This window comes from Aeromonas sp. ASNIH7, from assembly GCF_002903485.1.
Taxonomy (GTDB): Bacteria; Pseudomonadota; Gammaproteobacteria; order Enterobacterales; family Aeromonadaceae; genus Aeromonas; species Aeromonas caviae.
Genome location: NZ_CP026226.1, coordinates 3,037,501 through 3,152,843, shown reverse-complemented (window position 1 = coordinate 3,152,843; position 115,343 = coordinate 3,037,501). Strand labels below are relative to the sequence as shown.

The 115,343-nt window shown below is 62.5% G+C and carries 87 protein-coding genes, 14 tRNA genes, 2 rRNA genes, 3 pseudogenes and 1 riboswitch (2 of these 107 only partly in view); of the genes and pseudogenes, 49 read left to right on the top strand and 57 right to left on the bottom strand.

The genetic code is table 11. From position 1 onward, the window contains the following. The 6 genes from C2U47_RS14830 to C2U47_RS14805 form a co-directional block, all read left to right on the top strand. Positions 1-427, top strand: partial view of a DUF3450 domain-containing protein gene (locus tag C2U47_RS14830; protein WP_010675473.1) — the 3' portion only. It extends 338 nt beyond the left edge of the window; only the last 427 of its 765 coding nucleotides appear in the window; the start codon falls outside the window, past its left edge; the stop codon is at positions 425-427. Then, positions 424-1,797, top strand: a complete 1,374-nt coding sequence (locus tag C2U47_RS14825; RefSeq protein ID WP_010675474.1) for a MotA/TolQ/ExbB proton channel family protein — start codon at positions 424-426, stop codon at positions 1,795-1,797. The genes C2U47_RS14830 and C2U47_RS14825 overlap by 4 nt, the downstream gene beginning before the upstream one ends. Before the next feature lie 10 nt (positions 1,798-1,807). Then, complete coding sequence (locus C2U47_RS14820) at positions 1,808-2,335, top strand: MotA/TolQ/ExbB proton channel family protein (RefSeq protein ID WP_010675475.1); 528 nt, start codon at positions 1,808-1,810, stop codon at positions 2,333-2,335. Positions 2,336-2,401: 66 nt separating this feature from the next. Next, complete coding sequence (locus tag C2U47_RS14815; protein WP_010675476.1) at positions 2,402-2,809, top strand: ExbD/TolR family protein; 408 nt, start codon at positions 2,402-2,404, stop codon at positions 2,807-2,809. 16 nt (positions 2,810-2,825) lie between these two features. Beyond that, complete coding sequence (locus C2U47_RS14810; protein WP_010675477.1) at positions 2,826-3,461, top strand: energy transducer TonB; 636 nt, start codon at positions 2,826-2,828, stop codon at positions 3,459-3,461. Between the two features lie 11 nt (positions 3,462-3,472). Further along, entirely contained in the window at positions 3,473-4,708 is a 1,236-nt protein-coding gene (locus C2U47_RS14805) for a tetratricopeptide repeat protein (RefSeq protein WP_010675478.1), read from the top strand. A gap of 340 nt (positions 4,709-5,048) precedes the next feature. On the opposite strand, the gene C2U47_RS14800 is transcribed toward C2U47_RS14805, so the two are convergent. Continuing rightward, positions 5,049-8,087 carry a glycosyl hydrolase family 18 protein gene (locus C2U47_RS14800; protein ID WP_010675479.1) on the bottom strand — a complete coding sequence of 1,013 codons (3,039 nt, stop codon included), beginning with the start codon at positions 8,085-8,087 and terminating at the stop codon, positions 5,049-5,051. 112 nt (positions 8,088-8,199) lie between these two features. After that, a riboswitch (cyclic di-GMP riboswitch) is annotated at positions 8,200-8,283 on the bottom strand. A 292-nt stretch (positions 8,284-8,575) separates the two neighbouring features. Here C2U47_RS14800 and C2U47_RS14795 point away from each other — a divergent pair. After that, positions 8,576-8,956, top strand: a pseudogene (locus C2U47_RS14795) (ExeM/NucH family extracellular endonuclease); the annotation flags it as partial. A 13-nt stretch (positions 8,957-8,969) separates the two neighbouring features. On the opposite strand, the gene C2U47_RS14790 reads toward C2U47_RS14795, so the two are convergent. After that, complete coding sequence (locus tag C2U47_RS14790; RefSeq protein ID WP_041207141.1) at positions 8,970-10,400, bottom strand: IS4-like element ISAeme22 family transposase; 1,431 nt, start codon at positions 10,398-10,400, stop codon at positions 8,970-8,972. A 93-nt stretch (positions 10,401-10,493) separates the two neighbouring features. On the opposite strand from C2U47_RS14790, the pseudogene C2U47_RS14785 reads away from it, so the two are divergent. Continuing rightward, positions 10,494-12,260: pseudogene (locus C2U47_RS14785) on the top strand (ExeM/NucH family extracellular endonuclease); the annotation flags it as partial. Between the two features lie 615 nt (positions 12,261-12,875). Here C2U47_RS14785 and C2U47_RS14775 read toward each other — a convergent pair. From C2U47_RS14775 to gltX, 7 genes and pseudogenes are all read right to left on the bottom strand, one after another. Continuing rightward, positions 12,876-12,951 (bottom strand) — tRNA-Ala (locus tag C2U47_RS14775). A gap of 34 nt (positions 12,952-12,985) precedes the next feature. After that, positions 12,986-13,061: transfer RNA gene (locus C2U47_RS14770), tRNA-Ala, on the bottom strand. Between the two features lie 48 nt (positions 13,062-13,109). Next, positions 13,110-13,185, bottom strand: a tRNA-Ala gene (locus C2U47_RS14765). Positions 13,186-13,248: 63 nt separating this feature from the next. Beyond that, positions 13,249-13,324: transfer RNA gene (locus C2U47_RS14760), tRNA-Ala, on the bottom strand. Between the two features lie 28 nt (positions 13,325-13,352). Then, positions 13,353-13,428: transfer RNA gene (locus C2U47_RS14755), tRNA-Ala, on the bottom strand. 236 nt (positions 13,429-13,664) lie between these two features. After that, a pseudogene (locus tag C2U47_RS23770) lies at positions 13,665-13,784 on the bottom strand (glutamyl-tRNA synthetase); the annotation flags it as partial. An 11-nt stretch (positions 13,785-13,795) separates the two neighbouring features. Next, positions 13,796-15,211 carry a glutamate--tRNA ligase gene (gene gltX, locus C2U47_RS14745; protein WP_102948423.1) on the bottom strand — a complete coding sequence of 472 codons (1,416 nt, stop codon included), beginning with the start codon at positions 15,209-15,211 and terminating at the stop codon, positions 13,796-13,798. Positions 15,212-15,474: 263 nt separating this feature from the next. Between gltX and C2U47_RS14740 the strand changes: the two genes are divergently transcribed. The 3 genes from C2U47_RS14740 to C2U47_RS14730 all read left to right on the top strand — a co-directional run bounded on the left by C2U47_RS14740 (position 15,475) and on the right by C2U47_RS14730 (position 18,841). Further along, positions 15,475-17,577, top strand: a complete 2,103-nt coding sequence (locus C2U47_RS14740; protein ID WP_199766812.1) for a methyl-accepting chemotaxis protein — start codon at positions 15,475-15,477, stop codon at positions 17,575-17,577. A gap of 99 nt (positions 17,578-17,676) precedes the next feature. After that, on the top strand, positions 17,677-18,336 hold the full coding sequence (locus C2U47_RS14735; protein WP_069784389.1) for a LysM-like peptidoglycan-binding domain-containing protein: 660 nt from the start codon (positions 17,677-17,679) through the stop codon (positions 18,334-18,336). A gap of 295 nt (positions 18,337-18,631) precedes the next feature. Beyond that, positions 18,632-18,841: a cold-shock protein gene (locus C2U47_RS14730; protein ID WP_005297820.1), complete on the top strand. Its 210-nt coding sequence runs from the start codon at positions 18,632-18,634 to the stop codon at positions 18,839-18,841. 702 nt (positions 18,842-19,543) lie between these two features. Here C2U47_RS14730 and C2U47_RS14725 read toward each other — a convergent pair. From C2U47_RS14725 to orn, 8 genes are all read right to left on the bottom strand, one after another. Beyond that, positions 19,544-19,619: transfer RNA gene (locus C2U47_RS14725), tRNA-Gly, on the bottom strand. Positions 19,620-19,643: 24 nt separating this feature from the next. Further along, a tRNA-Gly gene (locus C2U47_RS14720) sits at positions 19,644-19,719 on the bottom strand. A 24-nt stretch (positions 19,720-19,743) separates the two neighbouring features. Then, positions 19,744-19,819 (bottom strand) — tRNA-Gly (locus tag C2U47_RS14715). 24 nt (positions 19,820-19,843) lie between these two features. Beyond that, a tRNA-Gly gene (locus C2U47_RS14710) sits at positions 19,844-19,919 on the bottom strand. Between the two features lie 114 nt (positions 19,920-20,033). Continuing rightward, a tRNA-Gly gene (locus C2U47_RS14705) sits at positions 20,034-20,109 on the bottom strand. 32 nt (positions 20,110-20,141) lie between these two features. Next, positions 20,142-20,217 (bottom strand) — tRNA-Gly (locus C2U47_RS14700). Positions 20,218-20,242: 25 nt separating this feature from the next. Further along, a tRNA-Gly gene (locus C2U47_RS14695) sits at positions 20,243-20,318 on the bottom strand. Between the two features lie 177 nt (positions 20,319-20,495). Continuing rightward, entirely contained in the window at positions 20,496-21,041 is a 546-nt protein-coding gene (gene orn, locus C2U47_RS14690) for an oligoribonuclease (protein WP_042014296.1), read from the bottom strand. Between the two features lie 91 nt (positions 21,042-21,132). Between orn and rsgA the strand changes: the two genes are divergently transcribed. The 5 genes from rsgA to C2U47_RS14665 are packed head-to-tail and all read left to right on the top strand — an operon-like array spanning position 21,133 to position 23,974. Next, entirely contained in the window at positions 21,133-22,167 is a 1,035-nt protein-coding gene (gene rsgA, locus C2U47_RS14685) for a small ribosomal subunit biogenesis GTPase RsgA (protein ID WP_039040203.1), read from the top strand. 29 nt (positions 22,168-22,196) lie between these two features. Next, positions 22,197-23,069, top strand: coding sequence for an archaetidylserine decarboxylase (gene asd / locus C2U47_RS14680; protein ID WP_029314786.1), 873 nt, complete (start codon positions 22,197-22,199; stop codon positions 23,067-23,069). Then, positions 23,066-23,314, top strand: a complete 249-nt coding sequence (locus tag C2U47_RS14675) for a VF530 family DNA-binding protein (protein ID WP_010675488.1) — start codon at positions 23,066-23,068, stop codon at positions 23,312-23,314. Before asd ends, C2U47_RS14675 begins: the two co-directional genes overlap by 4 nt. Before the next feature lie 4 nt (positions 23,315-23,318). Then, a complete protein-coding gene (locus C2U47_RS14670) occupies positions 23,319-23,570 on the top strand; it encodes a DUF2960 domain-containing protein (RefSeq protein ID WP_010675489.1) in 252 nt (83 codons plus the stop codon). Positions 23,571-23,572: 2 nt separating this feature from the next. Continuing rightward, entirely contained in the window at positions 23,573-23,974 is a 402-nt protein-coding gene (locus tag C2U47_RS14665; protein ID WP_010675490.1) for a hypothetical protein, read from the top strand. A 96-nt stretch (positions 23,975-24,070) separates the two neighbouring features. Here the strand turns inward: C2U47_RS14665 and C2U47_RS14660 are convergent, their stop codons facing one another. Then, a complete protein-coding gene (locus C2U47_RS14660) occupies positions 24,071-24,565 on the bottom strand; it encodes a hypothetical protein (protein ID WP_029314787.1) in 495 nt (164 codons plus the stop codon). A 166-nt stretch (positions 24,566-24,731) separates the two neighbouring features. On the opposite strand from C2U47_RS14660, the gene C2U47_RS14655 reads away from it, so the two are divergent. Continuing rightward, on the top strand, positions 24,732-26,705 hold the full coding sequence (locus C2U47_RS14655; protein ID WP_010675492.1) for a sensor domain-containing protein: 1,974 nt from the start codon (positions 24,732-24,734) through the stop codon (positions 26,703-26,705). 68 nt (positions 26,706-26,773) lie between these two features. Here C2U47_RS14655 and rraB read toward each other — a convergent pair whose 3' ends face one another. Further along, entirely contained in the window at positions 26,774-27,109 is a 336-nt protein-coding gene (gene rraB / locus C2U47_RS14650; protein WP_010675493.1) for a ribonuclease E inhibitor RraB, read from the bottom strand. Positions 27,110-27,490: 381 nt separating this feature from the next. On the opposite strand from rraB, the gene C2U47_RS14645 reads away from it, so the two are divergent. Both C2U47_RS14645 and C2U47_RS14640 read left to right on the top strand, forming a co-directional pair. Then, positions 27,491-27,566 (top strand) — tRNA-Phe (locus tag C2U47_RS14645). A 5-nt stretch (positions 27,567-27,571) separates the two neighbouring features. Continuing rightward, positions 27,572-27,647: transfer RNA gene (locus tag C2U47_RS14640), tRNA-Asn, on the top strand. Between the two features lie 64 nt (positions 27,648-27,711). On the opposite strand, the gene C2U47_RS14635 is transcribed toward C2U47_RS14640, so the two are convergent. Then, the gene (locus C2U47_RS14635) at positions 27,712-27,933 is read right to left on the bottom strand and encodes a hypothetical protein (RefSeq protein WP_010675494.1); all 222 of its coding nucleotides are present in this window, start codon (positions 27,931-27,933) and stop codon (positions 27,712-27,714) included. A 155-nt stretch (positions 27,934-28,088) separates the two neighbouring features. Next, entirely contained in the window at positions 28,089-28,223 is a 135-nt protein-coding gene (locus tag C2U47_RS23555) for a hypothetical protein (RefSeq protein ID WP_080560565.1), read from the bottom strand. 236 nt (positions 28,224-28,459) lie between these two features. Here C2U47_RS23555 and C2U47_RS14630 point away from each other — a divergent pair, with 236 nt between their 5' ends. From C2U47_RS14630 to C2U47_RS14620, 3 genes are all read left to right on the top strand, one after another. Beyond that, the gene (locus tag C2U47_RS14630; protein ID WP_010675495.1) at positions 28,460-29,737 is read left to right on the top strand and encodes an alpha/beta fold hydrolase; all 1,278 of its coding nucleotides are present in this window, start codon (positions 28,460-28,462) and stop codon (positions 29,735-29,737) included. A 97-nt stretch (positions 29,738-29,834) separates the two neighbouring features. Continuing rightward, a complete protein-coding gene (locus tag C2U47_RS14625; RefSeq protein WP_010675496.1) occupies positions 29,835-33,395 on the top strand; it encodes an ATP-binding cassette domain-containing protein in 3,561 nt (1,186 codons plus the stop codon). Between the two features lie 114 nt (positions 33,396-33,509). After that, positions 33,510-34,847 carry an IS4-like element ISAeme15 family transposase gene (locus C2U47_RS14620; RefSeq protein WP_103261422.1) on the top strand — a complete coding sequence of 446 codons (1,338 nt, stop codon included), beginning with the start codon at positions 33,510-33,512 and terminating at the stop codon, positions 34,845-34,847. Between the two features lie 43 nt (positions 34,848-34,890). On the opposite strand, the gene C2U47_RS14615 is transcribed toward C2U47_RS14620, so the two are convergent. The 5 genes from C2U47_RS14615 to trmB all read right to left on the bottom strand — a co-directional run bounded on the left by C2U47_RS14615 (position 34,891) and on the right by trmB (position 38,692). After that, a complete protein-coding gene (locus C2U47_RS14615) occupies positions 34,891-35,097 on the bottom strand; it encodes a YgdI/YgdR family lipoprotein (protein ID WP_010675497.1) in 207 nt (68 codons plus the stop codon). Positions 35,098-35,280: 183 nt separating this feature from the next. Beyond that, positions 35,281-36,564: a sulfurtransferase gene (locus tag C2U47_RS14610; protein ID WP_010675498.1), complete on the bottom strand. Its 1,284-nt coding sequence runs from the start codon at positions 36,562-36,564 to the stop codon at positions 35,281-35,283. 38 nt (positions 36,565-36,602) lie between these two features. Beyond that, entirely contained in the window at positions 36,603-37,523 is a 921-nt protein-coding gene (gene glsB, locus C2U47_RS14605; RefSeq protein WP_010675499.1) for a glutaminase B, read from the bottom strand. A gap of 96 nt (positions 37,524-37,619) precedes the next feature. Next, positions 37,620-37,952: a YggL family protein gene (locus C2U47_RS14600; protein ID WP_010675500.1), complete on the bottom strand. Its 333-nt coding sequence runs from the start codon at positions 37,950-37,952 to the stop codon at positions 37,620-37,622. Between the two features lie 26 nt (positions 37,953-37,978). Beyond that, positions 37,979-38,692: a tRNA (guanosine(46)-N7)-methyltransferase TrmB gene (trmB, locus tag C2U47_RS14595; RefSeq protein WP_010675501.1), complete on the bottom strand. Its 714-nt coding sequence runs from the start codon at positions 38,690-38,692 to the stop codon at positions 37,979-37,981. A 260-nt stretch (positions 38,693-38,952) separates the two neighbouring features. Here trmB and C2U47_RS14590 point away from each other — a divergent pair, with 260 nt between their 5' ends. Both C2U47_RS14590 and C2U47_RS14585 read left to right on the top strand, forming a co-directional pair. Further along, positions 38,953-40,020 carry a M28 family metallopeptidase gene (locus tag C2U47_RS14590; protein ID WP_010675502.1) on the top strand — a complete coding sequence of 356 codons (1,068 nt, stop codon included), beginning with the start codon at positions 38,953-38,955 and terminating at the stop codon, positions 40,018-40,020. A gap of 199 nt (positions 40,021-40,219) precedes the next feature. After that, on the top strand, positions 40,220-41,401 hold the full coding sequence (locus C2U47_RS14585) for an aminotransferase-like domain-containing protein (RefSeq protein WP_010675503.1): 1,182 nt from the start codon (positions 40,220-40,222) through the stop codon (positions 41,399-41,401). 63 nt (positions 41,402-41,464) lie between these two features. Here the strand turns inward: C2U47_RS14585 and C2U47_RS14580 are convergent, their stop codons facing one another. Continuing rightward, positions 41,465-43,006: an EAL domain-containing protein gene (locus C2U47_RS14580; protein ID WP_010675504.1), complete on the bottom strand. Its 1,542-nt coding sequence runs from the start codon at positions 43,004-43,006 to the stop codon at positions 41,465-41,467. A gap of 245 nt (positions 43,007-43,251) precedes the next feature. On the opposite strand from C2U47_RS14580, the gene C2U47_RS14575 reads away from it, so the two are divergent. Continuing rightward, a complete protein-coding gene (locus tag C2U47_RS14575) occupies positions 43,252-44,157 on the top strand; it encodes a TIGR01777 family oxidoreductase (RefSeq protein WP_010675505.1) in 906 nt (301 codons plus the stop codon). Positions 44,158-44,199: 42 nt separating this feature from the next. Here the strand turns inward: C2U47_RS14575 and C2U47_RS14570 are convergent, their stop codons facing one another. Together C2U47_RS14570 and C2U47_RS14565 are read right to left on the bottom strand one after the other, a co-directional pair. Then, positions 44,200-46,641, bottom strand: coding sequence for an ABC transporter permease (locus tag C2U47_RS14570; protein ID WP_029314790.1), 2,442 nt, complete (start codon positions 46,639-46,641; stop codon positions 44,200-44,202). Positions 46,642-46,705: 64 nt separating this feature from the next. Continuing rightward, positions 46,706-47,416, bottom strand: coding sequence for an ABC transporter ATP-binding protein (locus C2U47_RS14565; RefSeq protein ID WP_010675507.1), 711 nt, complete (start codon positions 47,414-47,416; stop codon positions 46,706-46,708). A gap of 57 nt (positions 47,417-47,473) precedes the next feature. On the opposite strand from C2U47_RS14565, the gene C2U47_RS14560 reads away from it, so the two are divergent. Next, positions 47,474-48,082, top strand: a complete 609-nt coding sequence (locus tag C2U47_RS14560; protein ID WP_010675508.1) for an arylesterase — start codon at positions 47,474-47,476, stop codon at positions 48,080-48,082. Positions 48,083-48,169: 87 nt separating this feature from the next. On the opposite strand, the gene C2U47_RS14555 is transcribed toward C2U47_RS14560, so the two are convergent. The 3 genes from C2U47_RS14555 to C2U47_RS14545 all read right to left on the bottom strand — a co-directional run bounded on the left by C2U47_RS14555 (position 48,170) and on the right by C2U47_RS14545 (position 51,275). Then, positions 48,170-49,114 (bottom strand): chemotaxis protein CheV, encoded by a 945-nt coding sequence (locus C2U47_RS14555; protein WP_010675509.1) that lies wholly within the window; start codon positions 49,112-49,114, stop codon positions 48,170-48,172. A gap of 322 nt (positions 49,115-49,436) precedes the next feature. After that, the gene (locus C2U47_RS14550; RefSeq protein ID WP_029314791.1) at positions 49,437-50,537 is read right to left on the bottom strand and encodes a porin; all 1,101 of its coding nucleotides are present in this window, start codon (positions 50,535-50,537) and stop codon (positions 49,437-49,439) included. 327 nt (positions 50,538-50,864) lie between these two features. Beyond that, entirely contained in the window at positions 50,865-51,275 is a 411-nt protein-coding gene (locus tag C2U47_RS14545; RefSeq protein ID WP_010675511.1) for a CBS domain-containing protein, read from the bottom strand. Between the two features lie 147 nt (positions 51,276-51,422). Here C2U47_RS14545 and C2U47_RS14540 point away from each other — a divergent pair, with 147 nt between their 5' ends. Genes C2U47_RS14540 through C2U47_RS14530 form a run of 3 tightly spaced genes read left to right on the top strand, consistent with a single transcriptional unit; the run spans position 51,423 to position 54,635 of the window. Beyond that, positions 51,423-53,333 (top strand): ABC transporter ATP-binding protein, encoded by a 1,911-nt coding sequence (locus C2U47_RS14540; protein ID WP_010675512.1) that lies wholly within the window; start codon positions 51,423-51,425, stop codon positions 53,331-53,333. After that, entirely contained in the window at positions 53,326-53,787 is a 462-nt protein-coding gene (locus tag C2U47_RS14535) for a DUF2390 domain-containing protein (protein WP_010675513.1), read from the top strand. The genes C2U47_RS14540 and C2U47_RS14535 overlap by 8 nt, the downstream gene beginning before the upstream one ends. After that, positions 53,781-54,635 carry a 23S rRNA (adenine(2030)-N(6))-methyltransferase RlmJ gene (locus C2U47_RS14530; RefSeq protein WP_010675514.1) on the top strand — a complete coding sequence of 285 codons (855 nt, stop codon included), beginning with the start codon at positions 53,781-53,783 and terminating at the stop codon, positions 54,633-54,635. Before C2U47_RS14535 ends, C2U47_RS14530 begins: the two co-directional genes overlap by 7 nt. 50 nt (positions 54,636-54,685) lie before the next feature. Here the strand turns inward: C2U47_RS14530 and C2U47_RS14525 are convergent, their stop codons facing one another. Continuing rightward, positions 54,686-55,615 (bottom strand): LysR family transcriptional regulator, encoded by a 930-nt coding sequence (locus tag C2U47_RS14525; RefSeq protein ID WP_010675515.1) that lies wholly within the window; start codon positions 55,613-55,615, stop codon positions 54,686-54,688. 109 nt (positions 55,616-55,724) lie between these two features. On the opposite strand from C2U47_RS14525, the gene C2U47_RS14520 reads away from it, so the two are divergent. After that, positions 55,725-56,324 carry an FMN-dependent NADH-azoreductase gene (locus C2U47_RS14520; RefSeq protein WP_010675516.1) on the top strand — a complete coding sequence of 200 codons (600 nt, stop codon included), beginning with the start codon at positions 55,725-55,727 and terminating at the stop codon, positions 56,322-56,324. Between the two features lie 114 nt (positions 56,325-56,438). On the opposite strand, the gene C2U47_RS14515 is transcribed toward C2U47_RS14520, so the two are convergent. Further along, a complete protein-coding gene (locus tag C2U47_RS14515; protein WP_010675517.1) occupies positions 56,439-56,660 on the bottom strand; it encodes a hypothetical protein in 222 nt (73 codons plus the stop codon). Between the two features lie 179 nt (positions 56,661-56,839). On the opposite strand from C2U47_RS14515, the gene C2U47_RS14510 reads away from it, so the two are divergent. From C2U47_RS14510 to C2U47_RS22935, 3 genes are all read left to right on the top strand, one after another. Next, entirely contained in the window at positions 56,840-57,208 is a 369-nt protein-coding gene (locus tag C2U47_RS14510; RefSeq protein WP_010675518.1) for a DUF2061 domain-containing protein, read from the top strand. A gap of 110 nt (positions 57,209-57,318) precedes the next feature. Continuing rightward, entirely contained in the window at positions 57,319-57,912 is a 594-nt protein-coding gene (locus tag C2U47_RS14505; protein ID WP_010675519.1) for an MliC family protein, read from the top strand. A gap of 244 nt (positions 57,913-58,156) precedes the next feature. Further along, positions 58,157-58,309, top strand: coding sequence for a hypothetical protein (locus C2U47_RS22935; RefSeq protein ID WP_157416885.1), 153 nt, complete (start codon positions 58,157-58,159; stop codon positions 58,307-58,309). A gap of 252 nt (positions 58,310-58,561) precedes the next feature. On the opposite strand, the gene C2U47_RS14500 is transcribed toward C2U47_RS22935, so the two are convergent. Further along, entirely contained in the window at positions 58,562-59,542 is a 981-nt protein-coding gene (locus C2U47_RS14500) for an IS5-like element IS5 family transposase (RefSeq protein ID WP_026141915.1), read from the bottom strand. 810 nt (positions 59,543-60,352) lie between these two features. Here C2U47_RS14500 and C2U47_RS14490 point away from each other — a divergent pair. From C2U47_RS14490 to C2U47_RS14480, 3 genes are all read left to right on the top strand, one after another. Beyond that, a complete protein-coding gene (locus tag C2U47_RS14490; RefSeq protein WP_010675520.1) occupies positions 60,353-60,784 on the top strand; it encodes a MerR family transcriptional regulator in 432 nt (143 codons plus the stop codon). A gap of 54 nt (positions 60,785-60,838) precedes the next feature. Then, positions 60,839-61,444, top strand: coding sequence for an NAD(P)H-dependent oxidoreductase (locus C2U47_RS14485; RefSeq protein WP_010675521.1), 606 nt, complete (start codon positions 60,839-60,841; stop codon positions 61,442-61,444). Between the two features lie 129 nt (positions 61,445-61,573). Beyond that, the gene (locus C2U47_RS14480) at positions 61,574-62,911 is read left to right on the top strand and encodes an IS4-like element ISAeme15 family transposase (protein WP_103261422.1); all 1,338 of its coding nucleotides are present in this window, start codon (positions 61,574-61,576) and stop codon (positions 62,909-62,911) included. 44 nt (positions 62,912-62,955) lie between these two features. On the opposite strand, the gene putP is transcribed toward C2U47_RS14480, so the two are convergent. The 8 genes from putP to C2U47_RS14440 all read right to left on the bottom strand — a co-directional run bounded on the left by putP (position 62,956) and on the right by C2U47_RS14440 (position 71,850). Next, positions 62,956-64,464 carry a sodium/proline symporter PutP gene (putP, locus tag C2U47_RS14475; RefSeq protein WP_010675522.1) on the bottom strand — a complete coding sequence of 503 codons (1,509 nt, stop codon included), beginning with the start codon at positions 64,462-64,464 and terminating at the stop codon, positions 62,956-62,958. A 274-nt stretch (positions 64,465-64,738) separates the two neighbouring features. Continuing rightward, positions 64,739-65,665, bottom strand: a complete 927-nt coding sequence (locus C2U47_RS14470; RefSeq protein WP_010675523.1) for a L,D-transpeptidase family protein — start codon at positions 65,663-65,665, stop codon at positions 64,739-64,741. A 185-nt stretch (positions 65,666-65,850) separates the two neighbouring features. Further along, on the bottom strand, positions 65,851-67,092 hold the full coding sequence (locus C2U47_RS14465; protein WP_010675524.1) for a mechanosensitive ion channel family protein: 1,242 nt from the start codon (positions 67,090-67,092) through the stop codon (positions 65,851-65,853). 131 nt (positions 67,093-67,223) lie between these two features. Next, on the bottom strand, positions 67,224-68,423 hold the full coding sequence (locus C2U47_RS14460; protein WP_010675525.1) for an acetate kinase: 1,200 nt from the start codon (positions 68,421-68,423) through the stop codon (positions 67,224-67,226). A gap of 218 nt (positions 68,424-68,641) precedes the next feature. Then, positions 68,642-69,112, bottom strand: a complete 471-nt coding sequence (locus C2U47_RS14455; protein WP_010675526.1) for a YhcH/YjgK/YiaL family protein — start codon at positions 69,110-69,112, stop codon at positions 68,642-68,644. 310 nt (positions 69,113-69,422) lie between these two features. Then, positions 69,423-70,529 carry a 1-acyl-sn-glycerol-3-phosphate acyltransferase gene (locus C2U47_RS14450; protein ID WP_010675527.1) on the bottom strand — a complete coding sequence of 369 codons (1,107 nt, stop codon included), beginning with the start codon at positions 70,527-70,529 and terminating at the stop codon, positions 69,423-69,425. 174 nt (positions 70,530-70,703) lie between these two features. After that, complete coding sequence (locus C2U47_RS14445) at positions 70,704-71,258, bottom strand: GNAT family N-acetyltransferase (RefSeq protein ID WP_010675528.1); 555 nt, start codon at positions 71,256-71,258, stop codon at positions 70,704-70,706. A gap of 37 nt (positions 71,259-71,295) precedes the next feature. Then, positions 71,296-71,850: a GNAT family N-acetyltransferase gene (locus C2U47_RS14440; RefSeq protein ID WP_010675529.1), complete on the bottom strand. Its 555-nt coding sequence runs from the start codon at positions 71,848-71,850 to the stop codon at positions 71,296-71,298. Positions 71,851-72,201: 351 nt separating this feature from the next. Between C2U47_RS14440 and C2U47_RS14435 the strand changes: the two genes are divergently transcribed. Further along, entirely contained in the window at positions 72,202-73,974 is a 1,773-nt protein-coding gene (locus C2U47_RS14435; protein ID WP_010675530.1) for a M4 family metallopeptidase, read from the top strand. 57 nt (positions 73,975-74,031) lie between these two features. Here C2U47_RS14435 and C2U47_RS14430 read toward each other — a convergent pair whose 3' ends face one another. Beyond that, positions 74,032-74,931: a LysR family transcriptional regulator gene (locus C2U47_RS14430; protein WP_029314793.1), complete on the bottom strand. Its 900-nt coding sequence runs from the start codon at positions 74,929-74,931 to the stop codon at positions 74,032-74,034. Positions 74,932-75,133: 202 nt separating this feature from the next. On the opposite strand from C2U47_RS14430, the gene mdtH reads away from it, so the two are divergent. Continuing rightward, the gene (gene mdtH, locus C2U47_RS14425; RefSeq protein WP_029314794.1) at positions 75,134-76,327 is read left to right on the top strand and encodes a multidrug efflux MFS transporter MdtH; all 1,194 of its coding nucleotides are present in this window, start codon (positions 75,134-75,136) and stop codon (positions 76,325-76,327) included. A gap of 168 nt (positions 76,328-76,495) precedes the next feature. Here the strand turns inward: mdtH and C2U47_RS23090 are convergent, their stop codons facing one another. The 4 genes from C2U47_RS23090 to trhA all read right to left on the bottom strand — a co-directional run bounded on the left by C2U47_RS23090 (position 76,496) and on the right by trhA (position 96,286). Then, positions 76,496-76,852, bottom strand: a complete 357-nt coding sequence (locus C2U47_RS23090; RefSeq protein WP_041212411.1) for a type I secretion C-terminal target domain-containing protein — start codon at positions 76,850-76,852, stop codon at positions 76,496-76,498. Beyond that, positions 76,816-93,648, bottom strand: coding sequence for an Ig-like domain-containing protein (locus C2U47_RS23085; RefSeq protein ID WP_199766861.1), 16,833 nt, complete (start codon positions 93,646-93,648; stop codon positions 76,816-76,818). The genes C2U47_RS23090 and C2U47_RS23085 overlap by 37 nt, the downstream gene beginning before the upstream one ends. Positions 93,649-93,870: 222 nt before the next feature. Then, positions 93,871-95,532: a putative transporter gene (locus tag C2U47_RS14405; RefSeq protein WP_010675535.1), complete on the bottom strand. Its 1,662-nt coding sequence runs from the start codon at positions 95,530-95,532 to the stop codon at positions 93,871-93,873. 121 nt (positions 95,533-95,653) lie between these two features. Next, positions 95,654-96,286, bottom strand: coding sequence for a PAQR family membrane homeostasis protein TrhA (trhA, locus tag C2U47_RS14400; RefSeq protein WP_029314795.1), 633 nt, complete (start codon positions 96,284-96,286; stop codon positions 95,654-95,656). 191 nt (positions 96,287-96,477) lie between these two features. Here trhA and C2U47_RS14395 point away from each other — a divergent pair, with 191 nt between their 5' ends. The 3 genes from C2U47_RS14395 to C2U47_RS14385 all read left to right on the top strand — a co-directional run bounded on the left by C2U47_RS14395 (position 96,478) and on the right by C2U47_RS14385 (position 98,960). Beyond that, entirely contained in the window at positions 96,478-97,983 is a 1,506-nt protein-coding gene (locus C2U47_RS14395; RefSeq protein WP_010675537.1) for an aminotransferase class V-fold PLP-dependent enzyme, read from the top strand. Between the two features lie 104 nt (positions 97,984-98,087). Further along, the gene (locus C2U47_RS14390) at positions 98,088-98,639 is read left to right on the top strand and encodes a septation protein A (RefSeq protein WP_010675538.1); all 552 of its coding nucleotides are present in this window, start codon (positions 98,088-98,090) and stop codon (positions 98,637-98,639) included. 24 nt (positions 98,640-98,663) lie between these two features. Next, positions 98,664-98,960 (top strand): YciI family protein, encoded by a 297-nt coding sequence (locus C2U47_RS14385; RefSeq protein WP_010675539.1) that lies wholly within the window; start codon positions 98,664-98,666, stop codon positions 98,958-98,960. Between the two features lie 63 nt (positions 98,961-99,023). Here the strand turns inward: C2U47_RS14385 and cysQ are convergent, their stop codons facing one another. Next, positions 99,024-99,794, bottom strand: a complete 771-nt coding sequence (gene cysQ, locus C2U47_RS14380; protein ID WP_010675540.1) for a 3'(2'),5'-bisphosphate nucleotidase CysQ — start codon at positions 99,792-99,794, stop codon at positions 99,024-99,026. Between the two features lie 166 nt (positions 99,795-99,960). On the opposite strand from cysQ, the gene C2U47_RS14375 reads away from it, so the two are divergent. From C2U47_RS14375 to C2U47_RS14365, 3 genes are all read left to right on the top strand, one after another. Further along, positions 99,961-100,278 (top strand): ComEA family DNA-binding protein, encoded by a 318-nt coding sequence (locus C2U47_RS14375; protein ID WP_010675541.1) that lies wholly within the window; start codon positions 99,961-99,963, stop codon positions 100,276-100,278. 94 nt (positions 100,279-100,372) lie between these two features. Beyond that, entirely contained in the window at positions 100,373-101,284 is a 912-nt protein-coding gene (gene galU / locus C2U47_RS14370) for a UTP--glucose-1-phosphate uridylyltransferase GalU (protein ID WP_010675542.1), read from the top strand. A gap of 213 nt (positions 101,285-101,497) precedes the next feature. Then, positions 101,498-102,895, top strand: coding sequence for a peptide MFS transporter (locus tag C2U47_RS14365; RefSeq protein ID WP_029314796.1), 1,398 nt, complete (start codon positions 101,498-101,500; stop codon positions 102,893-102,895). A gap of 70 nt (positions 102,896-102,965) precedes the next feature. Here the strand turns inward: C2U47_RS14365 and C2U47_RS14360 are convergent, their stop codons facing one another. Beyond that, complete coding sequence (locus C2U47_RS14360) at positions 102,966-103,937, bottom strand: response regulator (protein ID WP_029314797.1); 972 nt, start codon at positions 103,935-103,937, stop codon at positions 102,966-102,968. A 275-nt stretch (positions 103,938-104,212) separates the two neighbouring features. Here C2U47_RS14360 and C2U47_RS14355 point away from each other — a divergent pair, with 275 nt between their 5' ends. The 3 genes from C2U47_RS14355 (at position 104,213) to C2U47_RS14345 (ending at position 106,577) form a co-directional block, all read left to right on the top strand. Then, positions 104,213-104,887, top strand: coding sequence for a DnaT-like ssDNA-binding domain-containing protein (locus C2U47_RS14355; protein ID WP_039041329.1), 675 nt, complete (start codon positions 104,213-104,215; stop codon positions 104,885-104,887). Positions 104,888-104,959: 72 nt separating this feature from the next. Next, positions 104,960-105,814: a DnaA ATPase domain-containing protein gene (locus tag C2U47_RS14350; RefSeq protein WP_010675546.1), complete on the top strand. Its 855-nt coding sequence runs from the start codon at positions 104,960-104,962 to the stop codon at positions 105,812-105,814. Between the two features lie 127 nt (positions 105,815-105,941). Next, positions 105,942-106,577: an SDR family oxidoreductase gene (locus C2U47_RS14345; protein WP_010675547.1), complete on the top strand. Its 636-nt coding sequence runs from the start codon at positions 105,942-105,944 to the stop codon at positions 106,575-106,577. A 56-nt stretch (positions 106,578-106,633) separates the two neighbouring features. Here the strand turns inward: C2U47_RS14345 and C2U47_RS14340 are convergent, their stop codons facing one another. The 4 genes from C2U47_RS14340 to C2U47_RS14325 all read right to left on the bottom strand — a co-directional run bounded on the left by C2U47_RS14340 (position 106,634) and on the right by C2U47_RS14325 (position 111,444). Then, on the bottom strand, positions 106,634-107,827 hold the full coding sequence (locus C2U47_RS14340) for an ABC transporter permease (RefSeq protein ID WP_010675548.1): 1,194 nt from the start codon (positions 107,825-107,827) through the stop codon (positions 106,634-106,636). Continuing rightward, the gene (locus C2U47_RS14335; protein ID WP_043156045.1) at positions 107,824-108,960 is read right to left on the bottom strand and encodes an ABC transporter permease; all 1,137 of its coding nucleotides are present in this window, start codon (positions 108,958-108,960) and stop codon (positions 107,824-107,826) included. The genes C2U47_RS14340 and C2U47_RS14335 overlap by 4 nt, the downstream gene beginning before the upstream one ends. Continuing rightward, positions 108,960-109,964: an HlyD family secretion protein gene (locus C2U47_RS14330; protein WP_080767988.1), complete on the bottom strand. Its 1,005-nt coding sequence runs from the start codon at positions 109,962-109,964 to the stop codon at positions 108,960-108,962. The genes C2U47_RS14335 and C2U47_RS14330 overlap by 1 nt, the downstream gene beginning before the upstream one ends. A 73-nt stretch (positions 109,965-110,037) precedes the next feature. Continuing rightward, positions 110,038-111,444: a TolC family protein gene (locus C2U47_RS14325; RefSeq protein ID WP_043156047.1), complete on the bottom strand. Its 1,407-nt coding sequence runs from the start codon at positions 111,442-111,444 to the stop codon at positions 110,038-110,040. A gap of 290 nt (positions 111,445-111,734) precedes the next feature. Between C2U47_RS14325 and dusB the strand changes: the two genes are divergently transcribed. Continuing rightward, the gene (gene dusB / locus C2U47_RS14320) at positions 111,735-112,700 is read left to right on the top strand and encodes a tRNA dihydrouridine synthase DusB (RefSeq protein WP_010675552.1); all 966 of its coding nucleotides are present in this window, start codon (positions 111,735-111,737) and stop codon (positions 112,698-112,700) included. A 25-nt stretch (positions 112,701-112,725) separates the two neighbouring features. Next, positions 112,726-113,022: a DNA-binding transcriptional regulator Fis gene (fis, locus tag C2U47_RS14315; protein ID WP_005309538.1), complete on the top strand. Its 297-nt coding sequence runs from the start codon at positions 112,726-112,728 to the stop codon at positions 113,020-113,022. Between the two features lie 82 nt (positions 113,023-113,104). On the opposite strand, the gene C2U47_RS14310 is transcribed toward fis, so the two are convergent. From C2U47_RS14310 to C2U47_RS14300, 3 genes are all read right to left on the bottom strand, one after another. Then, a complete protein-coding gene (locus C2U47_RS14310) occupies positions 113,105-113,737 on the bottom strand; it encodes a LysE family translocator (RefSeq protein WP_043156049.1) in 633 nt (210 codons plus the stop codon). Between the two features lie 296 nt (positions 113,738-114,033). Further along, a 5S ribosomal RNA gene (gene rrf, locus C2U47_RS14305) occupies positions 114,034-114,148 on the bottom strand. Between the two features lie 79 nt (positions 114,149-114,227). Continuing rightward, positions 114,228-115,343, bottom strand: a 23S ribosomal RNA gene (locus C2U47_RS14300) (it continues 1,773 nt past the right edge of the window).

Here is a 115,343-nt window from a genome sequence, read left to right as displayed (position 1 = left end):
CGACTCCCTCGAGCAGTTCGTCTCCCTGGACCTGCCGTTCCAGAAGGTGGAGCGTGAGGACCGCGTGGCGGCCCTGACCGATCTCATGAACCGGGCCGACGTCACCATCTCCGAGAAGTACCGCAAGATCCTCGAGGCCTACCAGATCGAGGAGGGCTTCAGCCGCACCATCGAAGCCTACAAGGCGAGCCTGGACAAGGATGGGGACGAGAAGACCTACGAGTTCCTGCGCGTCGGCCGCATCGCCCTGCTCTACCAGTCCCCGGATGGCAACGAGACCGGCATGTGGAACAAGAAGACCCGCCAGTGGGAAGTACTGCCCCAGGAGTATCGCAGTGCGGTTGAACAAGGCCTTCGCATCGCGAAGAAGCAGGCACCCCCCGCCCTCATCAAGCTGCCGGTTCAAACTGCGGAGAAAGCATCATGAAAGGAATCAAACTTGCCATCGCCTCGCTGATCGCGGGCGCTACCCTGGTCACCCTGCCGGTGACCGCCGCCGAGAAGCCGGTGGATCTCAACGCCCTGCTCAATCAGGTCAAGGCCGCCAGCACCAGCGAATCCCAGCTCAACAAGGAGCGGGAAGCCCGCTTCCTGGCTGACAAGAACGAACAAGGGGCCCTGCTCGCCAAGGCCAAGGCGGATCTCGCCGCCGAAGTCGCCAGGGGCGAAAAGCTCAAGGCCACCTTCGATGCCAACGACAAGCAGCTCACCGAGCTGACCGAAACCCTGCGCCAGCGCTCCGGCAACATGGGCGAGATGTTTGGCGTGCTGCGCCAGTTCGCCGGTGAATTCAAGGGGATCTTCAACGCCTCCGCCCGCCGGGTCGAACATCCCGAGCAGACTGCCCTGCTGACTCGCCTGGCCGAGAGCAAGGAGCTGCCCTCCAGCGATGACCTGACCGCCTTCTGGACCACCACCCTCAGCCGCATGGTCGACGGTGGCAAGGTGAGCCAGATCCCGGCCACCGTGGTCTACGGCGAGGGCAACCAGGCCCAGAAGACCGTGACCCAGATCGGCGAGTTCAACACCGTCTCCGAAGGCAAGTACCTCACCTTCGTGCCGGAGACCGGCAAGTTCGAACAACTCTCCCGCCAGCCCGAGAACGCGGTGCTGGAACCGGTCGCCAAGTTTGAACAGGGTGGCGGCAGCGTCGAACCCATCTTCATCGACCCGTCCCGTGGCGTGATCCTCTCCCTGCTGGTGCAGTCGCCGACCCTCAAGGAGCGCATCGATCAGGGTGGCTCCGTGGGCTACGTGATCCTGGCGCTGGGTGTCATCGGTACCCTGCTGGCCCTGTTCTGCGGTGCCCGTCTCTCCCTCATCGGCGGTGCCATGCGCAAGCAGCTGAAATCCGAGCAGATCATCAAGGGCAACCCCATCGGCGAGATGCTGGGAGCCTACCAGGATCACCGGGGTGACAACATCGAGGATCTGGAATCCAAGCTCGACGAGATCATCCTGCGCAACGTGCCCAAGCTGGAGAAGGGCATCAGCCTCATCAAGCTGATCGCCTCCGTCGCCCCGCTGCTGGGCCTGCTGGGTACCGTGGTCGGGATGATTGCCACCTTCCAGGCCATCACCCTGTTCGGTACTGGCGATCCCAAGCTGATGGCGGGGGGTATCTCCGAGGCCCTGGTCACCACCATGCAGGGTCTGGTCGTGGCCGTGCCCATGCTGTTCCTCTACACCATCGTGCAGACCCAGAGCCGCCGTCTGATCCAGGTACTGGAAGAGCAGAGCGCCGGTTTCGTTGCCCGTTATCAGGAACGTCTGCACGCCGCCAAAGCCGCAGCCTAAGGAGTCACCTATGTGGTTCTGGTTGATTGAAGAAGTCGAGTCGGTCCGCCGGTTTCTGGGATTGGGGGGCGACGTACTGGTCGCCCTGTTCTTCCTGACTCTGATGATGTGGGCCCTGCTGCTGGAGCGCTGGTTCTACTTCATGGCGGTCTATCCCCAGCAGGTGAAACAGACCAAGACGGCCTGGCTGGCCCGCACCGATCACCTCTCCTGGTCCGCCAGGCAGATCCGCCGCGAGCTGGTCTCCCGGGTCGCCATGGCGGTGGACAAGGGGATGCCGGTCATCAAGGTGCTGATCGCCCTCTGCCCGCTGATGGGGCTGCTCGGGACCGTGGTGGGCATGGTGCAGGTGTTCGACACCCTGGCCATCACCGGCACCGGCTCCCCCAGGGCGATGGCCTCGGGGATCTCCAAGGCGACGGTACCGACCATGGCGGGCATGATTGCCGCCCTTTCCGGCCTGTTTTTTGTCAGCCGGCTCGATCACAAGGCCAAGCTGGCCGTGCAGAAGCTGGAAGACAACCTGAAACACGGCTGATGCAGGATGCACATCCCCGGCCGGGCCATGCCCGCCGGGGCACAGAACAAGCAAGGAGTTTTTGCCATGAGAAAACGTCACAGCGACAGCGGTGCTGACGAGGCGGCCATCGATTTGACCCCCATGCTGGACATCGTGTTCATCATGCTGATCTTCTTCATCGTCACCACCTCGTTCGTCAAGGAGTCCGGCGTGGAGATCAACCGCCCGAGCGCCAGCACGGCCGAGACGGTGAAGAAGGGGAACATCATGGTCGCGGTCCGCGAGAACGGCCAGGTCTGGGTCGACAAGCGCATCGTCGAAGTGGGTGCCGTGCGTGCCAATATCGAGCGGCTGCGGGCGGAGAACCCGGAGAGCGCCGTGGTGATCCAGGCCGACAGCGAATCCCGTTCCGGTCTGGTGGTGCAGGTCATGGACCAGATCCGCATGGCCGGTGTCCAGAACATCTCCATCGCCGCCGACAAGAGCAGCTGATGCCGGAGCGAATGCCATGAGATACCTGATATCGTTAGCGGTCTCCTGCGTGGTGGTGTTCTTCCTGTTTCTGGGAATGAACAAGCTCATCACGCCGGATCACCGGGAGCTGACGGAGCGGGAGGACGTCACCATGACCGACTTCATCCGCCTCAAGCCTCAGGAGACCCTGCAAGAGAAACAACGGGAACTGCCCAAACCGCCGCCCCCGAAACGCCCGCCTCCCCCGCCCGAGATGGAGGTGGCGAGCACGGACAGGCCTAAGATGGACAGCTCCCCCATGGACATGCCCAAACTCGACATCCCGGTCAACATCGGTGGCGGCAACGCCCTGGGTGCCTACAGCACCGGCGGCGGTGGCGGCGGCATGGGCGGCAACAACGGCGCCATCCCGATGGCGACCTTCGAGCCCATGATGCCCCGCAAGGCGGCCCTGGCCGGTCTCGCGTCCGGCAAGGTGCTGGTGGAGTTCACCGTCACCGAGCGCGGTACCGTGAGCAACATCCGCATCGTCAAGGAAGAGCCCCGCAGCTATGACCTCGGCAAGGCGGCGCGCCAGACCATCGCCAAATGGACGTTCAAACCGGCCATGGTGGATGGCAAGCCGCAGGCCAGTCGCATGCAGCAAGAGATCGAGTTTGCGACCAACTAAGGAAGGTGGCGATGAAAAAGTTACACACCCTGATCCTCGCCCCGGTCGCCATGGCGGTGCTGCTCAGCACCGCCGGTTGGGCCGCCGAGCAGCCCGCCCTGTCTGACCGCGCCTACCGCGCGGTCAACAAGGCCCAGGCGTTGATCACCGAGAAGAAATACGGCGAGGCCAATGCCAAGCTGCAGGAGGCGCTGTCCGGCGCTGGCGAGCGGGTCTACGACAAGGGGGTCATTTTGCAGACCCTGGGCTTCGTGGCGGCGCAGCAGGAGAAGTACGGTCAGGCGACCAAGTACTTCGCCGACGCCATCGCCACCGGCGGCCTGCCGCCCCCGGTGGCCCAGCAGGTGCGCTACAACCTGGCCCAGCTCTACATGGCGGAGGGGAACTTCAAGGGTTCCATCAACACCATGAAGGAGTGGTTCGCAAACCTCGGCAAGGACGAGAAGCCGACCCCGCACGCCTACATCACCCTGGCCAACGCCCATGTGCAGCTCAAGCAGTACCGGGAAGCCATTCCGGCGGTGGACAACGCGATCAAGCTCTCCGCGGGCAAGGCGCCGGAGTCCTGGTACCTGCTGAAGATGGCGGCCCACTACGAGCTGAAACAGTACAAGCCGGCCACCGAGGTGCTGACCGCCCTGGTGGACCGCTACCCGGAGAAGAAGAAGTACTGGACCCAGCTCTCGGCCATGCACATGCAGGCGGGCAACGATGCCAAGGCCCTGGCGGCACTGGAAGGGGCCTACAACCTCGGCATGCTGACCGAAGCCAACGAGTTGCAGCGGCTCGCCAACTACCTCGCCTTCGCCGGCATTCCCCACCGCGCCGCCCGCGTGATGGAGAAAGCCATGAAGGAGGGGCAGATCGAGAGCACCGCGGCCAACTACAAGACGCTGGCCAACTACTGGCATCAGGCCAAGGAGCTGGACCCGGCCATCGACACCCTGGCCAAGTCCTACAAGCTGGCCCCCAATGCCGAGCTGCAGCTCAAGATGGCGCGCATGATGATCCAGAGCAAGCGCTACCAGGATCTGGTGGCCTTCGCCGCCAAGCCTGCCGCCAACGCCAGCGGCGAGCAGCGGGCGGATCTGAAGTTCCTGACCGGGGTCGCCTATTTTGAGCAGCAAAAGCCCAAGGAGGCGCTCTCCGCCTTCACTCAGGCCGCCCAGAATGGCAATGTCAGTGGTCGCGCTTCCCCCTGGATCAGCTTCTTGAAAGAGCAGCAGGGCGGCGCCGTCACCCAATAAAGCTGCGCGGCCCGGCTGGCGGGGCGGGGATCTCCCCGACTCGGCATCCGGGCCGCGACACATCGACAAGGGGGTCACCCCGCAGATTGCCTTGGTGGCAATTGGCCGCTCTTCGGAGCGGTCTTTTTTATGGCACCGCCCCTGCCCTTTCCCCCCCTTCTCCTGATACAAGGCACAAAAAAATCCGGAGCCTGGGCTCCGGATTGGGTCGTTGCGTTGCGAGAAAACAGGCCATGCAAAGTGCCGGCCTGCCGCTCAAACGGTCATCAGTAGCTGCACACCAGCTTCCAGCTGCCGTCGCCCACTCTGAGTTCGCTGCTGGTATAGCAGCCTAGACAACTCAGTAGCTGCATATCAGTTTCCAGCTGCCATCGCCCGCCTTGGGCTCGCTGCTGGTCCACCAGTTGGCCTGCCACACCCTCTTGTTGTGGGTCATGCGGTCGTTGCCATTGGCGTGATCCCCGCGCGGCCAGGTCGGATAGGCGTTGTAGTCCGCCGGGTTGACGTTCTGGCTGGCACAGGTGGTGCCACCGCTGCCGCCGTCACCACCGCCACTGCTGCCCAGCACCGCCTCGGCCAGGGCCGGGAAGTCGGACTTCAGGCCTATGGTCTGGCTGCCGGCAATCAGGCGCATGCCACTCGGCACGCCGGCGGCCGGCAGGTAGTAGGTCATGGCCACTTCCACGTCGGTGCCCGGCGTCCAGGCTTTCCAGACCGGCAGCGTCAGAGCCACCTTGTGGAAGTCCTTCTCATTGGCGATGCCGTCCGAGTTCTGGTTGCCGCCGCTCTCCACCACTTTCAGTCCCATGCCGCTCTGGTCGGTGATGGTGTCTGAGGTGGAGGTGGGGACCAGGAACTCGATGCGGGTGCCGCCAGGTATGGTCTGGGTCGACTTGTTGGTGAGCTTGAGGGTCGGGTTGATCGGGTAGTTGGAGTCCCCTTCCTTGAAGCCGGAGAGGCTCACGCCGATGTCGAGCTGGGCAGCCGGCGCCGGCAGATCATTCTGCTTCAGGGCCGCCTTGTCGGCCTTGCTGAACTTCTCGTAGGCAAGGCTGGTGAGGGTGCTGCCCATCACGTACTCGTTCTTCGCGGCGTCGAAGTCATAGTCCCCCGCCATCTCCCAGAACATGACGCCCCCCAGGCCCCGCTTGACGATGTAGTCGAGCTTGTGACCCATGGACTCTTCATCTTCGGTGGAGAGGAACACCTTCTTCTGCTCGTTCCAGAGCCAGGGCGCATGGGCCTTGTCGTCGTAGTAACGCACATACTGGCCTTGCATCACGTGGGCCGGGTTGTTGGGATCCAGACCCCAGGCCTGGCCGTAGCTCGGCAGGGTGGTGATGCCGAGGCTGGCCGCGTGCTCCAGGTTCTTGGCATGCCACATGGGCACGGCGCCGCCGCCAATCTCCTTGCCGTTCTTGTCAAGGTCATGCCAGATGTTGTCGATGCCCACCGCCCCGTTGCCGCACGGAATGGTGCTGCCACCGGTGCCCGGCTGGCAATCGCTCTGGCTCGGCAGCGCCGCCTTGCCACCCAGACCGTGGGTGCCACCGCTGACCCCCTGCCAGCCACGGGTGTAATAGGGCACCCCTATGTTGATCTTGCCCGCCGCCAGGGCACCACGGAAGTAGTGGGCCGCCCAGGCGGAGTTGAGATAGCCGATGCCGCCAAACTGGGCCTGGGTGTAGACACCCCACTGGGACAACTCGGGATCCGCCTTGTTGTCGAACAGGGCGGCGTTGTGACCGACGAAGTGGTTCCAGGCACCGTGGAAGTCATAGGTCATCAGGTTGACGTAGTCGAGGTACTGGGTGACCTGGAAGTTCTCCATGCCGCGCAGCAGGTAGGCCGAGGCCGGCGAGGCGATGGTCAGCATGTACTTGCGACCGTCCTCGGTGCCGGCGCTGTCGAGCTTGTTGCGCAGGGTCTTCATCAGCACTTCATAGTTCGCAAAGAGCTTGCCGCGACACTGGTTGGAGAGCGGGAAATCGTTGGGGTTGCCCGCATCCTTCATAGAGGTGGGGTACTCGTAGTCGATATCCACCCCATCGAAGCCGTACTGGCGGATGAAGCCCACGGCCGAGTCGGCAAAGGCGTTGATGCCGGCGGTGTTGACCGAGCAGTCACCCTTGGTGGTGGCGGCGTAGAAGCCGCGGGTATCGGCCCAGCCCCCGACGGAGATGAGGGTCTTCACGTCCGGGTACTGCTTCTTGTACTTGGACAGCAGGTTGAAGTGGCCCTGATAGGCGAACTCCGGATCCATCTCGGCGCCCGGCACCCCGTTCCAGGTCAGCTTGGTGGCGGCGTCATCCACCTTGATGGTGTGACTCTGCTCGTCCACCGCCGCGAAGGCGTAGTTGATGTGGGTGATCTTGTCCCAGGGAATGTCGCTCACCAGGTAGGCGGGCAGGCCGTTCTTGCCGGTGCGCCAGGAGGTGAAATACCCGATGACGCGGCGGCCGTGGTCATCCCCCATGCACTCGCTGCCGTCGGCGCGGTAGATCTGGCGCACGTCGCAGGAGAGGTTGCCGCCGGTAGGGGGCAGGGCCGCCTCTTCCACCTGCACGTCCACCTGGGCCGACTCGCCAGAGAGGTTGGTCTTGTCGGTCGCCACCAGCTTGAGGCCGGTCAGCCCCTTGTTCTGGGGCGTCCAGCTCAGCTGCCAGGGGGCGCTGGTGTCCTCGCCCACCTTCTGGCCATTCACGAAGAGCTCGACCTTGGCGACGTCGTCATTGGCGTCGGTGACATTGCCGCTCACGGTGAGGGCGCGGCCCAGGGTCACCCTGGCACCGGCGGCGGGGCTTGCGATGCTCACCCTGGGCGCCTCTGGCGCCACCACGGCGGCGACCTTGAAGCTCGAATCCGCCTCGCTCAGCACCTTGCCGTCTTTATCCAGCGCCCGGGCCTTGAGGGCGTGATTGCCCGCACCGGCAGCAGACCAGCTGGCACTCCAGGGAGAAGCCGTGGCGGTGGCGACCAGGGTGCCGTCGATGAGGTATTCCACCCGGGCGAGCGCCGTGACCGGGCCGCTCAACGTCACCGCCAGGGCCACACTGGCCCCCTCGCTGACGCTGGCACCCACGGCGGGGGAGCCGATGGCGACGACCAGGGACGGTGGCGGCACCTCGCCACCATACAGCTTCCAGGCATCGGCCCAGACGGTGCCGACCCCGGGGGCATAGTGGTAGGGGGACGCGCCGCACCAGCCGGAGTAAGGGAATTCCTTGCATTCATAGAGGGCGCCTGCGTTGCTGACGATGTCGCCAGCCTTGTAGGCGGTGCCGGCCTGATAGGCGGGGTAAGCGGCCTGCGCCCAGGCAGGGACGGCCGCAAGGGCGACCAGCATGGCAAGCCTGCTGGGCCTCAAGATCTGTTGCATATTGTTATCTTCCTTGTTTTGTCTTGGCTTCAATACCGGGAAAAGCGCAATCGCAACAGGGAACAAGGGAGCGACAACAGGCCATGGACGGGCCACAAACCCTCAAGTCACCCTGGGTAACCCCGCTGTCTGGCCCGGATGGGACAGATCGGAGGCTTTGCGTCCCGGCATCACTGCCGGTTTGCCCTTTGCCTGGGTTCCGTGAGGAACGGCTCGAGTATAGGAAGCAAGTGACCACTGCTCAATCTTTATTCTCGAAGGAAAATATGTGAATGCTGGCGGCCTCACACTTTTCGCTCCCACCTGATGACAAATAGATCATCAATATCAAACTGTTAGCCACGTCAAAAAATGGCAGATGGGCTCCTTTGTCTCCTCATAATGTGCGTTGGTTCACTGGTCAGAGCTGCCAGAAATGTGACAATGCGCGCCCTTGGCCACGATGCCAAGGCTATGGAAACACTGGCAAAATAAAAAAAGGAATACCCATGAAAGGAACACCTACCCTGCTGTCGCTGGCCGTGGGGCTCGCGCTCGCGTCCCCGTCTCTCTACGCCGCCGGCTTCAGTTGCCCGGCCGACAGTGCCCTCACCCCCATCCCCGCCATCCAGGGCAGCGGCGACAAGAGCCCCCTCGTCCCGGACGATCAGTTCGAAAGCGCCCAGAGCGTCTCGGTCAAGGCGGTGGTCTCGGGTCTGGGGGAAAGCCTCAACAAGGGCTTCTACCTGCTGGATGTGCAGGGGGACGGCAACCCCGAGACGTCGGACGGCATTTTCGTCTACCTCAACGACAAGAACTTCGCCAGCAAGTACCCGGACATCCAGCCGGGCGCCCTGGTCTGTCTGGAGGCCAAGGTCGAGGAGTATTACGGCTGTCTCTTGATCAGATCTTGATCCCCTGCGCCATCAGATCCTTGGCGGCAAGAAAGCCATCCAGTTTACTTTGCAGGGCTTCCCAACCTTCCCAGAGGGCGCCCCAGCTGGCAATTCCGGTTCGCTTGCTGTCCATAAAACCGCCCAGTCTGGCTATCGCCATGTAAGCCCACTGCAAGCTACCTGCTTTCTCTTTGCGCTTGCGTTTTCCCTTGTCCAGATAGCCCAGTAGCTGACATTCATCCTGAGTCAGCACCGTTTCAGCTGACTGGCTTTCTACGTGTTCCGCTTCCTTTAGCAGCCCTTGCGCCCTGAGTGCTTGCGGCAGCGTGAAGCTTTCTCTGAGCTGTAACAGCCTGACCGCGACAAACGAGAGGATCGAGACCATCCGCTCCAGATTATCCGGCTCCTCCATGCGTTGCCTCTCGGCTCCAGCTCCGGTTTTCCATGCCTTATGGAACTCCTCGATCCGCCAGCGATGGGTGTATATGTCGATGACCCGCAAGGCTTGGGCTAGTGACTCGACGGGTTCACTGGTTAACAACAACCATTTCAACGGGGTCTCACCCTTGGGCGGGTTAATCTCCTCGGCCAACACCGCATTGAGCGTGATATTCCCCTGTTTTAGCGTGATGCGCCCACTGCGCAGGCTCAAGCTCGCCTTGCGGGCGGGTCGATTTTTACGTTTACCGCGTTTATCCACCACGCCCTTTTGCGGGATGCTGATCTGATAGCCACCCAGCTCCGGTTGGTTTTTCAGATGGTCGTACAGATACAATCCGGAGCCAGTGTCCTTGCGCGGGTGCTTGGAGCGCACTACAAATCGCTCTTTATGTGTCAGTTTGTCCTGCAGGTAAGCATGGATATCGGCTTCGCGGTCACAGACCGCAATCACGTTGCTCATCATACTGCCCATGCGTAACCGGCTAGTTGCGGCCGCAGCCAGCCATTTGCCACTCTCCTTTTCATCCGCGTCGGCAGGGTCATCCGGGCGCATCCACCACTCCTGATGCAGTAATCCTACGGTGCGGAATGTAGTGGCCTCGAGCAAGAGAACGGAGTGAACCCACCATCCGCGGGATTTATCTCCAATAGCACCCAGCTTGCCAAGCTCTTCGGCGACCTGGTGGCGATAACTCAAAGAAGTGGTGTCCTCAATGGCCAGCAGTTCGGGAAACGCCTGAGCTAACTTGACGGTTTGCATGGCGCCAGCCTTTCTGATCGCCTCGGCAGAGACGTTGGGATTGCGGATAAATCGGTAAGCGCCTTCCTGCATGGCTTCACAGCCCTCTGATGAGATGGTTATTGATTTTCCAGAACATTTTGCCAATTGAGCGGCGACGTTAACCAGACGGGTGGTACGGCGAGGATCACCCAGCGCCGCCGAAGAGAACACAGATTTAGCCCAGTCAGCCGCACGATGAAGAGCAGAAGTTATCATGATCGTTACCATGTTAGGAGGTCACATGGAAGATCAGATCCTGGAAAACGGGAATGGTTCCGTTCAGGGCGCTACTTGTGTATAAGAGTCAGGTATTACGGCCACACCCAGCTCAAGCCCCTGTTTGACGGCAGCACGCCGCGCCTGACAACCCTGGCCCAGGGCGCCGCCCCGGCCGCCACGGCGCTGCGGGTACTGGAGGGGGAAACCCTGGCCCGGGCCCTGGAGCGTCACGAAGGGATGCGGGTACGCCTTGACGCCGACAGCGCCCTCAAGATAAGCCGCAACTTCAGCTACGACTATGCCGCCCGGCGCAACAACCTGGTGCTCGCTCACGGCGCCCCGCTGATGAAGCCGACCCAGCTCCATGTGGCGAGCAGCCCCGAGGCCGTGGCGCTGGCCGAGGCCAACGCCAGCAACCGGGTCTTCCTCGAGTCGGACGTCAAGGCGGGGGACGGCAAGCTCCCCTGGCTGCCCGCCTGGGAGCCGGAGCAGGGTTACCTGCGCATCGGCGATGCCCCTGTCAATCTGGAGGCCATGGTCGGCTACAGCTACAACGAGTACCGCCTGATCGTGCCCCGGGATCAGACCATCACCGCGGGGGATCTGCTGCGCACCGGCGACAACGACCGCCAGAGCGCCCCGGCCCGCCTGGATGGCACTGACCTTCGCATCGGCAGCTTCAACGTGCTCAACTACTTCACCAGCCACTCCAGCGTGGGGGGCGCCCTCAACGTGCTCTGCGCGGATCAGGCGGATGCGGACAGCGCCAAGGGCTGCAACCGCGGCGCCAAGAGCCTGGAGGAGTTCCAGTTGCAGCGCGCCAAGATCGTCAACGCCATCACCGAGATGGACGCCGACCTGCTCGGCCTGATGGAGATGGAGAACAACGGCTTTGACGAGCACGCAGCCCTCCACGATCTGGTGGAGAGCCTCAACGCCAGGCAGAAGGAGGCGAGCAAGCACTACGCCTTCGTCACCCTGCCCAAGGCCCTGCTCACGGAGGATCGCTTCTTTGGCGGCGACGCCATCATGGTGGCCATGATCTACCGCCCCGCCCTGCTCACCCCGAGCGGGGATGCCGACGTCATCCCCCTGCCCCAGCAGCGCTACACCACGGGCGGCGTCACCAAGAGCGCCGGTCAGCGGGACTCCCTAGTCCAGCGCTTCACCGTGGCGGGCAGCGACGCCCCCCTGACCCTGGTGGTCAACCACCTCAAGTCCAAGGGGTCGGGCTGCTATGAGAACGGGGATGGCAAGACGGAGCCTGCGGATCTGCAGGGCAAGTGCACCGAGTTTCGGGTGAGCGCCGCCAAGGTGCTGGGGGAGGCGGTGAGCAAGATGCCGGGCCAGGTGCTGCTGGTGGGGGACTTCAACTCCTACGCCAAGGAGGATCCCATCCGTGTGCTGACCGACTATGCGCCGGTCGCGGGGGAGCGCCAGATCCGCTCCGCCTCCCACACCTACATCGGCGACAAGCCCTATGAGCAGATGGGCCGGACGGTGGCCAAGGGTTACGGCCTGGTGGATCTGAACGTCAAGTTCAACCAGGAGAAGGCCATCTCCTACAGCTACGAGGCCGAGCTCGGCACCCTGGACTACGCCCTCGCCAACTCGGCGCTGGCTGACAAGGTGGTGGCGGTGGCCGACTGGCACATCAACTCCTTCGAGAGCAACCTGTTCGAATATGGCAGCGCCTACACCGGCGACCTCATCAAGTCGGACAACCCCTTCAGCGCCTCGGACCACGACCCCGTCATCGTCGATCTCAAGCTCAAGGAAGCGAGCAAGGGGGGTGGCGGCGCCATGGGCGCCCTGCTGCTGGCCCTGTTGCCGCTCGCCTGGCGGCGCCGTCGCTAAGACGCGGCATCCTCGATGCCAGGTGCAAAGCCCGCGATGATCGCGGGCTTTTTTTGTGCCATGGCCATTTGAAAAACAAATGCAAAGGGCCACATCATGGGATTAATAAATACCTTGTTGCCCCACTCCGCCCCTTTCCCGGGGGGCTGGCACCCTGCCGACGGGGAAACCCGGTGCTGACTCCAGGGGCCGGATAGCGTATCCCGCAGGTTGCCGAACGAACCAACCGCCACACGGCAGAGGATGGCATCGCGCAGCCCGCGCCTTGGCCATGGCTGCATCGGCGCCAATCTCCACCCTCACCCCCGTCAGCGGCGGCCAGGGCCGCTGATACCCTCGCGGACAAGGTGAAGCGCCATCGCAGGCTGCCGAACGAGCCAACCGCCACGCGGCAGAGGATGGCATCGTGCAGCCCGCGCCATGGCCATGGCGGCATCGGCGCCAATCCCCACCCTCACCCCCGTCAGCGGCGGCCAGGGCCGCTGATGCCCTCGCGGACAGGGTGAAACGCCATTTGCCAGACAAATGCAAAGGGCGAGATCATGGGAAATCCAAATGACAGGCAAACAAAAAGGCCACCGCGATGCGGTGGCCTTGGTGCTTTCTTGCGAAATATGGTGGAGCTACGCGGGATCGAACCGCGGACCTCTTGCATGCCATGCAAGCGCTCTCCCAGCTGAGCTATAACCCCGATGTGTGTGAGTGACACTGAATCACTCTGAATTTGGTGGAGCTACGCGGGATCGAACCGCGGACCTCTTGCATGCCATGCAAGCGCTCTCCCAGCTGAGCTATAACCCCAAATTCGGTACTGAACGAATGGTTCTGGCGGCCATTCATCCTCAATAATGGTGGAGCTACGCGGGATCGAACCGCGGACCTCTTGCATGCCATGCAAGCGCTCTCCCAGCTGAGCTATAACCCCACAAAGGTCGGCCTGGGTGATACACACCCCACTGCCCTGGGTACTTCATGTCAATCGGGAACCTGGTGGAGCTACGCGGGATCGAACCGCGGACCTCTTGCATGCCATGCAAGCGCTCTCCCAGCTGAGCTATAACCCCTTGGATTCCAGATTGTTCGAGGAGAATTTGGTGGAGCTACGCGGGATCGAACCGCGGACCTCTTGCATGCCATGCAAGCGCTCTCCCAGCTGAGCTATAACCCCAACTCACCTCGGCGCTACCAAAGTTATCTCTGGCAACGGAGGCGCATGATAGGCATCACCCGCTTTGCTGTCAACCCAAAATTCTCGCCCACTGGAGCGTTTAGTCAAAATTCAGGCAGTTAGCTGTTTTTACCGCCAACCTCGTCGCTATGTCGCTGTTTTACGTCGCAAATCCGCTTGAGGCCAAAATACGAAGGGCCCCCGTCAGGGGGCCCTTTTCATGCCATGGCCGATGTTTATTCAGCGGCCATGCGCGCTTCGATGTACGCCAGGGCGCGATCGATACAGGCGAGGACCCGCTCCTTGCCCACCAGCGCCATCACGGCGTCGGCGATGCCAGGGGACTGGCCCGTACCGGCGTACTGAATTACTCGGCGGCCATGCGCGCTTCGATGTACGCCAGGGCGCGATCGATGCGGGCGAGGACCCGCTCCTTGCCCACCAGCGCCATCACGGCATCGATGGCAGGAGACTGGCCCAAACCGGTGACGGCCACACGCAGCGGCATGCCGACCTTGCCCATGCCCTGACCCAATTCGGCGGCAGTGGCCTCAATCAGCTCGTGCAGCGCCTCGGTGGTCCAGGTCTCCAGGGCCGCCAGCTTGGTCTTGGCCAGAGCCAGCGGCTCGGCAGCCACGCCGCGCAGGTGCTTCTTGGCAGCGGCTTCGTCAATGGCTTCGTACTCTTCGAACAGGTAGCGGCTCTGGGCGGCCATCTCGACCAGGGTGTTGCAGCGCTCGGCCAGCAGGGTGACCACCTCGGCCAGCGCCGGGCCATTGCTGGTGTCGATCTGCTGGTGTTCCATGTGCCAGGCCAGGTGCTTGGCCACATAGGCCGGATCCAGGCTACGCATGTAGTGGTTGTTCAGCCACAAGAGCTTGTCGGTGTTGAAGGCAGAGGCAGACTTGGAGATGGCATCCAGGCTGAACAGCTTGATCATCTCGTCCAGGGTGAAGATCTCCTGATCCCCGTGGGACCAGCCCAGACGCACCAGATAGTTCAGCAGCGCTTCCGGCAGGTAGCCGTCGTCGCGGTACTGCATGACGGAGACGGCGCCGTGGCGCTTGGAGAGCTTGGCGCCGTCGTCACCCAGGATCATGGAGACGTGGGCAAATTCCGGTACCGGCGCGTTCAGCGCCTTGTAGATGTTGATCTGGCGCGGGGTATTGTTGATGTGGTCTTCGCCACGCACCACGTGGGTGATCTCCATGTCCCAGTCGTCCACCACCACGCAGAAGTTGTAGGTCGGCGCGCCATCGGTACGGCGGATGATGAGATCGTCCAGCTCGGTGTTGGCGAACTCGATGCGGCCACGGACGTGGTCATCGAACACCACGGAGCCTTCGGTCGGGTTGCGGAAGCGGATCACGTGCGGCGCATCGGCCGGGTGATCGTGGACGCCATCCCGGCACTTGCCGTCATAGCGGGGCTTCTCGCCGTTGGCCATCTGGCCTTCACGCAGCGCTTCCAGCCGCTCCTTGGAGCAGTAGCACTTGTAGGCACGGCCGTCGGCCAGCATCTCGTCGATGAGGCCGTTGTAGCGATCGAAGCGCTTGGTCTGGTAGTAGGGGCCCTCATCCCAGTTCAGCTCCAGCCATTCCATGCCCTCAATGATGGCGTCGATGGCCTCCTGAGTGGAACGTTCCAGATCGGTATCCTCGATACGCAGCACAAACTCACCGCCCTGGTTCTTTGCAAACAACCAGGAATAGAGTGCGGTACGGGCACCGCCGACATGCAAAAAGCCGGTCGGGCTGGGAGCAAAACGGGTTTTGACTTTCATCTTTAAGCCTTGTGTAGAGGGCCTTGGGCCAATTCGTTAAAAAAACCGTCGCATTTTAGCACCGACAATGACGGATGGGAAAACCATGGCGAGGCAGAGGGGAAAATAGGGTCTATTCCCGCAAAAACCGCTGTTTTAGAGTGATGTCTCAGAATTTTCCCTTTTTTCCCGCTTAGCTAGGCGAGGTTGCTGGAGAGATCTCCCGCACAGCCGATACTTCAGTCACCCCGTCAACGAACCCTCAACGATACAAGGAACGCACGATGCAGTTTCGTTCTATCCAGAATCGTATCCTGGTACTGGCCGGTGTCGCCATGACCACGGCCCTGGTCATCCTGATCCTGCTCAACCAGTATTCAGGCCGGCAGACCCAGCAGCTCACCATCGACTCCAGTCGCGCCGCCCTGCAACAGGAGGCGTGGCAGAAGGTGAGCGCCAACGCCCGCGCCGAGGCCGCCACCATCACCCAACTGCTGCAAAAGGGGCTCTCCTACACCCAGCAGATGGCCAGCGTTTTCGCCCGCCAGCAGGAGGGCAAACTGCCGCTGGATCGCCAGCAGGCCACCGATCTGCTCAAGGCCCAGCTTGCTTTGGAGCCCCAGCTCTATGGCGCCTTCGCGGGCTTCGAGCCCAACGGCTTCGACGGCCAGGACGAAAGCTTCGCCGGCCAGAGCGCGCTCGGCAGTGACGACAAGGGGCGCTTCGTTCCCTATTTCTATCGCGACAAGGATCAGATCGGCAGCGATCTGCTGCTCTCCATCGAGAAGAGCGATCCGGACGAGTTCGGCAACCCGGCCAACGACTACTATGCCTGCCCGAAACGGGAGGGGCGCCCCTGCCTCATCGATCCCTTCAAGGTGGACATCAACGGCCAGCAGGTGCTGGTGAGCACCATCACCACCCCCATCCTGGTGGATGGCCGGTTCAAGGGCATCGCCGCGCTGGATCTGGCGGTGGACTCCATCAGCCGCCAGGCCCAGTCCCTCAACAGCAACATCTATGACGGCAAGGGGGAGACCCTGATCGTCAGCGCCGCCGGCGTCATCACCGGCACCAGCGGCGACGCCAGCCTGCTCGGCAGCCGCGCCGACAAGGTGCTCGGCAACGGCTGGCAGCAGTACCTCAAACCGGACGTGCAGCGCCAGGAGCTCACCGACGCGTTTCGCATCTCGGTGCCCATTGCGGTGCCCGGCATGGCCCGCAACTGGGCCATCATCGTCACCCTGCCCTACAAGGTGGTGCTGGCGGGAGCGGACGAGCTGGCACGCCAGCTCACCGACATGAACCGCGCCGCCATGACCCAGCAGCTCATCGGTGCCCTCATCGTACTGGCGCTGGCCCTTGGCACCATGCTGGTCATTGCCCGCAGCATCACGGGCCCCATCCGCCAGATGGTGAGCCTGGTGGATGACATCGCCGACGGCGAGGGGGATCTCACCAAGCGCCTGGAGAGCAGCTCCCGGGACGAGCTGGGGGCCCTGGCCCGGGGCATCAATCGCTTCATCGACAAGCTGCAGGCCTTGCTCGGGGATGTGCAGAAGACCGCGAGCGAGGTCCATCGCCACGCCGGGGATACCGATCGCATCGCCGGACAGACCGACAGCAACCTGCAGCATCATCAGGCGGAGATGGAGCAGATGCTGACCGCGGTACAGGAGATGTCCTACGTCAGCCAGGAGGTGGCCACCCACGCCAACAACACCGCCGACTCCGCCAAGCAGGCCCAGAGCGCGGCGGACGAGGGCAAGGTACGCTTCCAGCGGGTGATCCACTCCATGCACAAGGTGGCCGCCGAGGCAGGCAAGGGAGCCGAAGTGGTGGAAGGGCTGGCTCACGACAGCGAGCAGATCACCAGCATCCTCACCGTCATCCAGGGGATCGCCGATCAGACCAACCTGCTGGCACTCAACGCCGCCATCGAGGCGGCCCGGGCCGGCGAGCAGGGGCGCGGTTTTGCGGTGGTGGCCGACGAGGTGCGCAAGCTGGCGGGCAACACCCAGCAGGCGGTGCAGAATACCCAGGAGCTGATCGACAAGATCCGCCACAGCTCCACCAACGCGGTCAACGCCATCCAGCAGAGCCAGCAGCTGACCCATCAGGCGGTGGGGGAAGCGGATCAGGCGGAGGCGGCCCTCGGCAGCATCTTCCAGGCCATCGCCACCATCAACGACATGACCTACCAAATCGCCTCCGCCGCCGAGGAGCAGAGCTCGGTTTCCGAGACTGTCTCCGGCAATCTGTCAAAAACCAGCGCACTGGCCAACGACATCGCCAGGGACGCCACCAGCACGGCCAACGCCAGTCAGGCCTTGCGTCAGGCGGCGGAACGTTTGCAGCAATTGTTGGGTCAGTTTCGTCTCAGCTGATAATTTTCATGCTCCGGACTCTCCCCCTCGGGGGCGAGTCCGTTTACCATAGGCGGCATATTTGCCTGATGGCAGGCAATGTAGTGAGAGGTAAATGCCGTGCCCACCCCGGACCGTCGCCCACGTGGCCATAACAGACGAGCCCAGCAGCGTCGCCAAGACGAATCACAAGGAACCCTGCTCCAACGTATCAACGCGGCTACCCTGCCCCTGCGCCAGCGTCTCGGCCAGGGCATGAGTGGCCTGGGTCAGCGCAACAAGGAGCCGAAGGCGGCCTCGTTCAAGCTGGCAAGCCCCCTGCCCCGCAAACACACCATAGGGTTGCTGGTGCTGATCCCGCTCTGGCTGCTGGTGCTGGCCTGGGAGCCCGCCCCCACCGCCCCGACCACGGCGCCGTCAGGCTCCCTGGCGGTCCCCCTGGCCGTGCCGGCCCAGGCCCTGACCGTCGGCAACGCCGGTGAGCCCCAGGCCGCCAAGCCCGTCGAGGAAAAAGTGGATGGCACCTGGTTGCAGCACGACGTGCAGGCCGGTGAAACCCTCTACTCCATCTTCCGCAAGTTCGAGCTGCCGGGGGCCGAGCTCAGCCGGCTCATCGCCATCGAAGGGCCGGACAGGCCGCTGACCCGGCTGCAGTCGGGCAAGTCGGTGTTCATCCTGGTGGACACCAGCCGCCGCATCCAGCGGGTCGAGGTCCGCTCTCTCGGTCAGGTCAGCTACCGCTACGACCGCCAGGGGGAAGGGTTCGCCCTCAAGGAATAAGGGGGCTCGACCACACCCCCTTATGCAGACGGGAGGCCATGGCCTCCCGTTTTTTTTGATGTGAAGCATGAAACAAGCTGCTGACTTCACAATACTTTTAGCTCGCTCAAAAAATGAAAAGTGCCAAATTGACAAGGGATCGGGCTCCAGTACAATCGGTCAGGCTTTAGACAGGGATTGTGCTACATGCTACTGGGACAAAGAGACGTGGTCAGTCATGCTTCAACCCCTGACTTCCAGGCAAATGCTGCCCAACCAGGCTTAGTTTCATTTTGTTATAGATAGGACTTACCACATGTCTGACATTCGCACCGGCCAAGTAAAATGGTTCAACGAAACCAAGGGTTTTGGCTTCATCGAGCAATCCCAGGGACCGGACGTTTTCGTTCACTTCTCCTCCATCCAGAGCGCAGGTTTCAAGACCCTGGCTGAAGGTCAAAAAGTCCAGTTCACTGTGACCCAGGGCAAAAAAGGCCCTCAGGCCGAGAACGTCACCGTTATCTGAGCCAGCGCCAGTGAACCCGTAGGAGGAGCCATCGCCCCTCCTATTTTTTTGCCCGCGATCTTTCCTTCCCGACCGGCAGAGCTCTTGCCGGGCTTGCCATCCCCACCTGCAAGCCACTTATGGCCGCCACCAGCCGCTATAAATCAAAATGATGAGTTTTGGGTAAATGCCCCGGTTTTAACTTATACCGAGCCACTGTCTGTCATTCAGGCCCTGCCAAGCCTGTTAGCCGACCGCAAAGGGTTGTGCCCGATCTCCGGGAGGCTATTAGCAAGCAATACATCTTGGTCTTATGACTTGGGATGTGCGGGGAAGAGAGAAAGCAGGCAAACGCCGGATACGACAAATCATCGCGGCGCGATGTGATGGGCAATTCAAAGGGATTATGAGGACGTCGAAGAGAGATTGGAGCGGGAAACGAGACTCGAACTCGCGACCCCAGCCTTGGCAAGCGCGGATCATGCTCTACCAACAGGACGCGGCAGTGATGGTACTGAGAAACTGGATTCGTGTACTTGGGGGAGAGATTGAATTCGAAGGGTTCGAAGAGAGATTGGAGCGGGAAACGAGACTCGAACTCGCGACCCCGACCTTGGCAAGCGCGGATCATGCTCTACCAACAGGACGCAGCAGTGATGGTACTGAGAAACTGGATTCGTGTACTTGGGGGAGAGATTGAATTCGAAGGGTTCGAAGAGAGATTGGAGCGGGAAACGAGACTCGAACTCGCGACCCCGACCTTGGCAAGGTCGTGCTCTACCAACTGAGCTATTCCCGCAACAGGATGTCATCTGCAAGTGATTGGAGCGGGAAACGAGACTCGAACTCGCGACCCCGACCTTGGCAAGGTCGTGCTCTACCAACTGAGCTATTCCCGCAACAGAATGTCATCTGCAAGTGATTGGAGCGGGAAACGAGACTCGAACTCGCGACCCCGACCTTGGCAAGGTCGTGCTCTACCAACTGAGCTATTCCCGCAACAGAATGTCATCTGCAAGTGATTGGAGCGGGAAACGAGACTCGAACTCGCGACCCCGACCTTGGCAAGGTCGTGCTCTACCAACTGAGCTATTCCCGCATCGGAATATCACTTACATATTTTTGGAGCCAGCAACGAGATTCGCGCTCGCTACCCCGACCTTGGCAAGCACTCAACATGCGCTACCAACGCGGTGACTCCGGCACTGCATATTGGAGCGGGAAACGAGACTCGAACTCGCGACCCCGACCTTGGCAAGGTCGTGCTCTACCAACTGAGCTATTCCCGCAACATGGATTGTCTTGAGGCTGTGCTGATGATTGGAGCGGGAAACGAGACTCGAACTCGCGACCCCGACCTTGGCAAGGTCGTGCTCTACCAACTGAGCTATTCCCGCATCGGAACGTCATCAGCAAACATTTTGGAGCGGGAAACGAGACTCGAACTCGCGACCCCGACCTTGGCAAGGTCGTGCTCTACCAACTGAGCTATTCCCGCAAAACCTGAAAACAGACCGTACAGCATTTGGTTGCTTGCGCTACTGTACGGGAGCCGAATTATAAGAGCAGACATTCCAATTGCAAGGGCTTTTTTGTCTGGTTGCAGCCGTTCGCTCAAAAGCTGGCCGAACTGCTGATTTTAGCAACCGAACGACGGCAACCCCTTGCCAGCCACTCAGATTTTGAAGACGTGGGCGCGGTAGAACTGCAGTTCGGCGATGGATTCGCGGATGTCGTCCAGCGCCTGGTGGGAGCCACTCTTCTTGAACTGATCCAGCAGTTCAGGCTGCCAGCGACGGACCAGCTCCTTGATGGTGCTGACGTCCACGTTGCGGTAATGGAAGAAGGCTTCCAGATCGCTCATGTGCTTGACCATGAAGCGGCGATCCTGGCCGATGCTGTTGCCGCACAGGGGGCTGGTGCGCTCCGGCACCCACTGGCGAATGAAGGCGAGGGTCTCGGCAACGGCCTTGGCCTCGTCGTATTCACTCGCCTTGACCCGGGCCACCAGCCCGCTCTTGGTGTGGGTGTTGACGTTCCAGTCATCCATCTTGCCCAGCTCTTCCTCGCTCTGGTGGATGGCGATGACCGGCCCTTCGGCCAGCACGTTCAGGTCCTTGTCGGTGACGATGGTGGCGATCTCCAGTACCACGTTCTCTTCGGGGTCCAGACCCGTCATCTCCATGTCGATCCATACCAGGTTCTGCGCGCTGACTGTCATGATTGCTCTCTCTATTGGGAGGAATGGCGGAATTTTGCCAATTTGCATGTATCATACTGGCTTTGAATCTGTTCATAAACTGGCAAACCCCGTGGCAAAGAAAGCAAAACTCAATCTGGGTCAACAAAGGCGCGTCCAGGCCAACCGCGAGCGGCGGCTGCAAAAAGAGCACACCACAGTGGTAGATGACACCCTGTTCGGCCCCGCCATCGAAGGGGTGGTGATCAGCCGTTTCGGCCAGCACGCGGATGTCGAGGCGAGCGATGGTGCCATCCACCGCAGCAACCTGCGGCGCAGCAGCATCAGCAGCCTGGTGTGCGGCGACAAGGTGGTGTGGCGCCCCGGCCTCAATGCCGCGACTGCCGGCGTCATCGAGGCGGTGCATCCGCGCCACTCGGTGCTGACCCGGCCGGACTTCTACGACGGGGTCAAACCCATCGCCGCCAACATCGACCAGATCATCATCGTCTCGGCGGTGATGCCAGAGTTCTCCACCAATATCGTCGACCGCTACCTGGTGGCGGCAGAAGATGTGGAGATAGCGCCCCTCATCGTGCTCAACAAGGTCGACATGCTCGATGACGCGGCCCGCGCCCGTATCGAGCACCAGCTCGAGACCTACCGCAAGCTCGGTTACGAGGTGCTGCTGGTGAGCTGCGAGAGCGGTGAGGGCATCGACGCCCTCAAGGCGGCGCTCACCGACAAGATCAGCATCTTCGTGGGCCAGTCCGGGGTGGGCAAGTCGTCCCTCACCAACGCCCTGATGCCGGGGCTGGACGTGCTCACCGGCGAGATCTCCGAGAACTCGGGGCTCGGCCAGCACACCACCACCACGGCGCGGCTCTACCACTTCCCGAGCGGCGGCGATCTCATCGACTCCCCCGGGATCCGCGAGTTCGCCCTCTGGCACCTGGAAGCCGACCGCATCACCTGGTGCTTCGTCGAGTTTCGCGACTACCTGGGTGGCTGCAAGTTTCGCGACTGTACCCACAAGGATGATCCCGGCTGCGCCCTGCGCGCCGCGGTCGAAGCGGGCGCCATCAGCGCCGATCGCTTCCACAACTACCACCGCATCCTGGAAACCATGCAGGAAGCCCGCCACGGTCGCCAACAGGCGCGGCTGTGACCCGTTCAACTCATTCCCAGATGAAGATCATGAGCATCACTGACAACCTGAAAATTGCCGGTCAATACTGCCTGCCCAAACACGCCCTCTCCCGCCTGGTGGGCAAACTTGCCGCCGCCGAAGCGGGCAACCTCACCACCAGGGTGATCGAGGCCTTTATCAAGCAGTACCAGGTCGACATGAGCGAGGCGCTGCACGAGAGCCCGGCCCACTACAAGAGCTTCAACGCCTTCTTCACTCGCGAGCTCAAGCCCGGCATCCGCCCCGTGGTGGAAGACGCCATGACCCTGGCCCTGCCGGTGGATGGCACCGTCAGCCAGCTCGGGCCCATCAGCCAAGGTCGCATCATCCAGGCCAAGGGCCACGACTACAGCGCCCGCGAGCTGCTGGGGGGCTATGAGGATCTGGTGGCCCCGTTCAAGGATGGCGACTTCGCTACCATCTATCTGGCACCCAAGGATTACCACCGCATCCACATGCCGCTGGACGGCGTGCTGGAGAGCATGGTGTTCGTGCCGGGGGATCTCTTCTCCGTCAACCCCCTCACGGCCGAGAACGTGCCCAACCTGTTTGCCCGCAACGAGCGGGTGGTGGCCACCTTCCGTACTCCCCACGGCCCCATGGCCCTGGTGCTGGTCGGTGCCACTATCGTCGCGAGCATCGAAACCATCTGGGCCGGCAACATAGCGCCGACCAAAGAGAAGAAGGTGGTGCGCTGGGACTACACCGGCGACGAAGCCATCACCCTGCAAAAGGGGGCCGAGATGGGCCTGTTCAAGCTGGGCAGCACAGTCGTCTGCCTGTTTGGCCCGGGCATGCTGGCCGGTTTCGCGCCGCACCTGGCCAACGGGGTCACCACCCGCATGGGTCAGCCCTTTGCCACCCTGGCGGCGCAAGCATGAGCGATCAACCCACTTCCCAGAAGAACAACCCGCTGCACGGGCTGACCCTGGAGGCCATCGTCACCGCCCTGGTCGCGCACTATGGCTGGGAAGCGCTGGGGCAGCAGATCAATATCCGCTGCTTCACCGATAACCCCAGCATCAAGTCCAGCCTGAAGTTCTTGCGCAAGACCCCCTGGGCCAGAGAGAAGGTCGAAAGCCTCTATCTGTACGTCCAGCGCAAGCAGGCCAAAGAGAAGGAGTGACGCCATGGCGTTCAAGATTACCTACACCTACAAGAAGCAGGCCAGGGAGATTGGCTACGCCAACGACAAGTTCAACAGCATCTATGATGCCGTTGCCGCCGCCGAGGGGATCGATCTGACCCGCTTCCACGCCATGGAAGAGCAGCTGGCCCAGGTGTGCCGCCGCGACAAGAAGAGCGTGAAGGATTACCGGGAGAACTACTTCAAGGAGCTGGGCTTCTCCAACATCGTCATCGAACGGGACGCCAAGGAGTAAGCATGCGCACCCTGACCCTGATGGCCGCCTCCCTGCTGCTGGCCGCCTGCAACACGACACCGAGGGAGCCCCTGGTCGGCGCGGATCGCGACGAACATGGCTGCATCGGCAGCGCGGGCTATCAATGGTCGGCGCTGGCAGGCCAGTGCGTGCGTCTGTTCGAGCAGGGCATTCGCCTCAACCCGACCGATGCCGGTCAGACCGTCAGCGCTTTCGTGCTGTTCAATGCCGATCAGAGTCAGGCCGAGCTGACCCTGCCAGAGGGCGAGCCGATCCGGCTGATCCGCCAGGGCGAAGAGGGCAACTGGTCCTGGCAGGGCGGCGGCTATCAGCTCTTCCCCTGGAAGGGGTATGTGCTCAAGTCCGGCGACCATGTGCTCTATCACGGCGATCTGACCCCCTGATCCTCGTCATCCCTCCCCTCACGCCCTGATGGGCGCAGAGCAGGCATAAAAAAACCCCGTTGCACGCAACGGGGTTTTTCATGATACCCGGCAGGATCAGTTGCCGAGGGTGGAGAACAGGCTCTGTTCCAGGCTGCCGCGGGAGACGCACACCGGGGTGATGGAGGGAGCCAGTACTCGCTCGCCGGAGGACTCGACGAAGTAGAGCTGGGTATTGCCCTTGACATTCACGGTGGCGACGCTGTTGTTGCCGCTCTGGGTGATGATCAGGTTGATCTGCAGGTTGGGGTTGCCCAGCGCCACCTTGGACCCCATGGTGCCGCAATCCAGCCACTCCAGACCATCGGCCGAGTTTTCCACGTTGGCGGTCATCAGACCGGCACCACGCTGGCTGTTCTCGATGTTCAGACCGTGATCGCCGAACCACTTCTCGGCACGGGCCCACACCAGATCCACCGGGATCGCCATCTCCTGGGTGTTGTTGGTTGCCTTGGCAACCGGCGGGGTATAGCGATACTGCTCGCCGCCGTTGTTGTCGCTCGCACAACCCACCATCAACAGGGCCAGGGCGCCCCCCATTATCTTCTTCATGCTGCTTCTCTCATCCATAAGGCCATAGGCCGACCGGCGGCTATTATGGCGATCGCGACACAGGCTGTCAGCAGGGATCCGCACAAATGGCGTACTCTTAACCCAGGCTTTACAAAACCCACCTGTTATCATAGATTTGCTCGAAGTCTCCCCCGTGAGTGCTCTCGTGACTTCTTCGCTCTCCCTGGCGCTGCTGCAGCAGATCATCGACCAGTTACCCATGAATATCTTCTGCCGGGACAAGCACGGACGGTACCTGTTTGCCAACAAGGCATTCGCCAGGGAAGCCGGCCTGCAAGACCCGAGCGAACTCATTGGCAAGAGCGATGCCGAGATGCCCTGGGGGGATGTATTCCGGGAGGAAGATGACCGCCTGCTGGCCGACGGCAAACCCCTGCTGCACCAGCAGCTCCATTGCCACAGCGGCGAAGGCGCCAGCTGGATGGAGATCAACAAGGTTCCCCTGTATGACGAGCACGGCGACCCCATCGCCCTGTTTGCCATGGTCAGCGCCATCGATCAGCGCAAGGAGCTGGAGCAAACCTTCCGCCAGCAGCAGTTGCTGCAACGCCGCCTGCTGGATGCCATTCCCGACCTCATCCGTCTCGAGGATCATCAGGGCGTGCTCATCGACTGCAACCAGGCCTTTCTCGACTTCATGGGGCTGGTGGCAAGCGAGGCTCTGGGTCGGCGCGTCCCGCCCCGGCTGCCCGTCGAACAAACCCTGGGTCAGGGGGAGTATTGCGTGGTGGATGCCCAGGGCAGAGGCCGCCATCTGGAGGTCACCCGGGTCGAGGTGCCGGATGACGAGGGCAACTCCCTCGGCATCCTTACCCTTAGCCGCGACATCACCGGGCTGCGCACCACCCAGGCCCAGTTGCAGCAAGAGCAGCACTACGACAGCCTGACCGGCCTGCTCAAGCTCTCCCACTTCCTGCAGACCAGCCGTCATCTGGGGGCCCGCAAGGCCAGCCTGCTGCTGGTGGATCTGCAACATTTTCGCGAGATCAACGATCGCTTCGGCATACGGGTCGCCGACCGCCTGCTGAGCCAGGTGGCCCGCCGCCTGCAACGACTGGCGCCGCCCCAGTCCCTGCTCTGTCGGGTCGCGGCGGATGACTTCGCCCTGCTGCTGCCCGAGCTCCCCCTCTCTCTGGATGCGTGGAGCCGCAACCTGCAGCAGGAGCTGATGACGCCCTATCAGGTCGAGGAGCACAGGATCCAGATCCCGGTGTTCCTCGGCATAGCCCATGGCAAGGCCAAGGATGCCGAGCGTCTGCTGAGCCACGCCGAGGCCGCCCTGGCCCAGGGCAAGCGCCAGCAGCAGCACTGTACCCTGTTCGACCCCGCACTCGATGCCAAGCTCAAACGCCGCCAGCTCATCGCCGCCCAGTTGCCACTCGCCATCAAGTCCGCCGAGCTGACCGCCGTCTACCAGCCCATCATCTGTACCCACAGCAACCGGCTGCACGGGGCAGAGCTGCTCTGCCGCTGGCCCCATCCCGAATTCGGCATGGTCTCCCCCGACGAGTTCATCCCGCTGGCGGAGGAGCTGGGGCTCATCGGCCAGCTCGGCCAGCTGATGCTGGAGCTCGGCTGTGCCCAGCTTGCCCGCTGGCAGGTGGCGGCCCCGGACCTGGTGCTCTCCATCAACCTCTCGCCCCTGCAGTTCCGCGATCCCGAGCTCTGCCCTCAGATCTTCGACTGCATCGCGCGCCACGGGCTCGCCCCCTGGCAACTGGAGCTGGAGATCACCGAAGGGGTGCTGATGGAGAATGCCGACGAGATTGAGAGCAACCTGGCCAGCCTCATCGAGGCGGGCTTCCAGCTCGCCATCGACGACTTCGGCACCGGCTACTGCTCCCTCGCCTACCTTCCCAGGCTGCAGGTGGCGACCCTCAAGCTCGACAAGAGCTTCACCCAGGGGCTGGCCACCAACCAGGCCACCACCGCCATCGTGCGTTCCGTCATCGGGTTGGGCCATGAACTTGGCATCAAGATCACCGCCGAAGGGGTGGAGACGCCGGAGCAGCAGGCCTGGCTGGTGCAGGTCGGTTGCGATCGGCTGCAAGGCTATCTGTTCAGCCGCCCCCTCCCACCGGCCGACTTTGCCCGCAGCTATCAGCTGCCGGAGCAGTAAGCCAGCAACAACAAGGCCACCCGAGGGTGGCCTTGTTGTTTTTGCAAAGCGTGCATGATCTGGCGCACTTACTCCTGGAAATAGGTGCCCCAGCCGTCGTAGTCCACCCCGTATTTCTCGAGGATGGGCAGCATCTTCTCGATGTCGGCGACGATGGTGTCGATGTCCAGCTTGCACTCCACCATGGCGTCGAAACAGAAGATGGTGGCGCCGTCGTCCAGCTCCATCTCCTCGGCGTCGGTCACTTCGAAACCGGCCTTGAACAGATCGACCGCCGCCTTCTCCAGCAGATCGAACTTCTGGCAGGCAAAGTGGTGCTCAATCTCGTAATCCAGATCCGGGTTGCTGCCATCGGCCAGCAGCTCGTTGACGATGGCGGCGGTCTCTTCGCGCCACTCTTGCATATTGGTATTCATATAAACCCCAGGCGGTGTTGGATGGATGTCACCCCTGCCAGCCGCGTCGGCCCGGACCATGGCCAGGGGATGAGTGCGGCAAAGCATACCCGCAGAGCGCGGCAGGCTCAATCGATGGGCCAAGATAACTGGCGCCTCTCCCGGCTTGGCGCCAGCGGGCAGCCCTCGGCACGTCAGGCAGCCCGCCATCCTTCATGATGTTCTGCTGGCCGCCGGCCCGCCCTGCCCCACAGGCGCCCCTCTTTTCATGGTTAAAACCGGGAAACCGGTCCAATCACGGGAAGATTGCTCGGATATCGAGCGAACGGTACATCAATCTGCGGCCTGTGGTTGACACCTCAGTCCAGAAAGGGTTTAATGCGCGCCGTTGCCCAGATAGCTCAGTCGGTAGAGCAGGGGATTGAAAATCCCCGTGTCGGCGGTTCGATTCCGTCTCTGGGCACCAACTATTCCTCCTTAGTTCAGTCGGTAGAACGGCGGACTGTTAATCCGTATGTCACTGGTTCAAGTCCAGTAGGAGGAGCCAAATTCGAAAGGCCCGCTCAGATGAGCGGGCCTTTTTGCATCTGTCATTTACTCACATGCCGGGGCTAGTAGTGGTTTTCGTCCCCATGCCATACGTGTCCGGCCGAGCAGGCCCGGGCGACTTCGTGGCAGGGGTCGTCCGCATGGCGGCGGAAGAAGTGCTGATCCTGTTGCAGCAGGAGCGAACTCATCGAGTGGCTCATGCCAGCCAGTGCCTCGCCGGCGGTCAATCCTGCAACCCGGTGATCTGTGGCCAAATGAGCCAGGACTTTTTCACGACTGTTCATGATCGCCTCCCTGTGTGGATCCGGTCGTAAATTGACCATAGCAGCCGTACTCTGCATACCGCAAACCCGCGTCAGCAAAGGGCTACAGGCAGGTCCCGACCTTCTGCTCCGGCATGAAAAAACCCGCTCATGACAAGCGGGTCTGTTTCACTCAGCTAACCGCCGTTGCAGGCCGCCAGCAACAGAGTGGCACCACAGGTGGCGCTGAACACCAGCAAACCCACCTGCAGCACCCCCTCCGGATCCCTCTGTGTGCGTCTCTTGCGAACACGTATCCATCTCGGCTTCATCGAGCCAACTCCATCCAGTTTCCTGCACCCGGGGTGCTGACCTATCCCTGCCCGTCCCGGCAGGCGGCTCATCTTTGTCCAGTTGCAGCCCGCCGTCAACTGCGGCGAAACCACACCTTGTAGGGCACCGACCTCAGACTCCATCTCTGTTAACAATCTGGAAAACCGGCGTGACCCGCCCCTGCGCCAGGGCTATGATGAGGCCGACGATTTTCCTACCCTCAGGGAGACCCCAGATGAGCAGCCCCTTGCACTATGTGCTGGATGGCATCCATTGCGAGCCACACTTTTTTACCGTGCCCCTCGACCACCAGCATCCCGACGAGGAGGCGACCCTCACCCTGTTTGGCCGCACCCTCTGCCGCAAGGACAAGCTGGATGATGACCTGCCCTGGCTGCTCTATTTGCAGGGGGGCCCGGGCTTTGGCGCTCCTCGCCCGACCGCCGATGGCGGCTGGATCAAGCGGGCCCTGCAGGAGTTTCGGGTGCTGCTGCTCGATCAGCGCGGCACCGGCCACTCCACCCCCATCAGTGCTGACGCCCTGGCGGGGATGACCCCATATGAGCAGGCGGATTACCTCGGCCATTTTCGCGCCGACAACATAGTGCGCGACGCTGAATGCATTCGCGAGGTGCTGAGCCCGGGGCGCCCCTGGAGCCTGCTCGGCCAGAGTTTCGGCGGCTTTTGCAGCCTCACCTACCTCTCGTTGTTCCCGCGGTGTCTGCACGAGGTCTACCTCACCGGCGGGGTGGCACCCATCGGGCGCAGTGCGGATGAGGTCTACCGCGCCACCTACCAGCGGGTGGCGGACAAGAACCGCGCCTTCTTCACCCGCTTCCCCCATGCCCAGGCCCTGGTCAACCGGCTGGCCAACCACCTGCACCACCACGACGTGCGCCTGCCCAACGGCCAGCGCCTGACGGTGGAGCAGTTGCAGCAGCAGGGGCTGGATCTTGGGGCCAGCGGCGCCTTCGAGGCACTTTACTACCTGCTGGAAGACGCCTTCATCGGCGAACGCCTCAACCCCGCCTTCCTCTATCAGGTGCAGGCCATGCAGCCGTTCAACACCAACCCGGTGTTCGCCATCCTGCACGAGCTCATCTATTGCGAAGGGAGTGCTAGCAACTGGGCGGCCGAGCGGGTGAGAAGGGAGTTTCCTGCCCTGGCCTGGGCGCCCGGCAAAGATTTCGCCTTCACCGGCGAGATGATCTTCCCCTGGATGTTCGAGCAGTTCCGCGAGCTCATTCCCCTGAAGGAGGCCGCCCACCTGCTGGCCCAGAAAGCGGACTGGGGCCCCCTCTACGATCCGGCGCAGCTGGCCCGCAACACTGTGCCGGTGGCCTGCGCCGTCTATGCCGAGGACATGTACGTGGAGTTTGACTACAGCCGCGACACCCTGAAGGGGCTTGGCAACAGCCGCGCCTGGATCACCAACGAGTACGAACACAACGGCCTGCGGGTCGATGGCGAGCGGATCCTGGATCGGCTCATCCGCATGAACCGGGATCGCTGATCCCGCCGGGCGCACGCCCGCAGCAAGACAACAAGTTCGAGGGCGGCCCATGAGCCGCCCCGCCCATGGAAGCAACACAAAACAACAAGGACACCCATTGGATCATCCGGAAATCTCGACCGGCTGGCTGAGTCGCCTCTTCTATCGCTGGACCGGCCCGCTGCTGCGCAAGGGGCTGACCCAGCCCCAGGTCAGTCTCGACGATCTTTATCCCCTGCTGCCGGAAGACAGGCGCGACGGCCGCGCCGACGCCTTCCTCGCGCTCACCGCCCGCCAGCCGGTGCGCCCCTGGCCCCTGACCGCCTTTATCTGGCGTCATTACAAGGGACGAATTGGCCTGCTCACCCTGCTGCAACTGCTCGGCATGCTCGCCACCCTGACCAGCCCCTGGCTGCTCAACCACAGCATGACCCAGCTCGGCACCGATGCCACCACCGGCCACAAGCTGCTGCTGGCCCTGGCCCTGTTCGCCTCCGTGCTCGCCGCCGGCATGCTGGCGGAGCACTCCCTGCAACTGGCCCTCAAGATGCACGTGCCCATCCGCCGTCTGCTGGCCGAATCCCTGCTCGCCAAGGTGATGAAGCAGGGTGGCAAGAGCTTCGACGACAGGGCCGGCGGCCGGGTTCAGAACCTCATCAACCGGGACGTGTGGGACATTACTTGGATTCTTGCGGACCCCGCCATGCCGGTCACCATGGCGCTGCAACTCATCGGCACCATCGCCCTGCTGGTGTGGCAGGTGGGCAGTGCCGGTCTGGTGGGCTTCGCGGTGCTGGCCCTGCTGCTGCTCATTTCCACCCGGGTAGTACGGCGCATGAACCAGCAGGAGCAGCAGCTCAAGCGCCAGCAGGACGAGCGCAACGGCATCCTGGCGGAATACATCAAGAAGCTGAGGCTGGTACGCCAGAACGGGCTTGGCCCCTTCTTTACCCGGGCGGCCAACACCAAGCGCCAGCAGGAATTGGGGGTGCTGGGCCGGGTGCTCAGGCTCGATGCCATCAACGAAGGGCTGATGCTGAGCACTCCCCTGCTGGTGACCCTGGCCACCTTCACCACCTACCTGGCGTCGGGCAACACCCTCACCCTGCCCCAGGTGTTCACCACCATCGCCCTGTTTACCGTGCTGCGCATCCCCATGATGCGACTGCCCTACCTCATCCGCACCCTGATCAACTTCAACACCGGCTTCAACCGGCTGTGCGAGTTCCTGAACAGCCCGGAGCAGCATCGGGAACTCGATGATCCCGCCCTGCCGGCGGGGGCCCTCCACCTGGAAGGCGTCAGTGCCCTGCACCAGCAAAAACCGGTGCTCGAGGGAGCCAACCTCGCCATCGCACCGGGGGAGCTCGTGGGGATCACCGGGGCCACCGGGGCGGGCAAGAGCTGCCTGCTGCATCTGGTTGCCGGCTTTGACAGCGAGTTTGCCGGCAGCATCCGTCGCCACGGCCGGGTTGCCCATCTGGGCCACAAGCCCTGGCTGATGAACGACACCATCCGCAACAACATCCTGTTCGGCCAGCCCTGGCACGCCGAGCGCTATCGTTGGGTGCTCGGCGCCTGCGCCCTCACGGCCGATCTCGCGCTGCTCAGCCACGGGGATCAAACCCTGGTGGGCGAGCTCGGCACCCGCCTCTCCGGCGGCCAGCAGCAGCGGGTCGCCCTGGCTCGCGCCCTCTACGCCCGGGCCGATATCCTGCTGCTGGACAACCCCTTGTCTGCGCTCGACCCCATGGTCGCGGCCCAGGTACTGGAGCAGGGGCTCGTCTTCAAGCCGGGGCCGACCCGGCTCCTGGTGAGCCACGATCCGGATGTGCTGGCCAGGTGCGATCGGGTGATCCGCATCGAGCAGGGGCGCCTGGTGGAGCTCGATGCCCACCAGTTGGCGGATCTTGTCCAGCATCCCCAGCCCGCCCCGCCGGTGCCCCCTCAGGAGGCGGAGCAGTTCAGCGAGGAGAAAGTGGTGGAGGGCAAGGTGGACTGGGGGCTGTTTGGCTTCATGTGGCAGCGCCTCGCCGCCCCCGGTGCCATCCTGCTCGTCCTGCTGCTCACCCTGGGCCAGGAAGGGCTGCGCATCGCCTCGGATCTCTGGCTCGGCGGCAAGGCCGAGGTGAGCGACGTCACGACCCTGCTCGGCATCTATGTGCTGCTGGGGGCGGGCTCCCTCGCCTGCATCATGGCGGTACGGGTCATCAACTACACCCTTGGCCTCAAGCTGGCCTGGACCCTGTTTGACGGCATGCTGGGGCGCATCAGCCGCGCCCCCATGGCCTTCTTCGACAAGGTGCCCCAGGGGCGCATCCTCAACCGCTTCGACCGGGATCTGGGGGAGGCGCAAGAGATGCTGCTCTCCATGCTGGTGGGACTGTTCGGCATGCTGGTGTCCGTGGCCTTGCAGGTGGTGGTGATCGGCATCAATATTCCCCTGCTGCTGCTCATCGCCCCCCTGGTGGGATGGGCGCTCTATGTGTTGCAGCGCCGCTACCGGGCGGTGCAACTCAAGCTGCGGCGCCAGTCCTCGGTGCTGCGCTCCCCGCTCTACATCAGCATCAGCGAGACCATCCGCGGCGCCCCCGCCCTGCGCCTGGCCGGGGCCGAGCGTTTCGCGCTGGACCAGGTGCTGCACCACTATGACAACAACCTGCGCAGCTGGTACACCACCACCTCCATCAACCGCTGGCTCGGCATGCACCAGACCCTGCTCTCCGCCGCCCTGGTGGGGGCCGTGGCGCTGATGGTGGCCTTTGGCAACAGCCCGCTGCTGGGGGCGGTTGCCATCACCTATGCCTTTACCGCTTCCGCCATGCTCAACTCCCTCATCCGTACCTTTGCCGAAGTGGAACAGGTGATGAACGCGGTAGAGCGGGTGCGCGAATACAGCGAAATAGAGAGCGAGCGCCAGGAGGGGGAGGCCCTCGCCACCCCTCACCCTGCGGTGCGCTTCGACAACCTGGGGCTGCGCTACCCCCAGACCAGCCAGTGGGCGCTGCACAAGGTCAACTTCGAACTGGCCCCCGGTGAAAAGGTGGGTGTGTGCGGGCGTACCGGGGCAGGCAAAAGCTCCCTGCTGGGGGTATTGCAGGCCATGTATCCCGCCTCCCAGGGGGAGATCTTTTACGGCAATCAGCCACTGTCACGACTTGCACCGGAGGCGGTGCGCGATCTCTACGACACCGTCTCCCAGATCCCGCTCACCTTCTTTGGCTCCTTGCGGGCCAATCTGGCGCCCCTGACCGAGCATGAGGACGCCATGCTTGAGCAGGCGCTTGCCCGGGTGGGACTGGCCGAGCGCTGCGCCGGGCGGCTGGACGAGGATCTCGACAGGCTGCAACTCTCCGCTGGCGAGACCCAGTTGCTGGTGATCGCCCGCATCCTGCTGTCGCGCCGACCGCTCATCGTGCTGGACGAGGCCACCTCGGACCTCGATCACGGCGGCATGCGCAAGATGGCGGAGCTGCTCTACCGCTACCGGCCGGAGGCCAGCTATCTGGTGATCGCCCACCACCTGGAGCCGCTCTTGTCGGTGGACAAGGTGGTGGTGATGGAGGCCGGCACCGTGGTGGAGCAGGGGTCGCCGGTGAGCCTGCTGGCCAACTCCCACTCCCGCTTCCACCAGCTGTTTGCCGGCCAGGTCAACCGTCAGGTGCCCCAGACGGCATGAGCACCAAAAATAACAAGGGCTGCCCCCGGGCACAATGCTGATCAGTTAAGGATCCATTGACCGATCCTTCTGCTGTAGGACAATCCGGAACCAATCACTGGTTCCGGATTTTTTATGTCTATTGCAAACGATCTGAACGATGTTGTTGAGGCATCTGGCGACATGCTGGCTCGGCTGGCCATTTTTGCCGACCATATTCCCGACGAATGGATTACTGCCGCTGCCGCCTTGTCTGAAAAGGCCACTATCCGCCGACGCCGCTTACCTTCTGATATGGTCTTGTGGCTCGTCGTGGGGATGGCCTTTTTCCGCAATGAGCCCATCTCCGAGGTCGCTCGGCGCCTCAACATCTGTGCAGAAGGGTTGGCCAATGATGCCTTGCTCGCGGACAGTGCCCTGTCTCAGGCCCGTCAGCGACTCGGCAAACAGCCGCTCGAGTGGCTGTTCAAACAGTGCGCCGATGTGTGGGGGCGGGAACGTTATCCTGAAGACCATTGGCACGGTTTACAGGTCTTTGCCATCGATGGGGCCCTGTTCCGAACCCAGGATATGCCTGAACTCAGAGCACATTTCGGCTCGGGTAACACCTCAACCAACCGGCAGACACCCTACCCGATGCTGCGGTTGGTCACGCTCATGAATGTCCGCTCGCATGTCATTGCCAACGCGGCCATCAGCCCGTACCGCAAAGGGGAAATCCCCCTGGCCAGCGAGTTCATTCACTCATTGCCGGACAAGTCAGTGACCCTGCTGGATAAAGGCTTCTTCGGTGCCGACCTGTTGCTGCGTATTCAGGCCGAAGACACCGACCGTCACTGGCTCATCCCGGAACGCAAGGGGCTGGTATACACGGAACTTGAGCGCTATGGCGACGGTGACCGTCTGTTGCAAATGACGGTCTCGCCTCAGGCTCGCAAGAAAAACCCGGCGTTGCCGACACACTGGCAAGTTCGCGCAGTGACCTATGAGGTGGCAGGCAAGGAGAAAACGGTCTTTACCTCCCTGCCCGTGGCGCGATTCAGTGCAGCTCAGGTGGCGACCCTGTACCACGAGCGCTGGGAAATCGAGCTGGGATACCGGGATATCAAAAGCGCGATGCAGCACAACGCCATCACGCTGAGAAGCAAGAAAGTGGACTTGGTCTATCAGGAGCTGTGGGGATTGCTGCTTGGATACAATCTGGTCAGGCGGGAGGCCAGCCAGGCCGCCATAGCCCATCAGCGAGCGCCCAATGAGGTGAGCTTTAAGTTTGCCTGTCAGTTCATCGCGAACCAGATGGCAGTGATGGCGGGCGCGTTATCGCCAGCCCATACGCCACGGAGGTTGGCGGAGTTGCGGGGCTGCATAGGCGTCATGTTCATAGAAAAACGCCCCAGGCCATCGAGACCCAGGGCGGTGAAGATATCAAAGACCCGTTTTCCGGTAAATCGCAATGCGGCTCCGCTTAAGTGAACAGCATTGGCCCCCGGGCAGCCCTTGTTGCTTGAGGAGAGCCTCAACGCTCCATGATCTGGGTGATGTCGTCCTTGTTGATATGCACTTCCCTCCCCTCTTCATCGTAATAGCGATACATGCCTGTGGTCTCGTCCAACCTGGGTTTGCTGTCGGTGGCAATCATCTTGCCATCCTTGGTGCTCATGATGTATTGGGAGCTGCACCCCGCCAATCCCAACAGACAAATCAGCATCATCACAGCTTTCATCACTCTCCCCTTCTTCACGCTCACCCTGGCGGTGATAGATGAAGCCTAGCTCAACCAGATGGCCCGTTTACCTTGATTGCAGCAACAGGATTCACAGAAAGAATCCACCTGCTATAGCCATTGAAAATGATCTATCAAGAAAAGAAAGACCGGACATCTGTCCGGCCTGCTCTGGATTATTAGTTACTTGCCCGGCTTGCGCTCGCCGGTGACGGTGGGGTTGGCCGGATCCATGCTCCACTCGAACCAGCCGCCATCGTAGACGCTGATCCGCTTCCAGTCCATCAACCAGGCGTAGAAGAACGCCTCGGAGGCGCGCCAGCCGGTGCCGCAGTAGAAAGCGGCCTGCTGGGTCGGCTCGATATTCCACTCATCCCACATGGCGAGGATCTCGCGGGCGGGCTTCATGGTGCCGTCCGGGTTGTGGAAGTCGCTCATGCTGTTGGCATCCACCCCGCCATGACCCCATCTGGCCCCGGGAATGTCCCCCTTGGGCTTGATGTAGCTGTAGCCCGAGGTATTGCCCACGAACTCGTTCCAGGTGCGCACGCTGACCAGGGCGCCGTCCGGCTGCTTGAGCAGGGCCTTGGCCTGGTCAAGGGTGGTGTAGTACTCGGGACGGGCCGGGATGACCACGCCAAACTCCTTGGCCGGGGTGAACTTGTTGGCCAGGCCGGTCTCGGTGCGCAGATGCTGCACAAACCAGGCCTCCAGCCCGCCATCCAGCAGCCGCACATCCTCGACCCCCGCATACATCATCAGATGGGCCGCACGGGCCGCCGCCATGGTGTTGCGGCCATAGAGGATGACGGTGGTGTCATGACGGATGCCGTTCTCCAGCAGCAGCGCCTTGAGCGCCTCGTCAGAGACCTTGTTCCACAGCGGCTCCCCTTCCAGCCGGTTGGTGTCGATGTAGCCGGCTCCCGGAATGTGGCTCAGCAGATAGGCCTTGGGGGATCCCCAGTCCACCTCGAACACCTTCCACTCCCCCTTGGGGGCGGCGATGACCGGTTTGCCTGCCTGCAAGTCCGCCAACCAGAGCGGATGGACCAGCTGCTGCCAGCGTGCCAGATGCTCCCGGAGCGCCTCTTTCCATCCCTGCAGCTCGAACAGCTGCTTGATGCCCTGCTGGCGCAGCAGACGGGCCACCTCGGCCACCTCGCGAGGGGTGCCATAGAGGGCGACGGGTTTGTCGGCCTTCAGCCCCTTGCTCGCAAGCGCCACAGGCCACTCCTCGTCACTGTATTTCCACTCTGCGGAGAGCAGCTCGGCACCGGCCACATGGCCCCCCTGCTTCTCCCCGTCCATGGGCCAGCCCTGATAGAAATAGCTCGGGCGGGTATCCAGGATCACCGCCTCCTTCCCCTTGGCATCCGCCAGGGAGAGCGGGGGCAGCTCGGCGGCCAGCGCGGGCCAGGCACACCAGAGCAGCAAGGCGGTCAGGCAGCTTCGCCACAGTCCAGTCATTCGTTTCATGATGTCGTCTCGATGCATAGTGAAGAGAGTTAAAAAATGGAGCGGCCCAGGCGCTCGGCCAGCAGCTCCAGCGCCGCCGTCCCGGCCAGGGAGTTGCCCGCCTTGTTGAGCTCGGGTGACCAGACGCAGATGGAAAGCTCTCCCGGGATCAGCGCCATGATGCCGCCCCCCACCCCGGATTTCCCCGGCATGCCGACCCGGTAGGCGAAGTCGCCCGCCTCGTCATAGAGGCCGCAGGTGGCGAGCAGGGCATTGACCTGCTTGGTGGTCCGGGCCGGCAGCAGGGGTGTGCTCTCGCCAAGAGGGACACCCCGGTTGGCCAGATAGACGAAGGCTCGTGCCAGATCGACGCAGCTCATGCGGATGGCGCAGGCATTGAAGTAGCTCTGCAATACCTTGTCCACCTCGTTCTCGAAGTTGCCATAGGCCTTCATCAGATAGGCGATAGCGGCATTGCGGGCGGAGTGCTGGTACTCGGAGCGCGCCACCACCTGATCCGCCATGATGGCCGGGTTGCCGCACAGGCGGCGCACCAGCTCCAGAGTACGTTGGCGAGGAGCGGTGAGCCGGGTTTCCAGTAGATCGCTCACCACCAGGGCACCCGCGTTGATGAAGGGGTTGCGGGGAATGCCCTGCTCGAACTCCAGCTGGACGAGGGAGTTGAACGGCTGACCGGAGGGCTCCTTGCCCACCCGGGCCCAGATCTCCTCCTCCTGATAGAGGGTCAAGGCCAGCGTGAGGCTCAGGGCCTTGGAGATACTCTGGATGGAGAAGGGCTCGAAAGCGTCACCTGCGGTGAACAATTCTCCTTCAACGGTACAGACCGCGATCCCCAGCCGGTCGGCAGGCACCTGGGCCAGGGCGGGAATGTAATCGGCCACCTTCCCCTGCCCGAGCAGCGGACGCACCTCTTCCAGGATGCCGGCCAGTAATTCGGATGACAACACCATTGGCTATTCCATGACGTGAAACGAGGCGGGGCCAGCCCACCGACAAAAATCCCGCCGGCGGCGGGATTTTCTATCTGCCCGGGAGGCAGTCAGATATCAGGCCGGCTCGCCGTACCAGAGATCGAACAGCTCGGTGACCACCACGGCCTCCAGCCCTTTGCCTTGCAGCCAGGTCTGAACGGCGGAACGGTCTTCGTCGGTGCACTTGCCGAGCTGCTGGGTGCAGACCATCCCTTCCCAGGCCAGGTGACCCGAGCCGGCGAAGGCCAGCTTGCGAGGTTCGATCACCTCGTCGATCAGCGCATCGACCACGGCATCAATGGTCTCTTCGGCGGTGCCGACCGGGAAGTTGAAACTGATGTCGAACCCCATTTCCTGGAATTCATCGACGCGCAGTTTCTTACGCAGACGGCGGCTACGGTTGGCCATGATAGCTCCTTAGTTGATACGTTGACTCAGTTGACTCGTTTGAAAATCAGATCCCAGACACCGTGGCCCAGACGATGGCCACGCTGCTCGAATTTGGTCAGGGGGCGCCAGTCGGGACGGGGCACCCAGTTGCCGGTGGCGGAGGTGTTCTCGTACCCCTCGGCGGCACTCATCACCTCCAGCATGTGCTCGGCGTAGTTCTCCCAGTCGGTGGCCATGTGGAAGACGCCACCGATGGCAAGCTTCTGGCGGATATCCTGGGCAAAGGCAGGCTGCACGATGCGGCGCTTGTGGTGGCGGCTCTTGTGCCAGGGGTCAGGGAAGAAGAGCTGCAGGCAGGAGAGAGAACCGTTCGGGATCATGTGCTCCAGCACTTCCACCGCATCGTGGCAGATGACGCGCAGGTTGGTGACGCCCGCCTCCTGGGCGGTGCCAAGGCAGGCGCCCACACCCGGAGAGTGCACCTCGATGCCGATAAAGTTCTTCTCGGGGGCGTTCTTGGCCATCTCCACCAGGGAGGCGCCCATGCCGAACCCGATCTCCAGCACCACGGGTGCCTCGCGGCCAAACAGGGCCACCATGTCGAGCGGCTCTGGTGCGAAATCGATGCCCATGACCGGCCAGAGCTCTTCCAGGGCCTTCTCCTGCCCTTTGGTCAGGCGGCCTTCGCGACGGACGAAGCTGCGGATCTTGCGCATGAACTTGCCGTCTTCGTTAAACACATCTTGGGTCACAGACATAGTAAATTGCTCGTTATTGCATCGCTCTGGAACAGAGCCGACATAAATGGATCGCTCGTTATTGCATCAGTTCGCAAAAACAGGGGAGCGAATTATCCCAAGATAGGCACAAGGCGCAAGTGTTTCCCACAACAAATCCCCCGGGACTGCCCACATCCACCGGCAAGGTTGACAAATGCCACCCCCTTCACAGAATCTGTCGGACGTCGGGTTCATCCTGATGCGGAAAAATAAAACCATATACAACAAAGGATTGCAGTATGAAGAAAACCCTGTTGGCCCTCGTCCTGCCTGCCCTGCTGGCCGGTTGCAACCCCTCTGACAACGACTCCCAACCCCCTGCCCCCGCCGCTCAGGCCCATGAATTTCTGGTGCAACTGAGCTCTGGCGCAGAAGGGATAGGCGCTCGCCCCACTGGCACCGAGGCCGAAACCCGCGCCGCCGCCTGGATCCAGGATCACCTGGCCGGCTGGGGTTACGAGGTGCAGAACCAGCCGTTCACCTACACCCGGGGCGGCACAGACCGAACCTCCCAGAACATCGTCGCCGAGCTCAAGGGTCAGAGCGACAAGGTGATCCTCATCGGTGCCCACTATGACAGCACCGGCGAGAAGAAAGGATCCGAAGGCGCCACCGACAACGGGGCCGGCGTCGCCGCCCTGCTGGCGGTTGCCGAGGCACTCAAGGGAGAGACCCTGCCCTACACGGTGCGCTTCGCCTTCTTCGGCGCCGAGGAAAACGGCCTCAACGGCTCCAAAGCCTATGCCGCCAGTCTCGACACCAATGCCGTCGCCAAGCTGCTGGCCATGGTGAACTACGACACCATCGCCGGGGGTGACATCGTCTATGTCCACTCGGCCCACTCCGACGTGGCCGAGTACAACTGCGCCGACCCGAGCCGCTACAGCTTCGATCCCAAGGTGCGCGATCGCCTGCTGGCCATCTCCCAGCAGACCGCCACCCCGTTCGCCATCCACCCCAGCTACAGCGGCTACCCGGAAGGGGAGACCGGCAGCTGGTCCGATCATGCTCCCTTTGCCTGCCTGGGGGTGCCCATCGCCTACGTGGAGGCCACCAACTTCACCATCAACGGGGAAGATGGCTATGACGGCTACTCCCAGAGCACCAATCCGGCGCTGTGGGACTGCTACGACGACGCCACCAAGAGCGCCTGCGACCGGGACAGCGAGACCCAGTGGGGCAAGATCTGGCACACGGAGCATGATCGCCTCGACAAGATGGCCGAGCTCTTCCCGGGCCGGATCGAGCAGCAGCTCGGGGCCAATACCGACCTGATGATCCGCTTCCTCAAGGCGCCGGGGCTCTGACCCCCATCCCGCCCGATGCCCCCCTGACAGGGGTTTTTGCGCCCCTGACCGGGGTCGGGACGATAAAATTCGGGCAGGTGCCAAACCTGCCCTTTTTTATGGATTTTTGTGACAGCCATTGCCTCATTTCTGAAATCTGATACAAACGGATAACCTGGCGGTTGAATGGAGCGACCGCCACCTAGTCAGAGAGAACCCTATGCAGCCGTTTTTTGCCCAGCGCTTCGAGAAGGTCGAGCCTTCCTTTATCCGCGAAATCCTCAAAGTTGCCGCCAATCCGGAGATCATCTCCTTCGCCGGCGGCCTGCCCAACCCCCATCTGTTCCCGGTCAAGGCCATCGAGCAAGCGTGCCAGGACGTGCTGCGCGAGCAGGGAGCCGCCGCGCTGCAATATGCCACCACCGAGGGCTTTGCCCCGCTGCGCCAGTTCATCGCCGACCGCTACCTGAGCCGCCACGGCATGACCGTCAATCCTGACAACATCCTCATCACCAGCGGCTCCCAGCAGGCGCTGGATCTGCTGGGCAAGGTGCTGGTGAACGAGGGGCAGGATCTCATCATCGAAGAGCCGGGCTACCTTGGCGCCATCCAGGCGTTCTCCGTCTATCAACCGAATTTCAAGCCCATCACCCTGGCGGAAGAGGGGCTGGATCTGGCCGCGCTGGATGCGCTGCTGGAGCAGGGCTCCAGCGCCAGGCTGCTCTACGGCGTGCCCAACTTCCAGAACCCGAGCGGTGTTTCCTACAGCCGCGCCAACCGGGAAGCCCTGGCCGAGCGCCTGGTGCGCCACGATCTGCTGATGGTGGAAGACGACCCCTATGGCGAGCTGCGCTTCGAAGGGGAGCACCTGCCCCCCATCGCCAAGCTGGCCCCCCACAACACCGTACTGCTCGGGTCCTTCTCCAAGACGGTGGTACCCGCCTTCCGCCTGGGCTGGATGGTGGTGCCGGAATGGCTGCGCAAGAAGGTTACCATTGCCAAGCAGGCCACCGACCTGCACAGCAACGCCTTCAGCCAGCAGGTGCTGCACCGCTTCCTGACCGACAACTCCCTCGACGCTCACCTGGAGAAGATCAAGGAGGTCTATGGTCGCCAGCGTGCCGCCATGGAAGCCGCCCTCGCCCGCCACTGTCCGCCCGGCGTCAGCTACACCCGTCCCGAAGGGGGCATGTTCCTCTGGCTGACCCTGCCGCCCAGCGTCAGTGCCATGGCCCTGTTCGACGAGGCCATCAAGGAGAAGGTGGCCTTCGTGCCCGGCGCCCCCTTCTATGTGCGCCCCGAGATCCAGAATACCCTGCGCCTGAGCTTCTCCTGTGTGGATGAAGCGACCACGGAAGAGGGGGTTCAGCGTCTGTGCCGTGCCCTGGCCCGCATGCTCTGAGCCATCCGGCCATAAAAAAACCAGCGACCCGGTCGCTGGTTTTTTTTGCCTCGCGCTTACCCCTCAGCGCCCCTGCCCGGCCAGCTGGCTGACAAACTCCTTCATGGGCATGGGCCTGCCAAACAGGTAGCCCTGCAGGAAGGTCACCTCGCGGGCCTTCAGATAGTCGGCCTGCACCTGATTCTCCACCCCTTCCGCCACCAGTTGCAGACCGAGCCGGGTCGCCAGATCGATGACGTTCTCCACGATGTGGCTGGAGAGCGCGTCCGACCCAATCATGCCGACGAAGCTCTGATCGATCTTGAGGAAGTCTACCTGGAAGGTCTGCAGGTAGGTCAGGCTGGAGTGGCCGGTGCCGAAATCGTCGATGGCGATGAAGATCCCGAGGGCATGCAGCTCGGCAAAGAGCCGGTCCGTCGTCTCGTCCGCCACGATGAGCTCGCGCTCGGTCAGCTCCAGCACCAGCTTGATGGGATTCCCCTTGAAGGCGTTGATGAAATCCCGGCAATCCTCCACCAGGCTCAGATCCTTGCAGTGGCTGGCGCTGATGTTGAAGCCGAAGTGGAACCCTCGCGGCAGATGGTGCGCCTTGCCCGCAAACTGTTCGCGCACCTGCGCCATCAACAGCCGGGTCATGGGCACGATGAGGCCACTGTCCTCTGCCAGGGGAATGAAGCGATCCGGCGAGATCATCCCCTGACGGGGGTGTTGCCAGCGCATCAGCACCTCGCAACCGCTCCATTGGCCGTCCTCCCCGTTCACCACGGGTTGCAGATAGGGGATGAACTCCTGCTGGGACAGTGCCCGTTTCAGCTCCTGGGCCGGCGAAGTCGAACGTCCCATCAGCCAGAAGACCGCCACCCCGAGCAGCAGGCTCAGCAGAGGATAAATAATGACGCCCACCTTGGAGTAGTCCCAGATGTGGGCACGGTACTCATCCACCGACACCGTGGTCACTACCTTGAACGGGTACCTGGTCGAGACCTGTTCGAGATAGCCATTGCGATCCTTGGGGATCAGCTTGTCGGTGAGTTCGCTGTTTCGCAGCAGCATCTCGTTGCCGACCACCAGCCCCAGTGGGGAGTTGCGGCTCAGCATGTCCAGGATGTTGAGCAGGTAGTAGCCGTCGACCCCCACCAGCACGCTGAACTCGCCCACCTCTTCCCGGTAGGCGATGAGGGGGCGATTCGGGGTGACCGGGTTGCCCTTCATCAGGTCGAGCCTGCCCCCGACATAGTCATCCAGTTTGATGCCGCCATCGACCGGGCCATAGAGGGAAGAGCAGTAGATCCGATCCCCCCTGGCCAGGTTGACGCTGCGCACATCCGGCACCGTGGCCACCTGATCCCTGAGCCCCTGCACCACCTCGAGACAGGGCCTGCCCAGGCTGCCGGTGAGGGCCGACGCCGCCAACTGGGCATTGTCCAGAGTGCGGTCGAACATGACCCTGGCATGTTCCAGGCGCGCCACCGCATCCTGTTTCACGCCGGTGGCGGTCTGCCAGATGACGATGACGAGCCCAAGGAGCATGGGCAACAGGCCGGCCAGCAAGGCACAGAGCAGCCGGACATAGAATTGACGCACCTTCAAACGTCGAAATGGCATAACGGCCCTCATGAACATGGCGAAAAAGCGCTCGAGTTTACCCGCTGGCGCCCGTTTGGCAAGCCGGAATGAGCCCCTGATACCGCCGCGCCACGGCGCCTCCCGTGGTCGCAACGCCCGGCAACCCCGTGGACAAAGGGGGCGGCGTCTTGGGAGACAAAAATCATAATGCTCATAAAAACAGGAGCTTGTCCATCGGGCACCCAGGCTCTAGAGTAGACCCTAGAGCGTCAGGGAGGCAGGACATGAAGATACTGATCACGGGGGGCACGGGGTTTATCGGCCGCCGTCTGGTGGCACACCTCAAGGTGGCGCACGAAGTAGTCGTGCTGACCCGCCAGGGCAGCCGGGCCTACGAGCTGCTCGGCCACGATGTCACCCTGCTGGACAGTCTGGACAGGCTGGATCACCTCAATGACGTGGACATCGTCATCAACCTGGCCGGCGAACCCATCGCAGCCGGACGCTGGAGCGAGTCCCGCAAGCAGTTGCTCTGCAACAGCCGCTGGCTGCTGACCGAACAGCTGGTGGATCTCGTCAAACTCTCCAGCACGCCCCCCAGATTGCTGCTCAATGCCTCCGCCATCGGCTGGTATGGCCGCCAGGATGACGCCCCTCTGGATGAAACATGCCAGAGCCCTCACGACGAATTCACCCACCGTCTCTGTCAGCAGTGGGAGCAGCTTGCCCAGCAGGCCCGCTCGGCCCAGACCCGGGTCTGCATCCTGCGCATCGGCCTGGTACTCGGCTTGGAGGGGGGCGCCTTGCCCAGGATGCTGCCCCCTTACCGCCTGGGCCTCGGCGGCCCCATGGGCAGCGGCACCCAGATGATGAGCTGGATCCACGTGCAGGATCTGGTGCGAGCCATGCTGTTTCTCATCGAGCACGGCGAGTGTGACGGCATCTTCAACGGCACGGCCCCGCAACCGGTCAGCAATCGCCGGTTCAGCGAGACCCTGGCCGCCACGCTCCATCGCCCGCACCTCTTCTTCGTACCGGCCCCCCTCCTGCGACTCCTGATGGGAGAGGCGGCGGATCTGCTGCTCACCGGACAGCACGTGCTGCCCGCCCGCTTGCAGCAGGCCGGTTTTCACTTCAGCTTCCCGGCCCTGCCCGGCGCTCTGGACAATTTGCTGCACTCACCCCGTTGACCCAATGACACATCCCGACCAAGGTCGGGATATGTCGAGCCATCAGAGCAGCCCCTGCCCCAGTCCCCTGAGCCGGTCGCTCAGGGTACCCGCCAGCAGTTGGCGGCGCATGCCCTGTCCGGCCAGGGTCACCAGCACGGCCCCAAGCAGGGGGAGTGCAGCCCAGATGGCCCAGTGGAACTGCCACTGCGCCCCCTCCCACCACCACTGCAGGCCGAAGGAGCAGAGCTCCACCACCATGGCAGCGCAGAGCCCTGCCAGGGTACCGCTCGCCACCAGCTCCCAGCGCAGCATCTTCTCGAGCAGGGCGCTCCCCGCCCCCAAGGTGCGCATCAGCAGCAGCTCCCGGCGCCGATGGGCCATGCCGGCCTGGGTCTGGGTCAGCAGCACCAGCAGGGCGGCCACCGTCACCAGCCCGAGCATCAACCCCAGGGCGCGGCTCACCTGATCGGAGACCAGGGTGAGGCGGCCTATCAGATCCTCCACATCGATGAGGCTCACCGTGGGGTGGCGGCGGATGAGTTCCACCTCTGCCCCTCGCCCCTCAGGCGGCAGACGATAGCTGCCGAGCCAGGTCTGGGAGAAGGGGGCCAGCACGTCCGGCGAGAAGATCATGTAGAAGTTCGGCCTCATGTTGTCCCACTTGATGGACCTCAGGCTGGTCACCCTGGCCTCGAACGCCCGCCCCTCTATGGTGAAGCCGAGCTCGTCTCCGAGCGCGATGCCGAGCCGTCCCGCCAGTGCCTCGTCGACGGAGACCTCCCCCTTGCCGGCCAGCCATTGACCGGCAGTGACCTTGTTGTCGGCGGGCAGGGCCGATGTGGTGGTGAAGTTGAGCTCTCTGTCCACCCCCTCCCGCGCCGCATCCTCCCCCACCGCCTCACCGGCGATACGGGTCAGGCGCCCGCGCACCATGGGGTAGAAGTCCGAGGTGATGGCCCCGGCCTGGTGCAGATCGGCCAGGATCCCTTCCCGCTCGCTGTCCGCCACATTGACCAGGAAGCGGTTCGGGGCGTCGGCAGGCAACCGGGTGGAAAAATCCTCCAGCAGATCGACCCGCGCTGCCCACAGCAGCCCGAACAGCATCAGCGCCAGGGCGAAACCCGCCAGCTGGAACAGACCACTGCCCCGCTCCCGGGAGAGGTGATTGATGGCCAGGCGCAGGGCATGGGGCCCCTTGAGCCGACTGCCAAGACGCAGCAGCACGGAGGCGAGCAGGGCCAGCAGCGCCATCAACACCCCCATGCCACCAATGAGGCCGACCGCCAGCCTGATGTCGGCGGTAAAGCCCCACACCAGGGCAAACAGCCCGATGAGCCCCACGGGCACCGTCAGCCAGGGAGGGATCCCCGCCTCCAGCTCCCGGCGCAGCACCCGCAGCGGCGGTACCTTGAGCAGCCTCAGGAAGGGGACGAACGCCAGCATCAGGGTGATGAAGAAGGCGACCGCGAGGCCCAGGGCGAAGGGTCGCCAGGAGGGGGGCGGCAGATCCGCAGGCAGCAGATCCCCCAGCAGGTTCAGGGTCAGCCACTGCATGGCGCTGCCCGCCACCAGCCCCATCAGGGCCCCCACCAGGGTCAGGGAGAATAGCAGGGTGCCCATCAGTTGCCACAGGGTGCGCCGCGAGGCCCCCAGGGTCTTGAGCAGGGCCACCATGTTGGTCTGGCGCTCGGCGAAATGGCGCACCGCTATCCCCATGGCCAGGGCGCCGAGCAGCACGCCGGCAAGGGATGCCAGACGGAAGAAGCGCTCGGCATTGCCCAGGGATTTCCCCACCTGGGTACCCTGATCGTCGGGTTTGACGAGCTTTTGCCCGGCGCTCAGCCTGGGGTTGAGCCAGGCCTCATAGCGGGCGATGGCGTCACGGGGCCCCTTGACGAGATAGCGCCACTGCTGGCGACTGCCCGGCAGCAGGGCCCCGGTCGCCTCGATATCGGCGCTGTGGATCAAGGCCCTTGGCGCCATCTGGAAGGGGCTGAACCCCTGATCCGGCTCCTGGCCCAGCTCCCCTGCCACCGTCAGCCGGGTGTTGCCGACCTCGAGTACCTCCCCCACCTTGGCGCCGAGCAGCTGCATCACCCTGGCGGAGAGCCAGATCTCGCCGGGCGCCGGGGCGCGCTGGGGAGTGAGCTCCAGCTTGCCGTAGAAGGGAAAATCCTCGGGCACGGCGCGGATGGAGGCCAGTTGCAGGGTATCACCGTGAAACAGCATGCTGTTGAAGCTGACCGTGGTCTGCACAGCCAGCCCCTCCTGATGCGCCTGCGCCAGCCACTCTGCCGGTGCCGGCGTCGCGGAGCGCAGCACCCTGTCCCCTCCGATGAAATCCCGCCCGGAGGCCTTGAGCCCCGCATCCAGCCGATCCGCCACCAGAGCCACGCTGAGCACGCAGGCGACGCTCAGCGCCAGCGCCAGCACAAACCAGCGCAGCTCGCCGCTGAACCCTTCCCGGTGCAGCAGCTTCAATCCCAGTCGCCACTGACTCATGACGCCTCCCTCACCGTCCATGCTGCTGCCAGCGATCCCCTGGTGCAGCTCTGTCTCCACTGACTCATGACAGCTCTCCCACCCTGGCCGCCATGACAGTCTGTGCCTCCAGCCGCCCGGCTGACATCACCAGCTGTCGCTGGCAGCGCTGGGCCAGTTCATGGTCATGAGTCACCACCACCAGGGTGGTGTTGTGCTCGCGGTTGAGACGAAACAGCAGTTCGATCACCGTCTCCCCTGTCTTGCTGTCGAGGTTGCCGGTAGGCTCGTCCGCCAGCAGCAAGCTGGGGCGGGTCATGAAGGCACGGGCAATGGCGACCCGCTGCTGCTCGCCGCCAGAGAGGCGCGGCGGCAGGTGGTGCAACCGCTCTCCCAGACCGACCTGGGCCAGCAGCTCCCGGGCACGGGGCTCGCTGTCGGTCTCCCCCCGCAGCTCGGCCGGCAACATGACGTTTTCCAGGGCGCTCAGGGTGGGCAGCAGCAGGAACGACTGGAACACGAACCCCACCTGCTCGGCCCGCAGCCTGGCGCGTCCCTCCTCGTCCAGCCGGGTGAGGGAGTGGCCGAGGATCTCTATCTCGCCGCTGCTCGGCAGATCGAGACCGGCCAGCAAACCGAGCAGAGTGGACTTGCCGGAACCGGACGCACCGACCAGCGCCAGCGTCTCGCCGGTATTGACTTGCAGATCGATCCCTTCAAGGATGGTGAGGCTTTCCTGACCGAGGCGAACGGTTTTACCGAGCCCCCTGACGGCGATAATGGGCGTTGAACTCATCTTGGGTATCCTGTTTGCCTGAACCTGTAATGACAATAGAACGTGGGAGTTGACTGCATGATGCGTCTCTTGTTTGCCGTGAGTTGCCTGTGCTGCTGGGCAGCGTCCGTCCAGGCCCAGACCCTGCTGGTACTGGGCGACAGCCTGAGTGCCGGCTACCAGATGCAGGCCGAACAGAGCTGGCCTGCCCTGCTCAATGAAAAGTGGCAGCAGCAGGGGGGAGAACACACCCTCATCAATGCCAGCATCAGCGGTGAAACGACCCAGGGCGGCCTGGCCCGCCTGCCCGTCCTGCTCGAAACCCACAAACCGGACTGGGTGTTGATCGAACTCGGCGCCAACGACGGGCTGCGGGGCTTTGCTCCCGCCATCACCCGGGCCAACCTGACCAAGATGATCGAGCTCACCCGGGCGCACCAGGCGAAGACGGTGCTGACCCAGATCCTGCTGCCCCGCAACTATGGGGCGCGCTATCTGCAGCAGTTCGAGCAGATCTTCCCGGATCTTGCGAAGGCCAACGACCTGCCGCTGATGCCCTTCTTTCTGGATGATATTGTGCTGCGCCCTGAACTCATGATGAACGATGGACTGCACCCGACGGCCGCCGCCCAGCCCCGGATCCGCGACAAGGTCGCCCGCTTTGTCGAGCCTCTGCTGACACAATAGCCCGGTGGCCGGGCCCATGGCCCTTCCCCTTGCCCAGCAAAAAGCCCCCGCATGGCGGGGGCTTTTTCATGGTTCGGCGTGCCGGGTTCAACGGCCCAGGATCTGCCGCATCCGCTGCTGGGCCACGTCCACCAGCAAGTCGGGCTGGAATTTGGAGATGAAGCGATCACACCCCACCTTCTTGACCATGGCCTCGTTGAAGTTGCCGCTCAGGGAGGTATTGAGGGTGATGAAGAGATCGGACATGCGCGGATCGCTGCGCACTTCGTGAGTCAGGCGATAGCCATCCATCTCCGGCATCTCGGCATCCGTGATCATCAGCATGATCTCGTCGGTCACCTTCTTGCCCCCATCGCACCACCCCTTGAGCAGCTTGAGGGCCTGCAAGCCGTCCTGGCACTCGATGACCTCGAGCCCGAGCTGGGCGAGGGTCTCGCGCACCTGGTTGCGGGCCGTGCTGGAGTCATCGACGATGAGCACCCGACGTCCCTGCATCTGGGGCAGGATCTCCTCGTCCAGCACCTCGGACGAGATGCGCACGTCATAGGTGATGATCTCCGCCAGCACCTTCTCCACGTCGATGATCTCGACGATCTGGTCGACGCCCCCTTCCGGGATGCGGGTGATGGCGGTGAGGTAGTTGGCACGACCCGCCGAACGGGGCGGCGGCAGTATGTCCTTCCAGGTCATGTTGACGATGTGGGCCACCTGCCCCACCAGGAATCCCTGAATGGTGCGGTTGTACTCGGTGATGATGAGGTTGGACTCCTGATCGATGGCCATGGGACGCATCCCGATGGCACCGCGCAGGTTGATGACGGGGATGGAGACGCCGCGAATGTTGGCGACGCCGCTGATGTTGTGGTGGGACCCCGGCATCTTGTTCAGATGGGGCAGCTTGACCACTTCCCGCACCTTGAAGACGTTGATCGCAAACAGTTGCTGGGCACCCAAACGGAACATCAGCAGTTCCAGGCGATTCTCCCCTACAAGCTGGGTACGTTGATCCACTGAATCCAATATGCTCGCCATATAACGCCCTTACGTCCATTTCCCGAAATTGCCCCGCACCGGAGCTGCGACATGCCAACCAGCCCCGCTTTCCCTGTCGGGACAACGCAAGCCTATATAGAAATAATGAAAAGCGTCGAGGAAAGATAGGATCTTGACCACGGGGCGTGATCATCGCCCCATCACTGCCTCATGGCAAGCACAGCCACGCACCGGCCCCGACAACAAGGGTATCGACCACACAGGGGCATTGCTGAACCCCGGCGTGCCGCTCTTGTCAGCCAGCAACGAAAAGACCGGCCACATGGGCCGGTCCTGGGATGTGCAGTGCGTCCGGGACGACTTAGAAGTTGTACTGCAGGGCCACGGCGACGATGTCGTCGGTGGACTTGTTCAGGCTGTTCTTGCCGGTGGAACCCACTTCGTCCAGCAGGTTGATCTTGTAGTCCACGTAGGCATTGAAGTTGTCGGTGAAGTTGTACCAGGCACCCACGGAGACGTATTCGGTCGCGGTGTCATCGATGCCGTGAGCGCTGTCCTTCACGTCGGTACGCAGGTAGGCCAGGGAGGGCTTGAACTTCGGCGTGATGTTGTACTGCACGACCGCTTCGTAGCCATCCATCTTCTCGGCGTAACCGCGCAGGGAGCCGGTGTCCACGAAGAGGTGATCTTCACCGTGGGAGTAGGTGGCAGCCATGTAGAGGTTGCCGACGGCATACTTGGCGCCCACCCCGAACAGCTTAGCGTCGTTGTCGCCGCCGAAGCTCACGTTCTCGGCCTGTTCGTCGGTCTTGCCAGCCTGGTTGTAGGCGGCACCCAGGCTCAGGCCCATGTTGAAGTCATAGTTGGCAGAGAGGGCATACCCCTCGGAAGAACCTTTCGGGCTCCAGGTGCTGTTCGGGCCGACGCGCTCGCTGCGGCTCGCGTTCTGCGGGTCGTTGTTGCCGGTGAACTGGGCACCCAGGGTCAGCCCCTGCCAGTTGTACATGTACTGGGCCAGGCCGTTGGTACGACCGGTGCCGAACACCTCGGTGTCCTTGCCCAGACCATCACCACCCCACTCCGGCAGCACGTCGGTGTAGTTGTTCACCGCCTTGGTGAACAGACCGTCCTGGCGGCCGTAGCTGAAGGCACCGAAGCGATCGTGCTTGATGCCCGCATAGGCGTAACGCAGCTCGTCGTTGTCAGAACCGGAGACCGGCAGGTTGTACTCGGCGAAGCCGAACGCGGTCAGATCCTCGTCAACCTTGGTTTCACCTGCGATGTGCAGACGCAGGTAGCTGGCATCGCCTTCGGTGGCGTTGTCATCGGTGCCGTAGTACATGCCGTTGACGCGGCCGCCGATGTCCAGTTTGGTACCATTCTGATCGTAAACGTTGGCGGCCTGTGCACCACCGGCCAGCAGCAGGCTGGAGATGGCCATCGTCAATGCTGTCTTTTTCATTGTTCTTTCCTCAGGTGTAAGCACTCTCTGTCAGACCAGAGTTCGGTCGTGATGATCGGTTGATGTGCCGATGGCCTAAGGTAGATCCGGAAACCTTGATGGGAACTGAAGCGGCGAACGATTAATTATAAAAGCATCAATTCCGCCTGACGCCGCGACATATAGTGTCACATGAAATGACACGCGCAGAATTTATGACCACGAAAATCACTTTTGCAACACAAGCGATCTGAAAAAAATGATGAATGCAGTTTAATATTTCAACAAGGCGAGAAGCTGGGAGCCCTGCCGGGCGACACGGGCTCCCCGCACACCTTCCCCGCCCCGTCAGACCGGCTGCCAGCCGCGCATGACCCTCAGCAGATCCTTCCAGCTCACTATGCCCACCAGGGCGCCGTTTTCCAGCACAGGCAGGCAGGAGATCTGGTGCTCCAGCATGAGGCCGGCGGCCTCTTTCAGGGAGCGTTCGGGGGAGACGGTGATGGGTTCACGGCTCATGATCTGGTGGGCGCGCCGGTTGAGGGTCTCGGTGTCCCGGTTCATCTCGGCATCCGTGTCCAGATAGGGGCTGATGGCACGCAGCAGATCCCGGTCCGAGATGACCCCCACCAGCTCCTCTTCTTCCACCACCAGGAGGTGGCGGAAATGGGCCTGCTCGAAGATCTCCTTGATGACGCTCAGCCTGTCATCCATGGAAACGGTCGCGACCCGGGTCGTCATGATCTCTTTAATCAACATGGTCAGCCTCCTGCCCCCCAGATGTCTCTGTTATGACACGTTTTTCCGGCGGCAGCCATCCCCCCCGCCCTCAAGTGCAAATTTGTGTCATTTCACGTAAGATCCGCGCCAGTTTCTCTCCTTCAATCGAGCCAAGCAGACCCATCCATGATAGTTGCCAGTCAAATCGAACTGATCCGCGGCGGCCGCACGCTGCTGGACAACGCGTCCGCCACCATACACCCCGGCCACAAGGTGGGCCTGGTGGGCAAGAACGGCTGTGGCAAGTCCACCTTCTTTGCGCTGGTGCGGGGCGAGCTGGCCATCGACAACGGCAGCTTCAGCCTGCCCGCCGGCTGGCAGATTGCCGGCGTGGCCCAGGAGACCCCGGCGCTGGACTGCTCCGCGCTCGAATACGTGATCGACGGCGACAAGGAGTTCCGCGCCCTGGAGGCCGAGCTCGCCCGGGCCGAGGCGGATGACAACGGTCTGCTGGTGGCCGAGCTGCACGGCAAGCTCGATACCATAGGTGCCTACAGCATTCGTGCCCGCGCCGCCGAGCTGCTGCACGGTCTGGGTTTTGGCGGCGATCAGCTCGACTCGCCGGTCAGAAGCTTCTCCGGTGGCTGGCGCATGCGCCTGAACCTGGCCCAGGCGCTGCTCTGCCGCTCCGATCTGCTGCTGCTGGATGAACCGACCAACCACCTGGATCTGGACGCCGTCATCTGGCTGGAGAAGTGGCTCAAGGGCTATCAGGGCACGCTGGTGCTCATTTCTCACGACCGCGACTTCCTCGATTCCGTGGTGAATCGCATCATCCATATCGAGAACGGCAAGCTCAACGAATACAGCGGCGGCTACTCCGACTTCGAACTGCAACGGGCCGAGCACCTGGCCCAGCAGCAGTCCATGTACGAGAAGCAGCAGCGGGAGATGGCCCACATGCAATCCTATGTGGATCGCTTCCGCTACAAGGCCTCCAAGGCCCGTCAGGCACAAAGCCGGCTCAAAGCCATGGAGCGGATGGAGAAGATCCTGCCCGCCCACGCCGACTCCGAGTTCAGCTTCGAGTTTCGCGAGCCCTCCGCTCTGCCGACCCCGCTCATCGCCATGGAGAACCTCAGCGCCGGTTACGGCGACAAGGTGATCCTGGAGAAGATCAAGCTCAACCTGGTGCCGGGCTCGCGCATCGGCCTGCTCGGTCGCAACGGCGCGGGCAAGTCCACCTTCATCAAGATGCTGTCGGGCTCCAACCCGCCCCTCTCCGGCAAGCTGGAGGTGAGCGCCGGGGTGAGCATCGGCTACTTCGCCCAGCATCAGCTCGAAACCCTGCGCCTCGATGACAGCCCCCTCGATCACCTGGTGCGCCTGGCCCCGGACAAGACCGAACAGGAGCTTCGCAACTACCTCGGCAGCTTCGGTTTTCACGGCGACAAGGTACTCGACAAGGTGGCCCCCTTCTCCGGCGGTGAGAAAGCGCGGCTGGTGCTGGCCCTCATCACCTGGCAAAAGCCCAACCTGCTGCTGCTGGATGAACCGACCAACCACCTGGATCTGGAGATGCGCCACGCCCTGACCATGGCCCTGCAAGGGTTCGAGGGGGCCATGGTGGTGGTCTCTCACGACCGTCATCTGCTGCGCACCACCACGGATGATTTCTATCTGGTCCACGGCGGCCGGGTCGAGCCCTTCGACGGGGATCTCGACGACTACCACAAGTGGCTCGGCGAGCAGGAGAAAGAGGCCAATGCCAAGCCGGCAGATGGCACCGTCTCCGCCAACTCGGCGGTGGCGCGCAAGGATCAGAAGCGCCTCGAAGCCCAGTTCCGGCAAGCGACCCGGCCGCTGCGCCAGAAGCTCGAGAAGCTCGAAACCAGCATGGAGAAACTGCAGGCCAAGCTGGCCGCGGTGGAAGAGCAGCTGGCCGATCCCGCCATCTATGAAGAGAGTGCCAAGGGCAAGCTCTCCGAGCTGCTCAAGTCCCAGGGTCCCCTCAAGGAGGAGCTGGAGCACGTCGAGCTGGAGTGGATGAGCCTCTCTGAAGAGCTGGAAACCATGGAGCAGGCCTTCTTTGCGTGATGAAGCCTTGATGGCCAGCGAGCGGGTCAGCCCCGACGCCCTGCCCACCCCTTCCGAGTTCTGGACATGGAGCACAGGCGCCTATGGCCAGCGCAGCCAGGACTGGCTCCACGTGCAAAGCATGGGGGGCAACGTCAACCTGGCGCTCCTGCTGCACCACCTCGACCTGCTCCGGATCCCGGTCGACCTCACGGACTTGCAACCGGCCCTGGTACAGACCGAGGCGGTGCTGCTCCCCTGGCGCACCCTGCGCCAGCAGGCCAAGTCACGGGTGGGGGTCGAGGAGTACCAGACCATGCTGGCCCACGAACTGGAGCTGGAGCGGCTGCAACAGGGGGTTTTGCTGCAGACCCTGCGCACCCTCGCCCTGTTTCGCGGCGACAGCCGCAACCTGTTTCACTATCTATCGTTACTGGGTGCCCAGCAGGGCCCCCTCAGAGATCTCATATGCTGAGCTACCGCCACGCCTTTCACGCCGGCAACCACGCCGATGTGCTCAAACACGCCGTCCAGGCCCTGATCATCGAGTCCCTCAAGAAGAAGGAGAAACCCTTCATCGTGCTGGACACCCATGCCGGTGGCGGTCTCTACGACCTGCGCGGCGACTGGTCCCAGAAGAAGGCGGAATACGCCGACGGGATCAAACGCCTGTGGGATGAACGGGCCCAGTGGTCTGCCATGGCCCCCTATCTGGGTGTCATCGAGGAGATGAACAGCGATGGCCAGCTGCACTACTACCCCGGCTCGCCGGAGCTGTCCCGCCGCCTTATCCGCGATCAGGACAAGCTGGCGCTGATGGAGCTGCACAACAACGAGGTGGAAGATCTTCGCGCCAACATGGGGTACGACCCCCGCGTCGCCGTCCACCATCGCGACGGCTTCGAGGGGCTGGTGGCCCTGCTGCCCCCCACCCCGCGCCGTGGCCTGGTGCTCATCGACCCCCCTTATGAGCTCAAGGAAGATTACTTCGCGGTGGTCGATACCCTTAAAAAAGCGCAAAAGCGCTGGGCCACCGGCATCTACGCCCTCTGGTATCCCATCCTCGGGCAGGAGGCGGACAAGTCCCGCGACATGCTCAAAGCGATCAAGCGCGAGAACTTCGGCAACGTCCTGGTGGCGGAGCTGGAAGTGGCCGGCCAGACTGCCGATTGGGGCATGAACGGCTCCGGCATGCTGATCGTCAGCCCCCCCTGGATGCTGGACGAGCAGATCGAGGCCTTCTTGAAACCCCTGTGCGCCAGGCTGGCCCAGGGCGCCGGCGCCCAGTACAGGGTGGAGTGGCTGAACAAGGCCGAGGCCTGATCCTCGGAACCACAGAAAATGAAAAAGGGCCTGTCACAGCAGGCCCTTTTTCATTGGGGCTCATTACCCGGCACGTTCACGCTGGCCAGCTGCTCGGGCAGCCGGCTCGCCAACCAGTCGATGGCCATTCTGGTCTTGAGCGGCAAGTGCGGGCTGTGGGGCCAGAGGGCATTGATGGGATAGCGCCGACCCGGCAACCGGGCCAGCAGCTCGCGCAGCTCGCCCCGCTCAAGGTGGGGCCGCGCCAGCCAGGTCGGCAGCCAGGCGAGACCAAAGCCCGCGATGGCCGCCTGGGTGATGGCGTTGAGATCGTCCATCTGCAACCGCCCTCTGGGCTGGACTTCGCGCCATGCCTCGGCCTCCTGCCACCACCACGACAGCACCCGACCCTGGCGCAGATAGGCGATGCACTCATGATCCGATAGCTCAGCCAGGGTCACAGGTTCCCCCCGCTCGGCCAGATAGGCGGGCGAGGCGCAGAGCGTCATGCCGTGCTCCCCGAGCCTGCGCGCCGCCAGATCCAGGCTGTCCGGCGGCTCTGCGTTGCGGATCACCAGATCCATCCCCTCCTCCACCAGATCCACCTTGCGATCGCTGAACGACAGCTCCAGGGCCAGCCCGGGATGCGCCTTCGCCAGCGCCAGCAAAATGGGGGCCACGCACTGCTGGCCGAACAGCACCGGCATGGAGACCTTCAATCTGCCGTTGAGGGTGAGCTTGTTGCTGGCCAGCGCCGCTTCCCCAAGACGCACCTCCTCCAGCGCCCGCAGGCAGTGGCGATAGAAGAGCGCCCCCTCCTCGGTCAGGCTCTGGCTGCGGGTAGTGCGATGAAACAGTTGCACGCCGAGACGCAGCTCCAGCCGCGCCACCCCCTTGCCCACCGCCGAGCGGGTGAGGTGAAGCCGCTCCGCCGCCTGGGCGAAGCTGCCCGCCTCCACCACGGTGGCGAAGAGATCGATGCCGTTGAGCGTGTTTGTCATCTATTGCATACCTTTTGGAACCAATATGGCGAAATACTATCAGCACTGCGGAAAAAAATGACTGGTAAGCTCCCTTCATTCTTCACACGTTTCAGATGGAGTTCTCCTCATGAGCCAGATCCTGCTGCTGCAATCCAGCCTCAACGGCCCCGCATCCCGCACCAACCAGTTGATGGAGCGCTTCCTGCAAACACGCCGGGAGCAGGGCCATCAGGACCAGGTGGTGGTGCGTGATCTGACCGCCCTCGACTTGCCCGTCCTCGACAGCCCGTTGTTTCACGCCCTGCGCGGGGCTGAACCGGCCAATGAGGCCATCCGGCAGGCGGTGGCGCAGTCGGATCGGCTGATTGCCGAACTCAAGGCCGCCGACCTGCTGCTGATCGGCGCCCCCATGTACAACCTCAATGTACCGACACCCCTCAAGAACTGGTTCGATCTGGTGGCACGGGCCGGGGTGACTTTCCGTTACACCGACACCTACCCCATGGGGCTGGTGGAGGGGGTCAACGCCCTGGTGTTCAGCAGCCGCGGCGGCGTGCATCAGGGACAGGCGACGGATGCGGTCACCCCCTACCTCCAATCCGTGCTCGGCCTGATGGGCATCGCGGAGGTGGAATTCGTCTACGCAGAGGGGATGGATCTGCGCCCCCACGGGGCGGAGCAGGGAATGCGCGAGGCCCATGCTCGGATCGCTGGCCTCGGCAGGTAGGGCCATCACCCGATCTTGCCCCTTCCAACCGGCCACCTGCTGCGCGGGACATTCCAAGTAAAAAAGCCCCGCAAGGGGCTTTTCTATGACTGCGGCAGTGGCGGCTGAGGGGGACTAGGCTTGTCTGGCATCGGGGCCTGCGGGCATGTCCCGCCAGAGCGCCAGAATGAGCAGCGCCAGCAGGGCAAAGGGCGGCACCAGGCAGAGCAGCACGCACAGGAAGGTGACAAGCCCCGGGTGGCGGCTCTTGCGCCGGGCCAGTCGCCATGCCACCACGCCGACGACGATCATCAGCAGCAGCATGAAGAGAACAAACAGGTTGGAGTTGATGGTCATGAAAGCTCCTTTTTCATGGCAAAAGGCACACTCTAGCGCCGTTGCGGTCCCGGGCAACTCCCTATCTGGTGGTGCCTTCCTGGTCGATAGGCATTTTCTATTTCGCCAATAGATGAGAATGGTTTTCATTTAATGGAATTCTGGGTGATACTGCCTTTATCGCCAGAGGAGACACCACCATGAAAAAGACCATCAGCTTCGCCATCCTGCACTTTTGTGTCGCCTTCACCGTGGCTTACCTGCTGACCGGCGAACTGCTCACCGCCAGCCTGATCGCCCTCATCGAGCCCGCCGTGAACACGGTCGCCTTCTACTTCCACGACCTTGGCTGGCACAAGCTCAAGCCTGAACACAGCCTGCAGGCCAAGACCAGCAGCTTCGCCCTGGTCCACTTCTCGGTGGCCTTCGGTGTCGCCTACCTGCTGAGTGGCGAGCTGCTCACCGGCGGCGTGATGGCACTGATCGAACCTGCCATCAACACCGTCGTCTTCTTCTTCCACGAGCGGCTGTGGCGCAGCCGCCAGACCTTGGCGCTGGCCGGCGTCTGATTGCCATGCAGGGCCGCCCGCCACCCAAAAACACGGGGTGCTCCTGCCTCCTTCGGGTGTAAAGTGTGCTCTGGTCACGGGGCATCATGCCCCCTGTTGGAGCCCTGTCGATGAACAAGATCTTGCTTGGAACCCTGCTGTTTTCCCCTCTGCTGGCCGCGGCGGCCACCCCGTCCTTCGAATGCGCCAAGGCGAAAGGCGCCGCCGAAACCCTCATTTGCAAGGATGCCGGACTGGCTGCGCTGGATAACGAGCTGTCAGCCCTTTATCCCAAGGCGATTGCCGGGTTCTCCCCCGAGCAGCAGAAGAGCGAGCGCGCCATCCAGCGCGGCTGGATCAAGGGGCGCAACGACTGCTGGAAGGCGGGCGACTTGCGCCAGTGCGTGGAAGAGAGCTACCAGTTGCGGATCACCGAGTTGCAGATAAAAGGCGGCCAACTGAAGGTGCCGACACCGGTCGATTACCAGTGCGGCAAGAGCGTCACCCTCTCCACCTACTTCTACAACGAGGCCAAGCGGCCCGCCGCCATGATCAACCTGAGCGAGGGTAACAACCAGCAACAGGTGCTCGCCTATGAGACCCCCAGCGCCAGCGGCGCCCGGTACGAGGGGCAAAACCTCACCCTCTGGACCAAGGGGAGCGACGCCATGCTGGAGCGCTACGGTCAGCCCACCCTCAACTGCAACGAGATCCCGGGCAACTGATCCCCGCCCGGCCAGAGGCCGGGCAAGCACTTCCGTACAGGCAGCAAGAGGGTCACCAGCTGGTGGCCACTCGCCCCCTTTTACCTATTCCCAGCCCTCTCTCGCCAATCCAGCCCGGACGCCAGGCTTTCGGACTGGCCTCCATTTGTTGATCTTGCCCGGCAATTCGCCATTTCCTCCTTTCCCTTCGCTCGCGGGCCGTTAATATAGCCAATTGGCAACACACGCCTCGTCGGAGTCTCCTATGAGCCATGCCAACCACGCCCTTTTGGTCAATCGCAGCAAGCTGGAAGCTGACATTCAGGGCGGTAGCCATCCCGGCGCTTGTTATGGCTTACATCACACTGATTTTCTTTACAGTCGTCATGATTGTTCAAAAGAGAAGGTCAGAAAATAGTGTTAGCTTCAGAGGTAGGCAGGTAACTCATTGATTTAAAATGTTGATTATAAAGCCCTAAACCAAAGTGAAGCGGAGTTAGATAGAAGGTGGTATTAATGTGTTAGGGAAGGTGCGAATAAACGGGGAAATTCTTCTCGGCTGACTCAGTCATTTCATTTTTTCAGTTTGAGCCGATCTTTTCTCCCGTAAATGCCTTGAATCAGCCTATTTAGACCGTTTCTTCGCCATTTAAGGCGTTATTCCCAGTTTTTAGTGAGATCTCTCCCACTGACGTATCATTTGGTCCGCCCGAAACAGGTTGGCCAGCGTGAATAACATCGCCAGTTGGTTATCGTTTTTCAGCAACCCCTTGTATCTGGCTTTCACGAAGCCGAACTGTCGCTTGATGATGCGAAATGGGTGCTCCACCTTGGCCCGGATGCTGGCTTTCATGTATTCGATGTTGATGGCCGTTTTGTTCTTGCGTGGATGCTGTTTCAAGGTTCTTACCTTGCCGGGGCGCTCGGCGATCAGCCAGTCCACATCCACCTCGGCCAGCTCCTCGCGCTGTGGCGCCCCTTGGTAGCCGGCATCGGCTGAGACAAATTGCTCCTCTCCATGCAGCAGATTACCCAGCTGATTGAGGTCATGCTCGTTGGCCGCGGTGGTGACTAGGCTGTGGGTCAGGCCACTCTTGGCATCGACACCAATGTGGGCCTTCATGCCAAAGTGCCACTGATTGCCTTTCTTGGTCTGATGCATCTGCGGATCGCGTTGCTGCTCTTTGTTCTTGGTCGAGCTGGGTGCCTCAATGATGGTGGCATCGACCAAGGTGCCTTGAGTCATCATGACGCCTGCTTCGGCCAGCCAGCGATTGATGGTCTTGAACAATTGGCGGGCCAGTTGATGCTGCTCCAGCAGGTGGCGGAAGTTCATGATGGTGGTGCGGTCCGGCAAGGCGCTATCCAGGGATAACCGGGCAAACAGACGCATGGAGGCGATTTCGTACAGAGCATCTTCCATCGCGCCATCGCTCAGGTTGTACCAATGCTGCATGCAGTGAATGCGTAGCATGGTTTCCAGCGGATAAGGTCGCCGGCCATTACCAGCCTTGGGGTAAAACGGCTCGATGACTTCCACCATGTTTTGCCATGGCAGAATCTGCTCCATGCGGGACAAGAAAATCTCTTTTCTGGTCTGACGGCGCTTACTGCTGAATTCACTGTCGGCGAAGGTAAGTTGATGACTCATGATGAACCCTGTTCCATGGCTCCAGATGACAAACATGACCTCATATCAGGGACTTGTTCGCACCTTCCCTATACATTTTCCGCAGAGCGCAGCGTTAAGTACATAAAATGACGAAGCGTCTCTCAGCCCGTAAGTTCAAATAGTGAAGCGTATTCGAATAATCGTAAATCCTCCCGTATAAGCAAGGATCGGGAAATCTCCTTGGTGAGCCCTTTTCGGCCACCTAGTGGCCCTGTCTGGCTCGCCAGAGTCACTATAAATGGAATTTATGGGTTTTCCGTGGATGACCACATTTTCTCTTATAGTGGCGCTCACCAATCCACCAGCGCCTGTTGCGGCCCCATCACGGGTCAGCTCGGCCATATCCCGCCCCTACGACACACCTCACTGCACCGCAGACAGGCAGGGTATTGTTTCCCCCTGAAAGCCGCCGAGCCGAGTTCAACGGGTCAGGAGCGCCGTCATGGACGACGGCGCAGCCGCAGGCGGCGCAGGGATGTGCCGTGTGCGGCGATCCGTCCGACCCGATGAAGGAGGCGAGGGAATCCGCGAAGCGGACGGCTTGCCGGGGGAAAAGACCTTTGGTCTTATGTTCAATAAAAAGCGGGTCTTTCCAAAGTCACTCGCCCAGGCCCGAAGGGCGGGCGAAACCCCGTCGAGGGCAACGCCCTCGCATTCGATGGGGAAAGCCGCATACGGAGCGCTGCTACGAAAATCGCCGCGCCGACTGCCTCTTCTCCCTGGGGATGCATTCTCCCCTGCCACTGGCCTATAGTGGGCTCCTTTCACACCACCTTTGCGAGCAGCACCATGTATATCGGCGAATTTGCCCGGCTGGCGGGCACCACCCCAAAGGCGGTCCGCCTCTACGAGCAGCTCGGGCTGCTGCCCGAGCCCAGGCGGCGCGGCAAGTATCGCGTCTACCGGGCCGAGGATCTGGAGTGGGTCGGCTTTATCCGCGAGGCCCAGCGGCTTGGCTGCAAGCTCGGGGAGCTGGTTCCCCTGCTCGCGGGCGTCACCAGCCTCGATCACTTCCCCTGGCAGAGGGTAGAGCAGCTTATCGCGGACAAGCTGGCGCAGATCGAGGCGGAGGTCGCCCGGCTGCAACGCCAGCATCAGGGCTTGAGCCAGTGCGCCACGCTGCTGGCGCAGCACCCCTGCCGCTATGGCGCCCCGGCGCGGCAATCCCCCGACGGGCGGGATCATCCCGCCGCCGCGGATCGGGGTCAAAAGGTGGCTTGACTCTGTCCCATGGGACAAGGGGTGTAATGGGGGCTCACTTCAAGGAGCCATACCATGACCCCCAACCTGCTTGTTCTCAACGGCAACCCCAAACCCGACAGCCTCTGCCACGCCCTCGCCCGAGAGTATGCCCGCAGTGCCGAGCAAGGGGGCGCGCGCGTCACCCTGCATCACGTGGGGGAGCTCGCCTTCGCGCCGGATCTTCACCATGGCTATGACGAGGTGCAGCCCCTCGAGCCCGATCTGCAGGCGGTGCAACAGAGCCTGGTGCAGGCCCACCATCTGGTGATCGTCGCCCCCGTCTGGTGGGGCCACCTGCCAGCCCGGCTCAAGGGGCTGCTGGATCGCACCCTGCTGCCGGGTTTCGCCTTTCGCTACCAGCCGGGGAAGGCGCACCCGGAGCAGTTGCTCGCCGGCAAGACGGCGCGCCTGCTGCTCACCATGGACAGCCCCCCCTGGTATTACCGCTGGTGGCAGGGAGCCCCCCTGGAGCGCACCCTGGACAAGCCGGTGCTGGGGCTGTGCGGCATCCGGCTGACCCACCGCCAGCATCTGGGGCCCGTCCACACCTCGGATGAGGGGGCCCGCCAGCACTGGCTCCGCCAGGCCGGGGCCGCCGCCCGCCAGGATGTGCGGCGGCTGGGCAGGCGCCCCGCCTAATCCCTGCCATGGGCATGTTTTACCCATTAAAAAGCCCCGCAGTTGCGCAATGCTGATCAGTTAAGGATCCATTGACCGATCCTTCTGCTGTAGGACAATCCGGAACCAATCACTGGTTCCGGATTTTTTATGTCTATTGCAAACGATCTGAACGATGTTGTTGAGGCATCTGGCGACATGCTGGCTCGGCTGGCCATTTTTGCCGACCATATTCCCGACGAATGGATTACTGCCGCTGCCGCCTTGTCTGAAAAGGCCACTATCCGCCGACGCCGCTTACCTTCTGATATGGTCTTGTGGCTCGTCGTGGGGATGGCCTTTTTCCGCAATGAGCCCATCTCCGAGGTCGCTCGGCGCCTCAACATCTGTGCAGAAGGGTTGGCCAATGATGCCTTGCTCGCGGACAGTGCCCTGTCTCAGGCCCGTCAGCGACTCGGCAAACAGCCGCTCGAGTGGCTGTTCAAACAGTGCGCCGATGTGTGGGGGCGGGAACGTTATCCTGAAGACCATTGGCACGGTTTACAGGTCTTTGCCATCGATGGGGCCCTGTTCCGAACCCAGGATATGCCTGAACTCAGAGCACATTTCGGCTCGGGTAACACCTCAACCAACCGGCAGACACCCTACCCGATGCTGCGGTTGGTCACGCTCATGAATGTCCGCTCGCATGTCATTGCCAACGCGGCCATCAGCCCGTACCGCAAAGGGGAAATCCCCCTGGCCAGCGAGTTCATTCACTCATTGCCGGACAAGTCAGTGACCCTGCTGGATAAAGGCTTCTTCGGTGCCGACCTGTTGCTGCGTATTCAGGCCGAAGACACCGACCGTCACTGGCTCATCCCGGAACGCAAGGGGCTGGTATACACGGAACTTGAGCGCTATGGCGACGGTGACCGTCTGTTGCAAATGACGGTCTCGCCTCAGGCTCGCAAGAAAAACCCGGCGTTGCCGACACACTGGCAAGTTCGCGCAGTGACCTATGAGGTGGCAGGCAAGGAGAAAACGGTCTTTACCTCCCTGCCCGTGGCGCGATTCAGTGCAGCTCAGGTGGCGACCCTGTACCACGAGCGCTGGGAAATCGAGCTGGGATACCGGGATATCAAAAGCGCGATGCAGCACAACGCCATCACGCTGAGAAGCAAGAAAGTGGACTTGGTCTATCAGGAGCTGTGGGGATTGCTGCTTGGATACAATCTGGTCAGGCGGGAGGCCAGCCAGGCCGCCATAGCCCATCAGCGAGCGCCCAATGAGGTGAGCTTTAAGTTTGCCTGTCAGTTCATCGCGAACCAGATGGCAGTGATGGCGGGCGCGTTATCGCCAGCCCATACGCCACGGAGGTTGGCGGAGTTGCGGGGCTGCATAGGCGTCATGTTCATAGAAAAACGCCCCAGGCCATCGAGACCCAGGGCGGTGAAGATATCAAAGACCCGTTTTCCGGTAAATCGCAATGCGGCTCCGCTTAAGTGAACAGCATTGCCGCAGTTGCGGGGCTTTTGTCGTCGAGGCGGGGGTTATTTTGCCGCAATGGCGTCGGCCATGGGGCTCTGGAACTCCTGCTCGGCTTCTGCGAAGCGATCCTGCATGGCCTTGGAGGGAGCCTTGTCCAACAAGCTGAACAGCACGATAGCCAGGGTGGCAAACAGGAAGCCCGGGATGATTTCGTACAGACCCAGCCAGCCGAACTGCTTCCAGATGATGACGGTCAGGGCACCGGTCAGCATGCCCGCCAGGGCGCCGTTGCGGGTCATGCGGGACCAGAGCACGGAGAGCAGCACCACGGGACCGAAGGCGGCACCGAAGCCGGCCCAGGCGTAGCTCACCAGCCCCAGCACCCGGTTTTCCGGGTTGGTGGCGACGGCGATGGCCACTAGGGCGATCAGCAGCACCATGGCGCGGCCGACCCACACCAGCTCTTTCTGGGAGGCGTTCTTGCGCAGGAAGGGCTTGTAGAGATCCTCGGTGATGGCGCTGGAGCAGACCAGCAGCTGGCAACTGAGGGTACTCATCACCGCCGCCAGGATGGCGGAGAGCAGCACGCCGGCAATCCAGGGGTTGAACAGGATCTTGGAGAGCTCGATGAAGACGCGCTCCGGGTTGGTGGTCACGCCGCCCGCCTGCTCGGTGAAGGTGGAGAAGTAGGCCAGGCCGAAGAAACCGATGGCCACGGCGCCGCCCAGGCAGAGCACCATCCAGGTCATGCTGATGCGACGGGCGCTAGCCATGGAGTGGTGGGAGTCCGCCGCCATGAAGCGCGCCAGGATGTGGGGCTGACCGAAGTAGCCCAGGCCCCAGGCCATCAGGGAGATGATGGCGATGAAGTCCAGGTTCTTGAACATGTCGAGGTTGCTGGCGTTCTGCGCCGCCACCTGCACCATGGCGGTGTCGATGCCGCCCACGGCGATGATGACGAACACCGGGGTCAGGATGAGGGCGAAGATCATCAGGGTGGCCTGCACGGTGTCGGTCCAGCTCACCGCGAGGAAGCCGCCGAAGAAGGTGTAGGTGATGGTGGCTGCGGCGCCGACCCAGAGGGCGGTGTCATAGCTCATGCCGAAGGTGCTCTCGAACAGGCGGGCACCGGCCACCACGCCGGAGGCGCAGTAGATGGTGAAGAACAGCAGGATCACCAGAGCGGAGAGGATGCGCAGCACCCGGCTCTTGTCTTCGAAGCGGTAGGTGAAGTAGTCCGGCAGGGTCAGGGCGTTGCGGTTCTTCTCGGTGTGAACCCGCAGCCGACCGGCCACCCAGCGCCAGTTGAAGTAGGCGCCGATGACGAGGCCGATGGCGATCCAGCTCTCGGAGATGCCGCCGATGAAGACGGCGCCGGGCAGGCCCATAAGGAGCCAGCCACTCATGTCGGAGGCGCCGGCGGAGAGGGCGGTCACCCAGCTCCCCATGCGGCGGCCGCCGAGAATGTAGTCGTCAAAGTTCTGGGTGGCGCGATAGGCGATAAAGCCGATCAATACCATCCCGAGGATGTACACCAGAAAGGTGATGAGCATGGGGGTGCTAGCTGTCATTCAAAACTCCGTTATGTGACGTCTGTGCCCGTTCTTGCGACGGACTCTTCCTTAAAAAAACCGGCCTAGAGTAATCAGCAGATCGCCGGACCACAACCACTTTTAACAAATAAAAAACACATGTAAAACGTTTAACACCTAACCAAGCAACCACTCAATTGCAATAAGGCCGGATTTTATCCCGATCTGCCAAGGGTTTACCCTGATGATCCCCTCCCCCGCGCCATAAAAAAGCCCCGACAGTGGCCGGGGCTCGGAATACCGACGGGCGGGATCAGCGGTTGATGGCGATGGGCATGCCGCTGCGCTGCTCCAGGGCCTGCTTGACCAGCTGGGAGTCGCTGTCCGCGTGGGCGATGAAGCGGGTCACGGCGGTGGACATGGGCAGCGGGGCCGGCAGGCTGGAGTTGAACTCCTCCTGGTTGCGGGAGAGGGGCTGGTGCACTTCCAGGTAGCGGCGGCCATCCGGCTCGACAGAGGCCTTGATGGGCTGGTTCACGAACTGGACGCGGGTACCGACCGGGACCTGCTTGAACAGGTACTCGATGTCGTCGTTGCGCAGACGCACGCAGCCGTGGCTCACCCGCAGGCCGATGCCGAACTGGGCGTTGGTGCCGTGGATGGCGTACATCTTGCCGATGTAGAGCGCGAACAGCCCCATGGGGTTGTCCGGACCGGCCGGCCAGACCGCAGGCAGGGTCTCGCCACGGGCGGCGTACTCGGCGTGCATCTTCGCGGTCGGGGTCCAGGTCGGGCCCGCCTTCTTGCGCTGCACGCTGGTCACCCAGTCTTCCGGGGTGTCGGTGCCGAGCTGGCCGATGCCAATCGGTAGCACTTCCACCACCTTCTTGCCTTTGGGGTAGTAGTAGAGGCGCATCTCGGCGACGTTCAGCACGATGCCTTCACGGGGGGCATCCGGCAGGATCAGCTGGTGCGGCACCACCAGCTTCTCCCCCGCCTGCAGCAGCAGGGGGTCCGCCTTGGGGTTGGCTTCCAGCATGTTGGTCAAGCCGAGCTGGAATCTGGCCGCTGCCGCTTCCAGGGGTTGGCCCGCCTCTTCCGGGGACACCACGTAGTCCAGGTTCTCCCCCACCAGGCGGCTGTTGGCTGCGGGCAGGGCATATTCGATGGCGAGGGCGGGCATGGCGGCCAGGATCAGGGAGCAGCACAGTGCGGCCGCCGTGTTGTGGAGGAGCTTCATAACTTTCCTGTGATAAAGGGGGTGGTTCAGCACTCTGGCCAGCGCGGAGGCGACGGGCGCGCCCGGGGCGAAGAGAAGGCCGCCATTTTTCTCCTCTGCCATGCAAATTTCAACCGCCACGTGCTGACGGGTCGGTGATTAAATACGGTGCCGCGCTGCGCCACGGCACCTTGTCATAAGCGGGATCAGCCGTTTTTCCAACTGTGCATATCATAACCGGTTGGCGACTGATGCAAACGCAGATGGAATTGCTCAATTATCGCAAATATGTGGTCGAAAATATCAGCCTGTATCCCTTCATACTCGGCCCAGGCGGTGGTCGCCGTGAAGCAGTAGATCTCCAGCGGCAGGCCGTCCGTGGTCGGTGCCAACTGGCGCACCATCAGGGTCATGTCCTTGCGAATGCCCGCATGAGCCCGCAGGTAGGCGTCCAGATAGGCGCGCAGGGTGCCGAGGTTGGTGAGGTGGCGACCATTGATGGGGCAGCTGATGGCATCGCTGAGCTGCTGGTTGTAGCTGCTGAGCTCCTGCTCCTTGCGGCTGAGGTAGGGCGCCAGCAACCTGGCCTGCTTGAGCTGCAACTGCTCCTGCGAGGTGAGGAAGCGCACGCTGGTCATGTCGATGTTGACGCTGCGCTTGATGCGGCGCCCGCCGGATTCGGTCATCCCCTGCCAGTTCTTGAAGGAGTCGGAGATGAGGGCATAGGTAGGGATGGTGGTGATGGTCTTGTCCCAGTTCGACACCTTGACCGTGGTGAGGCCGATGTCGGTCACCTCGCCGTCCGCCCCGTACTTGTCCATCTGCAGCCAGTCACCGACGCTCAGCATGCGGTTGGCGGAGAGCTGGATGCCCGCCACCAGGCCGAGGATGGGGTCCTTGAACACCAGCATCAGGACTGCGGTCATGGCCCCCAGGCCGCTGAACAGGAAGAGGGGCGACTTGCCGAGCAGCAGGGCGATCATCAGGATGCCCACCAGGATGCTGGCCACCAGTTTCACCCCCTGGAAGATGCCGCGCAGGGGCAGATCCCGCCCAAGCCGGGTATGACGGCTCAGGGAGAGCAGGCAGTCGAGCAGGGCGAACAGGGCCAGCAGCAGGAACAGCAGGATCCAGAGCTGGGCCAGCAACTCGATAAGCGCCAGGCTCTCGGACGCTTTGGGCAGCCAGATTTCCGCCTGACCGAGCAGCACGGCCCCCTGGAACACGAAGGCGAGCCGGTAGAAGAGGCGCTGCTGCAACTGGGGCGGCAGCCACATCTGCTTGGTCTTGCCAAGCAGCCCCACCAGGCGCACCAGCAGGATGCGGTGCAGCACCAGGTGCAGCACCATGGCGGTCAGCACGATGAACCCCAGGGCAATCACCAGGGCCATCATGGGGGTCACATCGACCCCCAGGCCTGACAACCAGTTGAAAAACATCTCTTTCATCGTTACCTCCGCAATATCACACAGCGGTCAGGGTACGCATCTGGTCCCCCATGTCAAATGACAGGCCGATCACTATTGCCGAAACGACAACGCCCGGCAGGGGCCGGGCGTTGTCGTCACCAGAGGGTGCCTTAGCCGACCAGGCTCAGGGCATCACGGGCGATCACCAGCTCTTCGTTGGTGGGCATCACCAGGGCCAGACGGCTGCCTTCGACGGTGATGGGGCCTTCACCGCCCAGCACGGCGGCGTTGTTCGCCTCCTTGTCGATCTTGAAGCCGAGCAGGGCCAGTCGGGCCAGCACCATCTCGCGCACCATGGCGGCGTTCTCGCCGATGCCGCCGGTGAACACCAGGGCGTCAAGGCGACCATCCATGGCGGCAGCATAGGCACCGACGTACTTGGCAACGCGATAGGTGAAGACGTCCAGTGCACGCTTTGCACCGGCGTCGGTGGCGTAGTTGCCGGTGACGTAGCGGCAGTCGCTGCTCTCCTCGGTCATGCCCAGCAGGCCGGATTCGCGGGTCAGCACCTGGTTGATCTTGTCCACGCTGTAACCCAGGTTGTCGTGCATGAAGAAGACGATGGCAGGGTCGATGTCACCGGAGCGAGTGCCCATCGCCAGCCCTTCCAGCGGGGTCAGCCCCATGGAGGTGTCGACGGACTCGCCGTTCTTGATGGCGCAGACGGAGGCACCGTTGCCCAGGTGGCAGTTGATGATGTTGAGCTCATGGAGCGGTTTGCCCAGCGCCTTGGCGGTCTCTTCGGCGATGAAGCGGTGGGAGGTGCCGTGGGCGCCGTAACGACGGATGCCGTTCTCGCGATAGAGCTTGTAGGGCAGCGCGTAGAGGTAGGCTTCCTCAGGCAGGGTCTGGTGGAAGGCGGTGTCGAACACGGCCACGTTCTTGTCGGCCAGGGCCGGGAACACCTTGAGGGCGGCACGGATGCCGATGAGGTGCGCCGGGTTGTGCAGGGGGGCAAACGGAATGGCGGCCTCGATGCCGGCAATCACGCCGTCATCGATGCGCACGGAGCGGGAGAACTGCTCGCCGCCGTGCACGATGCGATGGCCGATGGCGACCAGCTGATCGGCCAGGGCGGGATCCTGGGGCAGGATGTGGCCCACGATGTGGTCGAGGGCTTCCTGGTGCGCGGCACCGGCGCCCAGCATGGCGTCGCCCTTGACCCCGTGGAGTTTCCATTTGATACGTGCGTCATCCAGATTGAAGCATTCGGCCAGGCCGGACAGCATGTCCTCGCCCGTTTCAGCGTCCATTACGGCAAATTTCAGGGAAGAGCTACCGCAGTTAAGGATCAATACCAACTTGCTCATGTTCTACATCTTCCTGTGCTTCGGCTTTACGCCGACAGTGTCGTGTCATCCAGCGATGGATGGGATTCCCCTGCCGGGGGCTTATGGTCGCAGGAGGGTGCGTCCAATTTTTCAAATCGTTGGGCTCAGACCGTTCGTCTGGCGCGCGCGTCGAATCAGCGATTCGCAACGGGCCTCTGTTGGCCCAATCACTCGGGACTCCAGGCCCCGAATGCCACTCAGGCGCCGGTCAGCAGCGACTGGTGAACCTTGACGACCAGCTTCTTGACCGGACCTGGGGTCGTCAGGGTACAGAGGGGGCGATGCAGTTCTCCCGGCCAGAAGATGGCGAAGTCGCCGGGCTGCAACGCCAGATAACTGGTCTGCTCGTCATCGACGAACCAGAGATCGGGGTGAGGATGATCGGCACCGTCCCGGCTGTAGGCGTGAGGGCCCACGCCTATCCACTCCTCGCCGCGCAGCAGCAGCTGGATGTCCAGATACTGCTCATGAAACTCGCCCCGGCGATCCGCCACCGGCTCTGTCAGATCCTCGCTCACCAGGCAGAACAGCGTGAGGCCGTCGACCTCCTGCTTGCCGAGGGGGGCGTGCAGCCAGCGTTCGACGCTTTGCACCACCTCGGCCACGATACGGTTCAGGGGGGCGGGCAAGGGGGTGCGTTGCAAGGTATCCAGACTGCCGGTGATCATGAGGTTCGCATCCTTAGATATATCTGTGGTCTATCTTTGTGCACCAATGAAAAAGGACCATTGAAGGTCCTTTTATCGTCTCGTCTGCCATCCGTGCAGACGGGGGCGCTGTCGCTTCCAAGCCGATGGCGCCGAGTCACTGTTGCATACTCGTCCGCCCCTGCCAAGAGATACTCGCCCATTCACCCGATGATCGTACCAGTTGAAACAATATTATTCACTACCCAATCTCCCCCGACTTTGACCAGACGCAAAAACGGGAGCATCTGCTCCCGTTTTTTTTCCATCACCCGCTCAAAAGCGGTGCCATTCAAACCTTTCCGGCGTTTTCCACCGGCTTGGCGTACATGGCGCGCCAGATGGCCTTGTGCTCTTGTGGCACCTCGGACTGGCGAGTCAGGAAGGCGCTCTGCTCTATGGTGCTGGCCTTGCCGGGCACATCCGCCGCGAGGTAGTTGCCCGGGAAGAGGCGATAGCTGCTCCAGATCGCCTTGTCGATGAGCGCCGCCAGCTCGTCCGGATCGCTGAAGCCCTCGGTGATGGGGGCGCCGAAGGAGACGTGTACCCGCCCCTTCTGGCCGACGATGCCCGCGACGATACTCTCGATGTCCTCGAATTCGCCCTTCTCGTAGCTGCCGTTGACCGACTTCTCGTAGAGCTCGCGCGCCTTGGCCTTGTCGGTGGGATCCAGCTCGTAGCTGATGCTCACCGGCACGATGTTGAGGCTGCGCATGTAGTCGACGAACTCGATCTTCTGCTTCTTGCCGTCCACGTAGAACATCTTGAGGATGGCCGGATCCGTCTTGTCGTCCCCGTCCTTGGCGCGCCCCTCCTTCTGGGCGATCCAGATGGAGTGCCCCTCGTGCACCGACTGGCCGATGTAGGCCGACAGCTCGCCGAGGGCCTTCATCATCTCCCGCGGTCCCTTGGCGGAGCGCTTGACGATGAAGCTTTTGTTGAGCTTCATCAGCTCGGTAGCGCAGGGCTTGCGCAGCAGATTGTCGCCGATGGCGATGCGCACGGTATCGAATCCGTGGGTGTGCAGCCCCCAGTTGACGAACGCCGGATCCATGGCGATGTCCCTGTGGTTGGAGACGAACAGGTAGCCCTGCTCCTTCTTGAGGTGTTCGAGCCCGGAGAAGCTCACCCCCTGGGTGGAGGTGGCGATCATCCGGGTCATGTAGCGGGTCACCCCCATCTGTACCTGATGGATGGTGCTGACCTTGGCCCATTTGTGGCGCAGGAACTGGCGGATCAGCGGGCGAATGGCCCAGCCCAGCCAGCTCATCAGGGAACCGAAGCGGTATTTGGCGATGGCGCCGATAAACTCGTCATCCTGGATCAGCCGCTCGATGGCAGCCGGTACTTCTTCATCGCGATAGGGGCGAATGTCCGCGAATCTATCTACTTCTGTCACAATGTCTGCCTTGCATGTATGGAGTCGCGGCCTGCGTCTGCCGGCCGGGAAAATTCAGGGCGCAATTTTACACGCTTTTATCCCCAGGGGTATGAGAGGCGTACAGATAGTGCGATCTTGCAGTGAAAAAGCGATGGCGGTCACCCGCCAGCCCCCCTTTCGACAACGGCTTTGCTAGCCAACGGGATTGATGAGCGCGGTGAGGACGTGATCCTCCCAGCGGCCGTTGATCATCAGATAGTCCCGAGCGTATCCCTCCTGCTCGAACCCCAGCCGTTCGAGGAGCGCGCCGCTTCGCAGGTTCGCGGGCATGTAGCTGGCCATGATGCGATGCAGGCCCCGCTCCCGGAACAGGTGATCGATGCCGGCGGCCACCACCTCCTGCATCAGGCCCTGCCCCTCGTGCTCCTTGTCAATCGCATAGCCCAGGTGGCACGCCTTGAACATGCCCATCACAATGTTCGTGAAATTGCAGGTGGCGAGCACCCGCTCACCCCTGGGATCGAGCGCCACCAGTTGCACGGCACTGCCCTCGAAATAGTGGCCGTAACCGTCGCGCAAGCGGGTCTGCCAGTGGGCGAGGGTGTAGAAGCTCTCCTCCCGCCTGGGCTCCCAGGGGGACAGGTGGGCGCGATTGCGCAGATAGAAATCCACCATCAGGCAGGCCCGCTCCGGGGTCAGCACGGTCAGCCGGGTGCGAGGGGTGGCAATGTGGGGCAGCGTCGTCATCTCGCCCTCAGGAGGTTGGAAGCGGACAGAAGGGTCATCAGAGATCCCTCAGCCTCAGCCACTCGTCCCGCAGCAGGCCGTAGTGCACATGATCCACCACCCTGTCCGCCAGCCGCTCCGCCCGCCGGGTGATCCCCTCCTGGGTCATTCCCAGCCGCTCGCACACGGCCCGGCTCGCCTCGTTCTCGAGGGCGGCGCTGATCTCTACCTTCTCCATCCCCATCTCCTCGAAGGCGTGATGGATCAGGGCCTGGCAGGCCCGGGTGATGATGCCGTGCCCCTGCCAGCGCTCCGCCAGCCAGTAGCCGATGGTCACCTTGCCGAGATCCTGATCGATCTGGTTGTAACCGATGACGCCGACCACCTCCCCCTGATACTCGATGGCCGTGGTCAGCCCCTCCCCTCGGGCAAACTTCTCGATGGCGTGGCGAATGAAGGTGGCGCTGTCGGCGGGCTGCTGAATGTGGGGCACCCAGGGCAGCCACTGGGAGAGGTAGTCGCGATTGCGCTGGCAGAGGCGAAACAGCTCGCTGGCCATGTCGGGTTGCAGGAACAGGAGCGCCAGCTCGTCATCCAGTTGCCATGAAAACATCGCCACTCCTCCCCGGTTCCGCTCCGGCCATCTGCCGTCATGGGATCCAATGTAGTCAATCAACCCCTTGTTTGCCAAGGACTTTTCAACCGGCTTCCCCGCTGGCAACCCCCATATGGCGATCCCCATGCGGGCACCTTGATCCCAAGGTCATCAATCACCCCTCGCAGCGGTTCAACATGCTGCCATTACCAGTATTTGTGGATGATTGGCGCTGTAAAAGTGAATCGTGCTATCTGTTTTCGCTGCCCTGTGACAAATGACAGGCCGTTATTTTACCCCTTCCCACTAGTGTAAGAGCGCCGGGCAACGGACCCGGCGTGTAATCTTCATCGACTAAGGAAAGACGAGATGAACAAAGTCTATTTGGCCGTCATGCTGGCCTGCTGGGGAAGCGCCGCCATGGCGGCAGAACAGGTGGAAGTGAACCAGGTCTCCGACCTGACCGCTGCGGTGAGCGGCGCCGCCAAGATTGGCGCCCTTGGCGCCGGGGATGGCGAGTTTCGCAAGGTGCGGGCGGTGACGCTGCCCAATGGCCAGCAGCGGATACGCTATGAGCAGACCTGGCAGGGGATTCCGGTGTGGGGCCAGGTTCTGGTGGCCGATCAGGCGCTGGGGGGCCAGGTCAATCAGGTGTCCGGCACCATGCTGCGCAAGATCGATGCCGACCTGACGGGCCCGGCCGTAGCCCTCTCCGCCAGCGACGCCGCACGCCAGGCTCGCAGCGGTGCCAAGGGGAGCAACGAACAGGTCAAGCTGTTCGTGATGCAGGATGAGACCGGCCAGGCCAGACTGGTCTATCTGGTCTCCTGGCTCGCCGCCAGCAAGGAACCGAGCCGCCCCTTCGTGATGATCGACGCCCAGACCGGCAGCGAGCTCAAACGCTGGGAGGGGATCAACCACAAGGACGCCACCGGCCCGGGGGGCAACGTCAAGACCGGCAAGTATTTCTACGGCGCCGACTTTGGCCCCCTCCAGGTGGATGACAACTGCCGCATGACGGGGACCAACGTGGACACCCTCAACATGAATCACGGCACCACGGGGGGCACCATCCACCAGTTCACCTGCCCGGAGAACACGGTCAAGGAGATCAACGGTGCCTACTCTCCTCTCAACGATGCCCACTACTTCGGCAACGTGGTGTTCGACATGTACCGCAACTGGTACAACACGGCGCCGCTGAGCTTCAAGCTCAAGATGCGGGTGCACTACAGCCGCAACTACGAGAACGCCTTCTGGGACGGCAGCCAGATGACCTTCGGCGACGGGGCCACCACCTTCTATCCGCTGGTAAGCCTGGATGTGGCAGCCCACGAGGTGAGCCATGGCTTCACCGAGCAGAACTCAGGACTGGTCTACTCCGGTCAGTCCGGCGGCATCAACGAGGCCTTCTCCGACATGGCGGGGGAAGCGGCCGAATACTACATGAAGGGCAGCAACGACTGGCTGGTGGGGGCCCAGATCTTCAAGGGCAACGGCTCCTTGCGCTACTTCGAGGACCCGGCCCGGGACGGCAAGTCCATCGGCCACGCCAGCGATTACTATGACGGCATCGACGTGCACCACAGCTCCGGGGTCTACAACCGCGCCTTCTACCTGCTGGCCAACACCAGCGGCTGGCAAACCCGCAAGGCGTTCGAGGTGTTCGTGCTGGCCAACCGCCTCTACTGGGGCCCCAACACCACCTTCGATCAGGGGGCGTGCGGGGTGACCAGGGCCGCCACGGATCTCGGTTACAGCGTGAGCGACGTGGCAGCCGCCTTCACCGCCGTCGGGGTCAATGCCACCTGTGGCGGCACCACGCCCCAACCGGGCAGCGTGCTGCAAAACGGGGTACCGGTGAGCAATCTCACCGCCGCCAAGGGGGGCAAGCTGAACTTCACCGTCGAGGTGCCCGCCGGCAGAAGCCAGCTGGTGGTGACCAGCAGCGGCGGTAGCGGGGATGCGGATCTCTACGTGAAGTTCGGCAGCGCGCCGACCGCCAGCAGCTATGACTGCCGCCCCTACAAGAGCGGCAATGCCGAAACCTGTACCCTGAACGCCCCCAAGGCGGGGACCTGGCACGTGCAGCTGAGCGGGTTCAGCGCCTTCTCCGGCGTCACCCTCAAGGCCAGCTACTGAGTCTGAGCGGGCATCAAGGGGAATAAGCGAAGAGCGCCGGCCTGGTCCGGCGCTTTTTTATGTCCGCTTGCCCGACCAGCGCCGGGCAAGAGTACGGGCCGCCTCCAGCACCCGCTCCTTGGCGGGATTGGGGCGCTTGCCGCTGCGCCAGGCCATCATCACGTCCCAGTGATCCGGTGGCAGATCCACCACGTCCAGCTTCACCAGGCGACCGAACTCCAGATCCCGGGTGATGGCGAGCGCCGGCATCAGGGTGATGAAGCCGTGCTCCAGCGCCAGCTCCCGCGCCGCACTTGCTGGCTGGATGGCGTGCAGCGGGCTCGCCACCTGACGCAGCAAACGCAACTGCAGGATCAGCTCGTCGCAGCCCGTCCCCCACTGCTGGGGGGCCAGCCGCTCGTTGGCAATGTCCTGCAGGGTCAGCCCCTGCCGACCGGCCAGCGGGTGGGTGGCGCAGGCCACGGCGATGATCGGGGAACGGTAAAGCAGTTCGAGCTGGATGCCCGCGATGGCAGGGCACTTGAGAATGAAGCCCACGTCGGTCTCGCCGGTCAGCAACTCCTGCATGATGATGCCAGAGTGATCCGTGTTGCAGCGGATCTCGAAGGTCTCGTCCACCAGGGCCAGCAGCAGGGGGCCGAACACCGCCGTGGTCAGGGAGGGGAGGCAGGAGAGCCGGATCCGCGGCAATGCAGGCGCCCCCTGCATCGCCAGCCGCCCCCCTTCCAGTGCGCTCAGGGCCGCAGTCGCGGCAGGCAGAAACTGCTCGCAGGCCGGGGTCGGGGTGGCCCCCCGACGATGGCGACGGAACAGAGACTGGCCCAGCTCCTGCTCCAGCACGGCAATGCGCTGGCTCACCATGGGTTGTGACCAGCCGCGAATGGCGGCCACCTTGCTGAAGCTGCCACGGTTGGCCACATCCAGCAGCAGTTGCAAATCGTCGAGGGTCATAGCCATAACCAAATCCAATATGAAATATAGCCAGTTGTCGGCTACCACTATATCTGGCGCCCCACCAGAATAGCAGCATCAATCGTCATGAACCGGCTGAACGCCACCGAGCCAGGGAGTTGTCATCCCCCTTGGCTCTGTTTGGTGACGGCGCCGTTCGGGCAAGAAAGACAACAATATCAGCGAAGCAAACAGAGGTATCAGGGTCATGGTGGATCGGGCGAGGCGGTTGGGACGGTGGTTCTTGGCATTGGATTCCCTGCTGGTGATCCTGGGCTTTTTCGTGGTGATGCCCATGATCAGCCTGCGCTTCGTCGACCAACTGGGCTGGGCCGCCGGTGTGGTCGGACTGGCACTGGGGCTGCGTCAGCTTACCCAGCAAGGGCTGGGGGTCTTTGGCGGCTCCCTCGCCGACAAGTTCGGGGCGCGCCCCCTCATCGTCTGCGGCATGCTGCTGCGGGCGCTGGGGTTTGCCAGCCTGGCCTATGCCCAGAGCGGATTGGAACTGATCCTCTCCTGCATCATCTCGGGGCTGGGTGGCTGCCTGTTCGATCCCCCCCGCGCCGCCCTGGTGATCAAGTTCACCCGGCCACGGGAGCGGGGTCGCTACATCTCCCTGCTGATGATGCTGGAGAGCGCCGGCGCCGTGGTGGGCGCCCTGCTCGGCAGCTGGCTGCTCAACTTCGATTTTGAATATGTCTGCCTGCTGGGTGCCGGCCTGTTCGTCTGCGCCGCCCTGTGCAACCTGCTGATCCTGCCACCCTACAAGCTTTCGGTGCGTCCGACGCCGATCCGGGATGGCCTCGGCCAGGTGCTGGCGGACAAGGCCTTCTGCCGACTGGTGCTGATCTTAAGCGGCTACTACGCGCTCTGGGTGCAGGTCATGCTGATCTTCCCCATCCTGGTCAAACAGATGGCAGGCAGCACCACGGCGGTGGGCTGGATGTACACCCTGGAGACGGCCATCTCCCTGGCCCTGCTCTACCCCCTTGCCCGGTTCGGCGAGCGCCACTTCAAGCTGGAGAACCGCCTGATGGCGGGGGTGCTGCTGATGACCACGGGGATCGGGCTGGTGGCCTTTGCCACCACCTTGCCCGCCGTCTTCCTGCTGCTCGCCTGCTTCTATCTCGGCATCGTCATCGCCGAGCCGGCGCGGGAAACCCTGATGACCAAGCTGGCACAACCGGGGGCGCGGGGCAGCTACATGGGCTTCAGCCGACTGGGACTGGCGCTCGGGGGCATGACGGGTTACGTGGGGGGCGGCGCCCTGCACGACTACGCCATGGCCCAGGGGCAACCCTGGTTGCCCTGGCTGGTGCTCGGCACCGTCGGTGTCACCACCTTGCTGCTGCTGGCCAACTGCTTCCAGCGCGGCTCCCGCCTGGCAGGAGTCAACGCCTGATCCTCTGGCAATCATCCCGTCTACCCCGGGCGCCCTTCTCTTGAAGGGCGCCCTTTTTTCACCTTCATCTTGCATTGCCCTCCCCCTCGTCTGCGTCCATCCACCCGAAAATCCCCCATAAAAAAAGCGGCAGATTGCTCTGCCGCTTTTGCCCAGCCCGCTTGGCTGTTACTTGTTGATATCCAACATGTTGTTTTGCAACATGAAATCGATCACCTGGTTGGCAGTCGTCCCTGAACCGCCCGTCAGAGTGTCGAAGGTGTGGTTCATCAGCACTATCTCCTGGGTCACCGGCGCGGCACTGCTCTCCTTGACTTGCAGATGCACCCCTTCGCTGTCCTGGAACACCGAGAGCAGGCTCTTCAGGGAGCTCTCGCTCTTGCTGCCATCGCTGTCGAGCAAGTCGCTCAGATCCAGCTTGTCCCCTTCCGACTTGCTGAAATCGACGATGTAGTCCTTGGCCACCTTGCCAGCCTCGGTATCCCCCTTCAGCCAGGTGAAGGTATCGGCACCTGCATCCCCCATGAGGATGTCGTTGCCGGCCCCCCGATCAGGATGTCGTTGCCCAGTCCGCCGCTCAATATGTCGTTGCCGGTACCGCCATAGAGGGTGTCGTTGCCACTGCCACCATAGAGGCGATCATTGCCGCTCTCCCCATAGAGGGTGTCGTTGCCGCTACCACCGAACAGGGTGTCGTTGCCGGCACCGCCATACAGGAAGTCATCTCCCCCCTGACCGAACAGGATGTCATTGCCATCACCGCCGAGGAGGGTGTCACCCTTGTCATTGGTCGACGACTGATCGAACTCGCTGGCATGATCCGTGATGTAGGCGTGCACCTGGGCATCGGTCACCGACCCTGCCCCCAGCTTGCCGCTCACATACTGCTTGATGGCCGCATACCCTTCCCCGCTGATGCCGGTGAAGCGTACCGCGTCGCCAAACAGGATGTCGTCGCCCGCACCGCCATCCAGCCTGTCAACGCCGGGCAGGTTGCTGACCGGCGTCCCCAGAATGGCATTGGCGAGATCGGAGGCAGACACATTGGACTGTACGACCTTGTCGCTATCAAACAGCTTGAGAATATCACTTGATACCCCGCTGCCGATCCCGATGGCCGCCAGCACCACATTGTTTGCCTCCAGCAGCGGCAGCACATTCAATGCGTTGTCCCGTGCCGTGCTGTTGGTCGACCCCGAGGTGTAACTGGTTGAGATCTCGAAGGTCCCATCCCCTTGCGCCTTGATCTTGCCGATGTTCTGGGAGTTCCAGTTACCATTTCCGTTCTGTGACCACTGCTTGACGTTGCCACTGGCATCCACAATCACCCGCTGGGTGCCCCCGATATTGGCGTAGAAAGCCGTACCCGGTACGTAGTTGTTGACGTTGACAAAGGTATCCAGACCTTCCTGGGTCTTGGTGTTCACCACCGGATTGATCTCTTCGTTGTAGAAGTAGGAGTTCGGAGCCCCATCGGTGATGAAATAGGCCTGATTCTTCGCATTGGTGTTGTTCTTGGCCAGGTCGCTGTTGAACCAGTTGGAGGTGACCTTGAGCGGATCCTCGTAGTTGGTCAGCCCCGAGGTACCATCCATGCTGGTCAGTACATCACCCAGCAGCTTCAACGCATTGGGATCTTTGAGATCCACGCTGACGGAACGATTGACCTGAGTATCAAAATCGATCAGGAAGACGTTGACCTTGCCCGCCGCCTCCTTGCCCGCACTCCCCTGGAGCTCTTTGAACACCTGGGTCAGTTGATCCCGGATGGTCTTCATCGCCGACGAACCGATACTGCTCGAGGTGTCGATCATGAAGGCGAGGTTGTAGTTCTGGCCCGGCAGCATCACGCTGCCATCCAGATCCCCCACCACGATATTGTGCTCGCTGCCATAGGTCCGGTTCTGGTCCCCCGGCTCCCCTTCGGTGGCGTTGAAGTAGCTCAGGCGGATGCTGTCGTCATCGGTCGCGGTACTGGTCAGATCGGTCCCGACCTCCTTGGCGATGACATCGACCTTGAGATTGACCAGGCCCGCCTTGTCACCCGGTACCCGCAGAGTCAGACCGCTCAGGTTCAGATCCAGTGCATTGCTGCTCCACAGCTTGTCCGACGCGGTGAAGGTCAGCTTGCCATCGTCCCCGACGGTACCCAGCAACTGGCTGCCCTTGTAGAGCTCGGAGCCTTTGGGCATGCCGCTCAGCACCAGGCTGTCAAACACCTCGCTACCATCCCTGTCGGTGAGGGAGGCCGTCAACTCGACCGGGTAATCCACCTTGGTCGGCGGAACCAGGGTCAGCTCACCCGTGGTCTGGTTGATCTGGTAGATGCCGTCTGCGAACTGGACATATTCCATGTCGTGCAGGGCCTTGGTCACCCCGACGCCTCGCTCGGACACGACGAAGTCGAACCACTTGTCGTTGTTCGAATATCCCTCGCCCTTCTTGATGGAGTAGTCGGCACGATTGCCGGGCAGCACGGCGATATCCGTGCCAGTCCCGCCATAGAGGCCGTCATTGCCAAGACCGGAGACCAGGATGTCGTTGCCTTCACCACCATAGAGGGAATCGCCCTGGATGGCATCGCTGCCCACCAGAATGTCATTCCCCTGGTTGCCGACCAGGCTGTCGCCACCCCCCTTCTGGCTCACGATGTAGTCGTTGCCGCTGGTGCCATTGACCTGATCCTGCCCAGAAGAGCTATCGGTCAGGGTCTTGGTGATCCCGAGGGCCCCCTTGTCGAAGTTGCCGGACTGGAACTGGCCCGTGGTGATCCCCGCGCTCGGGAAGCTCAGGTTGTAAAGGGGAATACCATTGCCCACCAGACTCAGGTTGACGGTCGGCTTGTCGGCGACCGCCGCCACGTCGATCACCAGCTTGCTGCCATTGCTGAGGTTGGCACCGTCGCTTATCTGATAGCCGATGCTGGCATAGTCGCCCTTCATGTTGCCGACCACGGCGCCGTTGCCGTTGGCGGCATGGGTGCTCGATTCGTTCAGACCTGGCACGAAGCGCAGATGGCCTGCGTTCACCTCGGCATAGGAGATGAGGGATCCGGTTTGCACCGCAACCCACTGCCCAGCCGCATTGAGGTATTCGAGGGTACCGTTCAGCGGCAGGGTGTTGATCTGCACCCCGAGATCAGTCGCGTCCTGATCGTCGCTGGCACCGAACTGGGCCCAGGTCAGGACCTGGGGCTGATCTTCGGCACCGGCGCTGTGGCCGCCAGCCGCCGTCGGCGCCCGATCGTTGTCCACTATGGTACCGGTCCCGCTCTGACCACCGATGGTCACCGAGAGGGTCTCGTTCGTCTCGACCAGACGATCGTTCACCGTCGGGATGGTCACCGTGAAGTCTGTCACGCCCGCCGGTACCGTGATCTTGCCGGTGGTGCTGTTGTAGGTCACGCCGTTGCTGAACTGGGCATTGCCCCAGTCCTGGTTGGAGGCGGGGTTGTTGCCCGATCCGCGAATGGCGAAATCGTATTCGGTCGCTTCCTGGGTCGCATCGGACAAGGTGACCTTGTGCAACAGGTTGCCCCCTTCAGTCACGCTCTCGCTGGAGACACCCTGAACCAGCGGCGTGAAGAGAGGCTTGGTGGCGAAGGAGCCAATGCTGGCGTCACCGTCACCATCCACCACCCGGATCTGGAAGTCGATGTCACCATCACCCAGGGGTTTGGACATGCGCTGGTACTGGAAGAACTCCCACTTGCCGGTGGCTGGCGTGAACTCCAGCTTGAAGACGAGGTTGCCGCCCGCATCCTTCCCGAGCAGGGTATTGGCCCCGCTGGCAGTGATGGCGATGGCTGAGCCGGAAGCCGTCCGCAGACCATTCTCGAAGGTCGCCGGGTCCAGTACCAACCCGATGGAGCCCTTGCCGTCCGCCCCCCACTGCGGGGTCACGGTGCCGGAACCATAGGCGATGGCCTGCGCCGTGTTGGCACCGAGGAACTCGATGCTCTGTACGGTGAAGTCGCTGTTGTCGGAGGTATTGGTGTTGCCGTTGTTGGTCGCCTTGATCACCATGGTATCGAAGCCACCCTGCTGCACCTGGAAGTTCTGGTTGAACTCCCCACCCGATGCGTTGGAGTTGAATACCAGGGTGCTGATCAGCACACCACCGCGATAGAACTCCACGACCCCGCTCTCCAGCTCGCCGCCAAACATCTTGCTGAACTTGATGTTGGCGCCGTAGGCAACCTTGCCCGCATCCAGCCTGACGATCAACTGCTCGGAGGCGGACGATCCGTCGGCAAAGTGACGGAAGTCAATCTCGTTGGCGAGGTTGTGGTAAGGCGCAGCACCGCTGGCCACCCCCAGCCCCGAGCTGGAGCCGTTGACATCCGCCGTTACCAGTGAGGAATCGGTTGCCGACTTGAAGCCCAGGGCGCTGATGGTAAAGCCTGCCATGTTCAGGGTGCTCTGGTTGCCACTGTACTTGGTCAGGTCGAAGAGCCCGGTCAGCACGTTCGGAATATCGGTCTTCACCACGGAAACGGCATCGCTGTTGCCAGCAATGGGGGAGTCGTCCTCGACGCTGACATCCAGCTTGCCCTTGGTGACGCCACTGCCATCGGAGACCTCCACGTCCAGCTGGAACGACAGCTTGTCTTCCGAGGTCGTATCCCCGTGGTCGAGGGGGCCCTTGAGGGTCACGTCATAGGTCCATTCTCCCTTGCCGCTGGCATTGGGTGCCGTCAGCTTGACCTCGACCACCGCCTTGTAATCGGCGCCGCCAATCGCCCCCGTGTAGCCGACCAGCGTCTTGCTGCCCGCATCCCAGCTCCACTGGACCTTGGCCCCACCGGACGTCAGCCCGCCCGGTCCGTTCAAGGAGATGCTGAGCGTACTGCTGTCGATGTCGCCCACCGAGAGGGTACCGGACGCCTTGATGGCGTTGGTGGTATCCGGGTTGCCGACCGTGTCGGCAATACCGTTTGCCAGACCCTCTTCGGAGACGACAGCCCCATTGGAGATGGTCAGCGTCGGCAGATCGTTGACCGCATCCACCTTGATGGTCACGGTTGCGGGGCTCGCATCCACGGCGCCGTCGTTGTCTACCGCCGCATAGTTGAAGGTGGTGTTGCCGTTCCAGTTCGCATTCGGAGTGAAGGTGAGCTTGCCGGCGTCCGCCACCGCAATGCTCTGATCCACCGTCACAGCCACCCCGTTCAGATAGAGGATGCCGTTGGCAGGCAGGCTCTTGATGGTGAAACTCACCACGTTGCCATCGATGTCGCTGCCACTGAGGGTCGGAATGGCGATGCTGGCGGCATCTTCCTGACCGTTTGCCTGCTTGTTCGCCGTCTCCGGCGCTTCATTCAGGATCTGCGCGTTGTCGCTGCCCGGCAGGGAGACGTTGCCCGCCTTGTCGGTCTGGGTCGCCGTCACCGTCAACGACTTGCCGTTGGCCGGGGTCGTCTCCGTCCAGCTGATGGTGCCATTCTGATAGCCGTAGCTCTTGCCATTGCTTGCCAGCAGGGTGCCATCGGCCTTGAGCGTCAACTGGACAGTGCTGTTCACCCCGCCATTGTTGATGGTCAACGTCACCTTGCCGCCCGCAACCAGGTCTGCGTGATTGATCCCGGCGCGTACCTGGATCTGATCATTGCCAATCTCGGCCTTGGTCAGCATCTGGTCGTTGTTGGCATCATCCACGATAACCACGGTCGGTGCCGCAGTGGCGGTGGTGTCGCCCATGGTGGCGCTGTCGCTGCCCGGCAGCGAGACGTTGCCCGCCGCGTCCACGATGGTGGCGGTCACGGTCAGCGTCACGCCGTCCGCCGGACGGTCGAACTCGTAACCCACCTTGCCCGCCGTGATGTCGGCATCGGTCAACAGGCGGTCGGCCTGGCCACTCACCTTGAGGGTGTCCCCGGCCTTGGCATCGCCCGGCAGGCTCACTTCCACGTCCACCTTGCCGCTGATCTCGGTGTTGCTGATGGTGCCGTCGTTGTTCACGTCTTCGGTGATGACCACGGTCGGCGCGCCGGTCGCGGTGGTGTCGCCCATGGTGGCGCTGTCGCTGCCCGGCAGCGAGACGTTGCCCGCCGCGTCCACGATGGTGGCGGTCACGGTCAGCGTCACGCCGTCCGCCGGACGGTCGAACTCGTAACCCACCTTGCCCGCCGTGATGTCGGCATCGGTCAACAGGCGGTCGGCCTGGCCGCTCACCTTGAGGGTGTCCCCGGCCTTGGCATCGCCCGGCAGGCTCACTGCCACGTCCACCTTGCCGCTGATCTCGGTGTTGCTGATGGTGCCGTCGTTGTTCACGTCTTCGGTGATGACCACGGTCGGCGCGCCGGTCGCGGTGGTGTCGCCCATGGTGGCGCTGTCGCTGCCCGGCAGCGAGACGTTGCCCGCCGCGTCCACGATGGTGGCGGTCACGGTCAGCGTCACGCCGTCCGCCGGACGGTCAAACTCGTAACCCACCTTGCCCGCCGTGATGTCGGCATCGGTCAACAGGCGGTCGGCCTGGCCGCTCACCTTGAGGGTGTCCCCGGCCTTGGCATCGCCCGGCAGGCTCACTGCCACGTCCACCTTGCCGCTGATCTCGGTGTTGCTGATGGTGCCGTCGTTGTTCACGTCTTCGGTGATGACCACGGTCGGCGCGCCGGTCGCGGTGGTGTCGCCCATGGTGGCGCTGTCGCTGCCCGGCAGCGAGACGTTGCCCGCCGCGTCCACGATGGTGGCGGTCACGGTCAGCGTCACGCCGTCCGCCGGACGGTCAAACTCGTAACCCACCTTGCCCGCCGTGATGTCGGCATCGGTCAACAGGCGGTCGGCCTGGCCGCTCACCTTGAGGGTGTCCCCGGCCTTGGCATCGCCCGGCAGGCTCACTTCCACGTCCACCTTGCCGCTGATCTCGGTGTTGCTGATGGTGCCGTCGTTGTTCACGTCTTCGGTGATGACCACGGTCGGCGCGCCGGTCGCGGTGGTGTCGCCCATGGTGGCGCTGTCGCTGCCCGGCAGCGAGACGTTGCCCGCCGCGTCCACGATGGTGGCGGTCACGGTCAGCGTCACGCCGTCCGCCGGACGGTCGAACTCGTAACCCACCTTGCCCGCCGTGATGTCGGCATCGGTCAACAGGCGGTCGGCCTGGCCGCTCACCTTGAGGGTGTCCCCGGCCTTGGCATCGCCCGGCAGGCTCACTGCCACGTCCACCTTGCCGCTGATCTCGGTGTTGCTGATGGTGCCGTCGTTGTTCACGTCTTCGGTGATGACCACGGTCGGGGCGCCGGTCGCGGTGGTGTCGCCCATGGTGGCGCTGTCGCTGCCCGGCAGCGAGACGTTGCCCGCCGCGTCCACGATGGTGGCGGTCACGGTCAGCGTCACGCCGTCCGCCGGACGGTCAAACTCGTAACCCACCTTGCCCGCCGTGATGTCGGCATCGGTCAACAGGCGGTCGGCCTGGCCGCTCACCTTGAGGGTGTCCCCGGCCTTGGCATCGCCCGGCAGGCTCACTGCCACGTCCACCTTGCCGCTGATCTCGGTGTTGCTGATGGTGCCGTCGTTGTTCACGTCTTCGGTGATGACCACGGTCGGGGCACCGGTCGCGGTGGTGTCGCCCATGGTGGCGCTGTCGCTGCCCGGCAGCGAGACGTTGCCCGCCGCGTCCACGATGGTGGCGGTCACGGTCAGCGTCACGCCGTCCGCCGGACGGTCAAACTCGTAACCCACCTTGCCCGCCGTGATGTCGGCATCGGTCAACAGGCGGTCGGCCTGGCCGCTCACCTTGAGGGTGTCCCCGGCCTTGGCATCGCCCGGCAGGCTCACTGCCACGTCCACCTTGCCGCTGATCTCGGTGTTGCTGATGGTGCCGTCGTTGTTCACGTCTTCGGTGATGACCACGGTCGGGGCACCGGTCGCGGTGGTGTCGCCCATGGTGGCGCTGTCGCTGCCCGGCAGCGAGACGTTGCCCGCCGCGTCCACGATGGTGGCGGTCACGGTCAGCGTCACGCCGTCCGCCGGACGGTCAAACTCGTAACCCACCTTGCCCGCCGTGATGTCGGCATCGGTCAACAGGCGGTCGGCCTGGCCGCTCACCTTGAGGGTGTCCCCGGCCTTGGCATCGCCCGGCAGGCTCACTGCCACGTCCACCTTGCCGCTGATCTCGGTGTTGCTGATGGTGCCGTCGTTGTTCACGTCTTCGGTGATGACCACGGTCGGCGCACCGGTCGCGGTGGTGTCGCCCATGGTGGCGCTGTCGCTGCCCGGCAGCGAGACGTTGCCCGCCGCGTCCACGATGGTGGCGGTCACGGTCAGCGTCACGCCGTCCGCCGGACGGTCAAACTCGTAACCCACCTTGCCCGCCGTGATGTCGGCATCGGTCAACAGGCGGTCGGCCTGGCCGCTCACCTTGAGGGTGTCCCCGGCCTTGGCATCGCCCGGCAGGCTCACTGCCACGTCCACCTTGCCGCTGATCTCGGTGTTGCTGATGGTGCCGTCGTTGTTCACGTCTTCGGTGATGACCACGGTCGGGGCGCCGGTCGCGGTGGTGTCGCCCATGGTGGCGCTGTCGCTGCCCGGCAGCGAGACGTTGCCCGCCGCGTCCACGATGGTGGCGGTCACGGTCAGCGTCACGCCGTCCGCAGGACGGTCAAACTCGTAACCCACCTTGCCCGCCGTGATGTCGGCATCGGTCAACAGGCGGTCGGCCTGGCCGCTCACCTTGAGGGTGTCCCCGGCCTTGGCATCGCCCGGCAGGCTCACTGCCACGTCCACCTTGCCGCTGATCTCGGTGTTGCTGATGGTGCCGTCGTTGTTCACGTCTTCGGTGATGACCACGGTCGGCGCACCGGTCGCGGTGGTGTCGCCCATGGTGGCGCTGTCGCTGCCCGGCAGCGAGACGTTGCCCGCCGCGTCCACGATGGTGGCGGTCACGGTCAGCGTCACGCCGTCCGCCGGACGGTCAAACTCGTAACCCACCTTGCCCGCCGTGATGTCGGCATCGGTCAACAGGCGGTCGGCCTGGCCGCTCACCTTGAGGGTGTCCCCGGCCTTGGCATCGCCCGGCAGGCTCACTGCCACGTCCACCTTGCCGCTGATCTCGGTGTTGCTGATGGTGCCGTCGTTGTTCACGTCTTCGGTGATGACCACGGTCGGCGCACCGGTCGCGGTGGTGTCGCCCATGGTGGCGCTGTCGCTGCCCGGCAGCGAGACGTTGCCCGCCGCGTCCACGATGGTGGCGGTCACGGTCAGCGTCACGCCGTCCGCCGGACGGTCAAACTTGTAACCCACCTTGCCCGCCGTGATGTCGGCATCGGTCAACAGGCGGTCGGCCTGGCCGCTCACCTTGAGGGTGTCCCCGGCCTTGGCATCGCCCGGCAGGCTCACTGCCACGTCCACCTTGCCGCTGATCTCGGTGTTGCTGATGGTGCCGTCGTTGTTCACGTCTTCGGTGATGACCACGGTCGGCGCACCGGTCGCGGTGGTGTCGCCCATGGTGGCGCTGTCGCTGCCCGGCAGCGAGACGTTGCCCGCCGCGTCCACGATGGTGGCGGTCACGGTCAGCGTCACGCCGTCCGCCGGACGGTCAAACTCGTAACCCACCTTGCCCGCCGTGATGTCGGCATCGGTCAACAGGCGGTCGGCCTGGCCGCTCACCTTGAGGGTGTCCCCGGCCTTGGCATCGCCCGGCAGGCTCACTTCCACGTCCACCTTGCCGCTGATCTCGGTGTTGCTGATGGTGCCGTCGTTGTTCACGTCTTCGGTGATGACCACGGTCGGGGCGCCGGTCGCGGTGGTGTCGCCCATGGTGGCGCTGTCGCTGCCCGGCAGCGAGACGTTGCCCGCCGCGTCCACGATGGTGGCGGTCACGGTCAGCGTCACGCCGTCCGCAGGACGGTCAAACTCGTAACCCACCTTGCCCGCCGTGATGTCGGCATCGGTCAACAGGCGGTCGGCCTGGCCGCTCACCTTGAGGGTGTCCCCGGCCTTGGCATCGCCCGGCAGGCTCACTGCCACGTCCACCTTGCCGCTGATCTCGGTGTTGCTGATGGTGCCGTCGTTGTTCACGTCTTCGGTGATGACCACGGTCGGCGCGCCGGTCGCGGTGGTGTCGCCCATGGTGGCGCTGTCGCTGCCCGGCAGCGAGACGTTGCCCGCCGCGTCCACGATGGTGGCGGTCACGGTCAGCGTCACGCCGTCCGCCGGACGGTCAAACTCGTAACCCACCTTGCCCGCCGTGATGTCGGCATCGGTCAACAGGCGGTCGGCCTGGCCGCTCACCTTGAGGGTGTCCCCGGCCTTGGCATCGCCCGGCAGGCTCACTTCCACGTCCACCTTGCCGCTGATCTCGGTGTTGCTGATGGTGCCGTCGTTGTTCACGTCTTCGGTGATGACCACGGTCGGCGCGCCGGTCGCGGTGGTGTCGCCCATGGTGGCGCTGTCGCTGCCCGGCAGCGAGACGTTGCCCGCCGCGTCCACGATGGTGGCGGTCACGGTCAGCGTCACGCCGTCCGCCGGACGGTCAAACTCGTAACCCACCTTGCCCGCCGTGATGTCGGCATCGGTCAACAGGCGGTCGGCCTGGCCGCTCACCTTGAGGGTGTCCCCGGCCTTGGCATCGCCCGGCAGGCTCACTGCCACGTCCACCTTGCCGCTGATCTCGGTGTTGCTGATGGTGCCGTCGTTGTTCACGTCTTCGGTGATGACCACGGTCGGGGCGCCGGTCGCGGTGGTGTCGCCCATGGTGGCGCTGTCGCTGCCCGGCAGCGAGACGTTGCCCGCCGCGTCCACGATGGTGGCGGTCACGGTCAGCGTCACGCCGTCCGCCGGACGGTCAAACTCGTAACCCACCTTGCCCGCCGTGATGTCGGCATCGGTCAACAGGCGGTCGGCCTGGCCGCTCACCTTGAGGGTGTCCCCGGCCTTGGCATCGCCCGGCAGGCTCACTGCCACGTCCACCTTGCCGCTGATCTCGGTGTTGCTGATGGTGCCGTCGTTGTTCACGTCTTCGGTGATGACCACGGTCGGGGCACCGGTCGCGGTGGTGTCGCCCATGGTGGCGCTGTCGCTGCCCGGCAGCGAGACGTTGCCCGCCGCGTCCACGATGGTGGCGGTCACGGTCAGCGTCACGCCGTCCGCCGGACGGTCAAACTCGTAACCCACCTTGCCCGCCGTGATGTCGGCATCGGTCAACAGGCGGTCGGCCTGGCCGCTCACCTTGAGGGTGTCCCCGGCCTTGGCATCGCCCGGCAGGCTCACTTCCACGTCCACCTTGCCGCTGATCTCGGTGTTGCTGATGGTGCCGTCGTTGTTCACGTCTTCGGTGATGACCACGGTCGGGGCACCGGTCGCGGTGGTGTCGCCCATGGTGGCGCTGTCGCTGCCCGGCAGCGAGACGTTGCCCGCCGCGTCCACGATGGTGGCGGTCACGGTCAGCGTCACGCCGTCCGCCGGACGGTCAAACTCGTAACCCACCTTGCCCGCCGTGATGTCGGCATCGGTCAACAGGCGGTCGGCCTGGCCGCTCACCTTGAGGGTGTCCCCGGCCTTGGCATCGCCCGGCAGGCTCACTGCCACGTCCACCTTGCCGCTGATCTCGGTGTTGCTGATGGTGCCGTCGTTGTTCACGTCTTCGGTGATGACCACGGTCGGCGCACCGGTCGCGGTGGTGTCGCCCATGGTGGCGCTGTCGCTGCCCGGCAGCGAGACGTTGCCCGCCGCGTCCACGATGGTGGCGGTCACGGTCAGCGTCACGCCGTCCGCCGGACGGTCAAACTCGTAACCCACCTTGCCCGCCGTGATGTCGGCATCGGTCAACAGGCGGTCGGCCTGGCCGCTCACCTTGAGGGTGTCCCCGGCCTTGGCATCGCCCGGCAGGCTCACTGCCACGTCCACCTTGCCGCTGATCTCGGTGTTGCTGATGGTGCCGTCGTTGTTCACGTCTTCGGTGATGACCACGGTCGGGGCGCCGGTCGCGGTGGTGTCGCCCATGGTGGCGCTGTCGCTGCCCGGCAGCGAGACGTTGCCCGCCGCGTCCACGATGGTGGCGGTCACGGTCAGCGTCACGCCGTCCGCAGGACGGTCAAACTCGTAACCCACCTTGCCTGCCGTGATGTCGGCATCGGTCAACAGGCGGTCGGCCTGGCCGCTCACCTTGAGGGTGTCCCCGGCCTTGGCATCGCCCGGCAGGCTCACTGCCACGTCCACCTTGCCGCTGATCTCGGTGTTGCTGATGGTGCCGTCGTTGTTCACGTCTTCGGTGATGACCACGGTCGGCGCACCGGTCGCGGTGGTGTCGCCCATGGTGGCGCTGTCGCTGCCCGGCAGCGAGACGTTGCCCGCCGCGTCCACGATGGTGGCGGTCACGGTCAGCGTCACGCCGTCCGCCGGACGGTCAAACTCGTAACCCACCTTGCCCGCCGTGATGTCGGCATCGGTCAACAGGCGGTCGGCCTGGCCGCTCACCTTGAGGGTGTCCCCGGCCTTGGCATCGCCCGGCAGGCTCACTTCCACGTCCACCTTGCCGCTGATCTCGGTGTTGCTGATGGTGCCGTCGTTGTTCACGTCTTCGGTGATGACCACGGTCGGCGCACCGGTCGCGGTGGTGTCGCCCATGGTGGCGCTGTCGCTGCCCGGCAGCGAGACGTTGCCCGCCGCGTCCACGATGGTGGCGGTCACGGTCAGCGTCACGCCGTCCGCCGGACGGTCAAACTCGTAACCCACCTTGCCCGCCGTGATGTCGGCATCGGTCAACAGGCGGTCGGCCTGGCCGCTCACCTTGAGGGTGTCCCCGGCCTTGGCATCGCCCGGCAGGCTCACTTCCACGTCCACCTTGCCGCTGATCTCGGTGTTGCTGATGGTGCCGTCGTTGTTCACGTCTTCGGTGATGACCACGGTCGGCGCGCCGGTCGCGGTGGTGTCGCCCATGGTGGCGCTGTCGCTGCCCGGCAGCGAGACGTTGCCCGCCGCGTCCACGATGGTGGCGGTCACGGTCAGCGTCACGCCGTCCGCCGGACGGTCAAACTCGTAACCCACCTTGCCCGCCGTGATGTCGGCATCGGTCAACAGGCGGTCGGCCTGGCCGCTCACCTTGAGGGTGTCCCCGGCCTTGGCATCGCCCGGCAGGCTCACTGCCACGTCCACCTTGCCGCTGATCTCGGTGTTGCTGATGGTGCCGTCGTTGTTCACGTCTTCGGTGATGACCACGGTCGGCGCACCGGTCGCGGTGGTGTCGCCCATGGTGGCGCTGTCGCTGCCCGGCAGCGAGACGTTGCCCGCCGCGTCCACGATGGTGGCGGTCACGGTCAGCGTCACGCCGTCCGCCGGACGGTCAAACTCGTAACCCACCTTGCCCGCCGTGATGTCGGCATCGGTCAACAGGCGGTCGGCCTGGCCGCTCACCTTGAGGGTGTCCCCGGCCTTGGCATCGCCCGGCAGGCTCACTGCCACGTCCACCTTGCCGCTGATCTCGGTGTTGCTGATGGTGCCGTCGTTGTTCACGTCTTCGGTGATGACCACGGTCGGCGCGCCGGTCGCAGTGGTGTCGCCCATGGTGGCGCTGTCGCTGCCCGGCAGCGAGACGTTGCCCGCCGCGTCCACGATGGTGGCGGTCACGGTCAGCGTCACGCCGTCCGCCGGACGGTCAAACTCGTAACCCACCTTGCCCGCCGTGATGTCGGCATCGGTCAACAGGCGGTCGGCCTGGCCGCTCACCTTGAGGGTGTCCCCGGCCTTGGCATCGCCCGGCAGGCTCACTGCCACGTCCACCTTGCCGCTGATCTCGGTGTTGCTGATGGTGCCGTCGTTGTTCACGTCTTCGGTGATGACCACGGTCGGGGCGCCGGTCGCGGTGGTGTCGCCCATGGTGGCGCTGTCGCTGCCCGGCAGCGAGACGTTGCCCGCCGCGTCCACGATGGTGGCGGTCACGGTCAGCGTCACGCCGTCCGCAGGACGGTCAAACTCGTAACCCACCTTGTCCGCCGTGATGTCGGCATCGGTCAACAGGCGGTCGGCCTGGCCGCTCACCTTGAGGGTGTCCCCGGCCTTGGCATCGCCCGGCAGGCTCACTGCCACGTCCACCTTGCCGCTGATCTCGGTGTTGCTGATGGTGCCGTCGTTGTTCACGTCTTCGGTGATGACCACGGTCGGCGCGCCGGTCGCGGTGGTGTCGCCCATGGTGGCGCTGTCGCTGCCCGGCAGCGAGACGTTGCCCGCCGCGTCCACGATGGTGGCGGTCACGGTCAGCGTCACGCCGTCCGCCGGACGGTCAAACTCGTAACCCACCTTGCCCGCCGTGATGTCGGCATCGGTCAACAGGCGGTCGGCCTGGCCGCTCACCTTGAGGGTGTCCCCGGCCTTGGCATCGCCCGGCAGGCTCACTGCCACGTCCACCTTGCCGCTGATCTCGGTGTTGCTGATGGTGCCGTCGTTGTTCACGTCTTCGGTGATGACCACGGTCGGCGCGCCGGTCGCGGTGGTGTCGCCCATGGTGGCGCTGTCGCTGCCCGGCAGCGAGACGTTGCCCGCCGCGTCCACGATGGTGGCGGTCACGGTCAGCGTCACGCCGTCCGCCGGACGGTCAAACTCGTAACCCACCTTGCCCGCCGTGATGTCGGCATCGGTCAACAGGCGGTCGGCCTGGCCGCTCACCTTGAGGGTGTCCCCGGCCTTGGCATCGCCCGGCAGGCTCACTGCCACGTCCACCTTGCCGCTGATCTCGGTGTTGCTGATGGTGCCGTCGTTGTTCACGTCTTCGGTGATGACCACGGTCGGCGCGCCGGTCGCGGTGGTGTCGCCCATGGTGGCGCTGTCGCTGCCCGGCAGCGAGACGTTGCCCGCCGCGTCCACGATGGTGGCGGTCACGGTCAGCGTCACGCCGTCCGCCGGACGGTCAAACTCGTAACCCACCTTGCCCGCCGTGATGTCGGCATCGGTCAACAGGCGGTCGGCCTGGCCGCTCACCTTGAGGGTGTCCCCGGCCTTGGCATCGCCCGGCAGGCTCACTGCCACGTCCACCTTGCCGCTGATCTCGGTGTTGCTGATGGTGCCGTCGTTGTTCACGTCTTCGGTGATGACCACGGTCGGCGCACCGGTCGCGGTGGTGTCGCCCATGGTGGCGCTGTCGCTGCCCGGCAGCGAGACGTTGCCCGCCGCGTCCACGATGGTGGCGGTCACGGTCAGCGTCACGCCGTCCGCCGGACGGTCAAACTCGTAACCCACCTTGCCCGCCGTGATGTCGGCATCGGTCAACAGGCGGTCGGCCTGGCCGCTCACCTTGAGGGTGTCCCCGGCCTTGGCATCGCCCGGCAGGCTCACTGCCACGTCCACCTTGCCGCTGATCTCGGTGTTGCTGATGGTGCCGTCGTTGTTCACGTCTTCGGTGATGACCACGGTCGGCGCACCGGTCGCCTCGGTGTCGATGGCCGCACTGTCGCTGCCGCCGGTCCCCTTGTTGCCCGCCAGATCGGTGTAGCTGTTCTCCTTCACGGTCACGCTGGCGGTGCCCGTGAAGTGCGCATCCGGAGTGAAGGTCGCGGTCCAGGTCTTGCCGCCATCGGAGGTGGTCAGCCCGGTCACGGTGCCGCCCACCACGGTCAGGTCGCCCAGCTCGAACCCGGTCACCTTCTCGCTGAAGGTGAAGGTGACGTCGCTGGTCTCGCCCACGGTCAGCTGGTCGTCAACGATGTGGACCACCACGCTCGGGGCCAGGGTGTCGACGCTGTAACCCTCGGTATCGGTCACGGTGGTGCTGTTGCCCGCCGCGTCGGTGGTGGTGACCTTGGCGTCGATCACCTTGTCCCCATCGGCCACCAGCTCGCTACCCGGCACATTGATGCTGAAAGTCTTGTCGGCCAAGACCAGACCGGTGAAGGCCTTGCCATTGACTGTCAGGGTGACGGTGTCGCCCTCTTTCACGTCGCCACCCACACGACCGGTCACGGCGATGTCCTGCTTGGACTCGGCCGCGTTGATCACGTCGTCAGGGGTGATGTTGCCATCCAGGGTGATGCTGGCATCCGGTGGCGTGGTATCGAGCAAGGTAGTGTCGTCGGTGGCGCTGGCCGGGTTGCCCGCCGCGTCGGTAACGCTGGCCACCACGGTCAGGTTGCCATCAGCCAGCCCGCTCAGATCGGCGCGGGTCTGGTAGTTGCCATCGGCATCGGTGACGGCAGTGACTGTCACGCTCTTACCGGTGGCATCGCTGATCACCAGGGTCACGGTACGACCCGGGCCAACATCGGAGGTGCCGCTGATGGGCGTGTTGGCCACATTGGCCGCGTTCACGTCATCCAGGCTCACCGTGATGTTCGCCGTGGTGTCCACGCTACCATCGTCGCTCGACGTGCCTCTGTTGCCAGCAGGATCAGTCACGCTGGCCGTCACGTCATAGCCTCCATCCGGCAACGGTGTCACGACATCCGCGCTGTAACTGCCATCCGGTTGTACCGTGGCGGTCAGGGTCTGCTGATTGCCGTTGGCATCGGTCACCGTCAGGGTCACCGTGCTGCCGGGGGCGGCGTCCGTGGTACCCGTGATGGTCGGGGTGTTGTCATTGGTATTGTCCGGTGCATTCACCGTCACGATCGGGGCCGTAGTGTCCACGCTGCCATCATCGGTCGCGGTGCCGGTGTTGCCGGCCGGATCGGTCACGGAGGCCGTCACCTGATAGCCCCCTTCGGCCAGCGGTGAGGTGACATCCACGCTGAAGCTGCCATCCGGTTGTACCGTAGCGGTCAGGGTCTGTTGATTGCCGTTGGCATCGGTCACCACCAGGGTCACCGTGCTGCCAGCGGGAGCATCCGTGGTGCCGGTCAGGGTCGGCGTCCGATCGTTGGTGTTGTCGGGGGCAGAGACGGTGATGACGGGAGCGGTGAGGTCGACCAGCTCATCCTCACTGCTTTGCGCATCCACCAGCGGCGCCGCGTCAGCCGGGTTCGCACTGTCAAAGCCTGCGCTGGAGATGGTTGCATCACCGGTACGATCGATAGTGACGAAACCGCCGTTGCCGCTGGCACCAGCCACGCCCCCCGCATTGCCTGCGGCCGGGGCTCCGCCCGCCGCCGACGCTTCGAATGCCTTGGTGGGGTCGGTCCCGTCCAGAATCGCTTGCTGCAAGGCGGCGATGTCATCGGGCGTACCCGCGTTCGCCAGCACGGCGTCACCCTGTTCGGGGCGCTCGCCGGAACCCAGGGTGAACGTGGTCTCCCCTCCCTGGAAGCTGGCCCCTTCGGGCGCAAGCAATACCGCATCCTTGGGCAGTACATCGCCTTCTGCAACGAGTCTCTGGCTCCCGTCGGCGGCGACCAGATACATTTTGCCTTGCAAGTGGGTAACGACGACATCCTGATCCAATACGATGCGCTGATTGCTCATGGTTTCTCCTGAAATATCGAAGGGCATATTGCTCCAGCCTCCAATGTGCCCGTTTATCAGGCCATAAACCAGTGAGAAAAATCGAATGAACAGACCGAAATGAAGCCGGGTTTCGGGGCGAAAACGAAGGGACGCAGAAGATAAATAAAATTAATTAAATCAATAGCATCAATTGTGACAAAACGAAGACGGGAGCCTCATCGGCTCCCGTCTCGTGAGGTGTCAGACACCGGCCCAGAGCAGGATGGCCAGCAGCTGGGGCGAGATGATCCGCAGGAACATCACCAGGGGGTAGACGGTCGCGTAAGAGAGTGCGCTGGCACCACTGGTGGGGTGCATGCCGTTGGCAAATGCCAGAGCGGGAGGATCCGTCATCGAGCCGGCCAGCAGACCGCACAGCGTGAGGTAGTTGAGCTTGCCATAATGGCGTGCCAGCACACCCACCAGCAGCAGCGGGATCAGGGTGATTGCCACACCGTACATCATCCATGCGGGACCGTCGCCGTTGATCAGGGTGTCGATGAAGCCGGCCCCGGACTTGAACCCCACCACCGCCAGAAAGAGCACTATGCCTATTTCCCGCAGCGCCAGGTTGGCGCTCGGCGGCATGAACCAGTAGAGCTTGCCGATGCTGCCGATACGAGAAAGGATGAGCGCCACCACCAGCGGTCCCCCTGCCAGCCCCAGCTTGAGCGCCGCCGGGAATCCCGGCAGGTAGAAGGGAATGGATCCGAGCAATACTCCCAACCCGATGCCGATGAAGACGGGCAGCATCTGCACCTGCTGCAGTTTCTGCTGCACGTTGCCCACCACGCTGGTGACCGCCTCGATGGCATCGAGCCGCCCCACCAGGTTCAGGATGTCACCGAACTGCAGACTGGTCTGACTGGTCGGCACCAGCTCGATGCCGGCCCGATTAAGGCGCGAGATGACCACATCGTATTTCTGCTTGATGTCGAGATCGCGGATCCGTTTGCCGAGCACCTGCTCATTGGTGACCACCACCCGCTCAACCCGCAGATCGGTCCCGCGGGTGGAGAGGGAGGTGTCTACCTCCTCTCCAAGCACCAGCAGCACCTTGTGCAGGGCATGGCGCTCCCCCACCAGGTGCAGCAGGTCGCCAAGTTCGATACGCGAGTCGGGCTTTGGCACCATCAGCTCGTCGCCACGCTTGAGGCGGGAACAGATGACGTCCGCCTCGTCCAGACTCGGGATCTCGCGGAGCATCAGGCCATGCATATTGGGATTGCGCACGGCAATGTTGATGGTTTGCAGACTCTCCTTGGTCTTGCCTGCCTGCTGCTCGAAAGCGACCGCCTCCTCCTCGATCTTGATGTGGAAGAACATACGGATGAGCCACATGGTGAGCAGGATGCCGCAGATACCGAACGGGTAGGCCACCGCATAGCCCATCCCCATCAGGCCGGTGGATCCAGGATCCGCCCCCAGCTCGGCCAGGATCTGCTGGCCAGCCCCCAGGGACGGGGTATTGGTCACGGCCCCGGAAAAGACCCCGAGGATCACCGGCAGCGGTACATCGAACAGCTGGTGCAACGCTGCCGCCACCAGGCAGCCGAGCAGAACCAGCAGGGCCGCGAAGCCATTGAGCTTGAGGCCCGAACTGCGCAAGGAGGAGAAGAAGCCGGGACCGACCTGGATGCCTATGGTGTAGACGAACAGGATCAGGCCGAATTCCTGAATAAAATGAAGTGTTTGCTCATCCAGCTTCAAGCCGGACAAGCCGGCGAAGTGGCCCACTATGATGCCGCCGAACAGCACCCCGCCGATACCCAAACCCACGCCATAGACCCGCCAGTTTCCCAGCCAGAGCCCCAGCACTGCCACCAGCGACAGCATGCTGATGGAAAGCGCGATCTCACTCATCGTTTGCATCCTTTCCAAACTGAACTGGCACTAGCTTGTCAGCAAACGAAGGGGGCAACTGTGGGGTGCCGCACGAATTCAGGCTTTCATGAGCACAAAAATACCAATTAAGGGTTAGCCATCAGATATAGCCATAAATGGCCATGAAGTGGCACAGACTGCCACCCAGCACAAACAGGTGCCAGATGGCGTGGTTGTAGGGAATGCGCTTGGCCACATAGAAGATCACTCCCAGGCTGTAGATGAGACCACCCAGCCCCAGCAGCAGGAGCCCGGTACCATCCAGATGCAGATAGAGCTGGTAGATGACCACCAGCGACAACCAGCCCAGCATCAGATAGGTAAATAGCGACACCTTCTTGAAGCGATTGATGAAGATCAGCTTGAACACGACCCCCGCCAGGGCCAGCCCCCAGATCACCACCATCAGTCCTTGCGCCAGCGGCGTATCGAGCGCCACCAGCAGGAAGGGGGTATAAGTGCCGGCGATCAGCAGATAGATGGCGCAGTGATCGAACAGCTTGCTCCAGCGTCTGGTCGCCACCGAGCTCACGCTGTGGTAGAGCGTCGAGGCGAGATAGAGCAATACCAGGCTGGCACCGTAGACGCCGTAGCTCAGCAGTACCCTGGGCCCCTGATCCCACCCCTTGTGCAGCAGCAAGACCAGTCCCAGTCCGCCCAGCAGCAGCCCCAGCCCATGGCTGAGGCGATTCGCCCACTCTTCCCGTGGGGAGTACCCCGTCACATTCATCATTACCTCCAACCCATTACCGGCCCACTCTAGCGGCCGACATTTCAGGCTACAAGTGTTAGCTGAAAATAAAGGAGCGAAGAGAGGGAGGGCCAGAGATGGCTGTGCCCCCCGCCCCTTTGGTGTATGCTCTGCCGCCGACGCCGCCCATGCGGATGGCCGCGTCTGCCCGACAATCTGGTCTGGAGAACCCGATGAAGCTCACTGAACTGTTTACACAACCGGATCCTGATTTCGGCAAGGCCATGACGGCCCTGCTGGAGCATTTCCATCATTCCGACGACAGTCAGGCCCCCTATCAGCGGGGCAGCTTCACCCACCAGCTCGATCAGTCGTGCATGCCCGCCATCGGCATCTCTCCCCGGGACTATCTGGCACGGCTCACCACCCTGGTACCCGGGGCATCGCACCTCACCTCTCCCCGCTACATGGGACACATGACGGCACCGCTGCCGGCCTTCACCGCCGAGCTCTCCCGGCTCTTGGTGATGCTCAACCAGAACCCGATGAAGATGGAGTCCTCCCGTTTGCTGAGCTTTCTGGAGCGGGAAGTGCTGGCCAAGCTGCACCGTCTGGTCTACCGCGAGGACGACGCCTTCTATGCAGCCCAGATGCATGCCAAGGATGCAGCCCTCGGTGTCATGACCAGTGGCGGTACCATCGCCAACGTCACCGCCCTCTGGCTGGCCCGCAACCGGGCCTGTGGCGACAACCTGTTCGCCCTCGCCGAGCAGGGCTATCGCGGCGCCGTCATTCTGGGATCGCGGCTGATGCACTACTCCTTCGACAAGGGGATGGATCTGCTGGGACTCGGGGGTCGCAGCGTCTGGCGTCTCGACACAGACGAGCACAACCGGCTCAGTCTGGCGGCGCTGGAACAGGCCCTTCAACAATGCAGGGAGCAGAAGCTCAAGGTGCTGGCGCTGGTCGGCGTGGCTGGCAGCACGGATTTTGGCTCCGTCGACCCGCTGCCGGAACTGGCCGCCATCGCCCGGCGCGAGCAAATCCACTTCCACGTGGACGCGGCCTGGGGTGGCCCGACCCTCTTCTCGCCCCGCTATCAGGGATTGCTTACGGGGATAGAGCACGCCGATACCGTTACCCTTGACGGTCACAAGCAGTTGCTGGTCCCGCTCGGTACCGGCATGCTGCTCTGCCGCCAACCGGACCTGATGATGACGGTGAAGCGCGAGGCTCCCTACGCCATCCGCGCCACCTCCTTCGATCAGGGGCGTTTCACTCTGGAGGGGACCCGTCCCGCCAACGCGCTCTATCTGGATGCCGCCTTCCAGATGCTGGGGCAGCAGGGTTATGCCCAACTCATCGACGCCAACTACGACAGGGCGCGGCGAATGGCCGCGCTCATCGACGCCAGCCCCGCCTTCGAGCTGATGTCGGCACCTGTCATGAACCTGCTCTCCTACCGGTGCATTCCGCCCCACCTGCAAGGTCAGGTACCCGATGTGGCGGCCAACGAACAGATCAATCTCTTCAACGTCGCCCTGCAAAAAGCCCAGCGCGCCGAAGGGCACAGCTTCGTCTCACGCACCCAGCGCGCAGTCTCCCGCTATGGCGAGCAACCGCTCACGCTGCTGCGCGCCGTCCTGCTCAACCCTCTCATCGAGGAAGCAGACATACACGCATTGCTGGACGATCAGGTGCGCCTTGGCAACCAGATTGCCAGCCAGCTGTTCGAGTAACCCGCCGCCCCGGGAAGGAACTGCCTGCAGAATGGACGGTCTATTCATTTGCCGTTGTCTGACGGGCAGGTACACTGAGTGAAATTTTGAGGTTAGAGCCCAGCATGAAGCAGTTTATCGAGTTCATCCCCCTGATCGTCTTCTTCGCGGTCTACAAGTTTTACGACATCTACACCGCCACTGGCGCCCTGGTGGTCGTCACTGGCCTGCAACTCCTGTACAGCTGGCTTCGCTATCGCCGGGTCGAGAAGATGCAGTTGTTCACCTTCGTGCTGGTCGGTTTCTTCGGCGGCCTCACCGTCTTCTTCCACGACGATGCCTTTATCAAGTGGAAGGTGACCGTCATCAATGTGCTCTTTGCCCTCGCCCTGCTCATCGGCCGCTATGGCTTTGGCAAGAACCTCATCAAGCAGATGCTGGGCAAGGAGCTCCAAGCCCCCGACCGGGTCTGGGACAACGTCAATCTCGGCTGGGTCGGCTTCTTCACCCTGTGCGGTCTGCTCAACCTCTACGTGGCCTTCAACCTCTCCCAGGAGATGTGGGTCAACTTCAAGGTGTTCGGCCTGCTGGGCATGACCCTGGTCTTCACCCTGCTCAGCGGCGTCTATCTCTATCGCCACATGCCGGCCGAGCAGAACGCAGAACAGAAAAAATAACCGCAACCAGAAAGGGATTGTTCCATGTGGTATCTGATCTACTCCGAAGATGTCGCGGGCAGCCTGCCCCAGCGCAAGCTGGCACGCCCTGCCCACCTGGCCCGCCTGCAAGCCTTGCAGGATGAGGGCCGACTGCTGACGGCCGGCCCCAACCCGGCCATCGATGCCGAGGATCCGGCCGATGCGGGCTTCACCGGCAGCACCGTCATCGCCGACTTTGCCAGTCAGGCCGACGCCCAGGCCTGGGCCGATGCGGACCCCTATGTTGCGGCAGGGGTCTACGCCAGAGTGACCATCAAACCGTTCAAGAAAGTCTTCTGAGCCCATCGAGGCTGACAAGAAAAAGGCCGGACACTGTCCGGCCTTTTCGTATCCGATGATGACTCATGCCCTGGCCACAAACCAGGGATTGAGGATATCGGGCTTGTTGTAGCAAAGCGGCGAACCATCGAGCTGGGTGACGCTGCCCCCCGCCCCTTCCAGTACCGCCTGAGCTGCCCCCGTATCCCACTCGCAGGTCGGTGCGAGCCGCGGGTAAAGCTCGGCCTCCCCCTCGGCAATGATGCAAAACTTGAGAGAGCTGCCCATGGAAACCAGCTCGATCTCGCCCCGCTCCAGTTCGCCAAAACGGGCCAGATACTCGAGTGTCTCCTGCGACAGGTGATTGCGACTGCCCACCACGCGCCACACTTGCCCAGCGTCATGAGGGCGGGTCTGGATGGCCTCGTGCCTGCCATCAGCCACACGCCAGGCGCCAATCCCCTTGCCCCCATACCAGAGCTTGTCCAGTACCGGGGCATAGACCAGCCCCCAGCGCGGGGTCCCCTGTTCAATCAGGGCGATATTCACCGTGAACTCGCCGTTGCGGGAGACAAACTCCTTGGTGCCATCCAAAGGATCCACCAACCAGTAACGGGGCCAGCCGAGTCGCGCAGCCATCACCTCGGGGGAGGACTCTTCCGACAACACCGGGATATCGGGAGTGAGACGCGCCAGCGCCTGAACGATCACCTCGTGGGCCCCCTTGTCCGCCGCCGTCAGCGGGCTCTCGTCCTGCTTGTACTCCACCGCAAAGGGCTGACTGTAGATAGACATGATGGCCTCACCGGCGGCGCGGGCGATGGGCTCCAGTTCGGAAATGGCGGGTAGATACATGGAAAAGAGTTCTCGCTCAAAGGGTTGGTCAGTGTAACCGAGTGAGTATCTTCGGCTTATAGCCGTTTGCACTGACTTATACAGTGTCAAAACTGACAGACAAAAAGTGGCGCAACACAGCTAATGATAAATATGCCACTAAGGCAGATTCATAAGGATGTGAAACATGAACAAGAAGACCCTGATCGCCGCACTGCTGCTGAGCTGCCTCCCCCTGTTGAGCCAACCTCTGCTGGCCGCCGACAAGGCGGCGACCAAGCCTGTGGCCACCACCCAAGTCAAGGAGAGCGGCAAGATCAATCTCAATACCGCCAGTGCCGGCGAGCTCACCGCCCTGAAAGGCATTGGCGAGAAGAAGGCACAGGCCATCATCGACCACAGGGAGAAGCAGGGCAAGTTCACCTCCGTCGATCAACTGGCGGACGTCAGTGGCATCGGACCTGCCACGCTGGAAGCAAACCGGGACATGATTATCGTCAAGTAACCGGTTTGAATCCCTATCATCCCGAGGGCAGCCTGTGGCTGCCCTATTTTTCTTCGGGTATCATGAGCCCACTTTGTATCTTCGGACTCACTCCATGAAAAAGACACCGCTCGTTGTTCGCAAGGCCGTTCTCCCCGTTGCCGGTCTGGGTACCCGCATGCTGCCCGCCACCAAGGCCATCCCCAAGGAGATGCTGCCCGTGGTCGACAAGCCGCTGATCCAGTATGTGGTGCGCGAAGCCATCGCCGCCGGCATCAAGGAGATCATCCTGGTGACCCATTCAAGCAAGAACTCCATCGAGAACCACTTCGACAAGAGCTTCGAGCTGGAGGCGACCCTGGAGAAGCGGGTCAAGCGCCAACTGCTGGAAGAGGTTCAGCACATCTGTCCCAAAGACGTCACCATCATGCACGTGCGTCAAGGGGAAGCAAAAGGCCTGGGCCATGCAGTACTGTGTGCCCGCCCCCTCATCGGGGATCAACCCTTCGCCGTGCTGCTGCCGGATGTGCTCATCGACGAGGTGGCCAGCGATCTGAAGCAGGACAACCTGGCGGAGATGGTGCATCTGTTCGAAGAGGAGCAGATCAGCCAGATCATGGTGGAAGCCGTCCCCGAGAGCGAAGTGGACAAATACGGCATCGCCGACATCAAGGGGGAAGCCCTGAGCGAAGGCATGTCCCTGCCGATGCAGGCCATCGTCGAGAAGCCGCCCCGGGATGAAGCCCCGTCCAACCTGGCCGTGGTCGGTCGCTATGTGCTCTCGGCCAATATCTGGCCCTTGCTGGAAAAAACCCCGGCCGGCGCCGGCGACGAGATCCAGCTGACCGATGCCATCGCCATGCTGATGGAAAAGGAGCAGGTCAATGCCTACTTCATGAAGGGACGCAGCCACGATTGCGGCAGCAAGCTCGGTTACATGAAGGCCAATGTGGAATACGCCGTGCGCCATCGGGAACTCAGCAAAGAATTCACCAGCTGGCTGAAGCAGTTTGCCAAAGAGCTGTAATCTCTGAATATTTACAAGATAAGCAGAATAAAAAACTGGGCATCATTCGATGCCCTTTTTCATTTTATAAACAAATATTCAACCATTGATAGATAAAATATCGCTAAATCATAATATTGTAATTTAAAGTCGCTTGTTCTATAAGGATTAAGGCTTGTTCCTAGCCCTTGCATAAAATTTCTAAAAAAATATAAGACACAGGTGGAAGTTCCAATGAATAACCCGTCCAAAGGGACCTTTTTAGGTCACCCTAAAGGGCTTTTTTTGCTCTTTAGTACCGAACTGTGGGAGAGATTCTCCTATTACGGCATGCGTGCCGTGCTCGTCCTCTATCTGACCGACCTGACCGCCAACGGTGGCATGGGCTGGACCCAGGCCGACGCCCTCAAGCTGTACGGCATCTATACCGGTCTGGTCTACATCACTCCCATCATCGGCGGCTGGCTCGCAGATACCTTCCTGGGCCAGCGCCGTGCCATCCTGTTCGGTGCCGTGCTGATGGCCGCCGGCCAGTTTACCCTGGCACTGCCTCACGCCATGTTCCCTGACATGGTCAACACCGTCTTCTATGCCGGCCTTGGCTTGCTGATCGTGGGCAACGGCCTGTTCAAACCGAACATCTCCACCATGGTGGGCGACCTGTATAAAGAAGGGGATCACCGTCGTGACGGCGCCTTCACCATCTTCTACATGGGCATCAACCTGGGCTCCCTCCTGGCCGGCGTGATCTGCGGCGCCGCCGCCACCGCCTATGGCTGGCAAGCCGCCTTCGTCAGCGCCGGTATCGGCATGCTGCTCTCCCTGGTCGTGCAGGCCACCATGGCCCAGCGTTTCCTTGGCGACATCGGCCGTGTGCCCGCCGCCCAGCGTGCCGCCCTGCAGCGCTCCAAGGAGCAAAAAGCGCCCCTGACCAAACAGGAAGTGGATCGCATCAAGGTGATCCTGGTACTGGGCCTGTTCACCATCATCTTCTGGGCCGGCTTCGAGCAGGCCGGTGGTCTGATGAACCTGTATGCCCAGGAGTATACCGACCGCATGATCGGCAGCTTCGAAGTGCCGACCGCCTGGTTCCAGTCCCTGAACCCCTTCTTCATCATCACCCTGGCCCCTGTCGTGGCCGCCATCTGGATCAAGCTCGGCAAGAAAGAGCCGAACTCCCCGGTGAAATTCGCCATGGGCCTGCTATTCCTGGCCGTCGGCTTCCTGTTCATGATCGGTGCCGTGCTGGAGCAAGGTGGTGATCAGGCTGTCAAGACCTCCATGTTCTGGTTGGTCGGTGCCTACCTGTTCCATACCCTGGGTGAGCTCTGCCTCTCCCCCATCGGTCTCTCCATGGTGACCAAGCTGGCTCCGCTGCGCCTGGCCTCCCTGATGATGGGTGCCTGGTTCGGTTTCGTGGCCCTGGCCAACTATGCCGCCGGCTTCATCGGATCCTTCGTCGGCGAATCCGGTGCCATGGCCATCTTCGGTGGCATCGCACTGGCCGCCGTGATCAGCGCCCTCATCCTGCTGACCATGGCCAACCGCTTGGTCTACTGGATGCACGGTGCCGAAGGCCCGGCCAAAGAGCCCGAAGAACAAGAGCAGAAACTGCACTCCGCGACCGTTTGACCGGTCAGGACAGCAGATACCAAACAGGGCGCCCATGGGCGCCCTGTTTGCATGTGTTCACTTCACTGCGTCAGTGGTGACGAACCTGCATCGTCAGGGCGCTGCCGCTGTCACTGCGAAACTGCAGATCAAAGGGCTCGTGCCAGCTTCGCCTGTGCAACGTGTAGCGACTGCTGCGCATCAAGCCGAGCGGCAACCCCCCTGCACGCATCAACCAGTGAGGTGAGGTGAGCCCGGCATTTGCAAAAAGCAGCCCATCTTCCTGATCGAACAGCAGGGCCGCCATGGCAAAGGAGTGACGCAGGCCCGACTCCAGCAGTTGCAGATTGAGGTAATCCAGCAATCGGTGTGGCTGGGTCAACAGCAGGCTCTCCTGTTGCTGGTATTGGCGATAGGGGCCGTTCATCAGGGATCGCACCAAGGCACCACAGAAGGCCGCATCCACACCGAGGATGGGCAATTCCATCACCAGTACCAGCAGCTTGTCGTCCAGTTTGAAGGTATCCGGGATGAAGAGATTGCCCATGCCGGCAAAGGTGACCTGCCAGGGCCCCCACTCCTGCATGCCAGGGGGCGCCAACCAGGCGAGCAGCCGACTGCTCGCCAGATCGTGGCCACGGAAGAAGTCGATGTGCTCCATCAGTTCCAGCTGCTGGCTCTGATGCCCGAGGTTTGTCAGGCATTGCTCGATGCTGCGGCGGATCTGCTCATAGTCATTCACCGGTTTGATGAAGAAGTCCCTGGCCCCCGCCCGCAGCGCACGCTCGATCGCAGCCATCTGATCCTGACCGGAGATGACGATGACGGGCACCTGTGGATAGCGGGCGGTAAGGCAGGCAATCACCTCATGGCCATCCATGTTCGGCATGTTCAGATCACACAACACCACATCGGGGTGATAGAGCGCTGCGGCAGAGAGCCCCTCAATTCCGTCTTCTGCCTGAAAGACGCAGGCCCCGTCGTGCTCGAGATAAGATACCAGTGAGTGGCGAAAAACCGCTTCGTCTTCTACCACCAAGATCCGTAGTCCGGCTTTTGACATCTTGACAAAGCTCTTATTAGTCAAATGGTTATTTGAGCATTAAGACTAGATCATGGGCGCTGGATACCGCCACACAATATTGTCGAGCAGCGAGCCGGGCTGGCCTTGGTATCTGCCAAGCGTTTGAAATGGTCCGACTATTTTGATCGCCCCCTTGCGCAGAGATGGTCGGCAACCGTCGCCCGGCAGCCGTTATCTCGCAGGTCGGCACCATGAATTGTATGAGGCACCGCCATGAGGGATAATGCCCTCCACTCCAGATCGTGAAGCAGACCATGACGCCAGCCGAATACAGCGCCCTCGCCCATCCCAGACTCTCCCATCCGGCCCGCAGCCTCTATACCCTGCAACTGCGCCGCTTGGTGCTGGAAAATCGGCTGGCCCGACTCAACTATCCCGAGCTTGGCCGGGCATTGGCTGTCGTCGATCCGGGCAATCCCGGTGGTTTCAGCTATCAGGTCAACGCTCGCCAGCTGACCGAACTGCTCGACGAGCTGATGGAAGCCGAACTGCTTCAGGTCGAGGCCCAGGCTGACAGTGAGCACTACCACCAGTGCCCTTTCCAGTTGCCGTTGCTGAGCCAGCGGGTGCGCAGCCCTCTGCCGGCACGCCCGTTCCAGATGCACCTGCAGTGGCGTCCGGACGAAGAACTGCCTGCTCTCGCACGCCTGTGCGGGGTGATCGATGCCAGCTACAGCGAAGAGGATCTCGGGGAGTTCATCGCCTACTGGCTCGGCCGCCCCGAGGTGTTCGACTCCCAGCACCAGTGGATGTTGAAATTTATTCGGGCCCTCAAGAGTCGGCGCTACGCCCGCCGCCCGGCGACCGTGGTCACCGGGTACCAGCAGGTCGCGCCAGCCCCGGTAGAGGCTGGCCCGAGCCGCCGGGCGCAAGAGATGATCGATGAGGCCAAACGGCTGGCACAAGCTCAGGAGCCGGAGAATGATTGATACCAGGCGGCCACGAAGTGCACTATTGACCCCCTGCCCATCCAGCCACAGCCCTAGCAGAAGGAGAATTCCATGACAGATCCGCACGACCCGATGCGCCAGGCACTGGAAGAGATCGAGGCCAAACGCCAGAAAATCGCCAAGGCAAGACAGGAGCAACGGGCTCATGATCCCGAGCTCAAGCGTCACGTCAGCAGCCTGCAGCAACGTATTCTCCGACTGCGGGCCGCAACCGGCGGCAGCCAGTACGACTACGAGACCCTGCGCAAGGAGTACGACGCCAAGGCCAATGCCGAAGTGCGCGAGTTGCAGAAGGCCGCCCGCCAGGAGCGGATCCAGAAGCTGATCGCCCAGGCCGACCTCAATCCGGACTGGATCTTCGACAAGATGGATTCCGGTGACCCGGCCCTGCAATACCCCATCGAGACAGCCCGCTACTTCATCAGCGGTTTCGAGCACTGGGAGAAGAGCGGCGGGGGCTGCATGCTGATCTACGGCGATTACGGCACCGGCAAATCCACCCTGGCGGGTGCCGTGGCCCACGAGTTGATCGCGCGCCACCAGAAGTCGGTGATCTTCCAGCAGTGGGCCTCCATCGTGGACAGGCTCTTTTTCAACGTCATCCAGGATCAGGAGGAGCGTAACCAGTACCGCCGCGCCCTGGAAGAGGTGGACCTGCTGATCATCGACGAGGTGGCGGCCAACCGTGCCAAGATGGCCGAGAGTCAGTCCAGCTTCCTCGGCCACCTGCTGCGCCGTCGTCGCAACCTGTCCAAAAGCGTCATCATCATCACCAACCACAGCCCCCAGAGCCTGCATCAGGCCATCGGTGATTTCAGCTATGAGGCGATCAAGGCGTTCAATCCGGTGGACATCCACCTGAGCGGACCCAGCCGCCGTCCCAGCATCGGCCATTACAACGGTTGATCCCGTCGGGCCGGCGTCCCTGATGTCCGGCCCTTCATATCCCCTGCACCTCACAAATAAAAACCACTCTCATTTACAGAGAGCCATCCAGGCTCTAGGCTTGCTCTTTTGTTCGAGAGGGCCTGTCATGCCAACCACACTCATCTTCGGTGCCAGTCGAGGACTGGGCCGCGCCTTCACCGACCACGCACTGCAACTGGGCCACAGGGTCGTTGCCCTGGTGCGCCATGCCGACATGGCCAGCGAGCTGCATACCCTGGGAGTCGAGGTCGTCATCGGGGATGCCCTGGACCCCCAGGCCGTGGCCCAGGCTTGCCGCTTGGCGGACAGGGATGCCCGGGTAGTCTCCACCCTCGGCAGCTTTCGCCAGAGTGCACCGGTGGATTATCAGGGCAACCGCCATGTGATCGACGAGATGGAGCGCGCCGGGCTCAGCCGCCTGCTGCTGGTCACCTCCCTCGGTTGTGGCGACAGCTGGCAATACCTGCCCGAGCGGGCTCGCGCCGCCTTCGGACACGAGGTACGCCTCAAGAGCCTGGCGGAAAGCTGGCTGCAGACAAGCCCCCTGGCGTGGACCATTTTACGCCCCGCAGGGTTGCAGGATGGGGAGCCCACGGGTCAGGCCATCCTGAGCCAGGGGCTAGAGAGGCATGGCCTGGTCAGGCGCCAGGATGTGGCGATACGGGGTTTGCAACTGCTCACCGACCAGGAGGCGTGCGGCCAGATCTATGCCATCGGCGATCCGGGTCTGAATCAGCCATGATCCCTGTGAATGGCAACACGGTCAGCCCAGTGGCTGACCGTGTTGTTGCAAGGCGCCTAGTCGGTGGAAGACGCTGTCGCCCCATCATCCGGCCGCGTTGCAAGGCACGGTTGACGCCAGCGGAGCAACCAGCACGCCAGAGCGCCATACAGCAGCGCCAGTCCCCACAACTGCCACCAGTAGCGGGAGACCTGGGCAAAGTCGGCCCCCATCTGATTGAGGCGCAGGAATCCCTCGATGGCCGGCGTGCTCGGTGCCCACTGGGCCAGCCAGTTGAGGGGGGCCGGGATGAGCTCAAGGGGCCAGATAAAGCCGGCCAGGAAGACCAGCGGCAAAGAGGAGACAAGCACCACCTGGGTCGGTAGATCACGGCGGGTGAACAGGGCGCCGAGCACGATCCCGAGCCAGGTGGTGGCCAACAGGAACGGCAGGGTAAAGAGCCAGAGTTCGCCGGGTACAGCGGTGCGGGCAATACCGTAGTGATCGAAGCAGAAGCCGAAGAAGTAGGTCACCGGAAGGACGAAAAGAGCCCCCACCACCAGGGTGCGGGCCAGCAACAAGGCCGGCACGGGAGCATGTTGCCAGTAGCCTGACTCGCCACGGCGGCTGCGCTGGTTCTGGGTCGCCCCCAGGATGCCGGTCCCCATCAGCAACACCTGATGCAGGATCAGCACGAATACCGCAGGCACCACGTAGTTCACATAGCCCATGGTGGGGTTGAATACCGGCAGCACATTGAGGGCCACCGCGTTCCAGCCCATGGCGGCCTGGGGCAGCGCCTCACCCTGGCTCAACAGCCTGGCCACCTTCACCTGGGCGGCAAGCGTGCCCCCCGCCTGGGCCAGCCCTTCGGCAATGGTGCCATAGACCAGGAAGTAGGAGGCATCCCCGGCATAACCCAGGGTCACGCTCCTGCCCAGCATCAGATCCCGATAGAAGTGGCGGGGAATGTGCAAGATGCCGCTCGCCTTGCCGGTCAGCATCATCTGGCGGGCCTCGTCGAGCGAACCGGCACGGGCCACCAGTTTCACCTGCGCCGTGGCATCGGCCATAAACTCCAGCTGGCGGGAGAGCTGGCTGCCATCCTCGTTGACCACCACCACGGGCTCTTCCCTGGGCAATTGGTGCAGGTAGGGCTGGGGGTAGAGGAAGGAGTAGAAGAAGACGCCGCCAAACAGGGTCAGCATGATGGCGCGATCCGCCAAGAGGGTGCGCAGCTCAAGGCGCACCAGATCCCAGAATCCCATCATGGCCTGGACTCCTCATGGGGCAGGGCCGCGCCCGACGGCGTCCGGTAGCGGTGTACCACCAGCAGCAGGGGCAGCAGAAACAGCAGCAGGGCCCCGAGCTGGGGCAGGGCCGCCGTCAACGGTTGACCGTAGTTGGTTTGCCCGATTTGCAGCTCCACATAGTGGGAGATGGGCAGCAGGCTGCGCCAGAACTGGGCCACATCCCCCATGGCGCTGACCGGAAAGGTGACCCCCATAAAGGCGAAACCGGGAGCCGTGTAAGCCCCCGCCAGCGACAGAGCGCGCGCCGGATCCCGGATGATGGCGTAGAAGAAGGCCCCCATGGTGACGCAAGCGGCCGACGCCAGTCCCAGCCCCGCCGTCAGCACCAGCCAACTGCCTTGCATGGGGTACCCAAGCCCCTTGAACAGCAGCAGACTCCACGCCAGACCCCACCCCCAGCCGATGAGCACGTGGGGTAGCAGGGTACGCCAGAGGCCGAACCAGACCCCTCTGGTGGTCCAGTCCAACCCGAGGCGATCGGTGCGGGCCAGGGCGTTCAGGCCATAGAGCACCACCAGGATCTGCCACACCGCAGGCAGCAGGGCGCTCAGCAGAAACTGGGCGTAGCTGGAATTGATGTTGTAAAGCGCGGTAACCTGGCTCGCAATGGGTACGGATTGTCCCAGGGCACCGGGCAGCGTCTTGCCGTCGGCCATGGCCGAGAGCACGCCCACCTGGCCATTAAGAGTTCCCACCACCTGGGCCAGTGCGGAGTTGACCAGCTTGGCAATCAGGATGAACTGGCCATTGTTGAACACGGTCACCCTGGGTTGGGTCCCCTCGCGGGCATCCCGCTCCAGGTGATGGGGGATCACCACCAGGGCATAGATGTCTCCCCCACGCAGCGCCCTGGCCCCCTCGTCGATGGCGTCAAACTGCTGCGCTATCTTGAGCCCGGCGGAGCCATCGAGAGAGAGCGCCAGTTGTCGGGAGAGGGTGCTGCGATCCAGATCCACCAGACCGACCTTGAGATCCCGCGCCAGGCCGGCTGAAAAGATCCAGCACAGGATCCCTATCAGCACCAAGGGGACCCAGCTCGCCAGCGCCCGGCCGAACGGGTCCTGCCAGAGCAACCGCCATTCGCGCCCCATCAGAGCTCGACCAGCACGCTCATGCCGACCCGCAGCCCGTCAACCGGCTGCAAGGGGCGCGCTTCCACCTGGAAGCTTTTCATGTCGAACCCCTGGCGGGTGTCGGTGGCACGCCAGGTGGCGAAATCCCCCATCACGGCCACATGGGTCACCTTGAAGCGCACCAGCTGATCCCCCAGGCCGGGAATACGGGCATCAAACTCGGTACCGACCGGGAACCTTGGCAAGAGGTCCTCACGGACATGGAACTGGGCCCAGGCATCCTTCATGTCGAGCAAGGTCACCACAGGGAAGCCCTGGGGAGCCAGCTCGCCACTACGCAACAGCACCTGGGCAACTTCCCCCTCGTGGGGGCTGGCGATGCGGGTATCGGCCAGATAGGCTTCCACTTCCGCCACTCCGCCAGCCGCCATCTTGGCCTGCTCGCGGGCCGCTATCTTGGTCTCTTCCCGCGCCCCTTCCAGTGCCATCTGGTATTGCTGCCAGGCCATGCCCTCGCTGTACTTCGCCGCCTGCCAGGCCGTCCAGGCCTCGTCACGCTTTTGCAGCGACATCACGCCATCCCGATGCAGGCTGGCAATGCGCTCGTAGGTTTTGCCATGAAGCAGGGCAGCCGCCTTGGCCTGTTGCCACTGATCCTTGGCGGCCGCGATCTGCTGCACTCGCGCCCCCTTCTCGGCCTCTTCGGCCATGGCACCCGCCGCGGCCTGCCCGGCCTTGGCCTGACTCAGCTTGGCCTCGATCTCCGGGCTCGCCAGAGTGAACGCCAGTTGGCCCCTGGCCAGTTGATCCCCCTTCTTCACCAGCACCTCGTCGATGCGGCCCGCCACCTTGGAAGAGACCGAATACTGCTGCGCCTCTATCTGCCCCTGCAGACGCACCGGCTCCGGCTGATAGGCCAGCCAGAAGCGCCAGCCAAGCCAGAGCACAAGCAATACCAGCGCCAGTGGCAGCAGCCAGGGCTTGCCCTGGCTCATCTTCTTCTTGATGGGGGGATGACTCATGAATTCACCTCGGCAAACGGGCGACCCTTGACGGTCGAAACGGACATGAATAACGGAGTGGAAGAGCGCGCGATCATGAGTTCACCTCGATCGCCTGGCCATGCTGATACTGGTTGAAACTGTTCATCTGACCGGAGAGTGCCAACAGGCGGGCCAGAGAGATCACGTATTGATAGGCGGCGGCGGCGCGCTGGGTCTTGACCCCGGCAAGCTGGGTCTGGGCATCGACCACATCGAGGGAAGTGGAGAGCCCCTGACCGAATGCCTTGTCACGCAACCGCACGTTCTCCTCGGCCAGCGCCTGGGTCGAGGAGAGAGAGTGATACTCCTCCAGTCCCTGGGCAGCCTCGCGCCAGGTCTTCTCGACCAGCAGCTCCAGATCCTGGCGGGTCTTGGCTTGCAGCAGGTTGACCTGGAGTTCGGCGCTCTTGGCTGCCTGGACCGTCTCGGAGCGGCCATCACGACTCACCAGCGGCATGCTGACCCCGACACCAACCAGCCAGTCCGGTGTGGTCTTGGAGACAATGGAATCATCTTCATAGAGGTTGTAGTTGCCGAACAGGAAGAGCTCGGGGGCGTATTTGCCCTTCTCCAGCTTGATCATCCCCTGGGCCTGATCCTTCTTGGCCGTCAACAGCTTGAGACCGGGATGCACCGACAGGGTCTCCTCCACGAAGGGAGACAAGGCTGGCATCCCTTCGTTGATGAAGAGGGCGGTATTGGGCTCAGCCTGCTTGAGCTTGAGCATGTGGCCGAGCGTCAGCTGGGCGATCTCCAGGCTGCGCCTGGCCTTCTGGGTATCGATACGTGCCCTGTCATAGGCAGACTGGGCCGAAAGGCGCTCCACCTTGGCGATCTGCCCCTGGGCTTCGAGCTTCTTGGCATGATCCAGATGGTGTGCCAGTCCCTGCTCGATCTCCTGCTTGGTCTGCACCACCTGCGCCGCCAGCACCACCCCGAAGTAGGTCTGGGAGAGGCTCTCGAAGGTGGACTGCTGTTTGAGCACCAGCAACTGCTCAGCCTCGCTCACCTGGGCCTGACGAATATCCTGGGCCGCATCGATGCGCCCGCCGGTAAAGAGCGGCCATAGCATCTTGACCGAACTGGTCACCACGTTCTGCTTGGTGAGGGGGGTGACGAAATCGCTCGGGCTGAGGTTGAGTGCCTGCATCACAGGCCCCAGCACCTTGCCGAATTCCGGATGATTGGCGATGGGGTTGAGATCCAGCATGTCCAGCTCCATCGGCTGATCGAGATGGGTATAGCTGGCCCCCACATCCACCTTGGGCAGGTACATTGCCTTGGCCGCCTCCCGCAGTTGCTGGGCCCGCTCCACCCCGGCCTGCTCTGCCGCCAAGCCGTCATCCTGCTGGATGACGCGGCTCCAGGCCTCGGTAAAGCTGACCGTCTGCGCCTGAGCCGACCCCAGCACGATACCCAGCAGGCATGGGCAGAGCGACTTGATGAACTTTACCGTCATACATCCCCGATCCGTTTGTAATGAAATTGTGTAGAGTCTTTGCTCAATTCAGGCCCGCTATCATAGCCTAAACCGGCTTGAGAGGGAGACTCACAAATCACCATCCCCCTCACTCGCGCCCTCCTGACCATGGTCACAGACAATATGTCCGATTTTCAAGCACTCCTGAATTTGCAAGCCTTGGCGCGACGTTTTTTTCAGAAAAAAATGGCTGACGCTCAAATACTAACCTTTTCTCCTGACTAAAAAATGCGTAATATACGCCGCCCTAAGCCGATGGTAACCGTGGAATGCAGATAGGTCCCCACACGCTTGAAACTCCCCTGATCGTGGCCCCCATGGCCGGTGTAACAGACCGACCATTTCGTGAACTTTGTTTACGTTTGGGAGCCGGTATGGCCGTTTCCGAGATGCTGCTGGCCAACCCGGATGTCTGGGATACCCAGAAAACCCGGATGAGAATGGATCACTCTGCTGAAGGCGGCTTGCGATCGGTCCAGATTGCCGGTGCCGACCCCGAGATGATGGCGTTTGCTGCCCGCTACAACGTGGAGCAGGGCGCTCAGATCGTCGACATCAACATGGGATGTCCGGCAAAAAAAGTGAATAAGAAGCTGGCAGGTTCCGCCCTGCTGCGTCAGCCAGACCTGGTCAGATCCATCTGCCGGGCCGTGGTGGATGCGGTGGAAGTACCTGTCACCTTGAAGATCCGCACAGGATGGGATCCGGATAACCGCAATGGCGAGGAGATCGCCCGAATCGCCGAAGATTGCGGTATCGCGGCCCTTGCCGTGCATGGTCGTACCCGTGCCTGCCTCTACAAGGGCGAAGCGGAGTACGACACTATCAGGGCGATTAAGCAGGCCGTATCGATTCCTGTTGTCGCCAATGGCGACATCGATAGCCCGGAGAAAGCCCGGTATGTCCTCGACTATACCGGTGTCGACGCCGTGATGATCGGCCGTGCTGCGCAAGGACGACCCTGGATTTTCCGGGAAATCCGCCATTTTCTTGAAACGGGCACCAAGCTGCCGCCTCCCGACAGGGAAGAGGTTCGCACCCTGATGAACGAGCATGTCACCAATCTGCACCAGTTTTACGGTGCCTATCTGGGAGCGCGCATTGCCCGTAAACACGTGGGCTGGTATCTGGATGAAGAAGAGGCGGGCCGAGAATTCCGTAAGCACTTCAATGCCCTGGATTGTGCAGACGCACAACTCGAGGCACTCGAAGCGTATTTCGATGGATTAGGTTAACGCATAACTAAAGAGCCGACCGAATATGTTCGAACAAACCCTGACTTCTGATGCATTGGTAACAACTACTCACAATCACGCTGCCGAGCCGACCCAACGCCCCCTGCGTGACTCTGTGCAACAGGCCCTGCGTAACTACCTGGCCCAGTTGAACGGTCAGGAAGTGATTGATCTGTACGATATGGTTCTCTCCGAAGTCGAAGCTCCCATGCTGGACGTGATCATGCAGTACACCCGTGGCAACCAGACTCGCGCCGCCGTAATGATGGGCATCAACCGCGGCACCCTGCGCAAGAAACTCAAGCGTTACGGCATGAACTGATCCCGGTCATTCTGCTGCAGTGCAGACGAAGGCGTATCCCAGCGATGGGATACGCCTTTTTCTATGCCCGGTTTTTACCTGCTCACTCCACCGCCAGCTTGATACCGAGCCCCACGAACAGCCCCCCCATCACGCGATTCAGCCAGGTGGCCACCCGGGCGGGCAGTCGCACCTTGCGGCTTGCAAACGCGGTGGAAAACGCCAGCAGATGGCACCAGATCATGCCGTTGAGATTGAAGATGCAGCCCAGCACGATGAATGCCATCGCCTTTTGCGGTGAAGCGGGATCGATGAACTGGGGCACAAAAGCGAGAAAGAAGAGCGCCACCTTGGGATTGAGGACATTGGTGAGCAACCCCTGCCGAAAGATGCGCCCATAAGAGAGCGCAGGCAGCGCCACAGCCCCATCCACAGACGTTGAAGTGCCACTCCTCTGCCAGAGCATGGACACGCCGAGATAGACCAGATAGAGCGCCCCCATCAGCTTGATGACGGCAAACAGCTCGGCGGAGGCACTCAACAGGGCAGACAGTCCCAGCGCCGCAGCCAACACATGTACCATGGTACCTGTCCCGATACCCAATGCCGCCATGGACCCTGCACGCCATCCCTGGGAGCCGCTGCGCAGCATGATGAGCAGGGAGTCAGGCCCAGGCATCATGTTCAGCAGCAGGCCAGAAACGACAAACAACGCCAAATCGTGGATCCCCAACATAGACAGCTCCTTGTACATGAAAGAAACAGTCTATGGATCCTGAGGTACTTGTCACTCCCGTTTCCAGCGATAGTGATTATCAAGGAAGGGAATAGCGCTTGAGCCGGAGATACTTGACGCTCAACCTGGTGAGAAAGAGAGATTGAGCCGTTTGAAAGACAGTGATACTGGCTGAATAACAATGTTTATCGATACAATAGACTGTGTTTTGCGCATTAACCAGACTTATTATCTAAAAAATAAATTTCAGGCAATAAAAAACCCCGCTCAGATGAGCGGGGTTTCTTGTATTGGGTGCCTGGCAGTGTCCTACTCTCGCATGGCGAATGCCACACTACCATCGGCGCTACAGCGTTTCACTTCTGAGTTCGGCATGGGGTCAGGTGGTTCCACTGCGCTATTGCCGCCAGGCAAAATCTTCAATCTGAGAAAGCTGATGTAAGTAATTCGTTCATTCGCTACAAGGCCAGAAACACTTCTTGGGTGTTGTATGGTTAAGCCTCACGGGTAATTAGTATGGGTTAGCTCAACGTATCGCTACGCTTACACACCCCACCTATCAACGTTGTGGTCTCCAACGGCCCTTTAGGACCCTCAAGGGGTCAGGGATGACTCATCTCAGGGCTCGCTTCCCGCTTAGATGCTTTCAGCGGTTATCGATTCCGAACTTAGCTACCGGGCAGTGCCACTGGCGTGACAACCCGAACACCAGAGGTTCGTTCACTCCGGTCCTCTCGTACTAGGAGCAACTCCCTTCAATCATCCAACGCCCACGGCAGATAGGGACCGAACTGTCTCACGACGTTCTGAACCCAGCTCGCGTACCACTTTAAATGGCGAACAGCCATACCCTTGGGACCGACTTCAGCCCCAGGATGTGATGAGCCGACATCGAGGTGCCAAACACCGCCGTCGATATGAACTCTTGGGCGGTATCAGCCTGTTATCCCCGGAGTACCTTTTATCCGTTGAGCGATGGCCCTTCCATTCAGAACCACCGGATCACTATGACCTACTTTCGTACCTGCTCGACCTGTCCGTCTCGCAGTTAAGCTGGCTTATGCCATTGCACTAACCTCCTGATGTCCGACCAGGATTAGCCAACCTTCGTGCTCCTCCGTTACTCTTTGGGAGGAGACCGCCCCAGTCAAACTACCCACCAGGCACTGTCCGCGAGCCCGATTCAGGGCCCTGCGTTAGAACATCAAACATACAAGGGTGGTATTTCAAGGACGGCTCCAGCGCAACTGGCGTCACGCCTTCAAAGCCTCCCACCTATCCTACACATGTAGGTTCAATGTTCAGTGCCAAGCTGTAGTAAAGGTTCACGGGGTCTTTCCGTCTAGCCGCGGGTACACCGCATCTTCACGGCGAATTCGATTTCACTGAGTCTCGGGTGGAGACAGCATGGCCATGGTTACACCATTCGTGCAGGTCGGAACTTACCCGACAAGGAATTTCGCTACCTTAGGACCGTTATAGTTACGGCCGCCGTTTACCGGGGCTTCGATCAAGAGCTTCGCTTGCGCTAACCCCATCAATTAACCTTCCGGCACCGGGCAGGTGTCACACCCTATACGTCCACTTTCGTGTTTGCAGAGTGCTG

Bases quoted from the DNA above. Each gene is read 5' to 3' on its own strand.
- C2U47_RS14825 (WP_010675474.1), top strand. From the start codon at position 424: ATGAAAGGAATCAAACTTGCCATCGCCTCGCTGATCGCGGGCGCTACC.
- C2U47_RS14820 (WP_010675475.1), top strand. From the start codon at position 1,808: ATGTGGTTCTGGTTGATTGAAGAAGTCGAGTCGGTCCGCCGGTTTCTG.
- C2U47_RS14815 (WP_010675476.1), top strand. From the start codon at position 2,402: ATGAGAAAACGTCACAGCGACAGCGGTGCTGACGAGGCGGCCATCGAT.
- C2U47_RS14810 (WP_010675477.1), top strand. From the start codon at position 2,826: ATGAGATACCTGATATCGTTAGCGGTCTCCTGCGTGGTGGTGTTCTTC.
- C2U47_RS14805 (WP_010675478.1), top strand. From the start codon at position 3,473: ATGAAAAAGTTACACACCCTGATCCTCGCCCCGGTCGCCATGGCGGTG.
- C2U47_RS14800 (WP_010675479.1), bottom strand. From the start codon at position 8,087: ATGCAACAGATCTTGAGGCCCAGCAGGCTTGCCATGCTGGTCGCCCTT.
- C2U47_RS14790 (WP_041207141.1), bottom strand. From the start codon at position 10,400: ATGATAACTTCTGCTCTTCATCGTGCGGCTGACTGGGCTAAATCTGTG.
- gltX (WP_102948423.1), bottom strand. From the start codon at position 15,211: ATGAAAGTCAAAACCCGTTTTGCTCCCAGCCCGACCGGCTTTTTGCAT.
- C2U47_RS14740 (WP_199766812.1), top strand. From the start codon at position 15,475: ATGCAGTTTCGTTCTATCCAGAATCGTATCCTGGTACTGGCCGGTGTC.
- C2U47_RS14730 (WP_005297820.1), top strand. From the start codon at position 18,632: ATGTCTGACATTCGCACCGGCCAAGTAAAATGGTTCAACGAAACCAAG.
- orn (WP_042014296.1), bottom strand. From the start codon at position 21,041: ATGACAGTCAGCGCGCAGAACCTGGTATGGATCGACATGGAGATGACG.
- asd (WP_029314786.1), top strand. From the start codon at position 22,197: ATGAGCATCACTGACAACCTGAAAATTGCCGGTCAATACTGCCTGCCC.
- C2U47_RS14675 (WP_010675488.1), top strand. From the start codon at position 23,066: ATGAGCGATCAACCCACTTCCCAGAAGAACAACCCGCTGCACGGGCTG.
- C2U47_RS14670 (WP_010675489.1), top strand. From the start codon at position 23,319: ATGGCGTTCAAGATTACCTACACCTACAAGAAGCAGGCCAGGGAGATT.
- C2U47_RS14665 (WP_010675490.1), top strand. From the start codon at position 23,573: ATGCGCACCCTGACCCTGATGGCCGCCTCCCTGCTGCTGGCCGCCTGC.
- C2U47_RS14660 (WP_029314787.1), bottom strand. From the start codon at position 24,565: ATGAAGAAGATAATGGGGGGCGCCCTGGCCCTGTTGATGGTGGGTTGT.
- rraB (WP_010675493.1), bottom strand. From the start codon at position 27,109: ATGCAAGAGTGGCGCGAAGAGACCGCCGCCATCGTCAACGAGCTGCTG.
- C2U47_RS14635 (WP_010675494.1), bottom strand. From the start codon at position 27,933: ATGAACAGTCGTGAAAAAGTCCTGGCTCATTTGGCCACAGATCACCGG.
- C2U47_RS23555 (WP_080560565.1), bottom strand. From the start codon at position 28,223: ATGAAGCCGAGATGGATACGTGTTCGCAAGAGACGCACACAGAGGGAT.
- C2U47_RS14630 (WP_010675495.1), top strand. From the start codon at position 28,460: ATGAGCAGCCCCTTGCACTATGTGCTGGATGGCATCCATTGCGAGCCA.
- C2U47_RS14620 (WP_103261422.1), top strand. From the start codon at position 33,510: ATGTCTATTGCAAACGATCTGAACGATGTTGTTGAGGCATCTGGCGAC.
- C2U47_RS14615 (WP_010675497.1), bottom strand. From the start codon at position 35,097: ATGAAAGCTGTGATGATGCTGATTTGTCTGTTGGGATTGGCGGGGTGC.
- C2U47_RS14610 (WP_010675498.1), bottom strand. From the start codon at position 36,564: ATGACTGGACTGTGGCGAAGCTGCCTGACCGCCTTGCTGCTCTGGTGT.
- glsB (WP_010675499.1), bottom strand. From the start codon at position 37,523: ATGGTGTTGTCATCCGAATTACTGGCCGGCATCCTGGAAGAGGTGCGT.
- C2U47_RS14600 (WP_010675500.1), bottom strand. From the start codon at position 37,952: ATGGCCAACCGTAGCCGCCGTCTGCGTAAGAAACTGCGCGTCGATGAA.
- trmB (WP_010675501.1), bottom strand. From the start codon at position 38,692: ATGTCTGTGACCCAAGATGTGTTTAACGAAGACGGCAAGTTCATGCGC.
- C2U47_RS14590 (WP_010675502.1), top strand. From the start codon at position 38,953: ATGAAGAAAACCCTGTTGGCCCTCGTCCTGCCTGCCCTGCTGGCCGGT.
- C2U47_RS14585 (WP_010675503.1), top strand. From the start codon at position 40,220: ATGCAGCCGTTTTTTGCCCAGCGCTTCGAGAAGGTCGAGCCTTCCTTT.
- C2U47_RS14580 (WP_010675504.1), bottom strand. From the start codon at position 43,006: ATGCCATTTCGACGTTTGAAGGTGCGTCAATTCTATGTCCGGCTGCTC.
- C2U47_RS14575 (WP_010675505.1), top strand. From the start codon at position 43,252: ATGAAGATACTGATCACGGGGGGCACGGGGTTTATCGGCCGCCGTCTG.
- C2U47_RS14570 (WP_029314790.1), bottom strand. From the start codon at position 46,641: ATGAGTCAGTGGCGACTGGGATTGAAGCTGCTGCACCGGGAAGGGTTC.
- C2U47_RS14565 (WP_010675507.1), bottom strand. From the start codon at position 47,416: ATGAGTTCAACGCCCATTATCGCCGTCAGGGGGCTCGGTAAAACCGTT.
- C2U47_RS14560 (WP_010675508.1), top strand. From the start codon at position 47,474: ATGATGCGTCTCTTGTTTGCCGTGAGTTGCCTGTGCTGCTGGGCAGCG.
- C2U47_RS14555 (WP_010675509.1), bottom strand. From the start codon at position 49,114: ATGGCGAGCATATTGGATTCAGTGGATCAACGTACCCAGCTTGTAGGG.
- C2U47_RS14550 (WP_029314791.1), bottom strand. From the start codon at position 50,537: ATGAAAAAGACAGCATTGACGATGGCCATCTCCAGCCTGCTGCTGGCC.
- C2U47_RS14545 (WP_010675511.1), bottom strand. From the start codon at position 51,275: ATGTTGATTAAAGAGATCATGACGACCCGGGTCGCGACCGTTTCCATG.
- C2U47_RS14540 (WP_010675512.1), top strand. From the start codon at position 51,423: ATGATAGTTGCCAGTCAAATCGAACTGATCCGCGGCGGCCGCACGCTG.
- C2U47_RS14530 (WP_010675514.1), top strand. From the start codon at position 53,781: ATGCTGAGCTACCGCCACGCCTTTCACGCCGGCAACCACGCCGATGTG.
- C2U47_RS14525 (WP_010675515.1), bottom strand. From the start codon at position 55,615: ATGACAAACACGCTCAACGGCATCGATCTCTTCGCCACCGTGGTGGAG.
- C2U47_RS14520 (WP_010675516.1), top strand. From the start codon at position 55,725: ATGAGCCAGATCCTGCTGCTGCAATCCAGCCTCAACGGCCCCGCATCC.
- C2U47_RS14515 (WP_010675517.1), bottom strand. From the start codon at position 56,660: ATGACCATCAACTCCAACCTGTTTGTTCTCTTCATGCTGCTGCTGATG.
- C2U47_RS14510 (WP_010675518.1), top strand. From the start codon at position 56,840: ATGAAAAAGACCATCAGCTTCGCCATCCTGCACTTTTGTGTCGCCTTC.
- C2U47_RS14505 (WP_010675519.1), top strand. From the start codon at position 57,319: ATGAACAAGATCTTGCTTGGAACCCTGCTGTTTTCCCCTCTGCTGGCC.
- C2U47_RS22935 (WP_157416885.1), top strand. From the start codon at position 58,157: ATGAGCCATGCCAACCACGCCCTTTTGGTCAATCGCAGCAAGCTGGAA.
- C2U47_RS14500 (WP_026141915.1), bottom strand. From the start codon at position 59,542: ATGAGTCATCAACTTACCTTCGCCGACAGTGAATTCAGCAGTAAGCGC.
- C2U47_RS14490 (WP_010675520.1), top strand. From the start codon at position 60,353: ATGTATATCGGCGAATTTGCCCGGCTGGCGGGCACCACCCCAAAGGCG.
- C2U47_RS14485 (WP_010675521.1), top strand. From the start codon at position 60,839: ATGACCCCCAACCTGCTTGTTCTCAACGGCAACCCCAAACCCGACAGC.
- C2U47_RS14480 (WP_103261422.1), top strand. From the start codon at position 61,574: ATGTCTATTGCAAACGATCTGAACGATGTTGTTGAGGCATCTGGCGAC.
- putP (WP_010675522.1), bottom strand. From the start codon at position 64,464: ATGACAGCTAGCACCCCCATGCTCATCACCTTTCTGGTGTACATCCTC.
- C2U47_RS14470 (WP_010675523.1), bottom strand. From the start codon at position 65,665: ATGAAGCTCCTCCACAACACGGCGGCCGCACTGTGCTGCTCCCTGATC.
- C2U47_RS14465 (WP_010675524.1), bottom strand. From the start codon at position 67,092: ATGAAAGAGATGTTTTTCAACTGGTTGTCAGGCCTGGGGGTCGATGTG.
- C2U47_RS14460 (WP_010675525.1), bottom strand. From the start codon at position 68,423: ATGAGCAAGTTGGTATTGATCCTTAACTGCGGTAGCTCTTCCCTGAAA.
- C2U47_RS14455 (WP_010675526.1), bottom strand. From the start codon at position 69,112: ATGATCACCGGCAGTCTGGATACCTTGCAACGCACCCCCTTGCCCGCC.
- C2U47_RS14445 (WP_010675528.1), bottom strand. From the start codon at position 71,258: ATGACGACGCTGCCCCACATTGCCACCCCTCGCACCCGGCTGACCGTG.
- C2U47_RS14440 (WP_010675529.1), bottom strand. From the start codon at position 71,850: ATGTTTTCATGGCAACTGGATGACGAGCTGGCGCTCCTGTTCCTGCAA.
- C2U47_RS14435 (WP_010675530.1), top strand. From the start codon at position 72,202: ATGAACAAAGTCTATTTGGCCGTCATGCTGGCCTGCTGGGGAAGCGCC.
- C2U47_RS14430 (WP_029314793.1), bottom strand. From the start codon at position 74,931: ATGGCTATGACCCTCGACGATTTGCAACTGCTGCTGGATGTGGCCAAC.
- mdtH (WP_029314794.1), top strand. From the start codon at position 75,134: ATGGTGGATCGGGCGAGGCGGTTGGGACGGTGGTTCTTGGCATTGGAT.
- C2U47_RS23090 (WP_041212411.1), bottom strand. From the start codon at position 76,852: ATGGGGGATGCAGGTGCCGATACCTTCACCTGGCTGAAGGGGGATACC.
- C2U47_RS23085 (WP_199766861.1), bottom strand. From the start codon at position 93,648: ATGAGCAATCAGCGCATCGTATTGGATCAGGATGTCGTCGTTACCCAC.
- C2U47_RS14405 (WP_010675535.1), bottom strand. From the start codon at position 95,532: ATGAGTGAGATCGCGCTTTCCATCAGCATGCTGTCGCTGGTGGCAGTG.
- trhA (WP_029314795.1), bottom strand. From the start codon at position 96,286: ATGATGAATGTGACGGGGTACTCCCCACGGGAAGAGTGGGCGAATCGC.
- C2U47_RS14395 (WP_010675537.1), top strand. From the start codon at position 96,478: ATGAAGCTCACTGAACTGTTTACACAACCGGATCCTGATTTCGGCAAG.
- C2U47_RS14390 (WP_010675538.1), top strand. From the start codon at position 98,088: ATGAAGCAGTTTATCGAGTTCATCCCCCTGATCGTCTTCTTCGCGGTC.
- C2U47_RS14385 (WP_010675539.1), top strand. From the start codon at position 98,664: ATGTGGTATCTGATCTACTCCGAAGATGTCGCGGGCAGCCTGCCCCAG.
- cysQ (WP_010675540.1), bottom strand. From the start codon at position 99,794: ATGTATCTACCCGCCATTTCCGAACTGGAGCCCATCGCCCGCGCCGCC.
- C2U47_RS14375 (WP_010675541.1), top strand. From the start codon at position 99,961: ATGAACAAGAAGACCCTGATCGCCGCACTGCTGCTGAGCTGCCTCCCC.
- galU (WP_010675542.1), top strand. From the start codon at position 100,373: ATGAAAAAGACACCGCTCGTTGTTCGCAAGGCCGTTCTCCCCGTTGCC.
- C2U47_RS14365 (WP_029314796.1), top strand. From the start codon at position 101,498: ATGAATAACCCGTCCAAAGGGACCTTTTTAGGTCACCCTAAAGGGCTT.
- C2U47_RS14360 (WP_029314797.1), bottom strand. From the start codon at position 103,937: ATGTCAAAAGCCGGACTACGGATCTTGGTGGTAGAAGACGAAGCGGTT.
- C2U47_RS14355 (WP_039041329.1), top strand. From the start codon at position 104,213: ATGACGCCAGCCGAATACAGCGCCCTCGCCCATCCCAGACTCTCCCAT.
- C2U47_RS14350 (WP_010675546.1), top strand. From the start codon at position 104,960: ATGACAGATCCGCACGACCCGATGCGCCAGGCACTGGAAGAGATCGAG.
- C2U47_RS14345 (WP_010675547.1), top strand. From the start codon at position 105,942: ATGCCAACCACACTCATCTTCGGTGCCAGTCGAGGACTGGGCCGCGCC.
- C2U47_RS14340 (WP_010675548.1), bottom strand. From the start codon at position 107,827: ATGATGGGATTCTGGGATCTGGTGCGCCTTGAGCTGCGCACCCTCTTG.
- C2U47_RS14335 (WP_043156045.1), bottom strand. From the start codon at position 108,960: ATGGGGCGCGAATGGCGGTTGCTCTGGCAGGACCCGTTCGGCCGGGCG.
- C2U47_RS14330 (WP_080767988.1), bottom strand. From the start codon at position 109,964: ATGAGTCATCCCCCCATCAAGAAGAAGATGAGCCAGGGCAAGCCCTGG.
- C2U47_RS14325 (WP_043156047.1), bottom strand. From the start codon at position 111,444: ATGACGGTAAAGTTCATCAAGTCGCTCTGCCCATGCCTGCTGGGTATC.
- dusB (WP_010675552.1), top strand. From the start codon at position 111,735: ATGCAGATAGGTCCCCACACGCTTGAAACTCCCCTGATCGTGGCCCCC.
- fis (WP_005309538.1), top strand. From the start codon at position 112,726: ATGTTCGAACAAACCCTGACTTCTGATGCATTGGTAACAACTACTCAC.
- C2U47_RS14310 (WP_043156049.1), bottom strand. From the start codon at position 113,737: ATGTTGGGGATCCACGATTTGGCGTTGTTTGTCGTTTCTGGCCTGCTG.